This window comes from Archaeoglobus veneficus SNP6, assembly GCF_000194625.1.
Lineage (GTDB): Archaea > Halobacteriota > Archaeoglobi > Archaeoglobales > Archaeoglobaceae > Archaeoglobus_C > Archaeoglobus_C veneficus.
Genome location: NC_015320.1, coordinates 221174 through 330618, shown reverse-complemented (window position 1 = coordinate 330618; position 109445 = coordinate 221174). Strand labels below are relative to the sequence as shown.

Annotated in this window: 126 protein-coding genes, 1 tRNA gene and 1 pseudogene (1 of these 128 cut by a window edge); 50 read left to right on the top strand and 78 right to left on the bottom strand. The window is 47.2% G+C overall.

All coding sequences use genetic code 11. The features are described 5' to 3' along the window. Nucleotides 1-99 precede the first annotated feature (99 nt). Complete coding sequence (locus ARCVE_RS01885; protein WP_013683087.1) at nucleotides 100-1119, top strand: two-component system sensor histidine kinase NtrB; 1020 nt, start codon at nucleotides 100-102, stop codon at nucleotides 1117-1119. Here ARCVE_RS01885 and trmY read toward each other — a convergent pair. From trmY to ARCVE_RS01865, 4 genes are all read right to left on the bottom strand, one after another. Beyond that, nucleotides 1103-1693, bottom strand: a complete 591-nt coding sequence (gene trmY / locus ARCVE_RS01880) for a tRNA (pseudouridine(54)-N(1))-methyltransferase TrmY (protein ID WP_013683086.1) — start codon at nucleotides 1691-1693, stop codon at nucleotides 1103-1105. The genes ARCVE_RS01885 and trmY overlap by 17 nt on opposite strands. Continuing rightward, entirely contained in the window at nucleotides 1693-2349 is a 657-nt protein-coding gene (locus ARCVE_RS01875; protein ID WP_013683085.1) for a hypothetical protein, read from the bottom strand. Before ARCVE_RS01875 ends, trmY begins: the two co-directional genes overlap by 1 nt. A gap of 107 nt (nucleotides 2350-2456) precedes the next feature. Further along, nucleotides 2457-2672, bottom strand: a complete 216-nt coding sequence (locus ARCVE_RS01870; RefSeq protein WP_013683084.1) for a hypothetical protein — start codon at nucleotides 2670-2672, stop codon at nucleotides 2457-2459. Between the two features lie 10 nt (nucleotides 2673-2682). After that, entirely contained in the window at nucleotides 2683-3063 is a 381-nt protein-coding gene (locus ARCVE_RS01865) for a CBS domain-containing protein (protein ID WP_013683083.1), read from the bottom strand. A gap of 80 nt (nucleotides 3064-3143) precedes the next feature. Between ARCVE_RS01865 and ARCVE_RS01860 the strand changes: the two genes are divergently transcribed. The 5 genes from ARCVE_RS01860 (at nucleotide 3144) to ARCVE_RS01840 (ending at nucleotide 8126) form a co-directional block, all read left to right on the top strand. Next, nucleotides 3144-4010, top strand: a complete 867-nt coding sequence (locus ARCVE_RS01860; RefSeq protein WP_013683082.1) for a hypothetical protein — start codon at nucleotides 3144-3146, stop codon at nucleotides 4008-4010. Nucleotides 4011-4102: 92 nt separating this feature from the next. Next, complete coding sequence (locus ARCVE_RS01855; RefSeq protein ID WP_013683081.1) at nucleotides 4103-4486, top strand: molybdopterin dinucleotide binding domain-containing protein; 384 nt, start codon at nucleotides 4103-4105, stop codon at nucleotides 4484-4486. Then, on the top strand, nucleotides 4483-5736 hold the full coding sequence (locus ARCVE_RS01850) for a formylmethanofuran dehydrogenase subunit B (protein ID WP_013683080.1): 1254 nt from the start codon (nucleotides 4483-4485) through the stop codon (nucleotides 5734-5736). The genes ARCVE_RS01855 and ARCVE_RS01850 overlap by 4 nt, the downstream gene beginning before the upstream one ends. A 1-nt stretch (nucleotide 5737) precedes the next feature. Beyond that, on the top strand, nucleotides 5738-7414 hold the full coding sequence (locus ARCVE_RS01845) for a formylmethanofuran dehydrogenase subunit A (protein ID WP_013683079.1): 1677 nt from the start codon (nucleotides 5738-5740) through the stop codon (nucleotides 7412-7414). A 10-nt stretch (nucleotides 7415-7424) separates the two neighbouring features. After that, on the top strand, nucleotides 7425-8126 hold the full coding sequence (locus ARCVE_RS01840; protein ID WP_232215832.1) for a formylmethanofuran dehydrogenase subunit C: 702 nt from the start codon (nucleotides 7425-7427) through the stop codon (nucleotides 8124-8126). 73 nt (nucleotides 8127-8199) lie between these two features. Here ARCVE_RS01840 and ARCVE_RS01835 read toward each other — a convergent pair whose 3' ends face one another. From ARCVE_RS01835 to ARCVE_RS01815, 5 genes are all read right to left on the bottom strand, one after another. After that, nucleotides 8200-8973: an Mrp/NBP35 family ATP-binding protein gene (locus tag ARCVE_RS01835; RefSeq protein WP_013683077.1), complete on the bottom strand. Its 774-nt coding sequence runs from the start codon at nucleotides 8971-8973 to the stop codon at nucleotides 8200-8202. Between the two features lie 9 nt (nucleotides 8974-8982). Then, complete coding sequence (locus ARCVE_RS01830; protein ID WP_013683076.1) at nucleotides 8983-9999, bottom strand: bis-aminopropyl spermidine synthase family protein; 1017 nt, start codon at nucleotides 9997-9999, stop codon at nucleotides 8983-8985. Nucleotides 10000-10003: 4 nt separating this feature from the next. Further along, on the bottom strand, nucleotides 10004-10342 hold the full coding sequence (gene speD / locus ARCVE_RS01825; RefSeq protein ID WP_013683075.1) for an adenosylmethionine decarboxylase: 339 nt from the start codon (nucleotides 10340-10342) through the stop codon (nucleotides 10004-10006). A gap of 347 nt (nucleotides 10343-10689) precedes the next feature. Continuing rightward, nucleotides 10690-11268 (bottom strand): cysteine-rich small domain-containing protein, encoded by a 579-nt coding sequence (locus tag ARCVE_RS01820; protein WP_013683074.1) that lies wholly within the window; start codon nucleotides 11266-11268, stop codon nucleotides 10690-10692. A gap of 1 nt (nucleotide 11269) precedes the next feature. Next, complete coding sequence (locus tag ARCVE_RS01815) at nucleotides 11270-12136, bottom strand: damage-control phosphatase (protein ID WP_013683073.1); 867 nt, start codon at nucleotides 12134-12136, stop codon at nucleotides 11270-11272. A 98-nt stretch (nucleotides 12137-12234) separates the two neighbouring features. Between ARCVE_RS01815 and ARCVE_RS01810 the strand changes: the two genes are divergently transcribed. Further along, entirely contained in the window at nucleotides 12235-13173 is a 939-nt protein-coding gene (locus ARCVE_RS01810; RefSeq protein ID WP_013683072.1) for a hypothetical protein, read from the top strand. A gap of 48 nt (nucleotides 13174-13221) precedes the next feature. Further along, a complete protein-coding gene (locus ARCVE_RS01805; RefSeq protein WP_013683071.1) occupies nucleotides 13222-14397 on the top strand; it encodes an Nre family DNA repair protein in 1176 nt (391 codons plus the stop codon). A gap of 3 nt (nucleotides 14398-14400) precedes the next feature. On the opposite strand, the gene ARCVE_RS01800 is transcribed toward ARCVE_RS01805, so the two are convergent. The 5 genes from ARCVE_RS01800 to ARCVE_RS01780 form a co-directional block, all read right to left on the bottom strand. Next, nucleotides 14401-15186 (bottom strand): DNA-directed RNA polymerase subunit D, encoded by a 786-nt coding sequence (locus ARCVE_RS01800; RefSeq protein WP_013683070.1) that lies wholly within the window; start codon nucleotides 15184-15186, stop codon nucleotides 14401-14403. 11 nt (nucleotides 15187-15197) lie between these two features. Continuing rightward, nucleotides 15198-15602 carry a 30S ribosomal protein S11 gene (locus ARCVE_RS01795; protein ID WP_013683069.1) on the bottom strand — a complete coding sequence of 135 codons (405 nt, stop codon included), beginning with the start codon at nucleotides 15600-15602 and terminating at the stop codon, nucleotides 15198-15200. A 19-nt stretch (nucleotides 15603-15621) separates the two neighbouring features. Then, on the bottom strand, nucleotides 15622-16161 hold the full coding sequence (locus ARCVE_RS01790; RefSeq protein WP_013683068.1) for a 30S ribosomal protein S4: 540 nt from the start codon (nucleotides 16159-16161) through the stop codon (nucleotides 15622-15624). Between the two features lie 15 nt (nucleotides 16162-16176). After that, nucleotides 16177-16620, bottom strand: coding sequence for a 30S ribosomal protein S13 (locus ARCVE_RS01785; RefSeq protein WP_013683067.1), 444 nt, complete (start codon nucleotides 16618-16620; stop codon nucleotides 16177-16179). A gap of 210 nt (nucleotides 16621-16830) precedes the next feature. Then, on the bottom strand, nucleotides 16831-17280 hold the full coding sequence (locus ARCVE_RS01780; RefSeq protein WP_156785987.1) for a hypothetical protein: 450 nt from the start codon (nucleotides 17278-17280) through the stop codon (nucleotides 16831-16833). A 123-nt stretch (nucleotides 17281-17403) separates the two neighbouring features. On the opposite strand from ARCVE_RS01780, the gene ARCVE_RS01775 reads away from it, so the two are divergent. Then, nucleotides 17404-19713, top strand: a complete 2310-nt coding sequence (locus ARCVE_RS01775; protein WP_048085473.1) for a tRNA(Met) cytidine acetyltransferase TmcA — start codon at nucleotides 17404-17406, stop codon at nucleotides 19711-19713. Beyond that, nucleotides 19694-20002, top strand: a complete 309-nt coding sequence (locus ARCVE_RS01770; RefSeq protein ID WP_013683064.1) for an ASCH domain-containing protein — start codon at nucleotides 19694-19696, stop codon at nucleotides 20000-20002. Before ARCVE_RS01775 ends, ARCVE_RS01770 begins: the two co-directional genes overlap by 20 nt. Nucleotides 20003-20007: 5 nt before the next feature. Here the strand turns inward: ARCVE_RS01770 and ARCVE_RS01765 are convergent, their stop codons facing one another. Further along, nucleotides 20008-20247: a hypothetical protein gene (locus tag ARCVE_RS01765; protein WP_156785986.1), complete on the bottom strand. Its 240-nt coding sequence runs from the start codon at nucleotides 20245-20247 to the stop codon at nucleotides 20008-20010. 73 nt (nucleotides 20248-20320) lie between these two features. On the opposite strand from ARCVE_RS01765, the gene gatC reads away from it, so the two are divergent. The 5 genes from gatC (at nucleotide 20321) to ARCVE_RS01740 (ending at nucleotide 24703) form a co-directional block, all read left to right on the top strand. Next, nucleotides 20321-20602 carry an Asp-tRNA(Asn)/Glu-tRNA(Gln) amidotransferase subunit GatC gene (gene gatC, locus ARCVE_RS01760; protein WP_013683062.1) on the top strand — a complete coding sequence of 94 codons (282 nt, stop codon included), beginning with the start codon at nucleotides 20321-20323 and terminating at the stop codon, nucleotides 20600-20602. Further along, a complete protein-coding gene (gene gatA, locus ARCVE_RS01755; RefSeq protein WP_013683061.1) occupies nucleotides 20599-21990 on the top strand; it encodes an Asp-tRNA(Asn)/Glu-tRNA(Gln) amidotransferase subunit GatA in 1392 nt (463 codons plus the stop codon). Before gatC ends, gatA begins: the two co-directional genes overlap by 4 nt. 113 nt (nucleotides 21991-22103) lie before the next feature. Beyond that, nucleotides 22104-22814: a hypothetical protein gene (locus ARCVE_RS01750; RefSeq protein ID WP_013683060.1), complete on the top strand. Its 711-nt coding sequence runs from the start codon at nucleotides 22104-22106 to the stop codon at nucleotides 22812-22814. Continuing rightward, complete coding sequence (locus ARCVE_RS01745) at nucleotides 22811-24217, top strand: hypothetical protein (protein WP_013683059.1); 1407 nt, start codon at nucleotides 22811-22813, stop codon at nucleotides 24215-24217. Before ARCVE_RS01750 ends, ARCVE_RS01745 begins: the two co-directional genes overlap by 4 nt. Nucleotides 24218-24355: 138 nt before the next feature. Next, nucleotides 24356-24703 (top strand): hypothetical protein, encoded by a 348-nt coding sequence (locus ARCVE_RS01740; protein ID WP_013683058.1) that lies wholly within the window; start codon nucleotides 24356-24358, stop codon nucleotides 24701-24703. Between the two features lie 167 nt (nucleotides 24704-24870). Here ARCVE_RS01740 and ARCVE_RS01735 read toward each other — a convergent pair whose 3' ends face one another. The 4 genes from ARCVE_RS01735 to ARCVE_RS01720 all read right to left on the bottom strand — a co-directional run bounded on the left by ARCVE_RS01735 (nucleotide 24871) and on the right by ARCVE_RS01720 (nucleotide 29013). Then, nucleotides 24871-25335: a DNA-binding protein gene (locus tag ARCVE_RS01735; protein WP_013683057.1), complete on the bottom strand. Its 465-nt coding sequence runs from the start codon at nucleotides 25333-25335 to the stop codon at nucleotides 24871-24873. Beyond that, nucleotides 25326-25607: a UPF0175 family protein gene (locus ARCVE_RS01730; RefSeq protein WP_048086102.1), complete on the bottom strand. Its 282-nt coding sequence runs from the start codon at nucleotides 25605-25607 to the stop codon at nucleotides 25326-25328. The genes ARCVE_RS01735 and ARCVE_RS01730 overlap by 10 nt, the downstream gene beginning before the upstream one ends. Before the next feature lie 345 nt (nucleotides 25608-25952). Next, on the bottom strand, nucleotides 25953-26375 hold the full coding sequence (locus ARCVE_RS01725; RefSeq protein ID WP_013683055.1) for a chemotaxis protein CheW: 423 nt from the start codon (nucleotides 26373-26375) through the stop codon (nucleotides 25953-25955). 22 nt (nucleotides 26376-26397) lie between these two features. Continuing rightward, the gene (locus tag ARCVE_RS01720) at nucleotides 26398-29013 is read right to left on the bottom strand and encodes a methyl-accepting chemotaxis protein (protein ID WP_013683054.1); all 2616 of its coding nucleotides are present in this window, start codon (nucleotides 29011-29013) and stop codon (nucleotides 26398-26400) included. Between the two features lie 423 nt (nucleotides 29014-29436). Between ARCVE_RS01720 and ARCVE_RS01715 the strand changes: the two genes are divergently transcribed. After that, complete coding sequence (locus ARCVE_RS01715; RefSeq protein ID WP_013683053.1) at nucleotides 29437-29733, top strand: ArsR family transcriptional regulator; 297 nt, start codon at nucleotides 29437-29439, stop codon at nucleotides 29731-29733. Nucleotides 29734-29892: 159 nt separating this feature from the next. Here the strand turns inward: ARCVE_RS01715 and ARCVE_RS01710 are convergent. Then, nucleotides 29893-29994, bottom strand: a tRNA-Tyr gene (locus tag ARCVE_RS01710). A gap of 331 nt (nucleotides 29995-30325) precedes the next feature. On the opposite strand from ARCVE_RS01710, the gene ARCVE_RS01705 reads away from it, so the two are divergent. Then, on the top strand, nucleotides 30326-31033 hold the full coding sequence (locus ARCVE_RS01705) for a heptaprenylglyceryl phosphate synthase (protein ID WP_013683052.1): 708 nt from the start codon (nucleotides 30326-30328) through the stop codon (nucleotides 31031-31033). Nucleotides 31034-31064: 31 nt separating this feature from the next. Continuing rightward, the gene (locus tag ARCVE_RS01700; RefSeq protein ID WP_013683051.1) at nucleotides 31065-31922 is read left to right on the top strand and encodes a UbiA family prenyltransferase; all 858 of its coding nucleotides are present in this window, start codon (nucleotides 31065-31067) and stop codon (nucleotides 31920-31922) included. 1 nt (nucleotide 31923) lies between these two features. Here the strand turns inward: ARCVE_RS01700 and ARCVE_RS01695 are convergent, their stop codons facing one another. Further along, nucleotides 31924-32361, bottom strand: coding sequence for a rhodanese-like domain-containing protein (locus ARCVE_RS01695; RefSeq protein ID WP_013683050.1), 438 nt, complete (start codon nucleotides 32359-32361; stop codon nucleotides 31924-31926). A 66-nt stretch (nucleotides 32362-32427) separates the two neighbouring features. Between ARCVE_RS01695 and ARCVE_RS01690 the strand changes: the two genes are divergently transcribed. Further along, nucleotides 32428-32988 carry a ferredoxin domain-containing protein gene (locus ARCVE_RS01690; protein WP_013683049.1) on the top strand — a complete coding sequence of 187 codons (561 nt, stop codon included), beginning with the start codon at nucleotides 32428-32430 and terminating at the stop codon, nucleotides 32986-32988. Nucleotides 32989-32991: 3 nt separating this feature from the next. Continuing rightward, nucleotides 32992-33951, top strand: coding sequence for an NOL1/NOP2/sun family putative RNA methylase (locus ARCVE_RS01685; RefSeq protein WP_013683048.1), 960 nt, complete (start codon nucleotides 32992-32994; stop codon nucleotides 33949-33951). Nucleotides 33952-33953: 2 nt separating this feature from the next. On the opposite strand, the gene ARCVE_RS01680 is transcribed toward ARCVE_RS01685, so the two are convergent. After that, nucleotides 33954-34175, bottom strand: coding sequence for a hypothetical protein (locus ARCVE_RS01680; protein WP_013683047.1), 222 nt, complete (start codon nucleotides 34173-34175; stop codon nucleotides 33954-33956). 71 nt (nucleotides 34176-34246) lie between these two features. Between ARCVE_RS01680 and ARCVE_RS01675 the strand changes: the two genes are divergently transcribed. The 3 genes from ARCVE_RS01675 to ARCVE_RS01665 are packed head-to-tail and all read left to right on the top strand — an operon-like array spanning nucleotide 34247 to nucleotide 35392. Continuing rightward, nucleotides 34247-34462 carry a TIGR00304 family membrane protein gene (locus ARCVE_RS01675; RefSeq protein ID WP_013683046.1) on the top strand — a complete coding sequence of 72 codons (216 nt, stop codon included), beginning with the start codon at nucleotides 34247-34249 and terminating at the stop codon, nucleotides 34460-34462. 1 nt (nucleotide 34463) lies between these two features. Continuing rightward, entirely contained in the window at nucleotides 34464-34814 is a 351-nt protein-coding gene (locus tag ARCVE_RS01670; protein ID WP_013683045.1) for a TIGR00304 family membrane protein, read from the top strand. After that, entirely contained in the window at nucleotides 34811-35392 is a 582-nt protein-coding gene (locus tag ARCVE_RS01665) for a pyruvate kinase alpha/beta domain-containing protein (protein WP_013683044.1), read from the top strand. The genes ARCVE_RS01670 and ARCVE_RS01665 overlap by 4 nt, the downstream gene beginning before the upstream one ends. 56 nt (nucleotides 35393-35448) lie before the next feature. Here the strand turns inward: ARCVE_RS01665 and ARCVE_RS01660 are convergent, their stop codons facing one another. Next, nucleotides 35449-36357 (bottom strand): formylmethanofuran--tetrahydromethanopterin N-formyltransferase, encoded by a 909-nt coding sequence (locus ARCVE_RS01660; protein WP_013683043.1) that lies wholly within the window; start codon nucleotides 36355-36357, stop codon nucleotides 35449-35451. A 92-nt stretch (nucleotides 36358-36449) separates the two neighbouring features. Then, nucleotides 36450-37025 (bottom strand): RNA 2'-phosphotransferase, encoded by a 576-nt coding sequence (locus ARCVE_RS01655; protein ID WP_013683042.1) that lies wholly within the window; start codon nucleotides 37023-37025, stop codon nucleotides 36450-36452. Nucleotides 37026-37111: 86 nt separating this feature from the next. On the opposite strand from ARCVE_RS01655, the gene ARCVE_RS01650 reads away from it, so the two are divergent. Both ARCVE_RS01650 and ARCVE_RS01645 read left to right on the top strand, forming a co-directional pair. Then, a complete protein-coding gene (locus tag ARCVE_RS01650) occupies nucleotides 37112-38662 on the top strand; it encodes a CBS domain-containing protein (RefSeq protein ID WP_013683041.1) in 1551 nt (516 codons plus the stop codon). Further along, complete coding sequence (locus tag ARCVE_RS01645; protein ID WP_013683040.1) at nucleotides 38659-39249, top strand: 3'-5' exonuclease; 591 nt, start codon at nucleotides 38659-38661, stop codon at nucleotides 39247-39249. The genes ARCVE_RS01650 and ARCVE_RS01645 overlap by 4 nt, the downstream gene beginning before the upstream one ends. Here ARCVE_RS01645 and ARCVE_RS01640 read toward each other — a convergent pair whose 3' ends face one another. The 12 genes and pseudogenes from ARCVE_RS01640 to nrdD all read right to left on the bottom strand — a co-directional run bounded on the left by ARCVE_RS01640 (nucleotide 39250) and on the right by nrdD (nucleotide 51443). Continuing rightward, nucleotides 39250-40635: a DUF294 nucleotidyltransferase-like domain-containing protein gene (locus ARCVE_RS01640; RefSeq protein ID WP_013683039.1), complete on the bottom strand. Its 1386-nt coding sequence runs from the start codon at nucleotides 40633-40635 to the stop codon at nucleotides 39250-39252. It lies immediately after the preceding gene. Next, a complete protein-coding gene (locus ARCVE_RS01635; protein WP_013683038.1) occupies nucleotides 40628-41722 on the bottom strand; it encodes a DUF1646 family protein in 1095 nt (364 codons plus the stop codon). Before ARCVE_RS01635 ends, ARCVE_RS01640 begins: the two co-directional genes overlap by 8 nt. A 70-nt stretch (nucleotides 41723-41792) precedes the next feature. Then, a complete protein-coding gene (locus ARCVE_RS01630; protein WP_013683037.1) occupies nucleotides 41793-43448 on the bottom strand; it encodes a VC_2705 family sodium/solute symporter in 1656 nt (551 codons plus the stop codon). Continuing rightward, a complete protein-coding gene (locus ARCVE_RS01625) occupies nucleotides 43448-43720 on the bottom strand; it encodes a DUF4212 domain-containing protein (RefSeq protein WP_013683036.1) in 273 nt (90 codons plus the stop codon). Before ARCVE_RS01625 ends, ARCVE_RS01630 begins: the two co-directional genes overlap by 1 nt. 57 nt (nucleotides 43721-43777) lie before the next feature. Beyond that, nucleotides 43778-45751, bottom strand: coding sequence for an acetate--CoA ligase (gene acs / locus ARCVE_RS01620; protein ID WP_013683035.1), 1974 nt, complete (start codon nucleotides 45749-45751; stop codon nucleotides 43778-43780). Between the two features lie 294 nt (nucleotides 45752-46045). Beyond that, nucleotides 46046-47266, bottom strand: coding sequence for a serine hydroxymethyltransferase (locus ARCVE_RS01615; protein ID WP_013683034.1), 1221 nt, complete (start codon nucleotides 47264-47266; stop codon nucleotides 46046-46048). A gap of 66 nt (nucleotides 47267-47332) precedes the next feature. Next, a pseudogene (locus ARCVE_RS11740) lies at nucleotides 47333-47879 on the bottom strand (ornithine cyclodeaminase family domain). Between the two features lie 5 nt (nucleotides 47880-47884). Continuing rightward, entirely contained in the window at nucleotides 47885-48196 is a 312-nt protein-coding gene (locus tag ARCVE_RS11460; RefSeq protein ID WP_052302946.1) for a hypothetical protein, read from the bottom strand. After that, nucleotides 48141-48350, bottom strand: coding sequence for a hypothetical protein (locus ARCVE_RS11455; protein ID WP_198002012.1), 210 nt, complete (start codon nucleotides 48348-48350; stop codon nucleotides 48141-48143). Before ARCVE_RS11455 ends, ARCVE_RS11460 begins: the two co-directional genes overlap by 56 nt. After that, nucleotides 48347-49045, bottom strand: a complete 699-nt coding sequence (locus ARCVE_RS01605) for an anaerobic ribonucleoside-triphosphate reductase activating protein (protein WP_013683033.1) — start codon at nucleotides 49043-49045, stop codon at nucleotides 48347-48349. The genes ARCVE_RS11455 and ARCVE_RS01605 overlap by 4 nt, the downstream gene beginning before the upstream one ends. After that, on the bottom strand, nucleotides 49036-49323 hold the full coding sequence (locus ARCVE_RS01600; protein WP_013683032.1) for a thioredoxin family protein: 288 nt from the start codon (nucleotides 49321-49323) through the stop codon (nucleotides 49036-49038). The genes ARCVE_RS01605 and ARCVE_RS01600 overlap by 10 nt, the downstream gene beginning before the upstream one ends. Before the next feature lie 17 nt (nucleotides 49324-49340). Continuing rightward, nucleotides 49341-51443, bottom strand: a complete 2103-nt coding sequence (gene nrdD, locus ARCVE_RS01595; RefSeq protein WP_013683031.1) for an anaerobic ribonucleoside-triphosphate reductase — start codon at nucleotides 51441-51443, stop codon at nucleotides 49341-49343. 112 nt (nucleotides 51444-51555) lie between these two features. Between nrdD and ARCVE_RS01590 the strand changes: the two genes are divergently transcribed. From ARCVE_RS01590 to cofD, 6 genes are read left to right on the top strand one after another with little or no spacing between them, the layout of a single operon-like run. Next, nucleotides 51556-52650: a phosphotransacetylase family protein gene (locus ARCVE_RS01590; protein ID WP_013683030.1), complete on the top strand. Its 1095-nt coding sequence runs from the start codon at nucleotides 51556-51558 to the stop codon at nucleotides 52648-52650. Between the two features lie 54 nt (nucleotides 52651-52704). Next, a complete protein-coding gene (locus tag ARCVE_RS01585) occupies nucleotides 52705-54009 on the top strand; it encodes a single-stranded-DNA-specific exonuclease RecJ (RefSeq protein WP_013683029.1) in 1305 nt (434 codons plus the stop codon). Beyond that, entirely contained in the window at nucleotides 53976-54203 is a 228-nt protein-coding gene (locus ARCVE_RS01580) for a KEOPS complex subunit Pcc1 (RefSeq protein WP_013683028.1), read from the top strand. The genes ARCVE_RS01585 and ARCVE_RS01580 overlap by 34 nt, the downstream gene beginning before the upstream one ends. 24 nt (nucleotides 54204-54227) lie before the next feature. Beyond that, entirely contained in the window at nucleotides 54228-54809 is a 582-nt protein-coding gene (locus ARCVE_RS01575; RefSeq protein WP_013683027.1) for an HVO_0476 family zinc finger protein, read from the top strand. Continuing rightward, on the top strand, nucleotides 54806-55750 hold the full coding sequence (locus ARCVE_RS01570; RefSeq protein ID WP_013683026.1) for a nucleotidyltransferase domain-containing protein: 945 nt from the start codon (nucleotides 54806-54808) through the stop codon (nucleotides 55748-55750). The genes ARCVE_RS01575 and ARCVE_RS01570 overlap by 4 nt, the downstream gene beginning before the upstream one ends. After that, complete coding sequence (cofD, locus tag ARCVE_RS01565) at nucleotides 55747-56640, top strand: 2-phospho-L-lactate transferase (RefSeq protein WP_013683025.1); 894 nt, start codon at nucleotides 55747-55749, stop codon at nucleotides 56638-56640. Before ARCVE_RS01570 ends, cofD begins: the two co-directional genes overlap by 4 nt. Nucleotides 56641-56786: 146 nt before the next feature. Here cofD and ARCVE_RS11220 read toward each other — a convergent pair whose 3' ends face one another. The 5 genes from ARCVE_RS11220 to ARCVE_RS01545 form a co-directional block, all read right to left on the bottom strand. After that, the gene (locus tag ARCVE_RS11220; protein ID WP_013683024.1) at nucleotides 56787-56945 is read right to left on the bottom strand and encodes a hypothetical protein; all 159 of its coding nucleotides are present in this window, start codon (nucleotides 56943-56945) and stop codon (nucleotides 56787-56789) included. Between the two features lie 51 nt (nucleotides 56946-56996). After that, nucleotides 56997-58247, bottom strand: coding sequence for a hypothetical protein (locus ARCVE_RS01560; RefSeq protein ID WP_013683023.1), 1251 nt, complete (start codon nucleotides 58245-58247; stop codon nucleotides 56997-56999). Nucleotides 58248-58312: 65 nt separating this feature from the next. After that, a complete protein-coding gene (locus ARCVE_RS01555) occupies nucleotides 58313-58951 on the bottom strand; it encodes an IS6 family transposase (protein ID WP_013682893.1) in 639 nt (212 codons plus the stop codon). A 264-nt stretch (nucleotides 58952-59215) separates the two neighbouring features. Continuing rightward, nucleotides 59216-60361, bottom strand: a complete 1146-nt coding sequence (locus ARCVE_RS01550; RefSeq protein ID WP_013683022.1) for an asparagine synthase family protein — start codon at nucleotides 60359-60361, stop codon at nucleotides 59216-59218. A 209-nt stretch (nucleotides 60362-60570) separates the two neighbouring features. Continuing rightward, entirely contained in the window at nucleotides 60571-60966 is a 396-nt protein-coding gene (locus ARCVE_RS01545) for a hypothetical protein (protein WP_013683021.1), read from the bottom strand. A gap of 106 nt (nucleotides 60967-61072) precedes the next feature. Here ARCVE_RS01545 and ARCVE_RS01540 point away from each other — a divergent pair, with 106 nt between their 5' ends. After that, entirely contained in the window at nucleotides 61073-63370 is a 2298-nt protein-coding gene (locus ARCVE_RS01540) for a DEAD/DEAH box helicase (RefSeq protein WP_232215816.1), read from the top strand. A gap of 74 nt (nucleotides 63371-63444) precedes the next feature. On the opposite strand, the gene ARCVE_RS01535 is transcribed toward ARCVE_RS01540, so the two are convergent. After that, the gene (locus ARCVE_RS01535; protein WP_013683019.1) at nucleotides 63445-64194 is read right to left on the bottom strand and encodes a ZIP family metal transporter; all 750 of its coding nucleotides are present in this window, start codon (nucleotides 64192-64194) and stop codon (nucleotides 63445-63447) included. A 220-nt stretch (nucleotides 64195-64414) separates the two neighbouring features. Further along, nucleotides 64415-65389 (bottom strand): M20/M25/M40 family metallo-hydrolase, encoded by a 975-nt coding sequence (locus ARCVE_RS01530; protein WP_013683018.1) that lies wholly within the window; start codon nucleotides 65387-65389, stop codon nucleotides 64415-64417. Nucleotides 65390-65425: 36 nt separating this feature from the next. Here ARCVE_RS01530 and ARCVE_RS01525 point away from each other — a divergent pair, with 36 nt between their 5' ends. After that, the gene (locus ARCVE_RS01525) at nucleotides 65426-65890 is read left to right on the top strand and encodes a GNAT family N-acetyltransferase (RefSeq protein ID WP_013683017.1); all 465 of its coding nucleotides are present in this window, start codon (nucleotides 65426-65428) and stop codon (nucleotides 65888-65890) included. Here the strand turns inward: ARCVE_RS01525 and ARCVE_RS01520 are convergent. The 14 genes from ARCVE_RS01520 to ARCVE_RS01455 all read right to left on the bottom strand — a co-directional run bounded on the left by ARCVE_RS01520 (nucleotide 65887) and on the right by ARCVE_RS01455 (nucleotide 76430). Next, the gene (locus ARCVE_RS01520; RefSeq protein WP_013683016.1) at nucleotides 65887-66231 is read right to left on the bottom strand and encodes a nucleotide pyrophosphohydrolase; all 345 of its coding nucleotides are present in this window, start codon (nucleotides 66229-66231) and stop codon (nucleotides 65887-65889) included. The two genes, ARCVE_RS01525 and ARCVE_RS01520, sit on opposite strands and share 4 nt — an antisense overlap. A gap of 18 nt (nucleotides 66232-66249) precedes the next feature. Then, entirely contained in the window at nucleotides 66250-66924 is a 675-nt protein-coding gene (locus tag ARCVE_RS01515; RefSeq protein WP_013683015.1) for a V-type ATP synthase subunit D, read from the bottom strand. Nucleotides 66925-66958: 34 nt separating this feature from the next. Beyond that, nucleotides 66959-68374, bottom strand: coding sequence for an ATP synthase subunit B (locus ARCVE_RS01510; protein WP_013683014.1), 1416 nt, complete (start codon nucleotides 68372-68374; stop codon nucleotides 66959-66961). Between the two features lie 5 nt (nucleotides 68375-68379). Further along, on the bottom strand, nucleotides 68380-70125 hold the full coding sequence (locus ARCVE_RS01505; protein ID WP_013683013.1) for an ATP synthase subunit A: 1746 nt from the start codon (nucleotides 70123-70125) through the stop codon (nucleotides 68380-68382). Further along, the gene (locus tag ARCVE_RS01500) at nucleotides 70116-70415 is read right to left on the bottom strand and encodes a V-type ATP synthase subunit F (protein WP_013683012.1); all 300 of its coding nucleotides are present in this window, start codon (nucleotides 70413-70415) and stop codon (nucleotides 70116-70118) included. The genes ARCVE_RS01505 and ARCVE_RS01500 overlap by 10 nt, the downstream gene beginning before the upstream one ends. Further along, complete coding sequence (locus tag ARCVE_RS01495; RefSeq protein WP_013683011.1) at nucleotides 70412-71425, bottom strand: V-type ATP synthase subunit C; 1014 nt, start codon at nucleotides 71423-71425, stop codon at nucleotides 70412-70414. The genes ARCVE_RS01500 and ARCVE_RS01495 overlap by 4 nt, the downstream gene beginning before the upstream one ends. A 6-nt stretch (nucleotides 71426-71431) precedes the next feature. Then, on the bottom strand, nucleotides 71432-71998 hold the full coding sequence (locus tag ARCVE_RS01490; RefSeq protein ID WP_013683010.1) for a V-type ATP synthase subunit E: 567 nt from the start codon (nucleotides 71996-71998) through the stop codon (nucleotides 71432-71434). 21 nt (nucleotides 71999-72019) lie between these two features. Then, complete coding sequence (locus tag ARCVE_RS01485; protein ID WP_013683008.1) at nucleotides 72020-72265, bottom strand: ATP synthase subunit C; 246 nt, start codon at nucleotides 72263-72265, stop codon at nucleotides 72020-72022. A 67-nt stretch (nucleotides 72266-72332) separates the two neighbouring features. Further along, entirely contained in the window at nucleotides 72333-72515 is a 183-nt protein-coding gene (locus ARCVE_RS01480; RefSeq protein ID WP_013683009.1) for a hypothetical protein, read from the bottom strand. 4 nt (nucleotides 72516-72519) lie between these two features. After that, the gene (locus ARCVE_RS01475) at nucleotides 72520-72765 is read right to left on the bottom strand and encodes an ATP synthase subunit C (RefSeq protein WP_013683008.1); all 246 of its coding nucleotides are present in this window, start codon (nucleotides 72763-72765) and stop codon (nucleotides 72520-72522) included. Nucleotides 72766-72779: 14 nt separating this feature from the next. After that, entirely contained in the window at nucleotides 72780-74852 is a 2073-nt protein-coding gene (locus tag ARCVE_RS01470; protein ID WP_013683007.1) for a V-type ATP synthase subunit I, read from the bottom strand. Next, nucleotides 74845-75309 (bottom strand): ATP synthase archaeal subunit H, encoded by a 465-nt coding sequence (gene ahaH, locus ARCVE_RS01465; RefSeq protein ID WP_232215815.1) that lies wholly within the window; start codon nucleotides 75307-75309, stop codon nucleotides 74845-74847. The genes ARCVE_RS01470 and ahaH overlap by 8 nt, the downstream gene beginning before the upstream one ends. Nucleotides 75310-75355: 46 nt before the next feature. Then, entirely contained in the window at nucleotides 75356-75598 is a 243-nt protein-coding gene (locus ARCVE_RS01460; RefSeq protein WP_013683005.1) for a MoaD/ThiS family protein, read from the bottom strand. Next, nucleotides 75585-76430, bottom strand: coding sequence for a DNA primase small subunit (locus ARCVE_RS01455; RefSeq protein ID WP_013683004.1), 846 nt, complete (start codon nucleotides 76428-76430; stop codon nucleotides 75585-75587). Before ARCVE_RS01455 ends, ARCVE_RS01460 begins: the two co-directional genes overlap by 14 nt. A 102-nt stretch (nucleotides 76431-76532) precedes the next feature. Between ARCVE_RS01455 and ARCVE_RS01450 the strand changes: the two genes are divergently transcribed. Beyond that, a complete protein-coding gene (locus tag ARCVE_RS01450; RefSeq protein ID WP_052302945.1) occupies nucleotides 76533-77786 on the top strand; it encodes an HD domain-containing protein in 1254 nt (417 codons plus the stop codon). On the opposite strand, the gene ARCVE_RS01445 is transcribed toward ARCVE_RS01450, so the two are convergent. Then, nucleotides 77703-78569, bottom strand: a complete 867-nt coding sequence (locus tag ARCVE_RS01445) for an IS5-like element ISArve1 family transposase (protein ID WP_013683003.1) — start codon at nucleotides 78567-78569, stop codon at nucleotides 77703-77705. The genes ARCVE_RS01450 and ARCVE_RS01445 overlap by 84 nt on opposite strands. Before the next feature lie 58 nt (nucleotides 78570-78627). On the opposite strand from ARCVE_RS01445, the gene ARCVE_RS01440 reads away from it, so the two are divergent. From ARCVE_RS01440 to ARCVE_RS01420, 4 genes are all read left to right on the top strand, one after another. Next, nucleotides 78628-78960: a hypothetical protein gene (locus tag ARCVE_RS01440; RefSeq protein ID WP_156785984.1), complete on the top strand. Its 333-nt coding sequence runs from the start codon at nucleotides 78628-78630 to the stop codon at nucleotides 78958-78960. Continuing rightward, nucleotides 78953-79471, top strand: a complete 519-nt coding sequence (locus tag ARCVE_RS10705) for a hypothetical protein (RefSeq protein ID WP_013683002.1) — start codon at nucleotides 78953-78955, stop codon at nucleotides 79469-79471. Before ARCVE_RS01440 ends, ARCVE_RS10705 begins: the two co-directional genes overlap by 8 nt. Next, a protein-coding gene (locus tag ARCVE_RS10960) for an IS630 family transposase (protein ID WP_013683522.1) occupies nucleotides 79464-80487 on the top strand; the annotation gives its coding sequence in 2 pieces (ribosomal slippage) (nucleotides 79464-79934 and nucleotides 79936-80487; 1023 coding nt in all). Before ARCVE_RS10705 ends, ARCVE_RS10960 begins: the two co-directional genes overlap by 8 nt. Before the next feature lie 174 nt (nucleotides 80488-80661). After that, nucleotides 80662-82173 carry a Na+/H+ antiporter gene (locus ARCVE_RS01420; protein ID WP_013682999.1) on the top strand — a complete coding sequence of 504 codons (1512 nt, stop codon included), beginning with the start codon at nucleotides 80662-80664 and terminating at the stop codon, nucleotides 82171-82173. 8 nt (nucleotides 82174-82181) lie between these two features. On the opposite strand, the gene ARCVE_RS01415 is transcribed toward ARCVE_RS01420, so the two are convergent. Genes ARCVE_RS01415 through ARCVE_RS01405 form a run of 3 tightly spaced genes read right to left on the bottom strand, consistent with a single transcriptional unit; the run spans nucleotide 82182 to nucleotide 84944 of the window. Next, nucleotides 82182-83297 carry a pyridoxal phosphate-dependent aminotransferase gene (locus ARCVE_RS01415; RefSeq protein WP_013682998.1) on the bottom strand — a complete coding sequence of 372 codons (1116 nt, stop codon included), beginning with the start codon at nucleotides 83295-83297 and terminating at the stop codon, nucleotides 82182-82184. Nucleotides 83298-83328: 31 nt separating this feature from the next. Then, a complete protein-coding gene (locus tag ARCVE_RS01410; protein WP_013682997.1) occupies nucleotides 83329-84033 on the bottom strand; it encodes a hypothetical protein in 705 nt (234 codons plus the stop codon). After that, nucleotides 84030-84944: a replication protein A gene (locus ARCVE_RS01405; RefSeq protein WP_013682996.1), complete on the bottom strand. Its 915-nt coding sequence runs from the start codon at nucleotides 84942-84944 to the stop codon at nucleotides 84030-84032. The genes ARCVE_RS01410 and ARCVE_RS01405 overlap by 4 nt, the downstream gene beginning before the upstream one ends. A 296-nt stretch (nucleotides 84945-85240) precedes the next feature. Here ARCVE_RS01405 and ARCVE_RS01400 point away from each other — a divergent pair, with 296 nt between their 5' ends. Continuing rightward, nucleotides 85241-86383, top strand: coding sequence for an MFS transporter (locus ARCVE_RS01400; protein ID WP_013682995.1), 1143 nt, complete (start codon nucleotides 85241-85243; stop codon nucleotides 86381-86383). Between the two features lie 31 nt (nucleotides 86384-86414). Here the strand turns inward: ARCVE_RS01400 and hisG are convergent, their stop codons facing one another. From hisG to ARCVE_RS01370, 7 genes are all read right to left on the bottom strand, one after another. Continuing rightward, nucleotides 86415-87320: an ATP phosphoribosyltransferase gene (gene hisG / locus ARCVE_RS01395; protein WP_013682994.1), complete on the bottom strand. Its 906-nt coding sequence runs from the start codon at nucleotides 87318-87320 to the stop codon at nucleotides 86415-86417. Between the two features lie 180 nt (nucleotides 87321-87500). Beyond that, nucleotides 87501-88535, bottom strand: a complete 1035-nt coding sequence (locus tag ARCVE_RS01390) for a glycoside hydrolase family 130 protein (protein WP_013682993.1) — start codon at nucleotides 88533-88535, stop codon at nucleotides 87501-87503. 68 nt (nucleotides 88536-88603) lie between these two features. Further along, the gene (locus ARCVE_RS01385) at nucleotides 88604-89140 is read right to left on the bottom strand and encodes an adenylate kinase family protein (protein WP_013682992.1); all 537 of its coding nucleotides are present in this window, start codon (nucleotides 89138-89140) and stop codon (nucleotides 88604-88606) included. Further along, nucleotides 89137-90201 (bottom strand): histidinol-phosphate transaminase, encoded by a 1065-nt coding sequence (gene hisC / locus ARCVE_RS01380; protein ID WP_013682991.1) that lies wholly within the window; start codon nucleotides 90199-90201, stop codon nucleotides 89137-89139. Before hisC ends, ARCVE_RS01385 begins: the two co-directional genes overlap by 4 nt. Further along, nucleotides 90198-90371, bottom strand: coding sequence for a hypothetical protein (locus tag ARCVE_RS11450; protein WP_013682990.1), 174 nt, complete (start codon nucleotides 90369-90371; stop codon nucleotides 90198-90200). The genes hisC and ARCVE_RS11450 overlap by 4 nt, the downstream gene beginning before the upstream one ends. A gap of 102 nt (nucleotides 90372-90473) precedes the next feature. Then, nucleotides 90474-91373, bottom strand: coding sequence for a GTP 3',8-cyclase MoaA (gene moaA, locus ARCVE_RS01375; RefSeq protein WP_013682989.1), 900 nt, complete (start codon nucleotides 91371-91373; stop codon nucleotides 90474-90476). After that, complete coding sequence (locus ARCVE_RS01370; protein ID WP_013682988.1) at nucleotides 91343-91954, bottom strand: molybdenum cofactor guanylyltransferase; 612 nt, start codon at nucleotides 91952-91954, stop codon at nucleotides 91343-91345. Before ARCVE_RS01370 ends, moaA begins: the two co-directional genes overlap by 31 nt. Nucleotides 91955-92007: 53 nt before the next feature. Between ARCVE_RS01370 and mfnA the strand changes: the two genes are divergently transcribed. Next, the gene (mfnA, locus tag ARCVE_RS01365) at nucleotides 92008-93129 is read left to right on the top strand and encodes a tyrosine decarboxylase MfnA (protein WP_013682987.1); all 1122 of its coding nucleotides are present in this window, start codon (nucleotides 92008-92010) and stop codon (nucleotides 93127-93129) included. A gap of 146 nt (nucleotides 93130-93275) precedes the next feature. Beyond that, entirely contained in the window at nucleotides 93276-93797 is a 522-nt protein-coding gene (locus tag ARCVE_RS01360; RefSeq protein WP_013682986.1) for a hypothetical protein, read from the top strand. A gap of 7 nt (nucleotides 93798-93804) precedes the next feature. On the opposite strand, the gene ARCVE_RS01355 is transcribed toward ARCVE_RS01360, so the two are convergent. Beyond that, nucleotides 93805-94146, bottom strand: coding sequence for a cupin domain-containing protein (locus tag ARCVE_RS01355; protein WP_013682985.1), 342 nt, complete (start codon nucleotides 94144-94146; stop codon nucleotides 93805-93807). A 181-nt stretch (nucleotides 94147-94327) separates the two neighbouring features. Here ARCVE_RS01355 and dnaG point away from each other — a divergent pair, with 181 nt between their 5' ends. The 8 genes from dnaG to ARCVE_RS01315 all read left to right on the top strand — a co-directional run bounded on the left by dnaG (nucleotide 94328) and on the right by ARCVE_RS01315 (nucleotide 101081). Next, on the top strand, nucleotides 94328-95542 hold the full coding sequence (gene dnaG, locus ARCVE_RS01350; RefSeq protein WP_013682984.1) for a DNA primase DnaG: 1215 nt from the start codon (nucleotides 94328-94330) through the stop codon (nucleotides 95540-95542). Nucleotides 95543-95908: 366 nt separating this feature from the next. Further along, on the top strand, nucleotides 95909-96424 hold the full coding sequence (locus tag ARCVE_RS01345) for an ArsR family transcriptional regulator (RefSeq protein ID WP_013682983.1): 516 nt from the start codon (nucleotides 95909-95911) through the stop codon (nucleotides 96422-96424). Beyond that, on the top strand, nucleotides 96411-96683 hold the full coding sequence (locus ARCVE_RS01340; protein ID WP_013682982.1) for a DUF504 domain-containing protein: 273 nt from the start codon (nucleotides 96411-96413) through the stop codon (nucleotides 96681-96683). Before ARCVE_RS01345 ends, ARCVE_RS01340 begins: the two co-directional genes overlap by 14 nt. After that, the gene (argH, locus tag ARCVE_RS01335) at nucleotides 96658-98118 is read left to right on the top strand and encodes an argininosuccinate lyase (RefSeq protein ID WP_013682981.1); all 1461 of its coding nucleotides are present in this window, start codon (nucleotides 96658-96660) and stop codon (nucleotides 98116-98118) included. The genes ARCVE_RS01340 and argH overlap by 26 nt, the downstream gene beginning before the upstream one ends. A gap of 11 nt (nucleotides 98119-98129) precedes the next feature. Next, the gene (gene gatD / locus ARCVE_RS01330) at nucleotides 98130-99380 is read left to right on the top strand and encodes a Glu-tRNA(Gln) amidotransferase subunit GatD (protein ID WP_013682980.1); all 1251 of its coding nucleotides are present in this window, start codon (nucleotides 98130-98132) and stop codon (nucleotides 99378-99380) included. After that, nucleotides 99377-99997: a metallophosphoesterase family protein gene (locus ARCVE_RS01325; RefSeq protein WP_013682979.1), complete on the top strand. Its 621-nt coding sequence runs from the start codon at nucleotides 99377-99379 to the stop codon at nucleotides 99995-99997. The genes gatD and ARCVE_RS01325 overlap by 4 nt, the downstream gene beginning before the upstream one ends. Before the next feature lie 93 nt (nucleotides 99998-100090). Next, entirely contained in the window at nucleotides 100091-100633 is a 543-nt protein-coding gene (locus ARCVE_RS01320; protein ID WP_013682978.1) for a class I SAM-dependent methyltransferase, read from the top strand. Further along, nucleotides 100584-101081, top strand: a complete 498-nt coding sequence (locus ARCVE_RS01315; protein WP_013682977.1) for a DUF523 domain-containing protein — start codon at nucleotides 100584-100586, stop codon at nucleotides 101079-101081. The genes ARCVE_RS01320 and ARCVE_RS01315 overlap by 50 nt, the downstream gene beginning before the upstream one ends. A gap of 12 nt (nucleotides 101082-101093) precedes the next feature. Here the strand turns inward: ARCVE_RS01315 and ARCVE_RS01310 are convergent, their stop codons facing one another. The 9 genes from ARCVE_RS01310 to ARCVE_RS01270 form a co-directional block, all read right to left on the bottom strand. Next, complete coding sequence (locus tag ARCVE_RS01310) at nucleotides 101094-101405, bottom strand: helix-turn-helix transcriptional regulator (protein WP_052302944.1); 312 nt, start codon at nucleotides 101403-101405, stop codon at nucleotides 101094-101096. A gap of 175 nt (nucleotides 101406-101580) precedes the next feature. Continuing rightward, on the bottom strand, nucleotides 101581-102369 hold the full coding sequence (locus ARCVE_RS01305) for a hypothetical protein (RefSeq protein ID WP_013682976.1): 789 nt from the start codon (nucleotides 102367-102369) through the stop codon (nucleotides 101581-101583). Between the two features lie 305 nt (nucleotides 102370-102674). Next, nucleotides 102675-103061, bottom strand: a complete 387-nt coding sequence (locus ARCVE_RS01300) for an arsenate-mycothiol transferase ArsC (protein ID WP_013682975.1) — start codon at nucleotides 103059-103061, stop codon at nucleotides 102675-102677. Between the two features lie 160 nt (nucleotides 103062-103221). Beyond that, nucleotides 103222-104910: an NEW3 domain-containing protein gene (locus ARCVE_RS01295; protein ID WP_013682974.1), complete on the bottom strand. Its 1689-nt coding sequence runs from the start codon at nucleotides 104908-104910 to the stop codon at nucleotides 103222-103224. Next, nucleotides 104907-105818, bottom strand: coding sequence for an ABC transporter permease subunit (locus ARCVE_RS01290; protein WP_013682973.1), 912 nt, complete (start codon nucleotides 105816-105818; stop codon nucleotides 104907-104909). The genes ARCVE_RS01295 and ARCVE_RS01290 overlap by 4 nt, the downstream gene beginning before the upstream one ends. Further along, entirely contained in the window at nucleotides 105815-106714 is a 900-nt protein-coding gene (locus tag ARCVE_RS01285) for an ABC transporter ATP-binding protein (RefSeq protein ID WP_013682972.1), read from the bottom strand. Before ARCVE_RS01285 ends, ARCVE_RS01290 begins: the two co-directional genes overlap by 4 nt. Next, nucleotides 106711-107304 carry a PepSY domain-containing protein gene (locus ARCVE_RS01280; protein ID WP_013682971.1) on the bottom strand — a complete coding sequence of 198 codons (594 nt, stop codon included), beginning with the start codon at nucleotides 107302-107304 and terminating at the stop codon, nucleotides 106711-106713. Before ARCVE_RS01280 ends, ARCVE_RS01285 begins: the two co-directional genes overlap by 4 nt. Nucleotides 107305-107403: 99 nt before the next feature. Further along, nucleotides 107404-108285, bottom strand: coding sequence for an ABC transporter ATP-binding protein (locus ARCVE_RS01275; RefSeq protein WP_013682970.1), 882 nt, complete (start codon nucleotides 108283-108285; stop codon nucleotides 107404-107406). Next, nucleotides 108282-108947, bottom strand: a complete 666-nt coding sequence (locus ARCVE_RS01270; RefSeq protein WP_013682969.1) for an ABC transporter permease subunit — start codon at nucleotides 108945-108947, stop codon at nucleotides 108282-108284. Before ARCVE_RS01270 ends, ARCVE_RS01275 begins: the two co-directional genes overlap by 4 nt. Nucleotides 108948-109092: 145 nt before the next feature. On the opposite strand from ARCVE_RS01270, the gene ARCVE_RS01265 reads away from it, so the two are divergent. Next, a protein-coding gene (locus ARCVE_RS01265; protein WP_048085456.1) for a hypothetical protein crosses the window boundary here: on the top strand, nucleotides 109093-109445 show its 5' portion. The gene runs 28 nt beyond the window's last position; the window shows 353 of its 381 coding nt (coding positions 1-353); its start codon is at nucleotides 109093-109095; its stop codon lies off the right edge, out of view.

The following is a 109445-nucleotide window of genomic DNA, read 5'->3' as shown; positions in this document are numbered from 1 at the left end:
AATCGTTATCGTTACTTCTGAACTACTGTTCACTTTAAATTTTAAACATTAAAAACTGAACAGAAAGATTTTTGTAACCTTCGAGGAAATTTGATAATAATGGTAGTGGTGATGGCGGAGGAGGCTGCAGAGGAGGATGCATTCTGTATTGTAGATTCGTTCCTCGATGCAATAGTCGAGGTTGACAGCGAGGGAAGAGTGACCTTCTGGAACAGGGCAGCAGAGAGGATGTTCGGATATACACAGGACGAGGCTGCAGGAAGACCAATATGGGAACTCATAGTCCCCGAGAAGTATGTCGAGGCTAACAAGAGAGGATTTAAACACTTCAGAAGGACGGGAGATGGGCCGGTAATCGGAAAAACTGTCAGACTCGAAGCAAAACGAAAGGATGGCAGTGTTTTCCCAATAGAGCTTTCAGTTTCCAGGAGATACGTGAACGGTGAATGGAGGGCAGTTGCAGTTGTCAGAGACGTGTCGGATAAAGTCGAGGCGGAGAGAAAGATAAACGAGCTAAACAAGCACCTCAGAATTCTTAACAGCCTTCTGAGGCACGATATAAAGAACGCTCTGACCACAGCCAAGCTGTGCCTCGACCTTCTGCGCGACTACGCTCCCGATGAACTTGCTGAAAGACTGGAAAAGCAGCTTGAAAAAGCCTTTGACATAATAGAGGACGTAAAGCATGTGGAGCTTATGCTGAACTCAGGAGAACTGCATCCTGTAAACATTGGCGAAGTTGTCAGAGAACAGGCAGCTATTTTCGGAATTGAGTGCAAAGTACCAGACGTCTACGTCGAAGCCGATTCTGCACTGAAGTCAGTGGTATTTAACCTTATACACAACGCATTCATCCATAATGACAACGTAAACGTTGAAATCTCACTCAGGAGGAATGGAAAGTGGGTCGAACTCAGGATAGCGGACGACGGAAAGGGTATTCCCGATGAGCTCAAGCAGATTGTGTTCGAGGAGGGCTTCAAGGGCGAGACGGGCAGGACGGGGCTTGGCCTCTACCTCGTTAAGGAGACTGTGAAGAGGTACGGCGGAGAAGTGTGGGTGGAGGATAACAAGCCGAAAGGTAGCGTCTTCGTTATCAGGCTCAGGACGTGCCAGTAATCCTGTCGAGTTCGTAGTGAACTATCACTATGCACTGGTCAGCCTGAAGGCTGAGAGGTGACACACTCACGATTTTCCAGGCCTTTTCCACGACAATCTTTTCATCATCCTCTCCGAGCCCGATGTGGTCACCCAGCACGAATAAAACATCATAGATCTGAGGTGCTACTTCCCTTATGTCCTCTCCATCCTCCCTCAGGTAAACAATTCGGTAAGGTATTTCGTCAAGGAGTTCCTCAAGCCCCTTCTTGGCAACGTAAACCCCGGGGCTGCTTTTATGCCATTGCTTTCCTGCCTCAACGCTGAGAGCCTTTCTTATTATCCCGGCTATGTTTCTTTCATCGGGAGCCATGTAGCGAACTTCACTTCCCTTTATCAGTATTGCCTTTGGTGGCTCTGGCGGGCCGAGAAGGAGCAGATACACTTCCACATCCTTTCTAATCCCGTGGGATATAAAGAGGGCTTGCGCAACGCACCTGCAGAGCAGATCCATCCTGCCAGCTCCTCCGGCAAGGTCATTCAGGTTGAAAGGCTTTGTAACAGCCTTGTTGCCAACTATAAGGAACGCTCTCATCAGTCGAGGAAAGGCTTCGCCGTAATGTAAATCTTCGCAAAAACGTATATGACCACACTCGTCGCAACGAGGACTGAGAGATAGTGTACGTTGCTGTTGAAACATGCCCCCAAAACTCCGATACCCATCAGGTAAACGACGAGATAGGAATTAGACAGTATTTCTTTTCCTCCTTCAAGGAAAAATCCCGTATTTTTCCTATTCACATTAAAAAGAACGTAGAAAATTACGAACGTTAGTGGGAAGCTTGTCACTCCAGCGATTATGAGAGGTGTGGGCTCGTAGTAAGAAAGAGAATCGTGGAAAATGTCGTCCATTTCCCTGCCTATAAGCCAGACGACTGCCCCATAGACTACAGCATCCCTGAACCTCGGAGCAGAGAAGTCCACTCTGCTCCCCGTCCTCAAGAAGAGATAGAACGTTGCAAGCACCACTGCAAGTGCTATCACAGCGTGTACGAGATCCTCATGCATGTTAAGAACATGACCGATGGCGTGGAAGAGAAAACTGGCCGTTACAATGGTGTAGAAAACAGCAAGTGTCTTCAGATCGTTCTCTCTGTAACCGAAGTCCCTCGGAAGGTGTAGGGAGTAACCGATGAGGCCAGAAAACACAGCAGCAAAGCCAAAAAGAACGCACGGCAGATGTGGCTGCATTAAAATAGCTCAGGTTTTCAAAATTTCATAAAGTTTTCGTAATTTTCGCAAGTTCTATTCTATAAAAACTCTATAAAACTGCAATGTAAAACAGCAAAAAAGAGAGATTACTCTGTGACTCTTCTTCTCTTCTTTGGCATGTCGTTCTCGCAAACTGGCACAACCTCAACGTAATCTCTGTAAAGGCCCCTTCTCCAGACGCCCATGTAGCGCAGGTGGTCGAAGCACACTGGCTTCTTGCATATCGTGCACTTTCTCCATGCCCTGCCTTCATCGTCCTTCTTCAGCTCCTTTCCGCAAACAACACACTTTAGTTCCTCCATGGCCACCACCTCAGCCCTCAAAAGACGATTCTGCAATCACCCTCGCAAGGTCAGCGGATGTGAAGATTCCCTTGACCTCCTCGTCTTCCATGACAACGAGTCTCTTTATCTTCATGTCCGCCATTATTCTCGCCGCTTCTCTAACATCGTAGTCAGGAGTGATGACAATGAGAGGTGTTGAGGCGTATTTTCCAACCTCCTCGTCGAGACTCCCTTCAAGCAAAACCTTGGAAAGCAAATCCCTCTCGGTAAAGATTCCAAAAGCCTTACCATCTCTCGTGACAATAACGCTGCCTATTTTCTTTTCACCCATTATCTTGCAGACATCTTTCACAGGCGTTTTGTAATCCACAGAAACTACATCTCTCACCATCACATCCCCTATCCTCATAATTTTAATTTTGTCAAAAAACAAATAAACAGTTTTCGGTTCATCGATGTGTTGAAATACTTGGCAACAAAATTTCACTCATGAAGATTATTCCTCTCGCCTTCGACTCTTTTGGGGCAAGAAGCATGGCAACCTTTATCGAGGCAGAAACATCCGTTGTTATCGATCCCGGCGTTGCACTCGGCCCAAGCCGCTACGGACTGCCACCACATCCCCTCGAATACCAGCGCGAATCGGAGCTTTGGGATAAGATAAAAAAGTACGTAGCAAAGGCCGATGTTTCGGTAATAACTCACTACCACTACGACCACCACAATCCCAACGAAGTGGAGATTTTCAGAGGGAAAAAGCTGCTGATAAAGCACCCAAAAGAGCGGATAAACTTCAGTCAGAAGAAAAGAGCCGCGTTCTTCCTGAACCAGCTCAAGGGAATAACCGATGACATAGACTATGCGGATGGAAAAAGGTACGAGTTTGACGGAATAGAACTGACGATATCAAAGCCCGTGTTCCATGGCACAAACGACAGGCTTGGCTATGTAATAGAGGTATGCATCGACGATGGAAAGCAGAGGTTTCTCTTTTCTTCAGACGTAGAAGGGCCAGCCATTCAGCACCAGCTCGACTTCATGCTGGAGTGCAACGCCGAAACTGTATTCATCGACGGACCGATGACGTACATGCTCGGCTACCGTTACTCAGCAAAGTCTCTCAGCGAGTCCATCAAAAATTTGACAGCGCTCATAGAAAGAACGAACGTCAAAACCCTCGTCCTCGACCATCATCTGGCGAGAGACCTGAAGTGGAGGGAGAGGCTGAAAGATTTGTTTGAAAAGGCTAATGAAGCGGGTGCAAGGGTTTGTTCCGCCGCAGAATTCGCCGGAATCAGGGAAGAAATGCTCGAGGCCCTCAGGAAGGAACTATATGCACGATACCCTGTCAAGTGATAGCTAAAATTAATACGTATTAGTCATGGAAAATAGCATAACGATTAAATACTCCAAACTGATGCGTTTAAAAAATACGTGCGGTGTCTGGTATGATAGAAGTTATAGTTATCACTGGAAGAACTACTGACCAGGGCATGACTATTGACGAGAAATTAAGTAATGACTACATGAAAGCCGTTTGCTACTGCGAGATGAACGAGAGAGACATGAGTGTAATCGGAGTTAATGAAGGGGATAGAGTCAAGATCAAGACCGAGTTTGGAGAGGTCGTTCTGTACGCAAAGAAGGCAGTAACGAAGGATCTCGAGCTTCCAGAAGGTGTTGTCTTCATTCCAATGGGGCCATACGCAAATCAGGTGGTTGGAAAGAGCAACGGTTCGGGCACTCCGCAGTACAAGGGGATAAAGGGCTACGTGGAGGCGACGCAGGAAGATGTAAAGCCCGTTGAAGAACTGATAAGGGTGGTTAAATGAAGAATGCCATCTGCACTTTCTGCGGGAACGTTTGCGATGATATAGAGTTTGATGGTACTGTCGGAAAGAACCTCTGCCCCATCGGAGAGGCGAAGTTTGCAGCAAAGCGGAGGATGGAAGCACCTACGATAGAGGGGGAAAAAGTAAGCTACGAGGAAGCCATTGAGAGGGCTGCCGAAATCCTCGTTAATGCAAAGAGGCCCCTTCTGTACGGCTGGGCATCTACGGTTAACGAGGCGATAAAGCTCGGTGTTATTCTTGCTGAGAAGCTTGGTGGGATTTACGACCAGTGCTCGAGTGTCTGTCATGCCCCCTCAACCCTCGCAATGATAGAGGAGGGCATCCCCGGAGGGACGCTCGGACAGGCAAAAAACAGGGCAGATGTTATCGTTTTCTGGGGATGCAATCCAGTTGAGGCGCATCCACGCCATCCTTCCCGCTACTCGGTCATGGCAAGGGGATTTTTAACAAAGGGCAGGCAGTACAGACACATAGTGGTAGTTGACGTCCGCAAAACCGCAACAGCATATCTCGCAACAGAATTCTACCAGATCAAACCCGGTTACGATTTCGCCGTCTTCACAGCCCTCCGCTCGATAGTAAACGGGCATGAAGATGCTGTTCCAGATGAAGTTGGAGGTTTAAGTAAGGAGAAGCTCAAAGAGCTCGCAGATGTCCTGATGGATGGAAAATATGGAGTGATATTCTACGGCCTCGGCCTTACGCATTCAAGAGGGCAGGACAGGAATGTAGAGTGCATAGTCAAGCTCGTTCAAACGCTGAACAGGCAGACAAGATACATCCTGCAGCCCATGAGAGGACACTTCAACGTCGTTGGTGCTGGAGCTGTTGCCGCTTGGGAAGCTGGTTACGAGTACGCCATCGACTTTAGTCGCGGATACCCACGCTTCTCTCCGAGCGAGTTTACAGCCGTTGAGGCTCTGCTCAGAAAGGACTGCGATGCAGCGCTGATAGTTGCAAGCGACCCTGCTGCCCACTTCCCCAAAAAGGCCGTTGAGAGGCTTGCAGAGATACCCGTGATACAGATCGATCCACATCCCAACGTTACCACACTTCTCGCAGATATCGTCATCCCGTCAGCCATCGTCGGAATCGAAGCTGAAGGAACAGTCTATAGAATGGATGGTATTCCGCTGAGGGTGAAAAAGCTCAGGGAAACTGAATACTGGAGCGACTACCAGATTCTCAGGCTTATGCTTGATAAGGTTATACAGATGAAAGGTGAGTAGGATGACCCTTCACATCAAAAACGGGATTGTTGTAGACCCGAAGAACGGTATCGCAGGAGAAAAAATGGACATCTTCATTAAAGACGGTAAAATCGTCGAAGAGTCCGAAGTGGGCAAGGAGTGCAAAACCATCGATGTTAGCGGAAAGCTCGTTGTTGCTGGCGGAGTGGATCTTCACGCCCACATCGCCGGGGGGAAGATAAACACCGGCAGAGCGATGCGACCAGAAGAGATGAGGTTTGTCAGGAGGAAAAGCAACGGGCTCAGAGCTGCAGTTGGCAGAACCCTCCTTACATCCCCGGCCATAGGCTACGAGTACGCGAAAATGGGGTACACAACAGCTATCGAGCCCGCGACACCTTCAATATATGTAATACACACTCACGAGGAGCTCGATTCCATACCAATCATCGATAAGGCGACGCTTCCCCTCTTTGGCAACTGGCATCCAGTTTTCAAGTACGCTGCCGATAAAGATGTGGAGAAGATGAAGTCGTTTGTTGCCTGGGTTCTCGAAAGGACGAAGGGCTACGGTGTGAAGCTCGTTAATCCTGGAGGCGTTGAAGCGTGGATGTATGGCGGTAACGTAAGTGGTCTCGACGACACAATTCCGGGCTTCGGCGTTACGCCGAGAGAGGTTATAACGACCCTCATAGCAGCGGTTGAGGAGCTAAAACTGCCGCATTCTGTTCACCTCCACTGCAACAACCTCGGTGTGCCGGGAAATTACGAAACGACAATGGAGACAATAAAACTCGCAAAGAAGTTCAGGAACGATAACAGGCAGGTTCTGCACGTAACGCACGTGCAGTTCAACGCCTACACAGGAAGCTCGTGGAGAGACATGGGAAGTGGAGCAGAGGAAATTGCAAAACTCGTCAACAGCATGAATAACGTAACAATCGACATGGGTCAACCAATTTTCGGCCACGCAACAACCATGACCGCAGACAGCCCCTTCCAGTTCGAGTTGCACAAGCTTGTAAAGGCAAAGTGGTGCAACAAGGACGTTGAGCTTGAAACAGGTGCAGGTATAGTTCCCCTCGTTTACAGGCCGAAAAGTCCAGTTAACGCTGTCCAGTGGGCGACAGGCCTTGAACTTGGTCTGCTCGTGGATGCTGACAAGATTGCAGTTTCAACGGACTATCCAAACGGTGGACCCTTCACAGCCTACCCATACATAGTAACGCTACTAATGAGCAGGAAGTTCCGCGAAGAGGAGATGAAGAAGGCCCACCAGTACATAGAAAAAGCCACAGCCCTCCCGTCGATAGACAAGGAGAGGAGCATAGAGGAGGTCATACAGATGACTCGCGTGACGCCTGCAAGAGTTCTTGGCATGGAGAACAAGGGTCACCTTGGAGTCGGGGCAGATGGAGACGTTGTTGTTTACGATATCGACCCGCTTAACTACGACTCCAGCGACTATCAGGCGATACTCAAAGCCCTCGAAAATCCGCTCTACACGATAAAGGGTGGAGAGATAGTTGTAAAGAATGGAGATGTTGTCGGCGAGGTCTGGGGCAGAACCTTCTGGGTGGACGCAAGTGAACAGACGACGACAGAGATAATCGAGGCGGATCTCGACGAATACTTCAACTACTACACTGTAAAGCGATGCAACTACGGAGTTGAGGAGGGTTGGCTTCACAATCCAGTGCGCATTACAGCGGGGTGATAGCTTGCTTGTGATAAGGCCAAAGGTGGATTTCGAGGTTAACGTCGAGGCTGAAATCACGCCGGAGCTTGCAACGAAGCCGATCGAAGAGATAAAGCAGTTCAAGGTCTACTACGGCAACCACCTCGTCTCGCTGGACGAGCTCTTTGAAGTGGAAAAGAATGGCAGCGAGGAAGTACTCGTCCTCGAAGGAGACTTCAGCAGAGTAAAGTGGGTAGGAGTAGGTATGCAGAGTGGCGAGATTATTGTAAAGGGCGACATCGGAGCGCACTGCGGAGCTTTCATGAAGGATGGAAGGATAATCATCGAGGGCAATGCAGATGACTGGCTCGGAGCTGAAATGGAGGGTGGAGAGATAGTTGTCAAAGGAAGCGCAGGTAACTGCGTTGCTTGTCCCTACTGGGGAGACCTCGAGGGGATGAAAGGCGGGAAAATTACAATCGAAGGTAATGCCGGTAACTACATCGGCGAGAAGATGTGCGGCGGCGAGATAGAAATTAAGGGCAATGCTGGTGATTTCATTGGAACTGAGATGAAAGACGGCAGAATAATAATCCACGGAAACTGCGGGTACGTTGGAGGAGACATGAAGGGTGGAGAAATCCTCATCGGCGGAAGCTTTGAACTCGTTCCTGCCTTCGTGAAAACAGAAGACGGCTTTGTAGGAGACGTGAACGTTAGTGGGCAGGGGAAGGTTAAAGCTTTGAAGTGAATTTTTATAATTTAACACAATTCTAATTTATTACAAGCCTTCAGAATCTCCCACAAAGTAGTTAAAAATTAAATTATATGTAGAAGTACTCAAAGTAGTCAACCTCGTAGTCCTCTATTCTCCCCCTCTCCGCCAAGTCAAGAAGCTCCATGTCGTAGGGTATCTCAGCAATAAGATCGATGTCGTACTTTCTCGCGAGCTCAACTGCTCTGCTCTTGCCAAAGAGGTAGTATCTCTCGCCGCACTTCGTGCATTCAAAGTAGCTCATGTTTTCAACGATACCAAGAACGTCAGTATCCATCTTCTTGGCCATGTTTATTGCTTTCTCCACTATCTGTGCTGAGAGCTCCTGTGGGATTGTGACCATTATCAGGCCGTCGAGGTCTACGAAGTCCATGACCGTAAGAATTGCATCGCCCGTACCAGGAGGAGTGTCGAAGATGAGATAATCGAGTTCTTCCCAGTCAACGCTGCCAAGGAAGCTCCTCAAAGCGGTGTTTATCGCAAGACCTCTCCATATAACCGGAGACTCCTTACTTGGAAGCATGAACTGAATGGAGAGAATCTTTATCCCGTATTTCTCGCTGTATACCGGCGAAACTCCGCTTTCCCTTATGATAAGCTCCTTAGCTTTGTCCTCAACGCCGAAAAGCTTCGGAATACTCGGCCCGAGAAAGTCGGCATCGAATATTCCAACTTTGTAGCCCTTTCGGGCGTAGTGAACGGCAAGCAGGGCAGCAACTGTCGACTTGCCCACTCCGCCCTTTCCGCTCGTTACAGCAATTTTGTGCTTTACGTTCTTCATTCTCTCGGCGATATCCTTGCCAGTAACTATCTTCTCCTGCATCCTACCACCTCAGTATGGAGTAGCCCAGCTCTCGTCGTCCTTGTAAACCTTTTCATCAATAATCATCTCACCCTCGACGAGTGGCTTCGGCTCCCTAACAGCTTCAATTCTATAAAGGGTTGACCTGTACCAGTTCCAGTCAACCGGAGCGCCGAGCTTGCTTACTATCGGCAGCTTCTCCTGGAACCTGAAGAAGTTCTTATCCTCGGACGGATAAACGCTGAACTTTCTCCTCAAGTCAGTTATAATGAACCCCATGTCGTAAATCATCTTCTGGATTTCGTACCACTTCTTTCGGGAAGCCTCGAGTGTTGTGATACCGAAATATCCGGCGCATCCTGGCCCCTTAAGCGTAGACACACCTCTTGACAGGAAGAGCTTGAGTCCCGGGATGGTTTCAACCGGGTCTGTTACAAACACGTCGTACTTCTTCCGTAGCTCTTCGGGGAAACTTTGCTGGACATCGTAAACCATCGCCTCAACTCTCAGCCCGAACTCGTCCGCCTTCTTGTTTATGAAGTCAACGAGTCTTTCATCTATCTCAACCACTGTGATCTTCTTGGGTATACCTGTAAGCGATGCAGCGATGCTGAAGAGGTCGTCGTCGCCTACGACGAATATGTTTGTCGCAAGATCGCCACGCTCGTAGATGAACTCGGCCCTTCGCATAACGCCGTCCGTGCTGATAAAGCCCTGATCGTACACCTCAATCGCTTCGGGCCTCTCCTTTGCGATCTCCTGATACTGCCTGAGCACATCCTTGAAAAAGCCATCAATTACGTAGCCCGTGCCTCCGCAGCAACTGCAAACGATGTCAGCATCCCTGGCAATTTCCTCTCTGAGCTTTCTGCCTTCGCTGGTCAGTGAAACCCTGCCATCCCTAACTGATATCAGCCCCTCTTTTTCCATGTCCTGCAGCAGCTTGAAGAACTCTGGAAGGCTCGAATCCTGTGAATCTATCAGCCTGTAAACTGAAATCTCCCCGTCGAGAGCCTGTATGATCTGCCTGCGAATTCGCTCCATCATTTTTCTAACCCCTGTCGAGAACGTAGTGTCTGTACGACCTCGGCTTAAACTTCTCCAAGAACAACTCAAAGGCCTTCTCTGCCTTCTTCGCATCCCCGCACGTGAAGACATCTAGGTTCACAAGCTCATACTCTGGCCACGTATGTATGCTTACATGAGATTCCGCTATCAAAACAACACCCGTAACACCGTAGGGTTCAAACTGTTTATAAACGCTTCCTACTTTCGTCAGTCCGGCTTTCTCTACTACTTCCTCTACTATCTCCCTCACTGTTTTCTCATATGAAATTAGCTCCCTTGGAACTCCATACAACTCCGCAATTATGTGCTTCCCGACTATCATGGTCATCACCCATCTTTTTTCACCTCTTTTTTGAAGGATTAAGCTTTTTTTCAGATTTTATTAATTTTCTGGGGAATAGGCGGGTTTTTATCCCCGCTGCTTGGTTTATAACGAATTTACATCCGAAGTTGCGCATCACTGCTAAGGTATATTGATTTTTAAAGTTTTCGCATACATCGGACGAAGGATGAAAGGCCATATACAAAACGAAAAGCGCCAGCAGGTTTTGCTCGATTTCTGATTAAGCAAAATCAACGATTTCTGGTTTATTCTCGCCAAAACATTCCATTTTGAGTTAGTTCACGAAATTATAAGTATTTTCTGGTGGAATAATAATGTTTTTCGCTTTAAATTTTGCAAATCACATATCGCCCATTGTAAAATCCGTGAAATCTGCCGTTATCTCTCATCGGGATAAGCACACCTTCGCCTTCCAGCGTGTTACAGCGATGTACACTCTCTATTTCAAAATCTTTCAGAACTACTCTCAGAAACTCTGTTTTTTCCACTTCCTCACATTCCTTGTCCTTGAAGACCGCAGGCATAAGGTTATAGGCGTTACCCTCCCAGACACCAAGCTCTGTGCCATAGTATAGCTCCTGCAGTATGCGGTTGAAGAAGTACCAGTCCTCCTCTATGAGCTGCTGCCTTGAATAACCGCTTAAAACCGCAAGAACATCTTCCACGTTCTCAGTTTTGTGAATCCAGTTGCAGTTCTGGCAGCTCCAGACGTAGCCGCTTGAGGTAATCTTTAACTCGCCGCCAAGGTCGTAGAGTAGACAGGGGTAAAAGGGACAGTAACAGAGGGAGCAGTCCTGGCCGCTGAAGTGGCAGGGGTAGTACTTGCACTCGTAGTTCGGCCCGTACTTGCCTTCAAGAGCCCCAAAAAGCTCTACGAGAGTTCTTTCCCTCAGTTCTCCCAGCATGCTACCACCTCACCATCGCAACCATGTCTTCAACCTCGACACCAATATCCCTCGCAACCGGCTCACACTTTGCAGTCAGCATGAATGCTATCGGCTTAAAACGGCTCTCTGAAAGGCACTCGTAGTTGGCCATCCCCTTAGCGATGATCACATCAGCGCTCTCGAGTCTTTCGAGAGTCTCAGCGGGCAATTCCTCTTCAATTATGCCTATAGCCCCTTCTCCGTTCGTAAGTACCTCGTCGGCGATTCTGTCAACCCCCGCAAGCTTCGCATCGCTCAGTGTTGCGTCACTCAGGATTGGCTTACCTCTCACAACTACTGTCAGCCTCTCGCATAACTGCCTGATCTCCTTCATGAGAATTGTGTCCACAACTATCTCCCCCGCGTTGTCCGTCAGGTAAACGACCTTTCCAGAGCACAGCTCCATGATGTCTGCCGTGTCGTCTATTGCCAAGCCTTTGGAGTACTGCTTCATGAAGTAGTCCATAAAGTCATCCTCAGCAACCTCATGACCCATAACTCCATAGTCGAAGGTGTTGCCGATGATTGCCGCTATGGCAGCAGACCTGAACCTGTCGTCCTGTTTCTCGACGAAATCCCTTATCGCCGGAAGAAAACGGAGAGCTACCTCGTTCGCCTTATCCTTGAGCTTTTTATAGGGATCTTCAACGCCGAGAATCTCGTAAACCTTCCTGTGCATTTCGGTGGCAATTACGGCGTTTATGTCCCTGTCAGGATAGCGTTTCGCAAGTATTTTCAGTGATTCTTCTACGGCTCTGTGGATTTTATCCTCGTCACTTGTGGCCATGCTGGACTCAAGATAAACTCTGTTGAGCAGACACGCCGGACATCGCGGGGATATTTTCATTGAGCCCAGTCGGTGGGAGAGATTATTAAACTTTGTTGATAATGTCAAAGCTGAAATCCCACATTCAAGCTTTTAAACCCCGGATGCAACGTTGCCCGATGTTCGAAGTCACGAGTGATGCTGTCGTCGCTGCAGCACTTGACACAGGCAAACTTCTCAGGATAATTCTTCCAGCCATTTTCTTTGGTTTGCTCATTTCCAGCTTCATATATTCAATTCCCCAATTCAGGCGGCTCGTTGATGCTATCTCCAGAATAATGCTGGCTGCAAGACTGAAAAGCGGTGTTGCCATAGCGGCGTTTCTGATACATCCCGTCACGGCATTCTCAATGCTTTCAAGGATGCGAGAGAAGGGGTTGATAGATGACAGAGAGGTAATCATCGCATCCCTCGTTGGTATGTTTCCCCGTTCAGTCAGACTTGTCATAATCTTCCTCGCTCCGGTAGTAATTCCGGCGCTCGGGGTTTGGGGAGTGCTATACATTGCTTTAATACTTCTCACTCGCATTGCCATAGCCCTTGCTGGCATAGCGCTTGCGAAGCGGACTCTGGATGGTGCAGAAGCGGTTGACTTTCAGACCGTTCCGAAGGACTGCTTGAAGGACGTACTGAAGAGATTCGCGAGAATTTCAACGATGCTCACCGTAACCATCTTTCTCACCATGGTTGCCTTCAACGCGGGACTCCTCGACTTCATGAACGCCTTCGTACCATTTTTCTCATGTTTCGGTCTGCCCGCCTCGTCTCTTCTCATAATCGCCACAGGTATTCCGAGTATGATTGCTGCCATCGCAACTGCAGGCTCCATGGTGGCAAAGGGAGCACTAAGCGGGCCGGATGCTGTTATGGCCCTGCTCTTTGCGTCAATACTTCACACCTTCGTAGAGATTCTGAGAAACACATTCCCCATCGTAGCGTCACTCTTCGGGAAGTCTCTTGGCGTGAGAATCGCTTTAATCACTCTTTTCGGGCGAATAGTCGCCAACATACTCGCAATAACCATTCTTGTTCTGCTCAGGGCCGTTACCGGCATGTGAATACATGCAGACAGCAACGGTTTTCTACGGGATGAATAAATTCCTGCAGTGTCTCTGTGTGCAAGATGCAAGGGTAGGCTGCTGTGCGGAAGGGCGAAGTGTCCCCTGCTCGTTAAGTTCAGGTATGTTGGCAGGCTGAGTGAGGGCGAATTAGAGGGTGCTACGCCTCCATCCGTGTTCGTCGGCAGGTTCGGCTATCCAAAGGTCTATGCCGGCCCCCTGATTTCCACCACGCAGAATCCCGAATATCTCGATTCTCCCTGGCTCTGGAGCGGAAGCGTTGAGGACATCATAAGGCTCAGAATGTCCCTAACGAGGGGGATAAAGCCCCTCGACGTTGACGCTGCAGCAAACCCAGACAGGTATACCATAGAACTGCAGGAGGCCGTTGCATCAACGAGGCACGTTGATGTGGAGGCAGAAATCACGAAAATCGTGAAAAGGCCGGTATTCGACGACGTAGCCCAGCCAATCGGCATTGCGGCAAAGATAGGACGCTTCCGCCTTGCGGAAAATCCAAAGATACCTCAGAAGGTGGAAAAGCTGTACTACGACGACGCAAAGGCTGTTGATGCGGTGAAATCTCTTTTCGACTCCGGCTTCAGCACGTACTATATCCAGAAGGTCTTTTCCGTTGGAATGCTGGGAGAGAAAAGCAACAGAAAGCTCGTGCCGACGAGGTGGAGCATTACCGCTGTTCACGACATCCTTGGCGAGGAGATAAAGAAGGAGATTGCAGATTTTGATTCCATCGGCGAATGCATGCTCTTCAGCTACGAACACTTCGGAAATCACTTTGAAGTCATTTTATCTCCCGGAAACTACTCGTTCCAGCTCGTGGAGATATGGCTGAGGAAGAGCTTCTGGAGCCCGGACTCAACGTGGATTGGCTACGATTCTGAAGGTATAGGCAGGAAAAGCGAGTACTCGGAACTTTCTGGCGGTTACTATGCAGCCCGCCTGCCAGCCCTCGAATATCTTAGGAGGGCGAGAAGGCAGGCGAGGATTACAGTTATACGGGAAATAACACCCGACTACTACGCCCCTCTGGGAGTATGGGTCGTAGAGGAGGGAGTAAGGAGAGCGCTGAGGCAAAGGCCAGAGGTGTTCGACACCTTTGGTAAAGCTCTTGAAAAAGCAAGTTCAAGAATAAAAACAGATAAAAACTTATGGATTTCAAAGCTGAAAGTTTTTCAGAGCTCGCTCTCTTCTTTCTTCTCTTAGCTTTCAGCCGAGAGCGAGGATGCTGTTCATTTCCTCCGCCTTCTTCTTGAGAATTTCGAGGGCCTTTCGCATGACGGTTCTGACAGGCAGAGAACCGACACCTTCAACTGTGAACAGGAAGTCGTTGGTGTCCTCCACCTTTATCGCTTCCTCGGTACAGACATTCACGCATTCCATGCACATAGAGCAGGACAGGATGTTCTTAACCTCTATTTTTCCGTCCTTTGCCTCGAGAACGTTTCTGGAGCATGCATTAACACAATCCCCGCATCCGTTGCACTCGCCGGATATCTCAATGCGTGGAATTACCTTGTAGGCACATATCGAAACGGGCTGGTACTTCGAGTGCTCCTTGCCCGTTCCGAGCCTTGCCACCGCTTCAATCATGAGCTGCTGGCCCTTGTATAGCTCCACCACAGGAATGTTGTCGTAGACGGGGACAGTTTCAGGATCGTCAGAAACAAAATCCCCAGAGTAAACGAGTTTTGGCCCCTCCACATTCAACCTGAGAGATACCTGACAGTTCGGGCAGCCCTCTCCGCCGCAGGAACACTCGTCTGGCATGTTAAACTTTTCAAGGTTCGTCTTCAGGGGAATCAGACCTATCCTGTGAGCAAGTATTTCGTCGTAGAGATAGGACGTGTTGAGGTAGACATCCACGTAATCAACTGCCATTGTAGGCACGAGGCTCTTCATCGCCCGCCTGAAAGAATTGGCAAAGGCTATGGGAGCATCACGGAGGATAAACACAGCTCTAAATTCACTATCTTCCACAAACTCGAGCCTCATGGCCACACCGTTTAGACCCTTCTACCCCTCTTCCCGCCTGGCGGGCGTGTGCCGTCGTGCGGAATTGGCGTAACGTCCTCAATCCTTCCAATTTTCAGGCCAGCTCTTGCGAGAGCCCTGATGGCAGCCTGAGCACCCGGGCCAGGAGTTGTGTGCTTGTTTCCACCCGGAGCCCTCACCTTTATGTGAACTCCTTCAATTCCCTTCTCCTTTGCCATCTCGGCAACCCTCAGAGCTGCCTGCATGGCGGTATAGGGGTTGCCCTCGTCCCTGTCTGCTTTAACGATCATTCCACCGCTTATCCTCGCAATGGTCTCGCTGCCGGTAATATCGGTTATCGTGATTATCGTGTTATTATATGACGAAAATATATGGGCTATGCCCCATCTACCCTTGCCCTTCTTCTTTTCAGCCATTCAGTACACCTCCTTAACCTTAAGCCTCAGCTTCAGCCTTGGCCACAAGCTCACGCTTGGCGAAGGGTGAATTGCGGTAGTAGGTTATTCTGCTCTCCTCGTCCTTTTCCACTATGTAGCCCGGAGCGGTTACGCGCCTTCCGTCAACAGCTATATGGCCATGCACTATGAGCTGTCTCGCCTGCTTTATTGTGTTTGCAAGTCCCTGTCTGTAAACCATGGTCTGTAGCCTTCTTTCGAGGAAATCCTCGACGCTCAGGTTGAGGATGTCGTCGAGTGTTGCACCTTCACTGAGCACACCCATCCTGATGAGCTTCTTTATGACCATCTGAGCCTTGGCCTTAGCGTACTCACCCTCCCTGCCCGGCATGTCTACCTTGGCGAGGAGGTCTCTCGCTACTCTCCTGTACTTCCTCAAAATGTTCTGGAACCTCCAGAGCTCCCTCTTGTTCCTCAATCCATACTTAATTACTATTTGAGCCTCTTTCTCAAGCCTTACTTTGTCCCACGGGCGTGTGGGAGTTACGTACTTTTTCCTGTGCTTCTTCGGGTCGCCCATATCATCACCTTGATGTTACTTCTTCCTTCTTATGACACCGACAGTTCTACCACTTCTGCCGGTAGAGCGAGTTCTCTGACCTCTGACCTTCTTGCCCCTCGCGTGCCTGATTCCGCGGTAGCACTTCATTCTTATCATCGTTTCGATGTCAACCATCTTCGCAAAGTCAACATCCTTGCTCAGAAGGTGTAGATCTTTGCCTGTGTGCGGGTCTTTTCTCCTGTTAAGAAGCCAGGATGGCAGAGATTCGATGTCCTCCTCAACAAACTTCCTGAGTTTCTCTATTGTCTCGTCGTCCATCTCTCCGAGCTTCTGCCTGCCGTCGATGCCGAGAGCGCTTACTATTGATTTTGCCATCCTCAATCCTATACCCTTTATTCCGGTGAGAGCGAACATGACACTCTTGCTTCCGTCGAGGTCGGTGTCGGCAATCCTGACTATGTGCTTGAATTCACCCATAGCTTGGCAGAGAGATAGACGATATTTAAAAGTTGTGTCATCCCGGCAGCATGCGATGGGCAGTAAAACACGGTTGGCTCTCCCCGTTCCACTGTCCGCACATTTTGCGGCTTGCACGAATTTTTAAAGGTAGTCGTCAGCAACCAGTCACTTGACGAGGGGGGTTTGTAAACGTCCTTAACGAGGTGCAGGTTCCTTACATTCTCAACTTCAGCCTCTTCTATCAGCCCGAGGTATATCGTCGGTTCTTCGGTTCTGTACAGCACCCTCACTCCATAGCTCCTCAGTAGTTGAATCTCCTTCTCGCCCAGAGGTTCGTAGGTTTTGATATAGTAGCCTGCGGTGTTCGCGATTTTTCCTCATGTCTTCGAAGATAAGGGATGCTATGGATGGATATTCTCTCTGAAGCAGGATCGCTCTTCTGTTCTCCACTACAAAATAGGAGAGATGAGTTGCTGAAGACAGCGCAATGAGCAGTCCAAGCGCGAGCAGAATTTTTCCGTACCTCCTTTTTCTCTTAACGTATCCTACCAAAACGCATGCAATTCCAAACAGGAGAACGTAGATGATGGCGGGCAGCACATAACTCAGGACGGCTAAAGCAGGGTTGAAGGGTCTGAAACGGGCTGAGGGGGTAGGAATAGGAATTTCAGAGGACACATACATACTATGCTCAGGGAATTTTTCTACCTTTTTATTTGGTTAGTTAATATATTACCGATTTACAATATTTTTAAAATAGGAGCAAACGTTTTTATTTTCATCTGGCCCGTGTTCTGTTGGATGACCGTAAAAGCTCTGCTTGCTGAAGTGCAAAATGCGGCCAGCATTGCGATTCAGAACAGGCACCGTTTTATGGTAATGCTCTGCTGCTCCGGGTTAGAGGGGCGCATCTTCAAACTCGCCAGAAAAGTCTTCCGAAGCTATAAGGAGGTTGCCGGCGACAGGAAGCTGCTCGTTGTTGGAAGAAATAAGTTTATCGAGATGGCGAAGGAGTATTTTGATGGCAAGTTCGTCCACTACCGCGAGTCGCCCTCCATACTCGGCGAAACACATTCGGCTTTACTCCTTGATTTGACCGAAGGCTTTCATCCCAACGATCTCGGTATAATAGTCGAGACAATTGCCGAAGGCGGCATAATCATCGCCATTGGCCCACATCCCGAAAGGTGGAATAATCTTGTTGGTAAGTGGCACGAAGAGCTCATCAGCGAGCCCTACACCGTAGACGATATCACTCCAAGATTTTACCGCCGTTTCATAAGGAGAACTCTCGAAGCAGAGGGGATCATAGTCTTCAATGCAGACAAGAGGAAGTTCATAAAGCGTTACGAGTACAGCGGTGAGGAGCAGAGCAGAGAGGAAATTCAAATCCCCTCTGGAGAGAAGGAGATAAAACGCAAGCTCTACAAGCTGTGTGCGACACAGGACCAGGTTAGAGTCCTCCAGCTCTTCGAGACGTTCTTCGACAGGGAGAAGGAGAGAAAAGCCGTTGTGATCACAGCAGACAGAGGAAGAGGTAAGACTGCAGTTCTTGGCATCGTAACCCCATATCTGATCTCGAGGATGCACCGCGTACTGAAGAGGCCGGTAAGGATAATGGTCGTGGCTCCAACTCCTCAGGCTGTTCAGACCTACTTTAGATTCTTGAAAAAGGCCCTCGTAAGACAGGGTATGAAGAACTACAAGGTCAAGGAGAGCAACGGGCTGATTACGGTAATCAACAGCAAGTTCGCAAGAGTGGAGTACGTCGTGCCCAGAAGGGCGATGATTGAGAAGGACTATGCGGACATAATAATAGTCGACGAGGCTGCTGGCATCGACGTACCCGTTCTCTGGCAGATCACTGAGGGAGCGAGGTACATAGTCTTCTCCACCACCATCCACGGCTACGAAGGGGCTGGAAGGGGATTCAGCATAAGGTTCCTCAAGAGGCTTGAGATGGATGAAGATGTTGAGATTGAAAAGATTCACCTCGAAGAGCCCATACGCTACGGAAAAGGCGACCCAATCGAGGCGTGGCTCTACGACGTCCTTCTGCTTGACGCCCAGCCAGCAGAACTTGACGAAGACGATTTAGAGGCGATAAAGCGTGGCAGGCTCACGTTCGAGGCGATAGACAAGGACGAGATGTTCAACGACGAGAAACTGTTAAGAGAGTTCTTTGGGATATACGTACTCGCACACTACAGGAACAGGCCATCAGACGTTGTAATACTTGCAGACATGCCGAACCACTTTCCATTCCGCGTTGCCGTTAACGGCAAAACCGTCTGTTCGATTCACATAGCAATTGAAGGAGGGATAGGCGAGGAACTGATGAAGAAGATGGCAGACGGATACAAACCGAGGGGGCAGATCATCCCCGACCTCGTGCTGAAGCACTACTGGGACTACGATTTCCCGGAGCTAATGGGTGTGAGAATTGTCAGGATTGCAACGCATCCGTCGGTTATGAAGATGGGTATAGGCAGCTTTGGATTGCAGAGGCTCATCGACTGGGCTTCGGGGAACGAGCTCGACTGGATTGGCTCGGGCTTTGGTGTCTCGCCCGAACTGCTGCGGTTCTGGCTGAAAAACGACTTCTCCCCTATCCACATAACCCCCCAGAGGAACGAGGTGTCGGGAGAACACACTGTTATTGTGCTTAAGGCCCTCAAGATGCACATTCAGAGCGTCGTAGAGAAGCTGAACTCCGAATTCGTAAAGAGGCTTCTGGAGTGGCTGAACGATGAGCTTGCAGACCTTGAAGTCGAAACGGCCATACACCTGCTTCACAGCCTGCAGAAGGACGCAAAAGTGCCCAGACCAGACATTGGCGAGGTGGACAGGAGAAGGCTTAAAAAGTACTTCCACGGCATAAGTCTCTACGAGTACGTTTCGGACGTTGCAAGACCTCTCGTAAGGTACTGCTATTCAAGAACCGACAGGCCGGAGTTAAACGAAGAGGAAGAGCGGGTTTTAATTGCCAAGTGCCTCCAGCTCAAGCCCTGGTGGGAGATTGAATCGGGAGGGGAAGTCAGGCCATTCAAGCTCCTTTTAAAGGCCCTTCAAAAAGTCTGGAGATGGTACGATGACGGCGATAAACTTTGATAAAGAGTATGTGCCCCTGATACTTGAAGGAAAGAAGAGAACCACAGTGAGGAAGGGCATCAAGAGTTACCCTGTTGGAAAAGTAGTTTATCTTACTGCAAACAATGAGCCCTTTGCAAGGGCGAGGGTCGTCAAGGCCGTAATCAAGAGGGTTAGAGAGCTTACGGACGAAGATGCGATAAAGGATGGGTTTGACAGCGTCGAAGAGCTGATAAAAGCCCTAAAGAGAATATACGGGAGCTTGAGGGATGATGAGTTCGTAACGGTCGTGCACTTTGAACTTGTTTGACTTCTCTACTTCAGCTCGATTTTTATCTTCCCTTGCCTCTCCATTTCACCAAGCATTTCGAGAAATTCAGTCACGGTCATGTTGAGTTTTGCTGCAGCTTCGCTTATGGTCATCGATTTCTCAACGATGTCTTTGAGCTTTCTATTTGGCCTGTTTTGCTTTGGACTGTCTTTGAGCTCGAAGTGCCCGCAGATCTCTGCCATACCACCGCAGCTCGCGAAGTACTTGCAGAATATGCACGACATCTGTGTTTTCATTGGTCGCGGCGAAGATAAACCTTACGCCAAGCTTTTTATTCAATCACTCAAAGTTCAAACCATGATTACTGAAGAGGACGTTTACAAGATTGCAGGTCTTGCAAAAATAGAGATTAAACCCGAAGAGGTTGAAAATTTCAGAAAAGAATTTCAGAGCATTCTCGAGTACTTCAATATCCTCGATGAGGTTACCGAAGACGTTGAACCGACTTTTCACGTGCTCCCCATAAGTAACGTATTCAGAGATGACGTTCCAAAGCCGTGTCTCTCGAGAGAGGAGGCATTGAAGAACGCAAAGCACATTGAAGACGGTTACTTCAAGGGCCCGAGGGTGGTCGAATGAGCGGAAAAGGCCAGATAAGCATAGCGGAGTGGAAGCAGAGACTCGAAAGCGAGAAGGCCTACGATCTTGTTGCTGAGATGCTCGAGAGAATTGAAAAAAGCAAATTCAACGCCTACATAACTGTAAACGGCGACGCGTTAAAGCTTGCAGAGGAGTACGATAAGGGCAAGCTTGAAGGGAAGCTTGCAGGCATCCCCATCGCAGTTAAGGATAACATCTCAACGAAGGGTATGCGAACTACGTGTGCCTCAAAAATCCTCGAAGATTACGTTCCCGTTTTTGATGCACACGTCGTTGAGAGAATTAAGCAGGAAGGAGCAATAATCATAGGCAAAACAAACCTGGACGAGTTTGCAATGGGGACAACGACAGAGACATCCTACTTTGGAGTCGTAAGGAACCCCCATGACGAGAACAGAGTTGCAGGAGGGAGCAGCGGAGGGAGCGGTGCGGCGATCGCTGCAGGTGAGACAGTTTTATCCCTGGGAAGTGATACCGGTGGAAGCATTCGCTGCCCTGCGAGCTTCTGCGGTGTCGTCGGCTTAAAACCCACATATGGTCTCGTTTCGAGGTACGGCCTGATACCGTACGCGAATTCGCTGGATCAGATAGGGCCCATGGCTTCATGCGTTGAAGACCTTGCTTTACTTCTCGAAGTTATATCCGGTAAGGATGAAAGAGATTCGACAAATGCAGGAAAGCCGTTCGTATTTACACCAAAATTCAGGAAGTTCAGAATTGGCGTAATCAGCGAGATGGGTGGCAACGACGATGTCATGAAATGCTTCGAGGAGGCTGTTGAGGTAATAAAAGGCATGGGCTGCGAGGTTGGCGAAGTTTCCATGCCTTCTTTCAAGTACGCCCTCGCTGCATACTACATAATCGCAATGGGTGAGGCTTCATCAAACCTCGCGAGGTATGACGGCGTTCGCTATGGTTACGCTCTGCCCCAACTCGACTCCTGGACGAGGTACTTCTCAAAGGTCAGAGCAGAGGGATTTGGAAGCGAAGTCAAGAGGAGAATAATGCTCGGTAGCTATGCTCTCTCAGCGGGCTATTACGGGAAGTACTACCTCAAAGCTCTGAAAGTCAGAACCCTTGTAAAGAACGACTTCCAGAGAGCATTCAAGGATTATGACCTCCTTATCTCACCAACAATGCCATCACTGCCATTCAGGATTGGTGAACTCGCAGATCCGCTGACCATGTACAAGATGGATGTCAATACGGTCCCAATTAACCTCGCAGGTCTGCCAGCCTTATCAATGCCCATAGGATTCGTTAAAGGTCTGCCTGTAGGAATGCAGGTAATCGGCAACTACTTCGAGGAGAATGCCATACTCTCCTTCGCGCTTGAACTTGAAAAGATGATGAAGGAAGTTACTTAGCCTTTCCATTTTATTTAAAACAACACTATAAAAGCCTAATACAAAATTTGCCACCCTTATACATCATGTGCGGGTTTGGCAAAGCTTAAGTAGATATAATCAGAATTGTTATTATGAGTATTGATGCTCCAAAAATCTTCTTGATCACCGTAATCCTTTTCGCCTTAGGTGTCCTTGTCCTTCCCTCAACCGCATCACTCTTCGCCGGACAGCATGTCTGGTACAATTTAAGCTACGAGAAGAGTGTGCCATGTGTTAAGTGTCATGCTGACATATACGAAGAGCTGCAGCACAGCGCAAATCACTCGATGGTTGATGGAAAGGCTGGACTGGATGGCAGCGAATGTCTCGTGTGCCATCGTGCAAATTCAAGCATAACCTACGCAAGTGTTACTGGTGATTACACCACTGCCACGCCAGGAAAAGAAGCGCATGCAGCAACGATCGTTAACTGCGGCTACTGCCACTTTAATTCGACGAACCCATTTAACGCCCCCGTTGCAGGAGGTTTTGGACAAAGCGACTTTGCTTCAAATCCCGGAAACGATACCGGAATTAATGCATCACACTACTCCTTTGTTATACAATCCACCAACTCCAGTCTGCTCTACAAGGAGAGTGAGAGCTGTGTTGCCTGCCATACGACTGTAAACATTACAATGAACTTTACCTCAGCCATAAAGGTGAAAATTGTCGTGAATGACACCTACACGTCTTCGCAGTCGTACTGGGATATTGAAAGCATTAGCGCCGTTGAAAACCGGACATACCACATATTCGTGCCGGATAAGACCAAAAAAGGTAGTTACGAGGTGATACAATGAGGGGTGAAGGGCTAATTATCCCACTGATGTTTGGAATTGCCGCGTTGCTGCTACTTGCATCAACCAACGTAGTCTCATTCTTTCAGGGTTCTCATGAAATCGTGGACATAAGCGGTAATGAAAACGACATCAACTGTACCTCCTGCCATCCTCAAATAGCGGATCAGCTCAGGCATTCAGCGATTCACTCCAATTTCAAGTGCGAGGAATGCCATAGACTCAAAAAAACCTCTGAAGGAAAGGTAATAACCTACGCTGAACACAACTCAAGTGGAATATTCGTGGGCAATCAGAGCCATGCTGCCTACACTCCCCGCTGTTTGGACTGTCATGGTGGAGTTGCTAACTACTACAATGCGTCAAGTGGTAGGTGGGAAACGACGTATTATAACGATACATGGGTTGAAAAGCACGCCCCTCCGGCCTATCCATTCAACGAAACTAACTATGGAAGTGATTATTCCGCTCACAAAAAATTTGTTGAACTCTCTTTAAACTGCGATCTGTGTGTCGGAGAAAACGAAGCCTGTCTTGCGTGCCACACGAACTATTCGATCGAACTGGACTACAAATACTTCTGGAATATAAGCTACACGAAGTACTCCAGTTCTTGGACTCTAACGAACTTCAACTACAATGGGACACGAACATATGAAGTCAACTTCACAAAAACCGGAGCAAAGCATGAATTCATAGCTTTAAAGGATATAGACTGCATAAGCTGCCACAAGAACATATACGACGCCTTGGTGAACGGCACTACTGGCACTCCATACAACTACTCCACACACTCACCAATTGAGATAGATTCAGACGACTATGGAGGGAATACCTATGGATACTGGACGATGGGGGGCAAAGACCACGATTGGCCAATAGACAACTATTGGGGACACACAAGGTACCATTATATACCACCGTCGTACAGGTCACAGTGGGTTAACAGCACGTACTGTACCAAATGCCACAACGTTGCAAAGTACGCAAGCGAGCACCCCTCAGACAGCACAACGTACAATCTCGATAGCGTCGTTGGCGACACGAACTCCACGAGTGTTCACGCTGCAGAAGCTCTGAGATGTACCACCTGTCATGGATATGGCAAGACAAAAGACCCCTACGGTGTAATAAGCGGCAGCGGCTATTGGGGTAATGAAGATGGACATCGTGCCTTTATGAACCAGACTGAAAATAAAGCACGGACATTTAGCGGAGATCTCTGTATGGGGTGCCACGAGGCTGCTGGACATACGGCTTACGAGTCAAGTAGCTGTGACATGTGTCACAATAATTATGGATACGCTCGGTGTGGTGGTTGTCATTCAGATAATTATAATTATAATTACAATATAAACATAAACATAGAATCTGAGCCGTCCGGAAACGTGTCACGATCGTATTAACATGTTTCAATCTAATGATAGTTATAGACAGCCATAAAGCTCACCCAGCTCTGAACAGACTAATAGAATTCCTAAGAAATCTGTTCCAGAACTTTCGTTCTCCTTAAACTTGAAGATCTGTCGGTAACACATCCATCCGTGTTCGACGAAACCACCCATGCTGCATACAGACTCTCCTGCTACCACTGCCACAACGACTCCTATGATTACGCGAACGCAATCTGGAACAAGCCAAAGAATGACTGGGATACACCAGCTTTCCACGGGGATTTTATTGTGGAGTGGAAACATTATAACGAGATATACGGGCTGGATAACAATATTCTCTCAAAACCACTGTTCCTGAATGCGGAAACGTGTATAGCGTGCAAAAGAGGAATATGTTACGATTGCCATATTTACGGCAATCAGCCTTCCAGATCTCAGGACTTCACGGTGTACACTGAGCCAAACAGCACAATGTACAGAGATTCGACTGAAATCTAACTGCAACCGCCAAATTTGCGATCGTCTCTTCCGAATGGTTCTCACTCCAGCTTTGATTCCCACAGCAATGTTTGGATTGTATCAGGTCTGGTCGATTTTAAAGCTTCTTTAATTTCTCTATTGCCCTATCTCTTCGATCGGAGTTCAATTTGTGAGTTGTATTGAACTTACCCAATCTCCTCTAAATCGGAAATCGGGGAATAAAAACCCTTTGCGATCATCTCTTTTAGAATTTGGTTTCCCTCTTCTTTGGAGATTACACTCTTTTCAATGCAACGAACAAGAACACCAACGATTCCAGACACGGGAACTCCCAGAATGTTTGCAACTTTTCTCGCATCTGAATCATCTGTTAGAAATTTCATGTTGCGGTTCTTTGCAATGGCTAAGCAAGATGCTTCTCCCTTTCCCAACTTCACCCTTAATGAATTGTAAAGCTCAATCTCTTCTCCTTCCAGCTTTAACACCTCAAAATCAGGAGATACAACAGGTAGAACTCCCCTCATAGCACCAAACTTAAACTCCTCCAAAACCTGCTCTGTTACATATACCTTCTCGAGGGTTCTCCTAAGCAGATCCAGCCTGTTCACCTTTGCAAAGTTTGAAAGAACCGTGTTATCGACTAAAACCATTTGATTGCCTCTGCTTCAGCTACTACATCTTCCTTACTCAAAACCCTTAGGGGAATCCCCTTTCTCTTAAGAATCTCGACCAGTTCATCTCGCGTAACTTCGAGTAATTCCGCAGCTTTGGATAGACTGATCAGCCCATCCACGTATGCAGAAATAACAATCTCCTCAAACAACTCCCTGTCCTTCTTAAGGTCTTTAAGTAAACTCTCAAGTCTCTTGGGATTCGCTTTGACCACATTCTCGATACCTTTCACAATCCAAGCAGCTTCCATCTTCATCTCCTTTCCTTCAAGTTTCCTTTAAACTTAAATCTTCATCAGTATCTTCTTTTTCATGTCTTACCCCGGTTACTTTCACGTTTACAAATTGGCTCGAATCTTCAAATACCTTTCGCCAGCATTGATTCGGCCATTTTCAACGTTACGTTTGCCTCAATCCATGCTGCAATTACGATTGAGATTGAGATTAAAGTGAGATCTTAATCAGCAATAAGCTAAAGCCCACTTTTACCCTTCCCGAACCTCAACAAGTTTCCATCCACAGCTACTCCATATCTTCCACTCCAAACCATAATTGTAGAATAAATAAAAATTAAATAAATAAAAAATTTAAAAGAATCAACCATCAACAAGCTTGTGCACATCGAGCCAGAGCACGAGCTCAACCCTGTCATTTATCCTGTCCTTTATTATGGCCTTTGCATAGTCTCCGAGTTCCGTTGCATCTTCGAGCTGATCAGGCAGGACATCATCGACTGAGATTACCTCGTCAACCTTAATGCCGACGCTCTTGCCAACATCGAGTACGATTATTCGCTGCTTGTCCTCGTTGACATCCGTCGAATTCACGTTCAGTATTACCCTTGGGTCTATTATCGTACAAACTTCTCCCCTCAGATCCATGATTCCCTCCACATGCGGAGGAGCATTGGGTATCCGCGTAATGTTCTGCACCTTGACTACTTCCTTGACATCGTTGACGGAAATTGCAAAAAATCCGTTTCCAAGCCTGAACTTGACGACCTTGTCCACGCCGGCCATGGCTGTTTTCACCCTTCAGTACTTACTCCACTTTAAAGCGCTGCACGATTTTAAGCAACCCTTCAGCCATCCTCGACAAGTCTTCTGCTGCTCTCGTTATCTCGTCAATGCTCGAAGCCTGTTCCTCTGCTGCAGCGGCGGTGTTCTCAACTTCTCTGGCGTTCTCAAGTGCAACCTGGTAGACTCTGTCGGAGAGAGAAGCAAGGTTCTGCACAGCGTTGGCCTGGTCGTCCATGGCTCTCTTTATCTCTCTCATGCCTGTAGCCGTCTCTTCTATAACTTCCCTTATCTTCTCTATCTTCTCCACTATGTCGCTGACGCTTCTAACCGCATCTTCCGTCTTCATGTTAGAATTCTGGACAGATTCGGCAAGCTTGTGCATGCTGTCCTGTATCTCTTTAATGAGGGCTGCAATGCTCTTCGCAGATTCCTGAGTTTCATTTGCAAGCTTGCCAACTTCTCCGGCGACAACTGCGAATCCTCTGCCCTGCTCTCCAACTCTTGCTGCCTCTATGTTGGCGTTGAGTGCGAGCAACGAGGTCTGTTCTGCAATCTTTGTGATTATGTCCACGATCTCTCCAATCTGTTCTGCCTTCTTCACAAGTTCATCGACTTCCTGTGTTACGAGCTGGTTGGCATGAGCAAGGCTGTCCATGTTCCTTATGACGTTGTTTGAAGAATCAACACCCTCCATTGCAATTTTTTCGGCCTCCATTGCAATGTTGAGCACGCTTTCAGCACTGCTTGCGGTCTCTTCCGTAATGCCTGAGATCTCTTCCATGAGCTTGTTTGCCTTTTCTATAAGGGAGGTCTGTTCTTCAGCTCCAGCAGATATCTTCTGGGCCGATTCCGAGACGGACTTTGAGGCGGAGTTGATTTCTTCTATGCTTGCTGAGAGTTCTTCCGAAGCTGAGGATAGCTTGTTGACTGCCTCACTGAGATTCTCGATTATGCTTCTGAGGCCTGAACGCATGTCTTCGAATGCTTTGACGAGCCTGTCGAGGGCGTCGCCGTCTCTTGTTTCGATGGCGATTTCCGCTGTCAGGTCTCCATTTGCTGCAGCCTCGACTACTGGGAGTAGGGCGTTGACAACCTCCTCGACGTACCTCTTTTCGTTCTCTATCCGCATTTCTCTTTCCTTCAACTCGCTAATATCTGTAATGTACTCAATAGCTCCTACGATTTCACCCTTCTCATTCTTTACCGGCGTAGCAACGTAGAGAATCGGTATTTCTCTACCCATTGGTCTTGCAACCGTTTCATTGCTCTCCACTCTTCCACTCAGCATTGCTCTATGGCAGGCACATGCATCCGTTCTGCAATCGAGGGTGTTGAAGATTTCGTAGCACTTTCTTCCCACAACCTCTTCTGGTGCCTTGCCCACAAGTTCCGCTCCGGCTTTGTTTATCATCTGGATGTTGTAATCCTTGTCTATCTTCATGAGAGGCATTGCAACACCGTCGATTATTTCCTGGATTTCCTTCTCCTTCCTCTTCTGTTCTGTTATGTCAACAAGGAAGCCAAGAGCTCCGATGATATTACCATTTGCCCGGACCGGGATACCAGAGATAAGCAATGGTATGCTCGTACCATCCTTCTTATTTGCTACAATCTCTTTGCCAATTACTGCCTTGCCAGTCTCGAGAACTTTTTCTGCGATAGTTTTAATTCCAAGAACTTCAGATAGCCTTCTTCCGATAATATCTTCAGCTTTTTCATAACCTGTAAAGTCCTTGACAAATGCATCGTTCGCGTACTTGAGGACACCATTCGTATCTATGAAGTAAACGTACCCGGGCCTCGGGAACTTTTTGAAGATTTCAACAAGTTCCTTTCGCATACTCTCTATCGCACTTACATGTCTCTGAATTTCTTCACCCATGCGGTTTATCGACTCCGCTAACAGGCCAATTTCATCTCCGCTCTTAATAGTGGCTCGTGCCCCAAAATCACCTTTTCCTATTTTTTCAGCTACACTTGCAACTTCTTTTATTCCATTGCTTATCCTAGCAGAAACAAAAAGTGACACGCCAATACCAGCAACCGCAGCAAGCACTGTTACTGCCAGAGCCGTTGTTTCGGCCTTGGATGCCGTGCTGTATATTTCGGCAGTGTGTTCGGTCATGTGTTCATCGATTTCCTCATCCATTCTTTCAAGCAGTCCTATCAGGTTCTCTGAAGTCGGGTCGAGCCGTTCTTCCATTATAACTTCAACTTTCCCATCGTCTCCAGCCTTGTGCGCCTCAATTATGTCATTGATGGCAGCATCCAGTTTAGCATTCAAACTCTTCAACTCTGCTATTTCGTCAGACGAAAATGCCCCGGATTCCTCAATTATCTCCAGATGCTTTTGCTCCTCGTTGTAAACCTCATTCAACTTTTCAATAAACGTCTCGTCACCCTCCAGCAGGTAACCATGCACGCAGTAAAGCTTCTCCTGTTCCAGTGCTTTTAGCATCATCACTGCATTCGCTGCCGGCCAGTCTTTCTGGCTCATTTTTGCGCCGAGATCGCTTGATGTCACGGCATTACTGTAGCACGTGATTCCAATGACGAAGCAAAGGGCGATGACGATTCCAAACCCTGCGAGCAGCTTTGCCCTTATACTGTTAAGACCCATGCCACCCTTACCATCCACGGTATCACCCCTCTCATTACCATTATGACTATAGCAACTATAAAAAGTTTCTCATCATGGTTATCATTTACTACATATAAGTATTAATTACAAAATTGTAATTTAATGCAGCTACTTACACAACTTATTAAAGTATATCCAGATTTCGCGGAAAAGAAGTACAATTAAACTAAATGCATGAACCGACTGTCATTCCGCAAAGTTAACCAAAAGGTTTGATAACAGTTCTATAACTTTCAGAGAAGTCACCTCGTAACGTACCAAATACCTAAAAATTAATTACTAAATAGCAATTTAGTGTCTGTAAGATTAAAATTTACACCATAAATTTTATTAGTTTAAAATTAGCTTGATGGTATTAGCTTAGCCATACCACATCCAAAAGTATAGCATATAGAAAATAAAATTCATGGAGGTTTTTGTATGCCAAAAGCTAAGGAGGAAAGTAATATTGATGTCGTTTCCAAAAACAATGGTCCTAATCCCTTAAAAGTGCTGGGACGTAATGGAGTGTATTCAATTCTGCTATCGCTGCACGACGAACCACTGGGCTTTTCTCAGTTGATGTTCAAAACCCAACTTAATCCAGCGATACTGGATAGACATCTGAAAGCTTTAATGGAGTTAAACCTAATCGACAAAAACAAAAAATACAACTTAACTCCGAAGGGGGAGAGAGTGTTAACACTGCTAAATGAGCTACTGAAGACTGTTAGATAGCTATTCATACTTATTATAATAAATTTAAGGGGAAAAATACTCAAGCAGGCTATGATGCTATCCCCATATGGGTGTGCTCACATAGATCACAGGCAATATTGGGATGATTACACTAACAATTACCTGACTAACAAGCCAAAAGAGTGTAGGAAAGTTAAGTCCCGCCTCCCGGATTTGAACCGGGGACCACGGGCTCTCTGCCCCCTTGCAGGGAGCAAGGCAAACTACAGGCCCGCGCTCTGCCAGCTGAGCTAAGGCGGGATTTGCTGAAGTTGGGTCAGACCCCAAATACACCCACCACAAAATTGATATAAAAATCTTGTGCCCGCCGTTCGCGACCTGTAAATCAAGGATACACCCGCCATAGCGCTGGTAGATGCCCCATTTAAACTATTGGGATAAGCAGGAGTTTGTTTAGCGCATTCACGAGGTATTCGCAGAAATCATTGACTACAAAATACGCAAAATCTGCTGGCAACCACAAAACTTCCAGCATAGCCTATGCGCGCAGAAAACTGTACACTCTTCAAACATTCTGCACATCTACACCGAAATCCTTTTCTATTCTCGTGCAGCCATTTCCACGATTTTCATGAAAGCCATACGGGAACTGAAAAAGTGGAAACACATAACGAAGCTCGATCCAGACAGAGAGAACCCCAACTGGCTTGTGAAAGCCGTTGCAGAGAGTGGAACGGATGCTGTGATGATTTCGGGAACGCAGAACGTTACGTACGAGAAAGCAATGGAGCTTTTTAAAGCCGTGAAGGACTACGGTCTGCCGACGATTCTCGAACCTTCCTCACCAAGTGCCGTCTTTTACGATGCGGACTACCTGTACATTCCTATCGTTCTGAATGCGAGGAACGGAGAGTGGATAACCGGAAAGCACGCGAGGTGGGTCGAGCTCAACTACGGCAGGCTTGCAGAGTTCAAGAAGATGCTCGAGGAGGTCCTCTTCGAAGGATACATAGTCCTCAACCCCAAGTCTGCGGTTGCAAAGGTTACAGAGTCCAAATGCGACATAGACGCAAAGCAGGCCGCAAGCTATGCCGTCGTTGGCGAGTACATGCTGGGACTGAAGGCGATATACATCGAATACAGTGGAACCTTCGGTGACCCTGAAGTCGTAAAAGAAGTTAAAAATGTGCTCGACGACGCGGTTCTCATATACGGCGGAGGAATAGATTCGAGGGAGAAGGCAGAAAAGATGCTTGAGTTTGCAGATGTAATAGTGGTTGGCAACGTCATCTACGAGAAGGGCGTAGAAGCGTTCATCGAGACAGTTCCCAGGCGGTAGAATCGTACAAATTAATTGTACACGCTGAGGCATGAAGAGCAAAGTAAAGGCTGTGTGGAACCTTCTACGCTTCGAACACGGCCTGATGTACGCTGCCGGTGTCCTAGCCGGCATGATTGTTTCCGCAGGTTTTGATTTCTCAGATAGAGATGCAGTGCTTGGAATGCTGACTGCCTGCCTCCTTCAGGCTTCGGCCTTCGCCCTGAACGACTACTACGACTACGAGGTTGATGCTGCAAACAAAAGGTTTGACAGACCTCTCGTGAGGGGTGAACTCAAGCGGAGTCATGCGCTGTTACTCTTCGCCATTCTCGCTCCCGCAGGCTTTGCTGCAGCGTGGTTGATAAGCGTTGAAGCGTTTCTTCTTGCGTTCTTCATCACACTCCTTGGCTACATCTACGACGTCAAGCTGAAGGAGTTCGGCTTCGCTGGAAACGTCTACATTGCATTTTCAATGGCTGCTCCCTTCATATTCGGCAGCGTCGTCGCTACTGGAAGGATAGAAGAATCCTCTGCTTTACTTGCCTTCATAGCCTTCCTTTCCGGCGTTGGCAGAGAAATAATGAAAGGGATAGAAGACGTTGAAGGGGACGCGCTGAGGGATGTCAAGACCATAGCGAGGACAAAGGGAGTAAACACCGCAGCAAAGCTGTCTGCCGTTCTGTTCACCACCGCTGTTGGGCTGAGTGTCCTCCCCCCGCTTCTTATCCCCGAATTCTTCGACGTCAAGTACATTCTACCCGTTCTTATTACCGATGTCCTGCTTCTCTCTGTTTCATATAACCTCGTCAGAGGAGGTGTCAAAAAGGAAGATATCAGGCTTTACAGAAAGCGCAGCCTTCTGGCCCTCGCCATCGGGCTTGTAGCCTTCATGCTCGGGGCTCTATAGTTTATCTCACAACCGGCAACCCCTTTGCCTCCCACTCAGCGATTCCACCCATCATGTTGTAAACCTTCTTAAAGCCAAGTTCTTTCATAACCTCCACTGCAAGCCCACTTCTATGTCCGGTCCTGCAGTAAACGAGATAGGTTTTATTTTTGTCAAGCCTGTTCAATTCGTTCTCAAAAGTCTTCGAATAGTAGTTTACATTGATTGCATTTTCTATGTGACCCTGCGAGAACTCTTCGGGAGTCCGCACGTCCAGTATGACAAAATCAGGGTTTCCTTTATTTTTCTGTATGAGTTCAAAGGCTTCAACAGGAGAAATGTTCTTAACTGTTAAATCCTCTCCAGCAACCTGCTCTTTAACCGCTTCCTGAGCGCAGCCCGCTATTGCCACTCCGGCCACCAACAGAACAAACAATACGTATTTCCACACCCTATCCATCAACCTCTCCCCCAACTAAATATCTAAAACGTGAAGTTTAAGTTTTTGAAGTGTAACTATGCGGGGATGATAGAAAGAGAAGAAGATTTCAGAAAAGAGGCTGTAAAGGTTGCGGCTTATTTGATGTCAATTTCTGCAAGAACCGCCCCAAAATCGAAGGGCGAGGACGACATCGAAATCATTTACGTTGATGGAGAGGACAAGGACAGAATTGCGAATGCCATGATAGAGCACGGTAATAAGAGCGGGATTAAAGGATTCATTAGAGATGGGGAAAGTGTAAAAGTCGCTTCGGGCATCCTGCTCATCGGTGTCAATGGCGGCAAGCCATTAAAGCTGAACTGCGGAGCATGCGGATATGCAAGCTGCGAGGAGTTCCAGGCTGCTGGCAGAAGGCAGGGGAGGGACTTTGCTGGCCCGAATTGCATGTTCAAACTGCTCGACTTGGGTATAGCAATAGGCTCAGCCGTCAAGCTCGCATCCATGATAAACGTCGATAACCGAATAATGTACCGCATCGGAACTATCGCAAAGGCTCTTGGCATTGCCAAAGCAGACGTCGTAATGGGAATTCCCCTCTCATCGACAGGTAAGAATCCATTCTTTGACAGGGAAATGAAGAAGTAAAGCATGGATGTGCTCGACTTTCCCTCCACACATCTCTCAAGAGAGCTTGCAGAGTGCTACGGCTACGATGAGTTCATAATCCGGAGATGGTTTGGCATATTTGGCGACGAGGCAGTAGAGCTTATAGAAGCGATGGAAAAAGGGGTACCAAAGTACATCAGGGTAAACACGCTGAAAATCGAAGAGAAAGAGCTCATCAGGAGGCTTGAGAAGCGAAAATTTGTCGTAGAGCAGACAGAGGTGCCTTTTTGCTATAAAGTCGTTGGAGAACCGTATTCGATAGGAGCCACACCTGAATATCTCATGGGCTACTACTACGTCATGGATAAAGCCTCCTGTATTCCGCCGCTTGCCCTTTCCCCTTCATCACGCGATGTGGTTGTTGACTTTGCCGCGTCGCCTGGCGGGAAGACGACTTTTCTCGCGCAACTAATGGGTAACAGGGGTGTGCTTCTGGCCATCGAAGCTAATCCAGACAGAATCCAACCCCTCATCGACAACATCCACCGCATGGGTGTGCTGAATGCTGCTGTCGTGCAGATGAACGCTGCGAAGTTTCACAAAATCGGGATTAAACCGGATAAAATCCTGCTCGACGCCCCCTGCAGTGGGGAGGGCATAATCCACAAAGACCCGAGCAGAAAGACGAGCAGAGGCGAGGAAGACATACTCTTCTGCTCCGGTTTGCAGCGTGATTTGATCGATTCAGCAATCAGGAGTCTGAAATCCGGCGGAGCCCTCGTTTACTCAACGTGCTCTCTAACGCCTGAAGAGAACGAGATGGTAATCCAGTGGGCCCTCGATAACCATCCCGTGAGGCTTGAAAAAATTGAGTGGGGCGACCCCGCCCTTACAAAGGTCGGAGACATCAGGTTCAGCAATGAAATGAAGAAGGCAAGGCGATTTTATCCTCACCGCCATGAATGCTCTGGATTTTTTGTTGCGAAGCTTGTAAAGGAGTGATTTTACGGATGTCTCTCCAAATCCAGAAACTTCTTCATCAGAAGCAAATCTTTCAGCATTGCATCGTACTTCTTCGAAATTCTGTGCCTTAAGACGCGCATGTAAACCTTCCAGTCCTTGCTTTCGCTCTTCCACTTTTCAACGAATTGCATGAGAGTTATTTCTCCCTCGATGTATGAAAGCCAGTCCTCTATGAACTCCCTTTCACGCTTGGAAAGGCACATGAATCTCTTCCCGTATCGTTATAGAAAAATGTAACGGTTAAAGCTTTATGCAATTCAAGCAAAGAAAAACTATGCGTCCTGACAAGATTTTCATGGGTCTCGTGATAATGTCCCTCGGGTTTGCCATGCTCGCCCTTTCGAGCCTCTCGGAACATGCTGAAGTAGGAGGAGTCGTAATAATCGGCCCGATTCCAATAGTAATTGGCTCCTCGCCGGAGATGGCGTTTCTGGGGATAGTTATGGCCGTTGTGATGCTTCTCCTCGCTTACTCCTTCACGAGGTGGTAGCATGCTCGAAATCGTAGCTGTAGCGCTTATCCTTCTCGGCCTCTACATGGTGTTCAGAGGTCTCACGGAAAGTTACGAGCCCCCCACTCCATATGAGTGGGAAGACGTGGATAGAAGAAGACAGGAAATTGAAGAGGATGAGTGGGAAGGATGGAAGGAATGGGAAAAACACGACAGAGAAAGAGAAGGGAGAAAGATCGACGTTAAGGGTGGCGGCGTCATCCTCATCGGCCCCATCCCCATAGTATTCGGCGAGTCGCGCTTTGCTGTGTACGCGTTAATCCTCGCAATCGTTCTCATGCTGCTTTCGATACTGTTCATGATAATGGCAACGCAGGGGGTAAGTGTATGATGGAAAAGAAAATAGTCTATTTCGAAAAGCCCGGCGAGCAAAATACCGACGACACGCTCAGGCTCGCAGTGGAAAGAGCCAGAGAGCTTGGTATAAAGTACCTTGTCGTCGCTTCTTCGACGGGCGAGACGGCAATGAAAGCTCTTGAGCTTGCGAGGAGCGCAGGCTTGGAGCTTGTTGTTGTCACCTATCACAGAGGTTTCTACGAGGAGGGCAAGGACTCAATGCACCCAGAGATAGAGGAGAAGCTCAGGAAAGAGGGTGTGACGATAGTCAGGCAGTCACACATCCTGTCCGGCCTCGAAAGGAGTATAAGCAGAAAGCTTGGTGGAGCGAGCAGAACGGAGGCTATTGCGGAAGCTCTGCGTGCTTTGTTCGGTCACGGCCTCAAGGTTTGTGTAGAGATCACGATAATGGCTGCCGATAGCGGGGCGATACCCATCGAGGAAGTAGTCGCGGTTGGGGGAAGGAGTAGCGGAGCCGATACCGCCGTTGTCGTAAGGCCGGCGCACATGAACAACTTCTTTGACATGCAGATAAGGGAAATAATCTGCATGCCGAGGGAGAAAAGGAAATAAGATTCTTTTATTATTTTTAATAAATTTTAAAAAATTCAATGAAACAAAATCTCAAATCATTGCTCGAACTTCTCAACCAGATCTTTCAGATAGATCTTGTATTTCCCGAGCTTTCCTCCGTAGTTCCCTGCAGAGAGTTTTACCACACCGTCAACCTTGCTTGCAACATCCATGCAGACGTACATGGCCTTCTCGACAGCTTCAAGACTTACACCATTAATCACGATTTCGGGGATAGATTTTACGCCGTCAGGAACCTTGGAATCCGGAATTTTGCCTTTCAACGTCGGACAGTAGTAGTGGTTCGTCGTGGGGCCTATTTCGGGATACTTCGTCTCAACTTTCGAGCCTGCGGAACATATATCGAAGGATGTTATAACTCCCTCAACCTTTTTCAATGCCTCTACAGCCGCTTCTCCAGCTTCAAGCGCCGCTTCTTCGCTTTCGCAAAAGAACCATACATTTCCTCCAGCAACGCCCTCAGCATAGCCTATGTAGCGCTCTATTGTAAATTCGCCGAACATTATGGGGACTACAACAACCTTTCTTCCCCAGCACTCTTCTTCCCACTCGTAGCCATCACCACATCGCCCGACGTTTATTTCCGCATCAAAGCTGGTGTCGCTCTGCGTCGCGTTGAAGACTCTCGTTGTAGGAACGACGAGTATCCCCTGCCGTATTCGCTTTCCCATTTCTCGCATCAGCTTATCCATGAAGTTCTTTGTCTTTGGGACCCATATCTGAAGAATTGCCCCAACTCTTCCGTCCGGCGTCTCTTCTGGAGAGAGCCACGCCTCGATACCGCCTTCAGACTCGCCGAAGACGGTTGAAGGTAGAGCAGTTGCGCCGTAGGCGGCTTTTTTGAGTAACCAGCCATGCTTTGCCGTGACGATAATCCTCGAGTAGATTCCCTCAAATGCCTCGCAGTATGTATCCTCAACAGGCACACCGTTAATTTCGAGCATGTTCTTAATTGGGCTGAGAAGAATATAGTCTTTTCCTGGAATGCCTGCAGTACTTAGCTTTGCTCTGGACTTTGTAAGTTGTTTTGGAACTGTCAATGGGGAGAATGAGAATAGTATACAGAGTTTTCATGATTCTTTAAAACCCGTATGAACTTCGGTGGGACGAAATCTGCTGTGTAGACACTACCCTTCTTCCTTATCTCAATCCCTTCCCCCATCATCCCCTCAGCATCGATTTCCAGCACGACAGGTTTCGGGCAGTGCCTCCTGCCAACATCTATGGCCTCCTCAACGCTTCCGCTCAGATGAACTTCTAACCTGCGCATGGGCAGCAAGCCGTGCTGCATAATGGATTTAACCACCTCTGGCCTCGTTCCGTGGTAGAGCTTTGGTGGGATGCTGCCATCCTCACTCCATCTCGTGTTGATGGCAATACTGTGGCCGTACCTCGCCCTGATTCTGCCATCTTTTATCTCAAATCTCCCTTTTGGATCGTTATTCACGATGTGCCTGATTATGTCCATTCCAGCACCGTACCTCTCTTTAATCACTCTCTCCACGTCCTCGAGACTTGCCCAGCCCTCCGAATCTACTTTAACACCGAATTTGTGAGGAAAGTGTCTCAGCAGCCCGCTGAGGAATCTGCTGATTCTGCCGATCTCTTCCACGTAATTGATTTAGTATGGAGTTAATAAGCTTTTACGACACCTGTCGGAGGCAAAGTTCATATAGCAAACCACAACGATTAATCACAATGATTGAGGTGCTGCCCCCCTTCGAGTACTTCAAAAATCAAAAGCCCTTCTCATTTCTGAATGACGACGAACTTGCCGAAATAATCAGGGGCCTCGAATCCGAAATTTTCCGAAAAGGAGCTACCATATTCAGGAGGGGGGGCAAGCCTCTAAAGTACGTCTATATCGTCAAATGCGGAAGGGTGGAGCTGAGAGATGGGACGAATGAAGTTCTAACTGAGGGAGACTTATTTGGCGTTGCTTCAGCCTTAAGTGGAAACCCTCCGCGGTTTACGGCCGTAGCGCTCGAGGATTCGGTCTGCTACCTCATAAGGAGGAATAGCTTTCTGAAGATATTCAACTCAAACCAGAAGTTTGCCGACTTCTTTACAAGCCTCCTGTCCAGAAGGCTCTCATCTCTGCTGAAACTTTCGAAGAAAGCTGGCCACGGTCTCGACAGGCTCTACAGCGTGAGAGTTGCAGATGTCGTTTCTCGAGACGCTGTAACCTGCACACCGGAAACGAGCGTGCTTGAAGCCGCTCAAATTATGGACAGGAACAAGGTAGGCTCTGTCGTGGTTGTCAATGGTAAGAAGCCCGTAGGTATATTCACCCAGAGAGACCTCATGAAGCTCGTTGCAAGAGGCGTTAACCTCGAGGAGAGTGTTGGTTCGTACATGACCTCGCCCATTATCTCCGTAAGCGAATCAGACAGTCTCATCGATGCGTATCTCGCTATCGTCACGAACGCCATAAACCACATAGTTGTGATGAGCAACGGAGATGTTAAAGGCGTTGTTTCAACGAAAGACATCCTGCTAAGGCTCAGTTCAGCATCTTCTCTCCTATCAATTTCGAGAAAGATCGTAAGGGCCGGAATAGATGAGCTCGAGGATGTGATGGACGAGGCGAGAACATCCATAGAGGATATGATATCGAGCGGTGCGGACTTTGAGGAGATGTCAAAGATAGCCTGCGGGCTCTACGAACTCATTGTGAAGAGATGTGCCAAGCTGACCCTCGACGGCTGCGTATTCCTTGCAGGCGACTTCGGGAGAGGTGAAGCTGTTCTCCCGCCAGTTCACATGGGAGTGATAGCCGACGACTGGCAGAAGTTCGTCAACGCCGCAAGGAGGATAGGACTACAGCCAATCGATGTCTCGAACTCCATGGATGGCTGGTTCGAAACTATCAACGAATGGTTCTCGCATCCCGACGAATTTGCATGGGAAATTCTGAGGTTCATGGATACCCGGCATATCTTTGGCCCGAAAGATGCCTATGCTACCTGGAAGAAGAAGTTCGAGGAGGAACTTGAAAGGAGAGCAGAAGATGTGGCGAGAGTTTTCGCAGCAGAATCTCGGAAGGAAGGAGATATGGCTAAAGCACTGCTCTATGCCATAAAGGCTGCGGAGCTGAGAGGAATCAGAGATGAAGAGGCAATAGAGGCGTACAGGGTTGTCAGAGACGTAACGACCAGGAGGACTCTCGGATGTCCGCTGAGCAAGATAGATGAGTTGCTTTTGAAGGAGGCAGGCAAAATCCTCGCAAGACTGCAGGAAAGCCTATGACCGACATCCTGTCCGCAAGATATTCAGTAATTGACGTTGAGAGCACAGGCTTGAATCCAAAGAAGGACGAAATTGTTGCAATTGCTGTCATCCCCATGGTCGGGAGCAGAATAATTCTGAGCGATTACTTCTTCAGCCTTGTAAGACCAAAAAAGCTGAAGGGAGAGTCAATAAAGTATCACGGAATCGACATAAAGGCGGTGAGCAAAGCCCCGGAATTTCAGTCCATTGCCAGCAGGCTGAAACACATGCTCGAAGATAGTATAATCGTTAGTTACACAGAATTCGATGCAAAAATACTGAAAAGTCACTTTTCGAGGCTTAAAATCAGACTGGAGCTCGACTGTATTGACATATCCCAGGTAGAGCACTGGATTGCAAGAAAGGAAGGCAGAGCTGAGAACCACGACATGGATGGACTGATAAAGAAGTACAGTCTTGAGGAAATTTACCGCCATTCTGCTTTGGCGGATGCTTACTACACGGCGTGCATATTCCAGCGACAGCTCGTAAAACTTGCAGAGTACGGCGTTACCCTTCAGGAGCTGAAGAGAATAGGGAAAAGGGAGAAGTTCTTTGTGTGGTAGTTACAGATATCTTGCAGCCACCATCTTCTGGAATTCGGCAACACTTTTCAGGGAATCCTTGATAAACTCGACCCTGAGCTTTGGCAGTTCCTTGAGGTTCAGCAGGTTGATTTTTTCCTTCCCCCTCCTGATGTTGGCAACCTGAGCGAGGAACTGCATTCTTTTCAGAAACACGTAGCTCGTTTTAAGATTGGCAGCGAGTTCCTTGCTTATCGCTCCTTTTTCGGCAAGCTCCTCTATCCTCTCCGCTGTGTTGTAAGCCCTCACACCAAATCTCAGGCTGAGCACCCTAACGGGAGCAACAACTGGAGTGACTGCATCCTTCTTCAGGTCTATGACGTCCGAAGTGAGGCGTCCAGCAAAGCCTATTGGCGGCCTGAACTTCAGAGCTTCGACGAGCAGCTTTATAAATATCACATCCTTCTCGCCAAGACGAAATAGAACACTCTTCAGGAGGTTGAATAGAGAGACATCGCCATAAACGAACCTCATGTCGCTGAATATCGAAATTTTAAGGAGGTTCTCAGGAGAGTATATAATCTCCCACTCGGCAATCAGCTTCATCCATTCTTCCGCTGACCTGACCCACTCCTCGTTGCCAACTGTGTAGTTGCCCCTGCACTCTGGAAAGCCCACCCTGAGCAGGTTCGAATGAATGATACTGCCAAGTTCGACGAAGTATTCCCTGTGGGCATCGTTTTCGAAAACGAGAGCATTATCCTGATCGCTCTTTATGAGCTGCTCGAACCTGCCCTCACTTCCCATAACGAAGAGGCTGAACCTCGAAGGGGGGCTGCCGAGCTCGTCTATGCTCAGTCTTACAACGCTCCTCAATATCTGGTCGTTGATGTAGCCGAGTATTTTTCCAAAGTCCACAGGGTTGACGTACTCGTCCCTCGCCAGATTTTCTATTATGAACGTGTTTAGCTTTCTGTATATTTCTCCAAGCTCGTCGATGCTCTGAGCCTTTGCGGAACTGTCAAGAAAGTAGAATGGTATCCTGGAAGCGAACAGAAGCACGTCGTTTATTGAAATAACGCCTACTATTTTTTTGCCCCTTTTTACGGGCAAATGTCTTATTCTGTTTTTAAAAAAGAGGACTATCGCATCAAACAGTGTGCTGTCCTCGTCGATTGTTATGAGGTTCGTCGTCGCAATTTTGCTGAGAGGAGTCGTTACCGGCACCTCATTTGCGACTGCCCTCTTTATGTCCCCTTCCGTCACTATCCCCTTGATTTCAACGTCTGCAAGCAGAACGTAGGACTTGCCAGTGCTGTGCATCAGTCTTGCTGCATCCCTGATGCTCATTGACGGATGGACGATGACAGGCTCGCTGCTGATTATATCTCTGATCTTTACAGCCTGCAGGTCGAGGCCTTCAAACATGGGCAAGGCCCTCCAGCATGAGCACGGCGAAGTAAATAGCCATCAGTATGAGTCCAAGGGGGACACCGATATGAGCCCATTCCTTGCTTGTAATCCTCAGCCTGCCCGCAGCAACGATGTTGGGTATATTTCCGGGTATCAACATGCCTCCAGATATGAGCAGACCAATGAGAGCACTCTTTATCTGCATTATACTGAGCTGGGGTGCTATTTCTGCTGCTGCGAGCGTAGCGTTGTCCAACACAGCCGATATCATATTAACCCAATACAGTATGTAGGGAGGAATCTTCGTGAAGTACCATATAACGAGAGGCGTTAAACCCCTGCCCAGCAGAACGAGAGCTGCGACGAACATGTAAACCCTGATAGCTCTGAGAATTACAAGCCTCAGACTTTCTGCATATTCGGGAATTTCAGCTCTACTACTTGCTTTTCCTGCGTAAACTGCTCCAAGAGCTGATAGGACGACTATTCCGGGAATTATGTACTCAGCAAGAAGATCAAATAGGAAGAAGAAGTCCGCGTGGTAAGGTTCGCCCTTCAGCTTCGAGACGGCTATTGTAGACAGGGGTTCACCAACGGGCGTCAGCGCTGCACCCAGCCCAACAGCGAAACATGTTATTACCGTGATCTTTATTTTTTTATCCCTATCCACAGGCATCGCCGCGATAATCTCCGACAGAATGACGGCGGTTACTATAACTGAGATTATACTGGATACGAGACTCAACAGCAGTATCATCAGGAAAACAAACGCCCTCAGGCCGAGTTTGTTCATAGCACCTATAATTCCGCTGTATATCTGCCTGTTGAACTTGTATATGACTATTCCCGCTACGAGCACCACCTGAAATATGCCTATGGGTAACCCACCTATGCTCACCGGATCCCTCAACGCCTCCTCGACGAGTTCAACGCTCCAAAAGCCGGAGACTGTCACTGCTATGATACCCATTACGAGGAAGAAAGCTTCGAGGTTTTCCTCGACTTTCCTCACCTTGAACGGCAGAATCAGCACCATCAGAAAGATTGCAAATAGACCTGCTGCAATGTGTGGCACCGGCTCGGGAGAGACTTCCACCATCATCCTTTCACCGTAATCAAGCGGAGTAAAAAGAGTTTTTCATAAAATATTTAGAAAATAAAATTTTAAAATATTATCTTCTGGGAGCCTCGGGCAATTTGAGTCTGTCGAGCAGTGCAACCACGTGCTCCGGAGGTCTCTCCCTGGTTATGGCCTGAACGAGCAGAGCGGTTACGAAGCAGGCTATTCCACCGAATATGCCTCCTCCTGCAATCTGTCCAAGTCCGAGCACCGGCGGTATGATCTTGAAGAAGTTCCCGAGCAGGTACGTGTAGCAGACCGCCAATCCGACAATTGCTCCGGCCATCATTGCCTTTCTTCCGATCTTCGTCCAGATTCCGAGTACGAACAGCGGCACGAGTGATGCAACTGAAACACTGTATGCCCAGCCGACTATGACTGCTATGACTCCACCCTGCTGGTAGAGCAGTGAAGCCAGGAAGGCAACCAGCGACGCTATGACTATCGTGGCAACCCTTGCAAACCAGACCTCCCTTGCTTCTGTAACGTTCGGGTTTATGAATCTCTTGTAAACGTCTCTCGTCAGCGAGACTGTCATTGTCAGCAGGAGGGCTCCGGATGTGCTTAACGCTGCAGCGAAACCGCCAGTTATCACCAGCGCGACTATGAACCACGGCAGGTTGGCCATCATCGGCATTCCCATGACTATTGCGTCCTTTCTTATCCCTATTTCAGTCAGAGAGTCGAGGAGTCCGTTTCCGTTAATATCGTTGAGCTTCAGCATTCCCAGTTCCTGCATAGTCTTAACCCAGCCAATCTGCTGCGCCTGATCGATCGAAACTCCGAGGAGCTGGTTTATTATGAGGTACCTCCCTATGATGGCGTAGGCTGAAGCGGAGAGGTACAGCAGGGCTATGAACACCAGAGCCCAACCAACGCTGAACCTCGCATCTCTCGCCGAAGGGACGAGGTAGTACTTGACCATTATGTGAGGCATACCAACTGTACCTATCATCAGAATCAGGGCAGTGAATATCCAGTTCAGAACTCCGCTACCGCCAGCAACCTTGTTGACGAATGGATCGATCATTGTCTTCTCGCCAAACTGAGCTTCCTTGGTAACTATCTCGTTCAGCAGTTCTCCAGCCTGGACGTGCGGGAATATGTAGCCCTTCAGCAGGAATGAGGCTGCAAAGAGTGCAACGAGATACGCCACTATGAGAATTGTGTACTGAGCAACTTCAACGTAGGTAACGCTCTTCATCCCTCCAAGCGTCGTATAGATCATGATGACTATGACCGTCAGCCAGATTCCCATGACCACCGGAATTCCGAGGGTCATTGACAGCGCTATCCCAATTCCTATGAACTGACCCAAGGCGTAGATGAACGCAATCATGATGACGATGATAACTCCGAGCAGCCTCATCTTTGGATCGTAATAGCGGTCTTCGACGAATTCGGGAATCGTGTACTTGCCGTACTTTCTCAGGTATGGCGCTATGAGCAGGGCAAGCAGCACGTATCCTCCTGTCCAGCCAATCAGAAACGGGACTGCATCGTATCCAAGTATTGCAATTACTCCGGCCATTGAGATGAATGAAGCTGCGGACATCCACGCAGCGGCAGTTGCTGCTCCGCTCACGTGGGGCTTTATGCTCCTGCCAGCAACGTAGAAGTCCTCGACTCTTGCAGTCCTCATCCAGTACGCTATTGCCAGGTAGATGCCTATGGAAGCCAAGACAAACGCTGCGATTTCTATGTGCATCAGACCACCTCCTCTTCCTTCTTGCTAATCAGGTAGGCGTAGGCGAATATTGTGACGATGTATGCTAGTATAGAGAACTGTGTCCCGAAGAGCCAGTGTGCTGGATAGCCCGCGATCTTTATTTCTCTCCACCAGTCGAACATTGCGAGCAGGTGTATGAACACTGCGAATATGCTCCACACCACAAGCAACAGCAGTGTTACATTCCTGACGTACGGCCAAAACTTTTTTAGCTTCTCCCTTTCTTCGTTGGATAGAGATAACTCCCCCATGCGTAACCCCCCAATATTTTTTTATTTTTTTAAATTTATTTTTAAATTAGCATTCACTCAACCCTTCTGCTCTTCCTCAACTACCTTCTTCTTCGCCTCCTCAACAGCCGTCTCGTCCTCGAGAGTCGTGACGTCTCCTATGGCCTCACCCTTCTCTATTGCCCTCAGAATCCTGCGCATTATCTTACCGCTCCTCGTCTTCGGCAGTTTCTCCAGGAAGTGTATCTCCTCCGGTACAGCAATCGGGCCGATCTCCTTTCTCACCCAGTTCTTGAGCTCCTTCTTAAGCTCCGGAGTTGGTTCATAACCAGCCTTAAGGACTACGAAGGCAACTGGCACTTCACCCTTGACCTCGTGGGGCTTGCCTATGACTGCAGCCTCGCTCACAGCCTTGTGGGCAACGAGTGCACTCTCAAGTTCGGCCGTTCCAATCCTGTGGCCGCTCACATTGAGGACATCGTCAATTCTGCCTATTATCCAGAAGTACCCGTCCTCGTCCCTTCTTGCTCCGTCGCCAGTAAAGTAAACGAGCTTGTCCTTGTATGCGCTCCAGTACTGCCTCACATAGCGGTCTGGGTCGCCCCACAGCGTTCGCAGCATAGATGGCCACGGCCTCGTGATAACGAGCTTTCCTCCAGTGTTCGGTGGGACGGGATTTCCATCTTCATCGTATATGTCTGCAACGACACCCGGGAAGGGCAGAGTTGCTGAACCTGGCTTGAGCTTCGTGACTCCGGGTAGAGGTGAAATCAGAATCATACCCGTTTCCGTCTGCCACCAGGTGTCAACGATCGGGCATTTCTCGTTGCCTATGTACTTGTAGTACCACTTCCACGCCTCGGGATTTATCGGCTCTCCGACAGTACCAAGCAACCTTAGACTACTCAAATCGTGTTTCTTGGGCCACTCCTCACCGAGTCTCATGAAGAACCTGATTGCAGTCGGAGCGGTGTAGAACACCGTCACGCCATAGCGCTCGATTATGCTCCACCACCTGTCGGGCTGCGGGTAATCGGGAGCACCTTCATACATGAGAACGGTTGCACCGTTGGAAAGTGGGCCATAAACGATGTAGCTGTGGCCCGTAATCCAGCCTATGTCAGCAGTACACCAGTAGATGTCATCATCCTTCAAATCGAAGATCCACTTCGTCGTGATGTGCGTGCCAACGTTGTATCCACCATGCACATGAAGAACGCCCTTCGGCTTGCCGGTAGTTCCGGATGTGTACAGGATGAATAACGGGTGCTCGCTGTCAACAACTTCTGGCTCACACTCCGGAGTCACGCCATACTGCAAGTCATGCCACCAGATATCCCTGTCCTCCTCCATGTTTATCTCGTTGCCAATTCTCTTGAGGACAACAACATTCTGAACACTTGGCGCATCCTCCAGCGCCTCGTCAACGATGCGCTTCGTTTCCACGACCTTGCCTCTCCTGTAGAACCCGTCCATTGTAATTACTACCTTTGCCTGAGCATCGTTTATCCTGTCTCTTAGAGCCGAAGCAGAGAAACCACCAAAAACGACGCTGTGAATTGCGCCAATACGGGCACATGCGAGCATAGCAACTGGCAACTCGGGAACCATTCCCATGTAAATGGTTACTCTATCGCCCTTCTTCACTCCAAGCTTCTTCAAAGCGTTTGCAAACCTGCATACCCTTCTGTAGAGTTCGTAGTATGTTATGACTCTCTTGTCCTCCTCCGGTTCACCCTGCCAGATTATCGCTGCCTTGTTCTTTCTCCAGCTCTTGACATGCCTGTCGAGACAGTTATAGGTTATATTGATCTTTCCACCAATAAACCACTTGTAAAAGGGTGCGTTGCTGTCATCAAGAACCTTCTCATAGGGTTCGAACCATTCAATTTCCGTTTTTGCTATTTCATCCCAGAAGGAAATGAAGTCCTCTTCTGCCTTCTTGTATACGCTGTCGTCTTTCACCCACGCTTTTTCTCTGAAGTCTGCAGGAGGCTCGTAAGTCTCTTCTACTTTAAGGAGGCTTTCGATTACCTTTGGTTCCTCACTCATTTCGACACCCCACAAATGTAATTTTTTATCATGGCCTTCCGAGGTTATACGATATATAAACTTTTCCACGTTAATTGTCGAGTAAAAATTACAATGTAAATATAAAATCATTCTACAAGATAAATTCTGTAATTTCCAAAACTTTTTTAAAATTTTATTATGAGTGTCGGCAATCTGGTAGCATTCCGTATACCCTATTACAGGTAAGCTTTTATATTGTCACAATTAAAGAATACTTAAGCTTTGTGTGGCAGTATGAGCCATTCAATCACAGTTATAGCCTGTAAAAAACCGTTAAATGAAACTATAGGCATGAGATTCTTCGAACGTGTACTTCACGGTATTGAACTGTTTGCTTAGCTCTACAACTTCGCTCCTTACATCTATGCCGTCCAAGGCCTTTGATATGAGTTCAGCGATATATTCCATCTCTCCCCCCTTCATTCCGAGCCTCGTGACCTCCTGGACGCCAATTCTTATCCCCGCTGATTTGCCTTCACTCCAGGGTAGAAGACACCTGTTCGTGATTATACCGGCTTTTTCGAGAGTTTTCGCGGCTTTCTCGCCATCATCTACATCGATGACTACCTGATGAGATTCTGTGAATCCCTCCGCCTCCCCTACAACCTTCATTCCGAGCTCGTACAGCCTTTCTGCCAGCCTCTTCGCGTTCCTTACAGTCTGCTTCGCGTAGCTTTCACCAAACTCCAGCATTTCGAGACAAGCTATCACGTAACCTGCGAGGGTGTTGAGGTGGTGATTGCTCACAACGCAGGGCATGACCGCATAATCGATTTTTTCTGCGAGCTCAGACTTGCAGAGAATTATGGCGCGCTGCGGACCGAAGAAGGTTTTATGGGTAGAGGCAGTAACTACGTCTGCCCCCTCCTTAACCGGATCCTGGAACTGCTTTCCAGCTATGAGACCAAGAACATGGCTCGCGTCGTAAATTACGTTCGCCCCAACTTCTGCTGCAATTTCCACAATCTCTTTCACGGGGTGCGGGAAGAGAAATACGCTCGCACCGAGCACTATTAACCTCGGTTTTACTTCTCTTATCATTCTACTGGCAGCATCGATGTCTATATTGAACCTCTCGCTGTCAAAGGGCAGGAAGTGGACGTTAAGACATCGAATTCGAGCGGTATCGTCATGAGAAGTGTGACCACCGCACTCAACCGGCAGAGAGAAAATGCTGTCCCCACAGGAAGTCAGAGCGTGGTAGACTGCGATGTTCGCCACTGTGCCTGAGATCGGCCTCACGTTGGCGTGTTCAGCGTTGAAAAGTCTCTTCGTTAACTCTACAGCTTTCCTTTCGATTTCGTCGATGTATTCACATCCCTCGTATGCCCTCTCGCCAATTTCGCCCATGGCATACCTGTGCCCTAAATCGCTGGTGTAGCACCTTCGCACGGCCATGCTCGTCACGTTCTCGCTCGCTATCAGTGGGAGCGATGATGCCATTAGCCTATGATGTTCCTCAATAATACTGAAAACCTGCTCAAATTCTCTCATAGTTCCACATCTCCTTTCGTTGTTTTATACTTTCGGTGTGGATTAGAAAAATTTTGAACCCATTATTTATTTGCTCTGCTCCTGATTTTTGAGTTCGTTCAGCAGCATGGGCAACACAACGTCCGGATCGCTGACGATTCCCATCGCGTGCGTCGTACCTCTGTCCAGAAGTCGCGTAACGACGTAGGGATTCATGTCCACGATTACCGTCTTGACTGTTGAAGGCAGCATGTTTCCAGTAGCGATACCATGGAGCATCGATGCCCATAATATGCACATGTCCACCTTCCATTTTCTCATCTCGTCCTGAGCAACCATCATCGGTTATTGTATCAGGCAGTGGCCCGTCATCGCGAAGCGAGCCGCCGATTACGAAAGGTACATTGTTGCGGATGCATTCGTATATTACTCCCGAGTTAAGAACACCCATTTCGACAGCTTTTGCTATACTTCCGGCCTTCCTTATCTCACTGATTGCAACCAGATGTTTCTGAAACCACCTTTGTAAACCCTGCCAGCCTCCTTGTCCATTCCGAGTGTTGTACCAAACAACTGTTTCTATATATCCATTACCGCAAATCGTTGCCCGTGAACAGCGCGTGCTGTAACCCATCCTTATCAGCTCTGCAAGAGCTTCATCCGCTCCAGTATGAGCGACGGCAGGCTATCTTTTATTCTCTTCATCTCTTCTGCAAGCTTTCTAACGAGAGAGTTTACGGGTTTCTCCGCACTGACATCAGAGGTCATGAAAGCGAAGATGTCTTTGCTCTCCCGAAGTCTCTGCGGAGCTTCAACTCGTATGCCATCAAGCCCGACGACGACCTTCTCACCATTCTTTACGAGTCCCTGTCTTCTACAAACCGGTATGCCATTCTCAATGACTATAACACAATCCATCTCGATGTTTCTGACTTCCTTCCACTCCCCCATTAAGATAAACGTACGTCGGGTGGTGAGTTGTGATATAGAATCCATCGGGCAGAATGCCATCAGCCGGTGCCTCCTCCGTCCTCACTTCCTTCTTCGGCAGTTCAGCCCCAAGTTTTTCGAGTTCATCGCCAAGATAATCTAAATCAAGATTCATACCTCAACCTCCCCGTTCTCACATCTGACTCTCACACCCCCAACGAAATCTTTCACACTCTCAGCAATCACTATCATGCGCTCTCTACTGAACGGCTTAACGTTCTTCAGTCTTTCATCCAGTGTGTTCTCGTTTCTGAACTGCTGCAGGACATATTTCTTAACCCCAATAGAGCCAAGGAACTTCGCAATTTCGAGGATCTCCCTTTCTTCAACGAGTGTTGGCACTACAGTAGTGCGTGCTTCGAACTCGATTCCCGAAGACGCAAGTAGCTCTACGCTTTTTCTGACTCTTTCAGCAGCCCCCTTGCATTTAACGAGGCTGTCATACTTCTCGAAAGTTGTTTTCAGGTCTATAGCAACGTAATCGACATAATCGAGAATCTTACCGAGCTCTTCGGTATAGTATCCGTTCGTGTCTATCTTGACAGCAAAACCTGCGTCCTTCAGTTTTTTGCACAGATCCTCGATATTCTGCATGAGCGGTTCTCCGCCGGTGATGCAAACTCCATCGATGAGGTAGTTCTCGGATATCTTGCCAATTAGCCCGCTGACGTCAGTTTTTGTACCCCCTGCGAGCAGTTCGTGGTTGTGGCAGAAGGGGCATCTGAACGGGCAGCCGGAAAGAAAGATGACGCTGCAAAGCTTTCCGGGAAAGTCTATGGTTGAAAGGTCGAGGATTCCGCCTATGAGCATTCCAGCACCCTTTTGACGGCATTTCTTAACTCGTTCCTCGTTGGAAGCTCCCCTCTCGCGATGATTTCATCGCCGACAGCAATAGATGGTGTGGAAGCAACGCCGTACTGCAGGGCAGTTATCATGTCTATCTCCACGTCTATTTCCTCCACTTCAAGCCCGAATTCCGCTGCAATCTCGCTTGCGAGCTTTTTTGCTGCAGGACACTTCGGACACTTTTTCATTGTGAAGACGACTATCTTTGGCCTTATAAGGGACTGGAAGAAGGACTCGCACATAGCTATCGCCCTCCTCTTCAGATGCTGACCCTTCTCCTGTCTAACAGCTCCCTCTGCTTGCCCTCATTCCATCCGCTGACTCGCTGGTAGTAGCCCGTAATTCTGGAATAGCATTCAACGTCTGTACTGCTGCAAAACGGGCACGCAGACTTTATGCCACCCGTTACCTTCTTGCACCTCCTGCAGTACGTCATGTCCTTCGTATAGGCCCAGTAGCCGATCAGAGTCTTTGTTGCGATTTTCTTCGTCAGCTCCCACATCAGCTCGGCGTTTGGAGAACTTTCGCCCATCCAGACGTGGGCCATCATTCCGCCGTTGCAGAGTGGGTGGAAAGAGCCCTCTATCCTGAGCCTCTCGAACAGCGGGATGTTCGCACTCACCCTGCAATGGGAGGAGTTTGTGTAGTAAACGCTCCCCCTCTCAGCGTCGCCCTGAACAACAGCCTTATCCCCAAACTGCATCAAATCGAGCTTGGCGAAGCGGTGTGCTGTGGATTCAGCCGGAGTTTGCGTTATAACCCATCGCAACCCTGTCTCCTTGCTCCATTCTGTTGCGATGTCCATCATGTGCTTTATAATCTCGAGGCCGAAGCGCCAGGCTGACGGCTCGTGGAGTTCCTCCCCCATATACGCTTTGAGCATCTCGTTCAGGCCGACAAACCCGATCGATCGAACAACCTTATCAACGCGGTAATATGGCTCTCCGTCAACGTCCTGGGTTAAGAATGGCAGAGCATTCTGCTCCATGCGCTTCTTTATTATCTCTGCCTTGATCTCGATAACTTCCCTTGCAAGCCGCATGCGTTCCTCGATAAGCTCGAACAGCTCGTCATCGTCCTTCGATTCATACGCTATGCGTGGCAGGTTTATCGTTACAACCTGCAGGCTGCCGGTTCTCATGCAGCCCTTTGCAAAGTCCTCCCAGTCGTTGGCGTCAGGCGACAAAACGAGCCTGCAGCACTGAGCGAAGACGTTATCGGGCAGGTAGCCAGCAAGCAGGTTCAGGAAGTATGGCGTGCCGTACTTGGCAACGCATTTGTGGACGAGAATCATGAACTCGTCGAAGCCCTCCTTTCTGAAGTTCTCTTTTCTAAGCTTGTAGTTTGGCTTGGGGAAGAAGAACGGTTTTCCAACGTAATCTCCCTCGAGATACACCTCCGTCAAAGCCTTTGCAAACGCAATAGCCTCCTCCTCAAAATCGCCATATGTGACGGATTCCCTCTGAACACCACCCGGCAGAACTGCCGGCAAGTCTGCAACTATACTCGGAACGCCGTATTCGATGTCTATGTCGCTGAAAACAGTTTGGCCACCTCTCGCAACGTACATCTGGCTCATCTCGTAGATGAACATCTGGGCGAGCTGCTTTACCTCCCTGTAGGATTTTCCGGCCATGTACGGTGCAAGCCACACGTTGAAGAAGTCGAGGCCTTGCCCACCTGCGAAGTTTGTCTGAGCCGCTGCAAGAGCCTTTGCAGCGTGGAGAATTGCTACTTCGGCGTTTTTAGCTGGTCCTGCAACGGCAGTATTTTCTCCTGTTCCATCAACCTTCAGCCCGTTCTTCAAAAACCACCGCAAATCGTGCTGGAAGCAGTAGGGGCGAGTAGCGAAGTACTCGAGGTCGTGTATGTGTATCTCGCCCCTCATATGTGAGTCTGCAAGCTTCAAAGGCAGTATTCTCAGCAGGGCGTACTCCTTCATTACCCCATCGGCCACAAGCTTGTGTATCGTTTCTGGATTGTGCTGCAAGTTCGCATTTTCCCTGCTACCCTTCTCGATTAAAAGCGTCGCATCGTAAACTGGCAAACCGAGGCGCGTGTAGCTCGCTCTTTCCGCTTCAAGCCCCCTCTCAAGAAGCTTAACGTTAACGATTTCCCTTATAAGCGGGGCGGAAACGAATTCAAGGCCTAAAGCCCTAATGCCGTTCTCAACTTCAACGGCTATCTCTTCAGCTATCTGCCTACTTACACCTGCTTCTCTAACGAGGGATTCGACTCCTGCTTCTCTAACGAGGGATTCGACTATTCTGCTTCTATCAAAGGGCTCGAGAGTATTTCGTGACGTTCTTACCTGAATGTTCTGTCCTTCTTTCTGTTCCAGAATTGTTCTCTTTTCCTGCATGGCTCCGAGTTGGTAAAGATAAGCTTAACAATTTCACTTGATACAGTGGAAAGATATGTTGACATGATAAACATACCGGAAAGATTAATAATTACGAAAGCCTTGTGAAAGCATGGCAAAGGCTCTGCTGGTTTCATCCATCGAGGGGTACTCAGGAAAGAGCGGAATAATTATGGCTCTCGGAATTATTCTGAAGAAAAGGGGCTACAGTGTCGGTTACTTCAAGCCCTTCGGCGCGAGGACTGCCTACATTAACGACAGGATCATTGACGAGGATGCATACAGTACGGCAGAAGTTCTCAACACTGGAGACGACATGGATGACATCTGCCCGATCATCCTCGACATGCCCTACATTGAGTTCGTAAGCACGGCTGACGTTTTAAGCCTTAAGAGGAAAATAATGGACGCATACAGCAGGGTTGCCGAGGGGAAGGATGTCGTACTCATCGAGGGTTCCATCGATTACCAGACAGGAAAGTCCGTCGGGCTGTGCGACCTGAGCGTTGCGGAGATGCTTGACCCCTCTGTCCTCATGGTTGCGAAATATAGCTCAGATTTTGCTCTCGATAAGCTCCTCGCAGCAAAAGTCCTCTTCGGAGAGAAGCTGAGAATGGTCGTTTTCAACCAGCTTGGCGGCTACAAGAGGGCATACATCCAGAGCGTTGCCGGGAGAGTTCTTTCTGAAAATGGAATGGAACTACTTGGAATAATTCCGCGCGACTCCATGCTCGGAGGCCTGTTCGTAAGCGAGATGGGAGAAGCTCTAAACGCGGAGTTCCTTGTGAAGCCGAAGAGAGATGCAATAGTGGAAGAGATAATAATAGGTGCCATGTCCGCTCAAGCTGCCGTTGAGCACTTCAAGGAGGCCAAAAACGCCGTCCTCGTAACGGGCGGAGATAGGGCAGACCTGCAGATCGTAGCCCTCGAGATGCCGAGCATAAGGTGTATGTTGCTGACCGGCAACATCGAACCGGCAGAGATAGTTATCAGAAGGGCCGAGGAGAACGGTATTCCTGTGCTTCTCGTGGAAGAGGACACGCTGAGAGCCGTTGCAAAGCTCGAAGAGCTGATGGGAAAGGCAAGAATAAGAGGAGAGGCGAAGATAAAGAAGATAAAGGAACTGCTGGAGAATTACGTGAATGTGGAGAGAATAATCGAGAACCTCCAGCTCACGCCGCCTGAAGAGGTGGAGGAGCAGAGTTAAGAGGAGTTGGCAGACTGCCAGAAAGGTTAAATTCGGACAGTCAGGCTTTGCTTTATGCTCGACATACTCAGAATAGAGGCGCTGAAGGCTGTGGAACTCATAAAGGAGTCGGAATTCATTCACATTTACACACACTATGATGCAGACGGGATATCGGCCGCTGCCGTCCTCGCCTCTGCTCTCCACAGACTCGACAAGCCCTTTCAGGTAACCTTTCTGAAGGGACTCAATCAGGGTGTGGATTGCGACGCGGATCTGATAATCCTTGCAGACATGGGCAGCGGGTATCCAGATATTGTTTCAGAAATAGATGCGAACGTGGTTATTGTTGACCATCACTTTCCCACCGGCAGAATAGAGCCAAAAAGAAGCCTCGTTCACGTTAATCCTCATCTTGCTGGACTGGACGGGACTTTTGAGCTCTCCGCAAGCGGTACAGCCTACGTCGTTGCGAGCTGCCTTGGAGACAACGCAGACTTATCCGCAATCGCCCTCCTCGGAATCCTCGGAGACAAGCAGAAGATCGTTGCAGGCAACGCAAAGGTGATGAGGGACGGAGTGGAGAGTGGTCACATAGAGATCGTTAAGGGTCTCAACATGTACTCCGGAAAGGTTAGGGAAGTGCTTATGCTATCCACCGAGCCGTTTCTCGACTTCTACGGCAAAGAGGGTGAACTTGATGAGTTTCTGAGAAGAGTAGGCATAGATGGCGACGCTGAAATTGATGAGCTGAGCGGTGATGAACTGAGGAGGCTGTCCAATGCAATAATTCTCAGGCTACTGAAGCAAGGGGCTTACGACGGTGTCATCGAGGAGATCGTGGGCGAGAGATTCGTGTTGAAAAAAGAGCTGATAAGCAATGCGGTGATGTTTACAGACGTCATCAACGCGTGTGGAAGAGCCTCAGCATGCAGCATTGGCTTTGCCATATGCATGCACGATGAGAACTATCTGCAGAAGGGTGTAGATATCTGGCGCGAGTTTCAGATCGAGCTCCTCGAAGAACTGCAGAAGAGGAGGGAAGAAGTGCAGGAGGGGAAGTGCATAAGGTACCTCCTGATGGATAATGCTGCCACAACAGCTCCAATAGCCACCATAATCTCCCGCTATCTTCTCTCCGACAGGCCCTTTGTTGCGGTCAACGTCAAAAACTCAACGGCAAAGGTCTCCGCCAGATCGAACCCACGCATCAACGTGGATTTGGGAGAGGTGATGCGCATCGCTGCTGAAAGGGTTGGTGGAAGAGGCGGTGGCCACAGAGTTGCAGCAGGGGCGAACATACCGCCGGATAAGGCTGAAGAATTCGTGAAGGAGGTTGACGAGCTTTGCTGTGCCATGCTTGGCTCAGGTTCAGAGTAGGCGAAGAAGAAGCGAGAATTCTTGCTGAATCGCTTAAACCCGACGACCCTGAATGGTGCAAAAGCTACGCGAGTGGGGAAGAGCTTGTCGTCGAGATTGAAACGCAGAAAATCGAGAGCCTGATTAACGCCTGCGATGATTACTTCAAAACTATCAAATCAGGGATGACTGCCATAGATGCGGCAAAGGTTTAATTAGGCTGACATAGAGCTTGCCTTATGTACCTTTACTGCGACACGTGCAAAGAGGAAACCGAACACGAGGTTGTCAGAGCCGAGAAGTACCTTTACCGCTGCAGGGAATGCGGTACGGTTGCGCAGCACCTTCCCGAAAAAATGTTGAGGGTTAAGGCGATCATAAGTAGCGGTGCTGAATCAGAAGTTGGATCTATCACGCTTAAGGAGAGCGACATCGTTGAGAAGGGCGACGAACTCGTTGTTGAGGTGGAAGAAGGCTTCAAGATTGGAGAAGTTACGTCACTCGAACTCGGAAATGGAAAGAGAAGCGAAATAGGAGAGGCAAAAGACATCCAGACCGTCTGGTTGAGAGATGTTGGAGAAGTTATTCTCAGAATCAGCCTCCACAAGGGGCCCGTCACCACCCCTTACAAAATGACGGTTTCTGGCGAGACTGAGTTTGGGATTGGAGAAGTTCTGAACGTGGACGGCAAAAATTTCAGAATAACGAGAATGAAGCTTATAGACGGTAGGCTGCTGAAGAAAGCCGGAGAAAGAGCGAAGGCAAAGGAGATAAAGAGAATATACGCGATGTACGAGGGTAGGCTCGGAAGGAGAAGATGAAGCCAATCAGGCTGAGAGACTTCGTAAGAGTGAGTAGTGCTTACTTTTCTGTGGTCGGATACAGAAACGAGGACGCTGTAAAATGTTTTCTCCGCTACGTCCCTGGAGGGAGCAGAAAAGGGTTCAGAAAACTTACACACGACGAGGCTACTGCGCATCCACTTGCAAAGAAGTACTATCGTGATGGAATTTTTCTTATTCCTCTCGAGGACGTAGACGAGATCTACAAGCCCGAAGAAAGAATAAGAGATGTCATCGAAAGCGATGAGGAGGTACGCAGGATAGTCGAGTTCTTTAAAGGCATCCCTCTTCACGCCATGGGCGTTACCGGCTCGAGGCTGATAGGTCTGCAGAGCGGTGAATCAGATGTGGACTTCGTCATGTACGGCAGGTGGTGGTTCGAAGCCAGAGAGATGCTGAAAAAAGGCATTAGTTCAGGCAGACTCTCAGAGCCTGACGATGACATGTGGGAGTTCATATACAGAAAGAGGAAAGTACCAATACCTTTCGACATTTTCGTTGCTCATGAAAGGAGAAAGTACCATAGAGCCATGCTCTCATCAACATATTTCGACTTGCTCTACGTGAGGGACTACTGCGACATTTATAAGGGTTTTTCAGAGAAGAGGGGTAAAAAGCTCGGAAAGGCCACTGTGAGGGGGAAACTCATGGATGACAGCCTCGTTTTCGATTACCCTGCGTACTACCCCATTGAAGGAGAAGTAAATGGAGTAAAGGCCGTACTCGCGTTCACGCACACCTACGTCGGGCAGGTTTTCAGGGGAGAAGTCATAGAGGCGAGAGGAGTCGTTGAGGAGATAGAGGGCGAGAAGTACCTCATTGTGGGAACGAAGAGGGAAGTGGAGGACGAATACATCGTGTCGCTCAGCTTTCTCGAGGAAGCCAGACTTGCTGATGAGTTCAGGAGGTGGGAAAGTTGATATCCGTTCTCTCAGGCGGAACTGGAACGCCAAAGCTGATAAGGGGGATGAAAGATCTCTGCGACTTCGCTGTCATCGTTAATACAGCGGAGGATGTATGGGTCTCCGGAAACAAGGTTTGTCCAGATATAGATTCAGTTATTTACGCTCTTGCAGACGTCATAGATGATGGAAAGTGGTGGGGAATAAAAAATGACACATTCACAACCCATGAAGCCCTGAAAAAGCTTGGATTTGATGAGATGCTGATGATAGGTGACAAAGACAGGGCTACTCACATTTTAAGGAGTGAGATGCTGAGAAGAGGCTACACGCTTACAGCAGCGACGAGGGAGCTTGCAAAAAGATATGGAATAAAAAATGACGTGCTGCCAATGTGCGAGGAGGATGTTGCAACATATATCGTGACACCTGAAGGCGAGATGCACTTTCAGGAGTTCTGGGTGAAGCGAAGGGGTGAAGCAGAAGTCGTTGACGTGGTTTTCAGAGGGATAGAGGAGGCGAGGATGACAGAGGACGTGGAGAAAGCGATAAAGAGAAGCAAGGCCGTTGTAATTGGCCCCAGCAACCCGATAACCAGCATAATGCCAATTCTGTCAGTTAAAGGCCTCCGAGAGCTCCTGAGGAAGAAGACAGTACTATCAGTTTCACCCATAATTGGCAGCAAACCTGTAAGCGGGCCTGCAGCGAAGCTCATGAGGGCCAAAGGCTACGAGGTTTCACCTTCGGGAGTTGTAGATTGTTACTCAGACTTCCTCGACATCTTCGTCGTTGACGAGAGTGACAGAGTGGAGCGAGATATCGAAGTGGTTAAAACGAACATCCTTATGAAAAACAAAGAAGATGAAAAGAGGCTTGCCAAGTTCGTTCTTGACGTTCTCGGCGTCTGATCTTTAAACTGACAGTGTGAATCGCAAAGCTGAAGAGCATTACTCCGCCAAAAGCTAAAAGAAGAAGAAAATTGGTTTTGAAGGACCCCATTAAAAAAGAATTTGAGGTGAAAGCTAAGGTATAAGAATTGCTATAAAAATAAATTTTACTTTATCCACATATTACTAGCAGTCTCCAAGGCTTTTAATTCTCTTAACTCTTCTTCTCTCATAAATTTCCTGATTTCTCCCTCATGCTTCCTTACAACATCATCCCAGTTTTTTAGAGTTTCCTCAATCCTTTCCAATATTTCCTCCTTCCTCATACTACCTCCACCTTCTTATCTTCTACACGTATAAATAATTTTGCCTCCTCATTATTCAATCTTCTGCAGATTTGAATAGATTACCGGGCATCTCCCTACTTTCTTTTCTTTATCTGATCTACCATAAATAATTTTGTCACCTAACCATGCAGCTATTCTAACATTTTTAGTAGTATCCTCTTTGTGTGCTGAAGCGTCTAATATTAAATTCCACAGTAGTTCATTCTCACGATATAGCTCGACTATCCAGACGTAGTGGGGTAATGGTAGGTCATCAAAAGCATCCACACCTACCTTATTACAAAATGTCTTAAACTCATTTGAATCTGCAAGAAGTATCCTCTTTTTGGTTATTTCATTTTTTATTCCAGAATCTTTAAGAAAGATATCTGTAATCTTTTCGACACTTTTTAGAGGATAAAATAATTTGTCAAATTCTACATTTATCGCTAAGACACGTGGAACATTCTCTAGCTTTTCTATTAGCGTTTTTCTATCTACTTTACTAGCAAAAGGTGGAACCTCGTCTTTACTTAGACCGAGGAGATCTGCTAGATGATATCCAGAATCATCGTAAATAATGTAGTCTCGGTTTCCTGATTCATCCAAAGTGTGTCCAGCTACAACAACGACATGATTATCAAAGGCCAATATCGTTGGAAGGCCTGATTCTAAGTATGCGTCTATGCGTTTGATTATCCTTTCCTCTATGTCGGTACTAGCTGCTGAATCTATTGACACATTGTAACCAAGCGAACTAAGAATTATGCACATTTGTTCTGCTAACAAACCACGACTTGGTACAACTCTACCTCGAAGCGGTAGGGTTAGAGAAATGAAATCACGTATATATGGTCTATTAAATCCGAATCTGCGATGCATGTATTCTGTCAACATCCACATGTCTGCATATGCACAGATCGTAACTGCCGAATCTTGCTGATAGAATGGAAATGTTTTTACTTTAGGTGCAAACAAACCGCCTATGTGGGCAGTATAATCGCAAGTAGCAAGATAGAGATCCTCGCCTGAATTCACACCTAATGGTTCTTTCATTGGTTTTACTACAACTTTTAGCAACTTTGCATCCTTAATGTGTAACGGTCTCAAGATGAAGTGCCCAACATAATTCTTGTCAGTTAGATCCCCTAAACTCTCGATCTCCTCAGCAATAACGTGGACTCTTGTAGTGAACTTACTTATGCTATTATAAAAAGTCTTCGAATAAAAGATAGAATACTCATCTCTCCAGTCCTTATCGATATAACTATCTTCTATAATAAAGGCTTCTGCTTTGTTCAAATATCCACCTAACCTTTTTTCTAAAATATCAACCGTGTCGATATCAAAATGGTGGTAGTGTCAAGTTAACACCTCCAGTAGTTGTAGAAGGCCATAAAGCTCTCCAACCAGCTCTGTACAGAGACAAAAGAACTCCTGAATGGAAATCTGTTCCAGAACCTCTTCGTTCTCTCTTTAAACCTCGAAAAGAATCCTTCTACAGCATTTCTTCTACCAAACGTTTCATGCCTGTATCTCAGCCCTAACCTTTTCAAAGCCCACAGATACCAGAAACCTCTATCAACAACGATCTCTGGCTTGTTTTCGCAATGCTTGAGAACTTCTCTAAGGAAAACGTAAGCTTCAAAGCTTCCTCTTCCTCCAGAAGCCCATATAGCTAGGCATTCCATGGTATCAACGTCTATAGCAGCCCAAACAAAGATTTGTTTCTTTTCCAGTTTTATTTTTGTTTCATCTATCGCAACAAGTCTTCTTTTCTTCTTTTCTGGTTGTTTTAAGACTGTTTTGAGTCTATGGTAGTAAATCCTAACAGATTCGTGACTTATTTCTTCGAATAAAGATAGAAAATCACTTGTTTTTCTCAAAGAAAGGCCAAAGAAGTATAATAATGCTGCAAGTATTTTAAGTTCCACATCTTTCCTGTTCCTTCGAAAGACTTTTGTAGACTTGACGTAATCTACCAACTGGCTTAGCGCAGGCTGCATAAGTTGTATCTTAGTTATTTATTTTTTGTTATTTTGACACTGCCCAAAATGGTCTCTTAAATCTTTAATTATCCTAAACATCAAATCTTTTTGATAGTTTTAGTTTAAGTACCTTACTATTTTGGCGTTGTGAGAAATGCCAAAAGAATAGCGGAGAGGCTTATGAAGGAGAGAAAGCTGGATATGTAAAGAGTTGCTTGAGAAGTTTGGTAGTGTGATTGGATTAGTGCCAAGCTGGTAAAATGACTATAATATAAATTAACCTCATAACCCCTCAAGATACTCAGCAAGGTTCATACCAGCTTTTTTGGCAATCTTTTCCAGAATTGTAGAAGTTTTCGTAGAGTACTGCACCGCTTTCTTATCCCTGTACGCAAGCTCTTTCGGAACATATTTTTCCGCAATTTTCCTCAGGACGTACTTCCTGATAACCCTGCCATCTTCTCTCCTGACCTTCAGGTCAACGGGAATGTTCATTGCAGCCGATATAATATCCCACTGGAGATAGGGTGTAAGCAGCTTTACTTCAGCTCTGTAAGACAACTTCACATCCCTCACGAGGTTGTTCTTACCGAGGTTCTTTACATCACTGAGCAATGCATCCTCAAGTTCTTCATAGTTTAAAGACTCGTAGCGCTTGTATCCACCAAAGAGCTCGTCAGCTCCCTGACCAAAGATTACCTGGTTGTAGCCAAGGGATTTCGCAAACTTCATGGCGAGATAGACCGGGATTCCTATAGAAACCTGCAGTGGGTTCGTCGTTTCAATTGCTTTAACGACTTCAGGCAGCACTTCTTTTACTTCTTGTTCGCCAAACCTGTAGACCTCAATCTCTCTGCCAAGAAGCTTTGCTGCATATCTTACGTGCTCCTCCTCTTCTCTGCTGGCCGTAACGTTGATGAGCTGGACGTCGTAGAGAGCTGCGAGCAGCGAAGAATCAACACCACCTGAGAAGGCAATGCACGAATTACCGGGTTTAAAGTTTTCCAACGACTTTTCAATTCTCTCAACAAGTTCGTCAACACTCGCCTCCTCTTTTCTGAAGACATCGTGGAAGCTGTAGTAATGTCGCTCCTCTATGCTGCCATCGTAATTCAGCTTTAAAACCTCGCCAGGCATGAGTTCTATTGCCTCAGTGTCGAAGTAGCTCTTGAAGGATGAAAAGGCGAACTCCTCAGGGTTGTAGTAAAGGGGTTTGCCCCCAACCACGTCCCTCGAAATAAAGACGTGCCTTGCCTTGAACGCAACTATGGCGTGAAAGCCCTTTATTCTCAGGGGCGCGTCGTCTGAACAGATAACCTCATCCGCATCGTAAAAAACGTTACCACTCTGCTTCGAAGGATAGCGGGCTGAAGCGTTGATGCGCTTTACCTTTCCTTCTTCAATTTCTGCAAAGGCGTATATGGACATTGTAAATGCTCTACTCGGTGGTTAAAAATCTGTTGTGGTGGCGTAATAGATCCACAAATAAAACCATCGAAGAATGCGCAGATAAATCCTGTTCATCAGCACTAATCTTTAGGATTGGAGAACGTAGGATGTTAAACGCGTCCAATTGCAGCTGACTGCAGTTTATTTGGCGATTATATCAGGTTAGATTGTGAAAACTTCAACAGGAACTAATCCTCAGCCGTGGCCTTCCCAACGAAATAACCAAGCATCGCCCACAGAACTGCGCCACCCACCCCTCTCGACAGCAAGCCTATACCGCCACCCAGCAGCGCGAGCAAAACCTTCCACCAGTCGGGAGCATCACGCCTCAAATGCTCCACCGGGTTTACAAGTGGGCTGACCTTATCCCAGTGGACTTTGTAGCAGTGCTCGTACTCTCTGACGTGAATTCTCCGCCCGTCTGGCAGTGTGAGCTCGTAATCCTTCATCTGCCCCTGATTCTCCCCTACTGTCTCGATGAATCCTGCAACGATGGGATTCGGTACAATATGCTTAGGGATAACGATGTCCACGTGAGCATCCATCCTCAGCACTCTGCTAACGACTTCACCCCACGAGCTCATGGCTGCTCACTCTGAATAACCGGCTACTGTTTTAAATATATCCCTTGCAAAAATTCTTCAGAGTTACCTCCTAAAAATATATGCAGAAAGGCAGGAAACTCATCAGATGTCAGAAATGGACGATTTATTCTGCCCGGTGTGCGGAATGCTCAAGCGGAGATGCGTGTGTAGAAAAGAGACTATCAGGCAGAAGAATCTCAAGCTTTGCCCACATGATGAGCTCAGACCCATTTTTGATACTGAAGACGAAATCGTGCTCTACAGGGCCTTCGAGCCATACTACGCCGAGCCCACTATACCCATCGAAGAACTCGAGCTTCCCACATTCCTTGAAAAAGCTTTGAAGAAGAGAGGCATATCAAAATTCTATCCGTTCCAAGCTGAAGCGATAAAAGAGCTTAGAAAAGGTAAAAATGCTGTCATAACGGCCCCAACAGGATTCGGCAAGACTGAAGCCTTTGTTCTCCCCCTGCTGGAAAAGGTTAGCAGAGGAGGAAAGGCAATAATCCTGTATCCCACGAAGGCTCTCGCAAGAGATCAGGAAACTAAAATCAAATATTATGCTGCCTCCATAGGCCTCAAAGCTGTCAGATTCGATGGAGATTCCGGATACGAGGAGAGGAGGGCTGTACTTGGCGGAAGAGCCGACGTGATACTCTCAAACCCAGACATGATTGACTACCATCTCAGAAATACGCCTGCTTTCAGAAAAGTTGCAAGAGATGTCGTTTTCCTTGCCATCGATGAACTTCACATCTACACAGGCTTGCTCGGCTCAAACATGTACTATCTCGCAAAGAGACTTTCACGCTTTTCTGAATTTCAGATAGCCTGCGCTTCGGCAACTATAGCAAACCCGAAAGATTTCGCTGAAGAATTGTTTGAGCGGCGATTCGTCCACATTCACGGAGAGCATCGCAAAGCTTTGCTGCATTTCATCATGCGCTACACTCCGAGCATATACTCCTCAATAAAGGAGATAGTCAGGGCTCTGGCAGGAAAAAAAGTTCTCGTGTTCGGAAACAGCTACAAGAGTGTCGAAACAACAGCATGGATTCTGAACAGGGAGGGTGTAAGGGCTGCAGTTCACAAGAGCGGTCTACCAAAGGATGTCAGACTTGAGGTTGAGAGGGCTTTCAGGGAAGGAAAGCTGAAGGTCGTGGTTGCGACGCCAACACTCGAGCTTGGAATAGACATTGGTGATGTAGATGCAGTCGTTTCAGAACTCGTGAACTACTCAACTTTTCTCCAGCGAGTTGGAAGAGCTGGAAGAAAGGGACAGGAAAGCGTTGGCGTTCTGCTACTCAGGGAAGAGGACTCCATAAGCACATACTACAGGAGTAAACCGGAAGACTACTTCAAGGATGAGGCTTATGGGTATGCGGAAAAGTTCAACGAAGAGGTGATGCGTTACCAGCTCCTTTCCATGTGCTTGGAAGAGCCGTTGAGAGTTGAAGAAGTTAAGGAGGAGTGGAAAAGCGTCATAAGATGGCTTCTCGAGAAAGGGCTGCTTGTTGAGTTTGATAGCTCTCTTGTTGCTTCAGAAACGGCAAAAGAGTTCATGAAACACTTCAACATGCGCGGTATTGGCGAAAACGTGAAGATGATAAAGGATGGCCGCGTTATAGGCGAGAGAGTTTTGCCCATTGCGATAAAGGAATTATTTCCTGGCAGCATAATCATACACAATGGTGAGAGGCTCAGATGCACCTCACTGGACATGAGGAAGAAAGAAGCTGTGCTCGAGGAGTATACACACGGAAACGAAATCACCGACCCGCTTTATGTCTCGCTGCCCAGAATAACGAAAGTTGAGGAGGTCAGGCCCGACGGCTCGGCAGTTTACTGCTCCCTCGAGATAACAATCTCCGTTTTCGGCTACATCGAGAGAGACCTGTTCTCGAAGGAAAAGAAGAGAACGAGGTACATCGACGAGGTGAGCTACACGTTCCCGACAAGGGGTTTTCTGCTCGCTTCGCCTTTTCCACAGCCGATGGAATATGAAGATTTCTACGCTGGAAGCTTCCACGCTCTGGAGCACGTTCTCATCGAGGCCAGCAATGCTTTGACTGGAGGAGGCAGTCAGCAGATGGGTGGGATTTCCACACCAGAAGGAGACATATTCGTTTACGATGCAACCCTCGGTGGCTCAGGTTTGAGCAAACTGCTCTTCAAAAGGCTCGACAGGGCTTTCGAGATTGCCTATGAAGTGCTTAAGAGCTGCGAGTGTAAGCGCGTTGATGGATGCCCTCGCTGCACTTACAGCTACCAGTGCGGTAACAACAACCAGCCGCTGAACAGGATTGGGGCGATGGATGCTGCCAAGTTATTTCTGAAAGGAGTCAGGAGGAAAGTTCAGGCAGAAAAGTACGAGGAGCTTGCGGATTTCAGGTACTTCCCGTGATCAACACTCCGCATACAGCTTTCTGAATGTTCAAGTTTTTGAAGGTTCTTTAGAACGGAAAGTCTATTATAATTTTAAATAATTATCTGGGAGATCAGCATAGCCAACGCTATATAAACAAGCACACTTAAAACCACGCCTAAAATAAACAAAGACGTTCTTCTATACCTCGCAGCCATGGGCAATAGTTCGTGAATTGAGACGAAAATCATGGCACCAGCGGCAAAAGCCATAAAAAGAGGGTTTAAGGCCGGCATGAAATGGACTGCAAAAAGACCTGCAACAGCTCCCGCTGGCTCAGCAAGTCCTGAGAGAAAGGCCACTTTAAACAAGAAACTCTTCTTCTTCACTAAGACGAGTGGAGCAGCCATTGCAAATTCTTCAGGAATATTGTGAATGGCTATACCAAGTGCTATCAATAATCCTGAAGCTGGAGAAAAAATGTAAGAATTGGCCATCGCAAAACCTTCGGGAAAATCGTGCAGAACAAGACCTAAAGCAACTAAATATGCTGTTTTTAGTAAACTGCCGTCTCCGTTTTCTTTAAATAGGTGAGTATGAGGTATTATAAAATTTAAAGCTGCAGTCAATAGAATGCCTAAAAACACAGCTATAGAGGGTTTTAGTATTCCTGCTGCGCCTATCGATTCTGGTATAAGTTCAAAAAAAGAAATCAGCAACATGATTCCAGTCGAGAAGCCTACGCCAACGACTATTCCTTTAATACTTTTTTTAAAATAAATAGCCAGCGCAACTCCTATCAAAGTAGTAAGGCCTGAAAGTAAAGCTAACAAAAGTACAGCAATATAAGTTGCTGGTATCATGTCTAATAATAGGCTTACTTTCTTAAGTAACTATGCAGGTCAGGTTAAACCTCTGATAATTATAGCGCCGCAATAAAGCTTCTAACCGGATCTGAAGAAACATAGGCAGAATTATAATGAAATACTACTTCAAAATCTCTTTTTTCCTTAAACCTTGAAAAGTTTAGAACTGCCCCATACAACACCCCAGAATATAGTAAAAACTCACCCTCCTATAAAGTCAAAGAATCTCGTTAAGGGCAACAATAACTCTGCTGGCCTTTTCTATCTCTCTGACATCTATTCGCTCCAAAGGAGTGTGACAGTACGCAAGCTCCCCCGGCCCCCAGACGACGACATCCCAGCCCGCAGTTTTGAGATTTATCGCGTCCGTCCACGAGGGCATTACCGTGTAGTCCACACCAAGTCCTGCCTTCTTTATGGCTGTTTCGAGCACGGATGTTACCGAATTCCCGGATATAAAGCCATCCGCTTCTTCCTCCAGTACTTCTACCTCCCCATACTCTCTGACTATCCCAACAATCCTCCTTTTCAGGTTAGATGCGCTTTCTCCGGGCTTTAAAAGAAAGTCAAGCTTTACACTGCACACGTCAGGAATAACGTACTCGTCTCCTCCTCCCTCTATCTTCAGAATTGTCAGGTCATGAATACTCTTAAGCTTCCCAATCATCTCCACAGCCTTCTCAATTGCGTTCTCTCCGTATTCAGGCATTGAACCGTGGGCAGGCCTGCCTTTAACTCTTACAGCTACTTCAACAACGCCGTAATGCGTTGCTGCGATTTTAAGTGAGGTTGGTTCCATAACTACAGCCTTCCCCAAATATTCCTTTGCAAATACCTCAGAACCCTTGCCACCCTCTTCCTCATCTCTAAGGAACGCTATGCCCAGCTTCAGATCTTTAATATCCCCGAGAGCGAGGAGGATTGCCGCTATGCTCCCCTTAGTATCGCAAACACCGGTGCCGTACGCGTAACTGCCGTCGAATCTGAACTCAGCCTTTGGTGTTACCGTATCCATGTGGGTAACAAGCCAGAAGTCTGCATCGGCATTAGCAACGACGTTGTAATCAGCCTCCACTTCAAGCCCGAAACTCTCCAGCTTTGATGCAAGGAATGATGCAATTTCATCCTCAAAGCCTGACTGTGAAGGAATTTCTACGAGCCTTCTCAGGATATCAACAACGTCGTTCATCATCGCAGGGTTTAAAATCGAGCAAATATAAAGGTAGTTGTGTTAATACGGTTAGCGAGAGACGACGACATGGAGGACTTCGTCAGAATATATGGAAGAGCCTACGAGGGGCTGGAGGAATACGCCTACACAACAAGGAAGGAGATAAAGAGCTACTTCAGGTGGCTGAGAAAGAGAGACTCTGAAGGTATGTTTGTCGCCGTAGATGATAGCACTGAAGAAGTAGTTGGCTTTGTAGCCTGCGACACAAACTGGTACAGCTCCTTCGAGGAAAAAGAAGTGGGTGAGATACACGAGCTCTTCGTCGAGCCAGAGTGGCGAGGAAAAGGTGTGGGTAAGGCCTTGCTGGAAAAGGGAATAGAGTACGCAAGGCTGAAGGGAAGAGACTTGACAGAACTGTGGGTTGGTGAGAAAAATTACAAAGCGAGAGAATTTTACGAGAAAATGGGTTTCAAAGCAGCGGGAAGCTGGGGACACTGGATAAGAATGGTTAAAAGGATTTAAAGCTCTGTGTACTTCTTAGCCTTGCCTTTAACCTTATCCACCGGATAGCGTTCCTCGTTTTTCCTTACCTTCTCAACAACAGCTTCTCCAAGGTCGATTTCAAGAACATCAGCGAGATAGATGAGATATATCAGAATGTCAGCCATCTCGCCCTCGATTTTCTCCCGTCTCTCTTTTGCAACCTTCCAGACGTCATTGCAGTCAATCCACTGAAAGTGCTGGAGGAGCTCAGCAGATTCGATACAAATAGAGATAGTAAGGTCTTTTGGATTGTGAAACTTCTTCCAGTCTCTCTCGTCACGAAACTTTACAAGAATTCGCCTTAACTCCTCGATGTCCATAAAAATAAAAGCAAAAGATTATGCTGCAGCGGCCGCCGCAGCTTCCTCCTGAGCTTTCTTTGCCGCTTCTTTCTCTGCCATCTTGGACTTGATCTTCTTGAGCCTGATGATGTTCTCTCTGTCCTGCTCTTCAAGCTTGAAGGTTATGTACTTGGCAGCTTCTTTCATGGTGGGTATCACGCGGTACTCGAGGGCGTTAACCCTCCTCTTCGTCCTCTCAATTTCGTCGATAAGTCTCTTAACCGTCGTCTCGATCTCTGCAACCTCGAGGATTGCATCAACAAGCTCCTCGTAGGCTGCGACTGCCTCGTCAATTCTGGCTGTAGTTGCGATGACACCGTACTCTCTCTCGCTGACCTTTCTCCTTATCTTCTCACGCTTCACAACTGGAACGACTACACCCATTATGTTCTTCTTCTTTATCGTGAACTCGGGTTCACACTGACATGAAATAGCAACGGAGCGGACTGCAAGCACACCATCAACAGCCTTTGCGAGGGTGATTCTCTCGTTGGCCTTGTTAAATTTGTCAACCATTCCTCCGATCACATCCTTCGCTTCCTCGAGTATCTCTCTGAATTCCATGATAAGACCGTCTCTTTTCATTTTCAGCAGTGCGTGGCCTCTGGTAGCCATCTTTATCCTTCTCTTGAGCTTTATAAGCTCCATTCGAGTTGGTTTGATCTCTGCCATCCCTTATCACCTCTCTGAAAAATTAAGGAAATAGTTAGGCCGCCGCCTCTGCGGCCTCTTCTTCAGCCGCGGCGCCCTTCTTCCTGTACGCCGGGTGGTACTTCTCGATGTACTTCCTCTCGATCTTCATCAGTTCGGACTCTGGCAGGAGTGACAGCAGCTCCCATCCGAGGTCGAGAGTGTACTCGATGTCTCTGTCCTCGTACCTGCCCTGCTGCACGAATCTGCGCTCGAATTCGTCTGCAAAGCGGAGGTAGCGGCGGTCCCTCTCAGACAGAGCTTCCTCACCGACGATTGCGACGAGACCTCTGAGGTCGACACCCTCTGCGTATGCAGCGTACATCTGGTCGTTCCACTGGACGTGGTCGTCCCTCGTCATGCCCTCTCCGATACCTTCCTTCATCAGCCTGCTGAGCGATGGAAGGACGTCGATTGGCGGATAGATACCCTTAGCGTGCAGTTCTCTGCTCAGAACTATCTGACCCTCGGTAATATATCCGGTCAGGTCGGGAATCGGGTGAGTGATGTCGTCTCCAGGCATCGTGAGGATGGGCATCTGCGTAATCGTACCCTTCCTGCCTCTGATACGGCCAGCTCTCTCGTAGATCGTTGCGAGGTCTGTGTACATGTAACCCGGATAACCACGCCTTCCGGGAACTTCTTCTCTTGCAGCCGACATCTCACGCAGCGCTTCACAGTAGTTGGTCATGTCAGTCAGGATAACGAGGACGTGCAAGTCATACTCGTAGGCGAGGAATTCAGCAGCGGTTAGAGCCATACGAGGTGTGAGTAGTCTCTCGATAGCCGGGTCGTCTGCAAGGTTCAGGAAAACGACCGCTCTCTCGAGAGCTCCAGTTCTCTCGAAGTCCTTCATGAACTGGTATGCTTCTTCGTTTGTGATACCCATAGCAGCGAATATAACAGCGAACTCTTCACCCTCTCCACGAACCTTCGCCTGCCTCGCAACCTGCAGAGCTATATCGTTGTGTGGCAGACCGCTACCACTGAAGATAGGCAGCTTCTGACCTCTAACGAGGGTGTTCATTCCGTCGATGGCTGAAATACCAGTCTGAATGAACTCTCTCGGATACTGCCTTGCATACGGGTTGATAGCTGCACCGATGATTTCTCTTCTCTCCTCAGGCACGATCTTCGGCCCGCCATCGATTGGGTCACCACTTCCAGAGAGAACTCTTCCAAGCATGTCCTTCGAGCACGCAAGTCTGACGATGTCTCCCGTGAAACGGACAGTCGAAGAGGTGTCGATACCTCTTGTACCCTCGAAAACCTGTACAACTACGACGTCCTTGGACGTGTCAAGAACCTGTCCTCTCTTCGTAGTTCCATCTGGCAGAGTTATCGTAACAAGTTCTCCATAACCCACGGGCTCGGTCTTCTCAACAAAAATAAGGGGACCGGCAACCTTATTTATTGTCTTATACTCCTTCATCCCTATCACTCTCCAAACAGGGCCTTTCTTATCATATCCATAGCGTTCTGCAGCGCTGTCTTGTAGTCCTCCTCGAACTTCGCCCTTGCGAACTCTTCCTTACCCGGCACGTTGATGATCTCGTCGATGAGCTTGCCCTGCTCGAGGGCCTTGAAGAACATGTCGTTGAGCTCCTTGATGGCCTTGAGCAGGTCGTACTGCTTCTGCGGTGAACAGTATGAGTCAACCGGGTGGTATGCGTACTGCTGGAGGAAGACCTCTCTGATGAGCCTCGCAACCTCAAGCAGCAACCTCTGCGATTCTGGCAGTGCGTCGCTTCCAACGAGCTGCACAATCTCCTGGAGGTTTGCCTCTTCCTGCAGGACCTCCATTGCCCACCTTCTCAGTTCACCCCAGTCAGGAGCGACGTTCTGCTCGTACCACTCCTTCAGAGTGTCAACGTACAGGCTGTAGCTCTGCAGCCAGTTGATAGCCGGGAAGTGTCTTCTTGCTGCGAGCTTTGCATCGAGGGCCCAGAAGACCTTAACGATACGCAGCGTGTTCTGTGTAACAGGCTCGGAGAAGTCACCACCTGGTGGCGAAACTGCTCCTACGACACTAACACTGCCGACTTCTCCGCAAAGGGTCTTAACTCTTCCAGCCCTCTCGTAGAACTCAGCAATTCTCGAAGCGAGATATGCCGGATAACCTTCTTCACCGGGCATCTCCTCAAGTCTTCCAGAGATCTCTCTCATCGCCTCAGCCCACCTTGACGTCGAGTCGGCCATGATACTCACGTCGTAACCCATGTCTCTGAAGTACTCTGCAATTGTAATTCCGGTGTAAACCGAAGCTTCTCTTGCAGCTACCGGCATGTTGGATGTGTTCGCAATCAGAACAGTTCTTTCCATGAGCGGCTTACCGCTCCTCGGGTCAATGAGCTCGGGGAACTCCTCAAGAACCTCTGTCATCTCATTGCCACGCTCACCGCATCCGATGTAAACGACGATGTGCGCGTCACTCCACTTTGCAAGCTGGTGCTGTGTGACAGTCTTACCACTTCCGAATGGGCCCGGAATTGCAGCAGTGCCCCCCTTGGCAACCGGGAACATTGTGTCGAGAATCCTCTGACCAGTGATAAGCGGGATTACCGGTGGAAGCTTCTCGATGTACGGTCTTGCCTCTCTAACCGGCCACTTGTGGTAGAGCTTGAGCTCCGTCCCATCATCGAGAACTGCAATGGTATCCTCAACTGTAAAGCTTCCGTCGTATATCTCAGTGATCGTGCGCTCGCCGATCTTCGGCGGAACGAGAATCTTGTGTTCTACGAGTTCGCTCTCCTGAACCGTACCTATGATGTCTCCACCCTTAACCTTGTCACCCTTCTTAACAATGGGCTTGAAGTCCCACTTCTTGCTCCTGTCCAGGCCGGGGACGTGGATTCCTCTGCTGATGAAGTCTCCACTCGCCTCCTTGAGAGCCGGCAGAGGCCTCTGGACACCGTCGTAGAACGACTTTATAAGTCCCGGACCAAGCTCGACGCTCAGCGGCATTCCTGTGTTCTCAACCCTGTCACCGGGCTTGATACCAGAAGTGTCCTCATAAACCTGTATCAGCGTTTTTTCTCCTACCAGACCGACTACCTCACCCATCAGACCTTCTTCACCGACGTAGCAGACATCGTACATCCTCGGCTTGATTCCCTCCGCAACAACGAGGGGTCCTGAAACTCTGTAAACCTCACCAATCTTACCTACCGTCTTCATTTCCATAGGTCAACACCTATCGCCCTTCTTATCTTATCTCTCAGTTCTTCCACACCAGCCTCTCCACCAACCTTAACAAAGGTCGGCTCGAGGCTTTCCTCCACCTTCATCTTTACCTGTATGGGAAGCTTCTTATAAAAATCATACTTTATAACTACAACGCCTTCCCTTCCGAGCAGGCTCTCGACTATTTCAGGCAGCTTTTCCTCGTCATCCACGTCTATGATGTCCCTTATACCGACGAGCCTGAAACCGAGATTAAAATCCGGATCCCCAACCACAGTTATGCGGCTCATACCATCACCAGCTGTTCTTCTATCGCCTCATTGGGCAGACCTTCCCACTTGCCCCATCCTATGACCCTGAGGTTGTCCGCTTCGAGCTTCTTGAGGCACATGTAGTGCAGCACTGGCAGAATCGAGAGCGGGTAGTGGTTCGCTCTGCTCGCCACTTCCTTCATCCACATGCTGTCAAGCTTGATTTCGACCCTTGAGAAGCTGTCTTCAATTTCAATGTCCTTCCAGAACCAGTAGCCCTCGAGGGACTTAACGAGTTCGTCGAGTGGCATCGCTGCAAGTTTCCTTGCTTCATCAACGTTGAGCTGATATCCACCGGGTATTATTCTCGTAAGTATATTCTCAGTTGGCACATCGTCCATCTTAAGTCTAAGTATTGTTTTTATATTCTTTAAATCAATTTCCCTGCGGATGAAGTCAACGAAGAGCTTCAATGCCTGCTCCGCGGGCCTCATGCCGACGATTTTAGAGTAGTATATCTTGTAAAGCTCGTCCTCGATCTCGCTCAGCGGAACCTGTCCGACTTTGGACAGCACTTCATAGTACGGAGTTCTGTCGAAGGCCTTTACAATTTCATCGACCTCTTTGAGCACAAGAGATTTGTAGAAATCGTAGCTGAATTCGCCAACCGGCACGAGAGTCTCCTCGATCTCCTCAGGAGACACGCCAGCAAGCTTGCCTCTAAGGATGTTAATTATGTTCCAGACATCCCATCTCTTGAGATACTCGAGTATTAGTTCCTTGGCTGTTCCAAAGGATACGTCGAGTATCCTCTTGTACTTCCTGAAAAGGTGGAGTGAGAGCGCATAGTCAAGCAGCCTCGGGCCAGTGTACTTGTATGAGAGTTCGTCGATTTCCTTCTTGTACTCCGTCTCCTCGAGGTACCTTACTATTTCGTTGAAGTCCATGTTGAGGAGCTTTCTGAACTCCTCCTGTGGAATGAGGCTTCTCTTCATCACTCGAACCCTTGCAACTATATATGCCCACTGTGCATTCTTACCGATCAACATTTGCCCTCACTCCCCGAAAAGGATCTTCGAAACTTCGCTCATTTTCTGCTCGTAGAGTTGCTTTAGCAATTCATCGAAGGTAAGGTTAATCCTCACCTCCCCATCGGGGCTTTCCAAAATTACACCGCCAAGACAATCGATGTTACCGCCGTACTTGAGGTCAGCCATATCAGAGATGACTTCTCTAACGACCGGCTCGTCGTCCTTGTTAGAGTAAACAACCATTTCTCCAACAGCGTTCTTCTTGATCAGGTTTTCGAGAAGCTTCTTCTTGGTTTCAGTGTCCATCTGCTTTATCCTGTCCTGTACAATCTCGTAAACTGTCTCGAGGGCCTCCTTCCTTTTATTAAGAAGGAGCCTCTTCATCTCGAGGTTAACTCCAGAAATTTCCTGCCTTCTCAACCTCTCTGCTTCCTTCTCAGCCTCTTCCTTTGCTTTCTTCAGTATTTCCTCTGCCTTCTCTTTAGCCTCTGCTATAATCTTCTCCGCTTCGCTCTCTGCCTCTCCCTTGATCCTGCGGACTTCCTCATCTCCCTTTTTGCGTATTTCCTCGATTATCACTTCCAGCGCCATTGCTATCCCTCAGAAAGATTTTCAGTAGGCGAACATCAGTATGAACGAGATGACCAGTCCGAAGATAACGATGGTCTCTGGGATAACTGTAAACAGCAGACCGAGACCAAGGAATCCCCTGTCCTCTGCAATCGCACCTACTGCTGCTGCTCCAATGCCACTTTCACCGGCTCCAGCACCAATGCCTGCCAGGCCGACAGCCAGTCCAGCTCCTACTGCCGCACAGCCCTTTATAAATGCCTCATCACTTATCAACGCTTCAGCCATTTTTTCCACCTCCCAAATTCACCACATCAAATAAAATTTAAATAAATTTTTAAACTATATTTTTCCCTCACCACTTTGGCAGGAGATCTTCGAACTTATAGCCTCCAACCAGTATCAGGAACATTATTGCAAAGCCCAGCGCGACTCTGAACGTCGAAACCAGCCAGTAGTACTTTATGAAGCGCTCTATGTTTTTCTCAGTCACCACGTGTTTTTCGACCCACTTGAACACAGCCTCGCTCAGCGTCATATGGTCAGTAGGCGAACATCAGTATGAACGAGATGACCAGTCCGAAGATAACGATGGTCTCTGGGATAACTGTAAACAGCAGACCGAGACCAAGGAATCCCCTGTCCTCTGCAATCGCACCTACTGCTGCTGCTCCAATGCCACTTTCACCGGCTCCAGCACCAATGCCTGCCAGGCCGACAGCCAGTCCAGCTCCTACTGCCGCACAGCCCTTTATAAATGCCTCATCACTTATCAACGCTTCAGCCATTTTTTCCACCTCCTTTACTCATCCTCTATAAACCTCTTCCTCCTACCAAACGGCTTGAACAGCCTTCCACCACCCTCGAAGAACTTGGTGAAGAACTCTACGTAGTGCAGACGTAATGACTGCAATCCTGGGTCAAGGATACCGAGTATCAGGTTGACGAAGTGTCCCAGCAGCATTATGACCAGTGCAAGTGGCAGTAGCGCCATTCCCGGTGGTAGCGCTATCTTGAGACCAAGGTAGTTGATGACAAACGCAATGTAAACCGATGAGAGACCGATAGCGAGCAATCGAGCGTAGCTGATTATCTGACCGAACCAGGTAAGCAGTTCGACGCCCATTATGATGCCGAAGGGACCCATCTTTGGAATCTCTGCCTTCAGGAAGAGTATGAACCACACTATAACGAGTGGCAGTGCTGCCATGTAGTAAATGTTCACACCTGCCTGCCAGCCGTCAACGAGGCCGGGTATGGGTAGCGGTGGAATGTCCTCAGGCGGGTGTTCGGGCAAGCCAATGCCAACACCGTAGTGGTGCAACGTGAACTCATAGAGATCAGCGAAAACACCGAGGTTGTAACAGAAGCCGAGAATTGCAAGGGCGAGAGCAAGAACACCGAGGAACCAGCAGCCCTTTTCAAGAACAGCCTCTACGAAACCATGTTCGTTGTATACATTGTAAAAGCCCATTGCGAAGCCCCACAGGATCTTGAACATACCTACTACAAGCACAAGGAACAGCAGAACTTTGACACCCATCTCTTCAACTCTGTCGAATATTGGGTGGAAGTGTACGGACTCTGCCCAGCCGCCGAGGAAGTGTGCACTGTAGCCGACGCCCGGGACGTACAGTGGTCCAAATATCTCTCCGTATATGAAGCCGAAGAAGATAGATACGATACCCGAGTAAAGGGCAACATTGAGCAGCTTCTGCCAGCCCTCCGTCTTGAACTTAGTCTTGAGGAAGAGGGCCAACAGAGCTATCAGCCCACCATAACCGACGTCACCGAGCATCATTCCGAAGAACAGTGGGAAGAACACGGCCATTATCGCAGTCGGGTCAATTTCGTTGTACTTAGGTATTGCATATGTCGTCGAGAGTACCTCGAAGTCCTTCACGTAAGCCGGATTTGCCAAGAGTGTCGGTGGTTCGCTCTCCTCCTCTTCACCCTCTACAAGTTCAACTATGACCCTACCGTTTGTAGCCGATTCAATCTCCGCCTTTACTTTCTCATACTGCTTTGCTGGCACGTAGCCGACGATCATGAATGCGTACTTTGAGACAAGAGCTCTCAGAGGTAGCTCCGCTTTGTCGAGTTCTATGCTCAGATATTCTTCCATAGCAAGCATGTATTCGACTTCTCTTCGCTTTATCTCCTCGAGTTCCGCTTCAATTCTCTTCTTCTCATCTGCAATAGATGCCTTCTCAGCTTCAATTTCCTTTATTCTCGCCTCGTAGTCCTCGATGTCCGGAACGGAAACCTCCTTGTAACCGCACTCCTGCAAAACCCTGAAAACATCATCTCCCTGCTCAGTCCTGACAAAAACAGCCACAATGAACTCTTTGCCATAAGGTTTTATTATGACCTCGAAGTCCGACGTAACCTCTCTTATCTTCTCCGTCGGATCCTCTTTCACTATGCCAACAAAACTCCTGATGCTCTTGTAGCCCTTGAGCAGCCTCGGTGGGATTCCGAGGGCCTTAAGGGGTTCGATGGCAAGCAATTCTTCATCCAGAGCTTTTACCCTGTCTGCAAGCTGTCTCAGTTTTTCAATTCTCTCTCCAATTTCCTGCTGGAAGTAGTCGAGCTTGTTCTGAATTTCTGCCTCAATCTCGCTTGCTCTATACTTCCTCCTCGGTATCACCTTGTCGGGATCGATTTTAAGGTGAGAGATGTAGCTCCTCAGCAGAACAAGGTACCTTGAAACAGTTGAGGCTTTCTCGAGCGGTTCTCCAATCTTGAAGTACTCCTCTTCAGCCGGGTCTTCGATGTGCACCGCATGTACTCTGTGCAGGGTCTCGGAGGTAGTGGCAAGGTACTCCTTGGGCCCCACTACCGAGACCTTAACCATCTTTACCGGCTTAAGCATGCTCCACCATCCCTATAAATTCGTTGTACAAAAACTCAGCCGCATTCCAGGCGTTGTCCTTACCTCTCTTCTCAATAGAAGAGATCTCCTGTGTCCACTGGTCCTTTATCTTGTTCTTCTCCTCTTCAATAAGAGCCTTGGCCTTCTCAAGGACTTCAGCCCTTATTTTCTCGGCTTCCTGTTCCGCTTCTTCAATAATCTTCCTCGCTTCCTCTTTTGCATTTGCAATAATTTGCTTTGCTTCTTCTTGAGCGGCGGCAATGTCCTGTTCGACTTTCAACTCAGCTTCCTTAATTCTTTCAAGAATCTCTGTTTTCTCCATGATAGTCACCCTTGTACCTTTTTTTATAATCTCCTGTTTAGCCGGGTCAAGCAAATATTTAAAGTTTGCCATTTTTGCTTTTCCAATATATGCACCACGTACGGATTTATTTTTGAAAATCTCATGATTTTCCAAACTAAATTCATTAACTTAATTATGTTTTATTAAATTAGCAAAAAAATTAACCACCGCTGACTGGTGGAAAAATTGCAACAACATCATCTTCCTTAAGCTCCACATCGTCGAAAACAAGTTTGCCATTTACTGCAAAATGTGCGTAACCTTCCTTCTCGAAAAGGGGTTTCATCTCCGGATACATCCTGCATAACTTTTCAACGATCTCGCTGAGTTTCGATGCACTGACTTCAAGCTCTTTACAGCCAGCAATTTCCCTAAAGTTGGCAAATAATTTAACCTTCGGCATAGTCCCTCCCCAAAAAGCGCGGAATACATCGCCTGTCGTATCGTGGATCGAAGTCGAGCACATCTTCAATTTTAAGCGGCGTAACTATGCGGGAAACGAGGGCGTTCAGAGAGTAAGGCAGCCTTATCAACCTGCTACCCCCCGTCGTAACCCACTCGTCTATCGGATAGGATGAAAATTTCCGGGAGATTTCTTTTCTTTCAGTATAGGACATTCTGATTGCCTCCTCGTCGATAACGTGGATGTGAAAGCCTCTTCCGCTGAAAACAACCCTCATATCTTCGAACTCCTTCTCAAGCTCCTCCCAGAGTCTGAGCGTTGCTTCCCTTACTGCATCGAACTCGTACATGCAGAAGCTCAGCCCCTGACCGCGCTTCATTTTATCCTCCAGTGTGCCGTGAACTGGGCATTCAACGTTTTCGGGATCGATATCGAAGGCAAGTTCCTGACCGACAAAACAACTGCAATTCCAGCATTCTCTGTAACATTTTTCGCATTTCCTGCACTCTTCAAGGCTTATGTAAACATTCCTGTCGTAGTAAACTCCCTCTGGAAGGTACCTGAGGATGTAGTCTTTCAAATCCTCGAAACCCTCGTAATTGTCAACTACCACCACCTTGTTCTTTATCTCTTCGAACTCAGGCAGATAAACACCCGTATGCCTGCCAACGATGAATGCAAAGGCTGTAGTGCGCTTTATCTGCTCTTCGCTGCCTCTAAACGATAGCCATTCCGCAACGGCCTTCAGGTTAAACTCCGTTTCGTAGTATACTCTCCTCTCATCCAAGTTAGCTATCCTCATCCCTTCGGGAAACTCGTACGTCACTGCCATGGAGTAAGTTGTCCGTATGGAAAAAGCTTGTGTAGGCTGACATTTCCACTTTCGCGGTACTCGATATTTTAATATATTTTATATGTTTTTTTAGTAAAATCGATGGAAATAAGGGACCCCGTTCATGGATTTGTCCATCTCTCCGAGGCGGAAAGGGCAATCGTAGATTCGAAACCTTTCCAAAGACTGAGGAACATAAGGCAGCTCGGCATGAGTTATTACGTTTATCCCAGCGCCGTCCATACGAGGTTCGAACATTCTATTGGGACTATGCACGTGGCAAATCAGATTTTCGACGTTCTTGACAGAAAACATGGGAAGTACTTCGATAGATTTCTGTCAATAACTGGAGAAGATGACCCACGGAAAAGACTTAGGAAAACTCTCAGACTTGCAGCTTTGCTGCACGATATCGGCCACGCACCGTTTTCCCATGCCACAGAGGACCTCTTCCCAAAAAACATGTCCCACGAGGAAATAAGTGCCGAAATCGTCAGAACAGAACTGGAAAGCATTTTCAGAAGAAAGGAAATAGAGAGAAGTGGTATCAAATTGGATGACGTTATTTTTCTCATATACCCAGAAATGGTCTCGGAACTCTCGGATGAAGATGCTCAAGCTTTTTACTTACTCAGGGGGATAATTTCCGGAGATATTGATGCGGATAGAATTGATTACCTAACGAGAGATTCTCATCATACCGGTGTGATTTACGGAAAGTTCGACTACATCAGGCTAATAGACACCATAACTATTGTGCCATTTGCTGGTGAGACCACAGAGGCGGGTCAGGAACTTGATAATCTCAGACCTGAGACGCCTGAGCCAAGGATTGGTGTAGAATATGGGGGGCTGCACACAATTGAGGGACTACTCCTAGCCCGTTACTTCATGTTCCTGCAGGTGTACTTCCATCACGTGAGGAGAATATATGACCTCATGCTAACTGATTTTCTGAAATACTCCTTGCCAGAAGGTCATTATCCCGCAGATATTGACGAATATCTAAAGTATGACGATGTCAGGGTACTGACAATGATACGAGAAGAGGCAGAGAAAGGGAGCTGCAAAGAGGCGAAAGTTCTTGCGAGACGATTATTGTCAAGAAAACATCCAAAAAGTATTTTTGAAGAAAATAAGCCCATACTAAGGATTGAAGAATTTGAAAAAGAACTCAAAGGGGCTTTGCAAAAGAAGTTTAATAAGCTTGATCCTTCTGCCTTGTCGAATAATCCCCAACTAAACTTCCCCATCCACTCCAACAACTCCCCTTCAGCAGAGAACAGCCCTCAGCGAATTGTATATCCACACCTTCGCTGCAATCTCCTTAACCATGTAATCCTGCTTCCTTGCTGAAACGAACTCACCAAAACACCTCTTAAAGACAGAATAAGCAGTCTCAACTGCCCACCTCAACCCGTATTTCTTCTCTTCCTTCCACCCGTCAAAATCTTTCTGCTTCCTTGCCTCCTCACTTCTTGGATGCTTTAAGATGTCTATAGCTCCTTTCCTTACTGGAATGGCAGGATCTATATCCCTTGATTGAAGAAATTCGAAGTTTTCGTAGCTGTCATACGCTTTATCGGCAAGAACTCTCCTTACCTTTGCTCTTTCTTCAGATTTTTCTACGAGATCCTTGAAGACCTTGTTATCGTGAACCTGCTCGTCTGTAACTTCGTAAGCTACAACCTGCTTAGTTTCAACGTCAACAGCGAAATGGATCTTTATCCATCCCCTTCTCCTCCTGTATTTCTCTCTCATCCACTCTCCCCTGTTATGAACTTTAATTCCCGAAGAATCAACCGCTATAACTATTTCTTCAGAGTTAACGGCTGGAGGAGTGAAATCCAACCTTGGAGCTCTCTTGTGGATAGTTGAATGATCTGGAGCTGGTATATCGAGAATTCTTGATAAGCTTCTGCAGAATCCTTCCAGAGTTCTGTAGTCGAGATGGCAGTAGTAGCGGATTGATGCTAAAAACTGCATGAAAGAATTAGGATACTCGTAAGGATGACCTCTCTTTCTTTCGTTCATTGAATCGAGCTCTCTCTTCCAGTTCTCTATAAACTCCGTACTGAATAAAATTTCACCTCTCTTTACAAGCTTTTCATTGTATTCTTTCCAGTTTATTTTTGGCATGGGTTGGTTAAAGGTTTTATTGGAATTTAATTTTTATTGTGTATTATTCTATGCTTGTTTGTTCGACAAAGCAGATCCTTCGACAGACATATACGTTGATTCCGCTAAAAAGGCTACATTTAAGCCGTCTGAAGCTGAGTTCTACGTCATTAGAGATGAAGTTTCAGAGAAGCTCATCGAAAACTGGGATGTGAAAAAGGTTGAAAGACTTAGAACAAAGAGAAAAATCTTGCACATAACAGAATGTTCGGATTTACTTGACCGGTTACCTAATATAGAAATTGTACGTGTATACGCTGAATTAAACAGAAAAGACGCTGAAAAAGCCGAAGAGATTTGTCGTAAAATTTATAATGAATTTAGGGAAGAAGAGGGGGAGGAAAATGAATAGATACGCATTTCTGCTGCTGGTAATTAAGAAGCTGGAAGAAGTTGGAAGTTGGACGGGAAATACCCATATACAGAAGACTGCAGGTCTCGTTCAGTCAATTACTGGATTCAAACCGTATAAATTCGTCATGCACCACTATGGCCCATACTCCTTCGAGCTACGTGACGACCTAAATCTCCTAGTAAGTGCTGGATTTGTGGAAAGAAGAACAGATGAATCAGGTTACCACTATGCGTTGACGAGTAAGGGTCTGAGATTTCTCGAAAATTCTGAGATAGAGACTAAAATTCTTGGAACTGTTGACGAAATAGCAAATCTTCTTGGTAGGGCACCAACAATTGTTCTTGAGCTTATTTCAACCATAGATTACGTCCTAAATAAATTTGGCAGTGAAAACGAAGAGAAAGTATTGACGACAGTCAAAATGTTGAAACCCCACTTCAGCGAGGAGGTAATTATGGTCTTGAGCAAAACTATTTATACTAAAAATAACAACCAAAACCATGGGTAGAAAACGCGTCTACGAAGTAGTGAAGCATCTGCCAGCAGAAGAACTCGATAGAAGAATCAAAAGGCTTGAAAAAGACACGAGAGTTCTTAAGAGACTTTACTTCATAAGATACCTCTATAAAGGAATGAACGTTGAAGAAGCCGCCGAACTCGTAGGAATTACCAAAGCAACAGGCTACGCATGGCTAAAAAGGTGGAACTCAAAAGGCTACGAAGGCTTAATTCCGGAATTTGGAGGAGGAAGGCCAGCAAAACTCACGAAGGAGCAGAAAGAGAAACTCAGAGAGATGCTAAAAGAAGGGGATTCGTGGACGACGAAAGAAGTTCAGGAGCTAATTGAAGCTGAGTTTGGAGTTAAGTATTCTTCGTGGCAGGTCAGGAGAATTCTCAGATCTTTTGGCATGAAATACGCTAAACCTTATCAGAAGGATTACAGAAAGCCCGATAACGCTGAGGACACTTTAAAAAAACCTGGATGAAGCTGAGATTGATCAAGACATCCTAGGATTCATTGATGAGATGGCAGTCGAAGCGAATGCAAATACTGCAAGGCTGTGGAGTTTCGGAAAGCCGGTTAAAAGAGTTGCCACGTACGTCAAAGCTAAGGTTTCAGGATTCTATAGCTTGAACGGAGAGAGCGTAATAGAGTTTCCAGAAAGAAACAGGACTGAAGAATTCATAGCATTTCTAAAAAAGATTAGAGAAGCAAATCCTGGGAAAAGAATCGTGATCGTTCTCGATAATTTCAGGACGCATCATGCAAAGAAAGTGAGAGAGGAAGCTGAAAAGCTTGATATTGCACTGGTTTATCTCCCTCCCTACTCTCCCGACTTGAATCCGATTGAGAACGTTTGGAAGAGCGTTAAAAGGTTTGTTTCTGAAGTATCTCCGCTGAATATAGAGGAGCTGAAGGAAACGATTTCCAAGGCTTTCAGAAAGTTAACTGAATCAATCTCCTTTGCAACGGCTTGGATTGAGAAGTTCTTGGGAGATAAGTTTAAGATGTTTTGCACCTAACCATAAAAGAGCCTTGAGATTGTGGCAAAGTGAGCGGTCCAAAATTGCGAGGAAATTTGTTCAATAAATAAAATATTATTTAATAATCCTTTCCGGCCATCACCATTCAGTATTGCAAACAGCCCAGTAAAGATTCTGCCAAACATTTTTACCATTTAACATTACTAAAAAACGATGCACGTCGACATCCTCGCTGAACTCGTATCCCTTCTCCTCATAGCGTGCGCAATAGGAATCGCCGTGAAGTACGTAAAGCTACCCTACACCATCGCCCTCGTCATCGTCGGGCTTGCGGTCGGCTATTTGAAGGTGATGCCAGAGATAGTCCTGACTGAAGAGATAGTATTCTTCCTTATCCTCCCGCCACTTCTCTTCGAAGGAGCCCTCAACATGGATCTCCAGCACCTCAGGGACAACATCAGGCCAATTGGCCTTCTCTCAACGGCTGGAGTCCTTATCTCCACGGTCTTTATAGGATTCATTATCCATAAAGCCCTTGGCATCCCTCTGCCAGTAGCTCTTCTCTTCGGAGCGATGATCACTCCTACAGACCCCGTTTCGGTTCTTGCAACGTTCAAGAATCTTGGTGTTACAAGAAGGCTGACAACAATAGTAGAGGGAGAGAGCATACTCAATGATGGAACAGCCGTTGTTATTTTCAGCATCCTCCTCGAAATGATCAGGAGTGGAGAGCTAAACATCTTTGCAGGAATATTCAACTTTATATTCGTGTGCATCGGCGGAGCTGCAGTAGGAGCGGTTCTCGGATATGCTGCTTACAGAGCGATGAAAAAGATTGATGATCACGAGATTGAAGTTGCTTTAACCCTCGTTCTCGCTTTCTCCGCATTCTTAATAGCGGAAAAGCTTCACGTTTCCGGAGTCATAGCAGTCGTTGCCGCCGGATTGCTCATCGGAAACTACGGCATGCTGTTTGCCATGTCTCCTTCAACACGTCTGACCCTCGCGACGTTCTGGGGCTTTACAGTATTCCTGATCAACTCCATCGTCTTTATACTGATTGGAATGGATATAGCGTCGAGGCTTCCGGGTTTCGCATACGCCATAGGGGTCGCTATTCTCGCTTCAATTGCCGGAAGAGCCCTTGCCGTTTATCCCCTCCTGAACCTCCCCCGAATGCAGATACCAAAGCTATGGCAGCACGTCGTATTCTGGGGCGGCCTGCATGGAACGATTCCCGTAGCTCTCGCCCTCAGCCTTGAAGATATACCGCACAGAGAGCTCATAGCCGGAATGACTCTCGGTGTTGTTCTCTTCTCCCTCGTTGTCCAAGGGCTGAGCCTCGAGTTCTTCATAAAACGCTCAGAGCTCGCAAGGAGAGAGGAAAAGAGGCTGAAGTACGAGGAAATGCTCGCAAGGAGCATGGCCCTCATGGCCGGCAGAAAAGAACTCGAAAGAATGATAGAAAACGGCGAGCTTGCCGAAGGAATAGGAAGACAGATTCTTGCCGACATTGACGGGTTACTTGAGAGCACAAAGGAAGAGCTTACAAAGCTGTGCGACGACGAACTAACAAAAGATATCCTGAAAATTGCATGGAAGAAAGTTCTTCTTGCTGAAAAGAGCGCAATAAGAGATGCTGCCATCAGGGGGCTGATATCCGAAGAGGTGGCAAAGAAAATTGAAGAGGAGATAAATGATCAGCTTACGGCCCTCGAGGACTGATCAAGGGGTTAAAGACCTTCAACGAATTCCTTCATTCTCTCCATAGCAATTCTGAGATTCTCCATGGACGTTGCGTACGAGATCCTGACGTAGTTCTCATTCCAGTCGCCAAAGGGGAGGCCCGGAGTTACGGCAACACCCTTTTCCACGAGTTTCTCTGCGAACTCGATACAGTTGATGGGCACTCGCGGGAACAGGTAGAAGGCTCCTTCAGGCTTTACGACTTCAAGGCCCATCTTTTTGAGCTCGTCGTAAACGTAGTCTCTTCGCTTTCTGAATTCCCCAACCATCTCGTTTGCTATCTCATCAGCCTTTCCGCTGAGCAAAACGTCCGCTACGGCCTTCTGGGCAAAAGCAGGGGCGCATACGCCGTTAACCTGATGCACCTTGAGCATTGAGTCGAGAAGGGTTTCGCTGGCTATGACGAATCCTATCCTCCAGCCCGTCATTGCAAGGCTCTTCGAAAAGCCGTTGACAACGACTACATTTTCCATGCCAGCAAGGCTTGTCGGCTTTTTATCATAGTAAATTGCATCGTAGATTTCGTCACTCACAACGATGGCGTTGCAATCGCTTGCTATCTCGACGACGGCCTTAAGGGTTTTCTCGTCTGCAACTACTCCGGTGGGGTTATTCGGATAGTTGATGAACACGAGAGACACATCTTTGTCCATGAGCTCGTTGAGAGCATCCACATCTATTTCGAAGGTAGGGTGGGTTTTTAGCTGAACAATTTTGCCTCCACACACCTTTGCGTAAGTGAAGTAGGAGAGAAAGTTGGGCGACGGAATTACGACCTTGCTGCCTTCCTCTATGAAAGCCAGAGCTGCGTTCATCAGCGCTTCGCTCGCTCCGGCGGTAACCATGACGTTTTTTGGTTCAACTCCGTATCTTTCAGCTATGGCAGCCCGTAGCTCATCTATACCAAAGTTTGAGGTATAGTGGGTGAAGCTTTTCCTCATCGCTTCACAGGCCTTTTCAACTATTTCTGGATGCGTGTCGAAGTCGGGCTCACCAATGGAGAGGTTTACAACATCTATACCTTTTTTCCTCGCCTCCTGCACTACTTCAAACATCCTCCTTATCATGGAGGTTGAAATTTGGGAAAGACGTCTTGCTTCCATCTCCTCCACCTTCTTCAAGCCCAGTCAGGCATTACTCCCCAAGAATGTCCGAAAGATCCCACTCCTCCTCTTCGAAATCGAACTCCTCCTCAAACTCATCTATGTCTTCTATCTCCTCAATTTCCTCCTTCTCTTCCTCTCTGGCGGCTTTCTCCTTTGCCTCCTCAACCACGCCGTATTCCGCAACCACGCTCTGAACCGCCTGCCTGACAATGGTTCTGTACTCCTCGAGGTCAGGGTTGTAGATCTGCCATGCAAGCTCCGCATCCTCGCTGCTGCGCTCCTCCATCTGTTTTATTCTCTCGAGTGTGAGCCTTGCAGTTTCACAAACCCAGTAATCCCTCACATCACTGTCAACGACTGCTATGCTCTCCGGACGAAGAGAGGCAAAGTTTCTTGTCTCGCCCTCGAAGAGTCTGACCTTCGCAACTATCGCAACGAGTTCTGGAGGTTCGACTTCGAGAATCGTTTCGAGGGCGTCCGGCTGGAACCTGCCAACGTAGCCGATGAAAACGCCTGTCGGGTCGCTAACCCTTATCCTCCAGAAGTTGGTATCAGGACGGGTTTCTTCCTTGTCGAGAAGAACTCCCACAACGAACACCCTGTTGCAGCGCATGCCTGTAGGCGTGAGAACGTAAACGGGAGATCTCTCATCCTCTCCTCCAATTTTGTGGGTTGAACGATTGAACTCGTAGGCAAAAAGTCTTCTTGCGACTTCCCTCTTCCTTCCATTCATAGGATCTCACCTGCAATCGTTTTAATGTCAGGTTTCAGAAACTCCACTTCCCGAACTATCAGGTAGCGCTCGCCCCTCGTTCCAACAACGCGGAAGTACCTGCCGAGAAGTCTCGTTTTGAGCTCTGTAAGCACAGCATTTCTATCGAGCTTCTCTTCCGCAATCTTCCTCGCTTCGTTAAGTCCTATGCCCGTTAGAGCCCTTATGTTGTCTTCGTTCAGTATGACCTCGTAGTAATTCTCGCCGTCATCAACAACGCCCTTAATTCTCAGATCGTCGTAACCCTCAACCTTACCGTGGACGGGGCATATATCCTTCGTCATGGTCCTGTTGCACAGCTTGCAGCGCTTTATCAGGCCGCTATTCTGCTGGATGGCTATCAAAGCTCCAACGACTTCGAGTTCTCTCGGCGGAAGCTGCACGTCCTCGTCTATCTCCACAATCTGGCTGCTCCTGTTGACGTTTACCTGCATTCTGCCGCCAAAACTGTCCGTTACGACGTTTTTGAAGAGGTAACTCTTTCCTTCCTCAACCTCGCCCTTACCGGCTTTGGCCCATATAACGAACTTTATTATTCCTGTTTCGTCGCCTATAAGCCCTACCTGCGACACGTTCGGGCTTGTGGCATCCCACAACTGGACTACCTTCGCCTTCAGGCTCACCCATTTGCCAGGCGTAGTTATGTCAGCTATCTTGACGAGGGGACTTTCTGCGACGAGCTGTTCCCTGCTTATATCCAGCTCTTTCATCAGGTAATTCGTTACAGTTCTTACTGCCTCGCTCTCGGGAACTTTGAACTCGAAAATCAGGAGTTTCAAACGTTTGGACACTTCTTTAGCATCTACGTCAAAACCTGAATCCTTAAAGCGTTTGACAATCTGCTCGGTGAGCTCATTAATTCTATCCTCCATGCAAACCACCACGTCCTGTTGAGATAGAACATTAATGAAGTTTTTGTTATAGTGTTGCTCAGTGAAAACTTGAAGCTCGCTGATCGACTCGCCATTACACTATCATCACTTCTCCTTTTCATCTACCCGTGCTCGGCAGACGTGGTACATTTCGCTTGGCCACACTTCGTGCCCCGGCCGTTTATTCTAATGTTGAACGCGAGCCATTAGCCAGGAAACGCTGCAATCAAGCGCCGGATGTCAACGCGATACGAGGCAAACAAAAGAGATATATCACCCGAATTGTAGGCGGGTCGATGAGCCTATCAGTGCTGTTTACAGCAGTCTTCGCCGCAATGCTTGGGCTTGGCATAGTCGTGCCACTGTTGCCCGAATACGCTGAAAGCCTCGGAGCAAGTGGATTCTGGATAGGTGCAGTTTTTGCAGGATTTGCGTTCTCAAGGGCAGTTTTTACACCCTTTGTTGGCAGCGCTTCCGACAAACTCGGGAGAAGACCCTTCATAATCCTCGGATTGCTGTTCTACACCATCATTTCCGTGACATACCTCTTTGCAGACAGTGTTTACACGCTTACTGCTGTCAGGGTTCTGCATGGTGTGGCTTCGGCGATGATCGTTCCCGTTGCAATGGCTTACACAGCAGAACTGTCGCCAAAGGGGCAGGAAGGGAAGTACATGGGATCCTTTACCGTCTCTCTTTTCCTCGGCATGGGCCTCGGCCCCCTCATAGGAGGAGTCATCAAGGACACCCTCGGAATGCCCTACGTATTTCTATCGATGGCTGCCCTTTCGGCAGTATCCCTGCTCATATGCATCGTGTCACTGCCAGAATCAAAGGCTAAGGGAACAAGGAACGCATCACTCAAAGCTGCAGTTAAAAACAGACTTATTAAGGCTATGATGCTCTTCAGATTTCAGAACGCCTTCTGCGTTGGAGCTATCATGGCCTTCCTTCCTCTGCTCGCCCACTCTTTGGGGCTTTCAAGCACACAGATAGGATTTGTAATCACTTCAAACGTCCTGCTTTCTGCCATGCTGCAGCGGTTTTTTGGAAATGTAGCGGACAGACATAACAGAGCTTTGCTCGTAATTATCGGCAGCATTGTTGGAACCACCTCTCCCCTCCTCATACCTCTCGCATCTTCCTTCCTCCAGCTCCTGCTCCTCTCTCTCCTCTCTGGACTGGGGACTGCCATAGCCCTTCCCGCCGCTACGGCAATAGCTACAGTTGCGGGAAGAGAAGTCGGGCAGGGCTCTGCAATGGGAGCATTTAACACTGCAATGAGCGTCGGAATGATCACCTCGCCAATCGTGTCAGGCTTCGTTAAAGACGTTCTCAACGTAAAGGCCGTCTTTTACGTTGCAGCCCTCGTAAGCTTCACGATAATAGCCGTGTTCTCCCGCATGATTTTAAAAGTCCAGAATGTCTGCAACGTGTAAGTTTTACAATAAATAAAGTAAGAAAAACCAGTCAATCTCCAAAGGTTATAACCGGAGCCGTGGCGATGCGTTTTGCCCCCAAATCCCTCAGTGCTGGCTTTAAAAACTTCACCTTTGCCCTGTCGAGGATTATGTGCATCGCAACGCCGCCTTTTGCAAGCTTTGAAACCGTTGGATCGAAGCCCTCCTTGGTCAGGAAGTCTATAACTGGCTGGACGTTTTCCTCTTCTGGCACGTTGAAAAGCAGACTAACGAGGTTCTTTGACGCGAGAACCTCTCTCACGTCGGTAATCAGGTTGTCCATCAGCCTTCTTTTCTTCGCATCCTCGTAGGAGTCCTTGTTGGCTATGAAAACCGAGTGGACAGGATCTTTAACCACGTCAATTATTCTGCATCCGTTCTCCCTCAGAGTCGTTCCAAACTCCGTAACCTCGAGGATCAGATCAGCCTCAGGCTGGGGCGGGAGCAGAGAAGCCTCGGTTTTCCCTATGGGATCAAAAACCACTGCATTCAGCCCAACCTTTTCAGCATACTGCCTCGCCAACTCGGGAAACTCCGAGGCGAACATCACAGGGTTGTCGCCAACCACCTGCTTGAAGTCTTCTATCGTTTTCACATCGGGGTATATCTCCTCCGAAACAGCAACAACGAGCTTTGTAGGTCTGAACGGGAGCTTTTCAACAACCACGACATTATCGAGGCCGTGTCTGAGCTTTGCGTTCTCGAGAATGTCTTCCCCTGTAAAGCCCGCATCACCCCTTCCCATCATGACGTAGAAGGGCATTATTTGCGGCCTTACCTGCTTGAAGACTATCTCAGGGTGATCAACCCCTATAAGGTAGCCTCTCTTACTCTTCTTCAGCTTGTAACCAGCCTCTATTAACGCATCCCAGACAGGCTTCTCCAGATGACCGTCAGGAAAGTAAACCTTGATCATGGTTGGCAGCCTTCACATTGAGGTTATAACTGTTTTGATGTTATGTATTTGTTCACGTTTTTCTGCAATTACCGACTCACTGTCAATTCATTGAAAAAGGCATGCTAAGATTTTAGCGCCTCATGCTTATAATCCCATAGAATTCGCAAAATCATAAAAAGAAACCCAATGCTCAACCAGTCAGCCAATTCTGTTCGAGTCGAGGATCGACATCAGCTCAGACACATCAATTTCCCCGATCCCTATTGCCGAATCGGCAGCACCGTAGGATATTATCAGCTTATCGTCGATTAGCTGAGCGCCGCACGGGAACACTGTAAAAGGTCTGTCGCCATAAACCTCGTAGCTCTCCTTCGGCCCCATTATGTAGCAGGGTGTGATTGCTGTAACTTTCCCACTGTCGTCCATGAGGATTGCAAGCACCCTGTAGCTCTTCGTTTCTGCATCCACTGCATGAAGCAGCAGAACATGTTCTCCATCCACCTTAACAGGGGGCGTACTCCACCCGAGCTTGTCCTCGAACTTCGCTGGTTCGAGAACTAAAGTAGTATCCTGAACGCTCACCTCAGTGAACTTATCGAAGTTCAGAACATCTTCGTTAACATTGCTCATAACAAGGTAGAAGTTCTCATCCTTCATGTGAATTCTGTGGAAAAGCTTGAGTTCATTTCCCATCTTAACGAGAAACGCGTCCTTGTCGCTTATGACGAAACCTCTGTACTCCTCGGGCATTCTGAAAACACACAGTTTCCTCCACTTGCCTCCATCATAGATGGCCGTTACGGGCAGCGTCCTCTCAACCCTTACACTCGGGTCAAAGTAGTTGACAGTCCTTCCACAGTACGTCATCAGCCTTCTGCCGTCGATTTCGTAAACCCTCGGATCTTCAACGCCCCACAGGTCGAACCTGTTGTCAGGAAAAACAGTTATTTCGGCGGTGTAGTGTCCCGAAAACAGGTTGTTGTACAGCTCCTTAACAGGAAACATGAACTCTGCCACAGCACTTGCGTAGGTGAAGTATCCCAAAACGATCCTTCCATAAATCACAATGTCGTCGTGCTCCACGAACAGCGAAGCGTTGAAAATAGTAACCGGGTTGTCCACGGGGTATTTTTTGAGGTGTACGCGGTCTGCCGTTATTACTCCCCGCCTTACCACTATGTCCTCTGTCCTGTTTTCCCTGCGCACATCCTTCAATTCTGGAGGCTTGAACATCGGCTCATGGCATTAGGGTTGCCATTTAAAATATTTGCTAAATTCCCATGAGTGCCGCAAGTGCAACGTTACTTCCGCATTAGCTCCTCGATTCTGTCCCCAACAACAGAAATCCAGTCTATTTTGCCAGGCCTGTATCTATCGCCTTCTCCCTTCAAAATCATCTCTACAACTCTGGCTACCTCTTCCGGATTAAGGTCTGTCGTATCGATTTCATAAACTTCGCTGCATTCATCCATCGCTTCCACGAGAATGGCATCTATGAGTTCCGCTTCAACGTTCTCAAGAACCTTCTCCTCGCTCCAACCTTTCGATTGTAGTCTGTCCTTTAAAATGAGGGGGTTGCAACGCAGTACTATTGCCACGTCTGGATTGAGAAGGTGAGCAAGATGCCCTTCCAGAATCACCAGCTCATTATCAGGAAACTCCAGTTTTTCAGCAAGCTCCTCGATGTCAACTATTTTCGAATCATCTTCCTCGCCGATTACGCAGTCGTACTTTTCAGCAAGCTCATTTACAGATTCTATCCTGTAGCCCCTCGCCCTTAAAATATCCGCAACCGTCGTCTTGCCAACGCCTGGCGTTCCGGTTAAAGCTACGATCACAGGACATCCCTCATTGCTTCAAGAAATACGTTGTTCTCCTCCTTCCTGCCAATACTCACACGAACGTGATGCTCATTGCATCCAATGAATTTTGAACAGTCCCTGATAATGACTCCTCGCTTCATGAGCTCCTCTGCAAGAACTGCAGCCTTTAAGGAGGTTTCAATTAGGATGAAGTTCGCCTCTGATGGATATACCTTAACGCCCATCTCCAACAACTCCTTCGTCACGCGCTCTCTTTCCTCCCTCGTTTTCTCTACGACAAACCTCAAGTGATCTCTGTCATCGAGTGCAGCCATGGCTGCGAGCTTTGCAGGAGTTGAGAGTGGGAATGGCGTTGAAACTTTGAGGTACTCTCTTCTCACCTCTTCTGACACCACTGCGTAGCCGATACGGAGGTTTGCAAGACCGAAAGCCTTGGAAAAAGTCCTCGCAACGACAACGTTCTCATATTCCGCCAGCCTCAATAGGTTCTTAGACGAAAACTCACCGTAGGCTTCATCAACAAAGATTAGGGCCTCGCAGCTTTCTGCAATCTCTCTCACAGCCTCCTCGCTTTCAACGTTACCTGTTGGGTTGTTCGGGGAGCAAATCAGCACGATTTTCGTCCTCTCCGTCACAGAGTTAAGAACTGCCTCAACATCGATTGTGAAGTCTTCCCGTCTCTTTACAGCCACGTCTCTTGCTCCGCAAACCCTCGTCAGTATGTGATAGTACGGGAATGAAGGGACTGGAATTACGACCTCGTCTCCGGGATCAACAAAGAGCTTGAAAATGTTCTCCATCACGCCGTCGATGCCTGCTCCGAGCACTATCCTCTCCGCATCAAAGCCAACGTACTCTCCAATTTTCTGCCTGAGGTCTTCAGGGTCGGGATCAGGGTAGATGTGCAGGTTATCGAAACTCTTGAACGCTTTCACTGCTTTCGGGCTCGGCCCATATGGGTTCTCGTTTGACGCAAGCTTTACGACTTTTTCCAGCCCGTACTTCTTTTTCACTTCCTCGATGCTCTTTCCCGGAACGTATGGTGAAACCCGCTTCAGCACTTCTCTGAACTTCATCTCTCCACCTTTATTTCAGCGGTCTTCCAGTTCTCATCCACGCCCTTGAGTGTAGAAATTAATGCTACAATGACACTTGAGAAAACGCTCCTGACGTAGGAATTTAGGGGGACTTTCTTACCATCAACGACGAGCGTTACCTTAGCCTTTCTGTCGTTATTCTCCTCCATGCTCTCCTGCTACCCGCACGGACATATAAAGTTCTCTGAGTATACGTTTTCGAGCTTACCTACACCCCTGAGTTCTGACGGCTTAACTAATTAATCCTCTCCTCAATCCCTATCACAAAAATAGGGTTCCCTCAAAGTCACGGCCCTCATTATCGCCTCTTTCAACTCCCTGCCATCAAGCCCCCGTACGTCGACCAGGTTATCGTTCCTCAGCAGGCATGGTTTGATTTTCCCATCCGACGTAACCCTTATGCGGTTGCAGTGCATGCAGAACTCGGAGTTGTCGAGGGGTTTTACGAACTCTATGGCAGCATTATCCAGGACGTACTGCCTCCTCATGTGCATGCTCCTCACGATAACCGCCTTTGCTTTGCCAGCGTATCTCTCCTCTATAGGCGAGATATCGTAGTAGTACTCCTCGAGTCCTGGAAGCTTGAGAAGTTCTATAACCTGAAGGATGACGTCTATTCTGCCTCTGTTGAACTTGCTCGTGAACTCAAGCATGTTCTCCACTTCGTTCTCGTTCAGCCCCTTCATGACCACCATGTTCACCTTCACCGGTGTCAGGCCAGCGTTGCAGGCTGCTTCGATTCCGTCGATTACCTTCTGCACGTTTCCCCCTCCGGTAATAAATCCGTACGTATCCTCTTTCAGCGTGTCGAGGCTGACATTTACTCTGCTCAGTCCCGCATCTTTCAGCTCATCGGCCATTCTTGCGAGAAGAGTTCCATTGGTCGTTATGGAGATTTCGTCAAATGGAGGAAAAGACTGGACGATTTCCACAATATCCTCCCGCAGGAGAGGTTCTCCACCCGTTATCTTGACCTTCCTTATTCCAAGTTCGTAAAAGGCTTTGCTGATCCTGCTAATCTCCTCTACATGCATTTCTTCGCCCGGATTTACCTCACCTTCTCTGTGGCAGTAGATGCAGCTAAGGTTGCATCTGTTCGTTACGGCGATTCGTAAATTCGTTATTCTCCGTCCAAATCTATCGACGAGCATAGTTCCTCGGCCCTCCTGAGGTCTTCAGGCGTGTTGATGTTGAGGAATGACACAAGCCGTTCATCCAAGCTTTTCAATTTCTCAACAGGGTAGAAAATAACCCTTTCCAGCCTTTGAACAGGCACCATGATTTTTCTCTCCCCGCTACTCAGACTTTTCTCTATCTCCTCTACAGCGGAAAAAGAATAGCACGCAAGTAAAGGTTCGGTTTTGCCATCGCTCCATGCAGGGATTACGGCATCTGCACCACTTTTTTCTCCTGCATCGTATATTGCCTCTGCCACGGCCCGCTTTACAAAGGGCATATCCGCAGCAACGACGAGGATTCTCGCTCTGAAGTGCTTCAATGCAGCATGAATACCTGCCAGCGGCCCGGCGTTTCTGTAGTGGTCGATTGTCACAGATGCGAATTCAGAATATAGCTCCGCCTGTTCTTCATCTCTGCAAACGATAACTGTGGAGCAATCGTGAAAGGTGAAGAGTAACCTCTCAATAACCCTTTTTCCGCACACATCAAGCATTCCCTTCTCTATCCCGCCGAGTCTCGAGGCTTTTCCGCCAGCGAGGATGGCCACGTTCACGGACTGGCTACTACGAATACATATATAAGACCACTGCAATAGCCTTAGTACCAATGTTCAACGTACTCAGCGAACTTGAGAAGTTCAGAGCGGAAGATATCCCGTATTCGAGAGTCTTAAGCTCAATGTGCACAACTCCACTCCCCATCGCCCTCAAAGCTCACGAACTCTTCATCGAAACAAATCTCGGTGACCCTGGGATATTCGCCGGCACATGGAAGCTTGAACAAAAGCTGATAAAAATGCTCGGAGAACTGCTGCACAACCCCAATGCTAAGGGCTACATATGTTCAGGAGGAACAGAAGCAAACATACAGGCCATAAGGGCTGCAAGGAACGTGATACGAAGGGAAAGAAAAATCGACAGACCGAACATCGTTGTTCCAGAATCTGCCCACTTCTCCTTCGAGAAGATAGGAGACATCCTTGGTGTTGAAGTTAGGAGAGCCAAGCTGGATGAAGAGTTTAAGGTTGATGTTGCCAGTGTTGAATCGCTCGTGGATGAGAACACAGTCGGAATTGCTGGCATAGCAGGCACCACAGAACTTGGCCAGATAGACCCCATCGATGAACTCTCCAAGCTCGCTCTACAGCTTGGCGTCCCGCTGCACGTCGATGCTGCTTTTGGCGGTTTTGTAATACCATTCATGAATAAGCCCTATCCATTCGATTTTGAGCTTGAGGGAGTTACATCGATAACCATAGACCCCCACAAGATGGGAATGGCCACAATTCCCGCTGGAGGCATCCTTTTCAGAGATGAAAAGTTCCTTAACGCGCTCATCGTCGAAACTCCGTACCTGACGTCGAGGTATCAGTACACGCTTACAGGGACGAGGCCCGGGACGGGCGTAGCTTCAGCCTACGCTGTTCTGAAACACCTCGGCTACAAAGGTATGAAGCAGATTGTCGATGAGTGTATGCGGATGACTGCGTTGCTCGTTGAAGAGATGACGTCACTTGGTTTCGAACCGGTCATCGAGCCGGTAATGAACGTTGTATGCTTCAAGACGGAAAAAGCCGAGAAAATCAAAGAGGAACTGTACAGAAGGAGATGGGTCATCTCAACGATAAAGAATCCCAGAGCAATAAGACTCGTTGTGATGCCGCACGTAACTGAGGAGGTTGTCAAAGGATTTATTTCTGAACTGAAGAGTGTTTTGAGGAGCGTTTAGTTGAAGCTAAAGTTTGAAACTAAAAAGCCCGAAAGTAGGGGTGTGAAGGCCGAGATATGGCCCTTTTCATCATTTTTCAAAAAATATGAGGAAAACGTTAAGTTCGTTAGAGACTGGCAAACTAAACAAGAAACGTTGTGGTGTCCATGCATAGGAAAACCTTATTCCTGGTCATATTAGCCTCTCTTGTTGCAATTACAGCTATCGCTCTTACACCAACTATCTACGAGCAAAAAGACCGGGTTCTCAGCGAAGAGGAAAAGGCAAAGGCAATTGGGGACTTCAAAGTGCAGCTTTCCCTACTGAATGGTACCAACCACGTAAAAGCTGGTGAAAAAGTCTGTTTCCATGTAAAGCTTAGCTATAATGGCACATCACCAAGGATTATTTACTACGGACATCTTCATCCGTTTCGAATTGAAGTCTACAGCGATGGAGAAGCGGTTGCAAAAATTCCAGAAATTATACTCACCGTCCTGAACACCAGAGTTATACAGCCATCTGAGAGTTTAGAATCCAGCGATTTATGCTTCAACTTTGAGGAGAGAGGTATTTACAAAGCCGTTGCCTACGCTGAACTTGCCTTCGAAGATCCGATATACTGCCAAAATGACAAACAGTGCTGGCAGAGAATTTACTCCAACGAGCTGAAAGTGGTAGTCGAATGAATATGCATCAACCCCCGTCAACCCATACAATATCGCCCTTAACCCACCCGTACTTGAAAACAAGGAGCTTGAAAGGCTCGTCGCGCTCATTAACAACCCAGTGAACGCTGAAAGGCTTGCATAGAAAGATATCGCCAGCCTTAGCCACATACTCCTCGCTGCCAATCCCGAGTCTTGCCTCCCCGTTCAGAACTACGAAGACTTCTGTCTGCTTCTCGTGATAGTGCTTCCCAACGCTCGAACAGGGCTTGATTTCGGCAATTTGAACGTAAGAATCGTCTGCTATGTCGAAAACTCTCATAACTCTGTATGTCCCTCTGTCTTCCCATATCCCGCCTTCAAACCTCATGTATCAGCATTGATGAAAGTTGGCTAAAGTTTTTTGTTCCGCAGTTGAAGCACATAGAAATTATAACCAGTATTCATACAATCTGCGAAATTACATAGCAGTTCTACAGAACCTCCCGGTGACAAATAACTATTTATAATGCATTTACACCCTTTATTAACGCAGACAAGGGATAGACATGATGGAGAATAATGGAGGAGTGATAGCAATGAAGGCTCCAAGCGACACAACGAAGTACTTGATACACGCAGAGATAATTGCAGAAGGTGTTGTTGAAAGGCCAGACGTTGTTGGTGCGATATTCGGACAGACCGAGGGTCTGCTGGGAGAAGACCTCGACTTGAGAGAGCTCCAGAAAACAGGTAGAATAGGGCGAATTGAAGTCAAAGTCGAAAGTAAAAGTGGTAAGAGTTTTGGCGAAATTAAGGTACCTTCAAGCCTTGACAAGGTTGAAACTGCAATCCTCGCCGCTGCTCTCGAGACTATTGAGAGAGTTGGCCCATGCTCTGCGAGAATCAAAGTTATCAAGATAGAGGACGTTAGAGCGAGCAAGAGGAGAAAGATAGTCGAAAGGGCGAAGGATATACTGAGAGACCTCTTTGAAGAGCCAGAGATAGAGTCAGAGAAGATTGCAGACCTCGTCAGACAGGCAGTTAGGGCTGAAGAGGTAATTGAATATGGTGAGGAGCGGCTTCCAGCCGGCCCTGCGGTTGATGAAAGCGACGCTATTATAGTTGTAGAGGGTAGAGCAGACGTTCTGAATCTTTTGAGGCATGGAATAAAGAACGTGATTGCAGTGGAAGGAACGAACATACCAAAGACCATCGTTGAGCTGAGCAAGAAGAAGACAGTTACAGCATTCCTCGACGGAGACAGGGGTGGAGACCTTATTCTGAAGGAACTGCTGCAGGTTGCAGACATAGACTACGTTGCAAGGGCTCCAGAGGGCAAGGGAGTCGAAGATCTCACTCAGAAGGAGATAGTAAAGGCGCTGAGAAACAAGGTTCCCGTAGAGCAGATTCACGTAATAAGGGCCAAGGAAGAGAGGAGAGAGACGAGGGAAGAAGAGAAGGTAGAGAAAGAGAGTGTTGAAAAACCCGATGAGAACGCCGTAAACGTACTCAAGAGGCACAAGGAGGAAGTCGAGGGGAGATTAATAGCAAGGCTTCTCGACAGAAATCTCAACATTATCAGGGAAGTCCCTGTCAGAGACCTCGTTAAAGTGCTCAAAACGAACAACACACGGGCAGCAAGCATTGTCTTCGACGGAGTTATAACCCAGAGAGTCATCGACCTCGCGGCTAAGAAGAATATCGCTTACCTTGTAGGCGTCAGGCTTGGTAGCGTCGTTAAGGTTCCTACAAACGTGAGAATCATCACGTTTGATGAGCTTTAACTTTCTTTTTATTTTTTAATATTAAAATTTAAATTCTTAACATTCCCGAAATTAAGTTATGGATTTTGAACACAGTAATTCCAGTTTTCTTCAGGTTTTGGTTCGCATATAATTAATCTCCTGTCCCGTTTACGAATTCTACCATCTTCAGCAAATTGCTGCCTTTCTTCCAACACCGCATTAACGACTTTCTGAACAATTCCGTGCTAATTTCCAGACATACACGGAGCGTATAGAGCTGCAAAGACCAGACGGGCGGAAAGTGGACATGCAGAACTACGGAGCCTAATGTGGGGTCCAATAGTATAGAAAACTAAAAATATCTTAGGGGAGAAAAGTACATAATTCTTCTAAGCAGGTGGGAGCATGGTAAAGAGAGCAAAGCTTGTAAACGACATAGTGGAACTCGTCCCAATTCTTCATATATTCTCAACGAATCTCTACAGAAATGTTTACGAGACTTTACTCACCGAGTGGCTCACACTGGATGAGCTCTTTGAGAGATTTGGAGATGGTGTCGAGGAGGCGTTGCGAATTCTCAAGCATGCGGGAATGCTCGAGATGAAATGGAGAATGCCATCCGAGCCCTCGGGAAAGCCCGAAAAGGAGTATCACGTCAGCTACACCCATTTAAGTGCAAACTTTTACGCGTCGCTGAGAGACTTGAACCGTATCCTCGAGATCGTTTTCATGCCAGACGACGAATTTGAGGAGATAGTTTCGAAAATAATAAAGGAAGTAAAGGCCGGCAGGATGTCTGTGCCACACATAAGCAGAAGCCTCGGTCTCGAACCTCTGGTTATAAGGGCAGTTGCAAAGCGCTCGCTAAAGCTAAACATAAAGGGTCAGCTCGTGGAGCTCGCAAAGAATGAAGAAATTTGAGATCAAAGAGAAGGACGTAAGAAGTATCCTGAACAGGTTCAGATGGGATCCTGCCTTCGATTTTAACCTCGTTGAGGTTTTTTACATAGACAGACCAAAGGGAATTTCAAGTTTATCCGGAAGTGAAATCGAAGAAATAGGATACAAGTTTATCTACCTGCAAGATGCAGCAATACCAGTTCACCGCGTTGTGGAGATAAGGTACGATGGCATGACTGTCTGGAGGAAAGGTCATGAGTGTGGTAAGAAGCAGGCTTAAAGGAGAGATGGACAGACTGGCGCTAACGCTCACCTCGTCGCTTGAGCACGACAGGAATATCTTTTTCTACGATATCCTCGTTGATCTCGCACATGTCCTGACTCTTCTCAAAGCAGGCCACATAAGCAGCGAAGATGCGATTCCCATCCTGAAGGCAATTTTAGAAGTGAGAGATGAAGGTATGCCCGAAGGCGGAGAAGACGTCCACGAAGCGATAGAAGCGAGAATCATAGAGAAAGCAGGAAGTGCAGGAATGAAGATGCACACTGCAAGGTCGAGAAACGATGAAATTGCCACTTGCTTACGTCTCTTCGCAAGAGACTCCCTTCTCCACCTTGCCTACTCCCTTCTCAACCTCAGAGAAGTCCTGCTCAATAGAGCCGAAGAGTACATCGATGCTGTGATGCCTGGTTTTACGCATCTGCAGTACGCACAGCCCACAAAACTCAGCCATCACTTAATTGCGTACCACGACATGATTACAAGGGACTTTCAGCGGTGCATGGATGCTTTTAAACGCATCAACCTCTGTCCTCTTGGTTCAGCAGCCTTTGCCTCAACCCCTTTCCAGCTTGACAGACACTACACGGCAAAACTTCTGGGCTTCGATGGAATCGTCGAAAACTCTGAAGATGCAACAGCATCGAGAGATTTCCTCATCGAATCGATCTTCGTCTCCACATCGGTTATGCTTACGCTGAGCAGGATAGCTGAAGAGATAATCCTCTGGGCCTCTGAATTCGGATTTGTTGAACTGCCAGACGAATACGCTTCGTCTTCAAGCATAATGCCCCAGAAGAAGAACCCCGATGTCGCGGAAATCGTGAGGGCTAAGGCTGGCAAGCTTACGGGAAATCTGATGGCCGCTATGGCAATCTACAAGGCGATGCCCCTATCCTATAACCGCGATTTTCAGGAGATGAACCCGCTGCTTTACGATTCGCTGCAATGTGTGAATCTCTCCTGCGACGTTATGGCAGGAATGCTTGAAAAGGTAAAGTTCAGAACGGATGTCATGGAGGAGAAGGCTGGCAGAGGCTTCAGCGTTGCAACGCACATTGCCGATGAGCTTGTTAAACTCGGCGTGCCGTTCAGGAAGGCCCATCGCATTGTTGGAAGGCTCAGCCTCAATCCGAGCTACGAAAACCTCAAAAAGATTATGGAAGAAGAGGGGCTCGAACCAATGGACGAAGAGAACTTTAAGCGATGCATGGACGTAAAAGAAGTTGTTGAAGCAAGAAAGAACATCGGCGGGACATCGAAGGAGGAGATCAGGCAGATGCTCGAAGACAGGCTTTCAGCCCTCGAGAAGGATGCAGACATGGTTGCGGGGCTTGCCGAGAGAATATCTCGAGCCCTCGAAGAGCTTTACAGAGAGGTTGAGATGATACTGGGCGGGACGGTAGAAAAGAGTGGAAAGGTAAAGAGTGAGTGAAAGGTGGTAAAATGGTCGAAGGTGTTGAGGGTAAAAGGGTCAGGATAAAGGCAAAGGGAAGGATTTTTGAGGGAATAGCGATGCCCTCATCAACAGGCTCCTTCGTTCTCAAGCTCGATAACGGTTACAATTTGGGATTTTCAGAATACGAGCTTATTGAAGTAATTGAGGAGGGCAGACCGAAGGAAGAGATTGCTGAACTCGCGAAAAAAGAAGAGTTGCCCAATGTCAAGATCATCTCCACAGGCGGTACAATAGCGAGCAAGGTCGATTACAGAACCGGGGCTGTTACAAGCCAGTTCTCTGCTGAAGAGATCGTTAGCGACGTTCCCGAAATTGCCGAAATCTGCAACGTCGATGCGATGCTGCTCTACAACATCCTCAGCGAGAACATGAAGGCAAAGCACTGGATTGAGCTTGCAAGGGAAGTTTACAAGGCCATAAAGGATGGATATGAGGGTGTGATTATCACCCATGGAACGGATACGATGGCATACACGGCAAGCGCCCTCGCGTTCATGCTCTCCACACCCTCGCCGGTAGTATTCGTTGGAGCACAGAGAAGCAGCGACAGGCCGTCGAGCGATGCGGCAATGAACCTTGTCTGCGCCGCAAAGACTGCAATCTCGGATTTAGGAGAAGTAGTTGTGGTCATGCACGCGTCAACCAGTGACGATTTCTGTCACATCCACCGCGGTGTTAAAGTCAGAAAGTGTCATACGTCGAGGAGAGACGCTTTCCGCTCAATAAACAACCCACCCCTCGGCGTTGTGAGCTACCCATCCGGAGACATTCGCTGGCTCTCAAGCAGAATCAGGAGGGGTGAAAGAGAACTGAGGCTTAAAGACAGGCTGGAAGAGAAAGTTGTGCTCGTAAAGTTCTTCCCCGGCCTTAAGCCCGACGTTCTCGACTACTACTACGATAAGGGTTACAGAGGCTTCGTTCTCGAGGGAACTGGACTGGGGCATGTCTCCACAGACTGGGTGGATACGATATCGAGGATTGCTGAAGACAGCGTTGTTGTCATGACGTCCCAGTGCCTCTGGGGGAGGGTTTGTGACAGAGTTTACGATACCGGCAGATACCTGCTCCAAGCAGGAGTCATAGAAGGCGAAGATATGCTGCCGGAGGTTGCCCTCATAAAGCTTATGTGGCTGCTCGGAAACTACGATGTCGAAGAGGCGAAGCGCCTCGTAAAGGTTAACCTCGTTGGTGAGATAAACCCAACAACGAGGTACTGGGACGAGGAGGTGGAAAAATGAGGATTCTTGCCCTTGCAGACATACACGGCAGGAAGATAGAAAAGCCCGATTACGATGTGGATGTAGTCTTCGTGGCGGGAGATTTTACAAACGCCGACGATCCGAGTTTTGTTGAGGGTGTTCTCGACGCTTTAAGCACAACGGGGGCAAAGATATTTGCAGTTCCAGGCAACATGGACAAGAAAGGAGTTCTTGAGATACTCGAAAATAGAGGTGTTTCAATACACCTGAAGACTGTAGATGTTGGAGGATTCACATTTGTTGGACTTGGCGGCAGCAATCCGACTCCCTTCGGCACACCATTCGAGATGACCGACGATGAGATAGAAAAAGAGCTCTCTAAGCTCAGCGGAGACATTGCAATCTTCCATCCTCCGCCAAACGGTTTCTTTGACTGGATCGGCGAGAACTCCGTTGGCAGCATGGCGGTAAGGAAGTGGATGGACGAAAAGAAACCAAAGATGCTCATATGTGCCCACATCCACGAGCACCAGGGCGTTGCGAAGCACAACGAGACGCTGATCGTAAAGCTTGGCACTGCAATGAAGGGCAGTGCAGCCCTCATAGAGATTGGAGAGGGATTTGACCCTGTAATCGTTAGATTCGTCAGTATTTAGCCTCGCTTTCTCCATTTTTAGAGGGTTGCACCAAAGTGAGCTTCATAGGCTATAGACTGACAATCTCCCTTCCGGCCAAAACGAGGTGTAATCGTGCCCTTCGACCCAGCGAAGAAGCATCTCCTCGAATCTGAGGAATATAGAAAGATCCTGCCTGTTGAGCCATTTATCGAGGTTATTTCCGGGATTGAAATAAGGAGAGACGTTGCCGTTGACGTCGGGGCAGGAACGGGACACTTCACAATCCCTCTCGCCGGAATTTTCAGGAAAGTTTACGCAATCGAGATAAGCATGGAGATGGCAGAATATCTGCATAAAAAGGCCCATGATATGGGAGTAACGAACATCGGTGTTATAGTTACGGAAAGGCCTCCAGAACTTAAAGCGGACTTCGTTCTGTTTGCAAACGTCCTCCACGAAATGGAAAAGATAGAAGAGTACTTGGAGTGGGCGTCGAAGATAAGTAGCGTCGTAGCGGTTATAGACTGGAAAGAAGATGCTCCCTTCGGCCCTCCTGTCAGCGAAAGGATTAACGAAGAGAAGATGGTTGAAATGCTCGGGAAGTGGTTCGATGTCGAGCGAAAAGATGTCTACAGATACCACTACTTCCTGCTCGGGAGACGAGCAGAGAAGTAACGCAATCGTGAGCGCGTGCCTTCTCGGCTTAAACTGCAGATACGATGGCAATTCTGCTTTAAACGAGCGAGTTTTCAGGTTTTTGGAAGGAAATAAACTTAATCTCATCCCCGTGTGCCCCGAACAATTGGCAGGTTTTCCAACTCCGAGAAAGAAGTGCGAGATAAAAGATGGGGATGGTTTCGACGTAGTTGATGGAAGAGCGAGGGTTTTTACGGAGGACGGAGAGGACGTAACGGAGCTTTTTATTCGAGGAGCCGAAGAAACATTCAGGATTGCCAGAATTGTTAAGGCGAAGGTTGCCGTTCTGAAGTCCTTCAGTCCATCCTGTGGAGCTGGCAGAATTTACGACGGTAGTTTTTCCGGCAGAACAAAGGAAGGATGGGGTGTGACTGCAGCGATGTTGAGAAGGGCTGGGATAGTGGTTTTGAGTGATCTGGATGTTTAAAGACGTTTAATCTCAGTATCCGCGTAATTTCACAGTCTTTGTCATACCGCTATTATATCTAATAATTATCCCCCGTGTCTCCAAATCCTGTAATATTCTCGAAAGAGTTGATTTGGGTATACCTGTCCTTACTGCAAGTTCTGCTTGCGTCATCTCGCCATAGTTTATCAGAGCCTCAACTATCTTTCTTTCATTTTCTTTTAAGGTTTTGAGGAGTACCGAAGCTTGCGATTTGTCTGTTTGTCCCGAGGTTGGATTGGGTTTATTTTTGCTCTGTTTATCAAACAATCCGTCTACAAAGTCTTTTACAACTCCAAAAACCAAAAGAAAGAATAAAAGTCCATTAAACCTTTAAATGAGTTATCCATCATTAAACCCAGAAGATAAGCTGCAATTGCGATGAGAACACACTCTTTTGTAATCTCTATTCTCATTACTCTCCCCCAAGTTAGCTACAACATAAAAAATTATAAAAAATTTTCTGACTTAAGTGTAACTGTTAAGTGTAACCTGCATCTTTTGTCATTTGCAGGTACTTATCAACCTGTACCCAAGCCCAAGCATCTACACCATCTACCCAAGGTAGGCTGTTATCAAAGCCTGCTCTTGCATCTACCCTTCCAGCAGTAGATGTCCACGTAGCGTCGCTGTCAAAGTACTCTATATACCAGCCCAAATACCCATTTGCATACGCACTGGAATCGTCTGCCACATAGAAAACGCTATCACCGGGATACACGTGGAAGTAGCCCTTAGCTGTTAGGTTCCAAAGTGTTATGCCTAAGGCATTCTTTGCTTCAATACTTGACCAAGCTTCGACTACTACAGGAGATGCTGCCAAAAGCTGAACTTCGGCTACAACTTTTCCATATTCTTTAAATATCTTAGCTGGCTCCTCTTTTGATACTTTATCTTTGTTATATATTACATCTTTACTAACTTTCTTCTCAATTACCCTCGGTATAACCTCCCTTGCAACAAGCCCTTTCTCCTGTTTGTAGACTTCAACGTACTTTATTTTATCATCCTTTTTGAGAATAACTAGCATATCCATAGTGTTTGTGTCTACTGTGTACATCCCAATACACTTCCAACCATCTCCAGCAATTTCAAGCGATTTTTTTATCACTTCGTCTCTATGTTCATTGTTCTGGTATATCATTGAACCACTGAGCGTTTGTATTTCTGCAACGGAGTTGTCGGAGTTCGCCATAGTTGAGGCCATAGCCACTCCCGCCACTAGCAAGATGGCTATCAAAAATAGGCCCACTATCCATGCCTTCTTCATTTTTCACCTCCTGTGTTTTTGTATTATTTTTATGCTGAAACAACATAAGTAAGTAAAGTGGAACGATCCAGAACAGCTTATAAATGAGCGTTCCATTTGATGGAACGAGTTGAATTCTTAACAATCTTGCTCCTTCTCAATATCATTAAGTCTGTCTATCCCTTCCAACCCTAGATCTAGTTCTCCATTCCTTACCAAGCCGTTGAAAATATCCCAAAATTTTTTAAATCACAATAGTTACCGCTGCAATGCTGAGAAGAGCCGGGATAGTGGTTTTGAGTGATTCGGATGTTAGCGATTGATTTTCAATCCTCAATCCTATCCAGCAACTCCTTTACCCTCTTTTCAATCTCTGAAAAAACCCTCTCGTAAATCACAATATCCTTCCCTTTCGGATCCTCAATATTCCACCTTTCAACGTTCTTATGCGGAATTGCAGCGCAGCTCTCACTGCAAACCGTAACAACAAAGTCGTATTCCTCAATATTGACTTCGTCCAGCCCCCTTGGCCTTTCCTTATCGACACTATAGCCGAACTTCCATATAACTTCAATAGCAGTATCATCAAGCCGGTCTGCCTTTTCAACTCCTGCAGATTCGGCTTTCCATTCCTTCGCCAGGCTGTTGAATATGCTCTCGGCCATCACGCTTCTGCACGTGTTCTGGACGCAGACGAACAGGACTTTCTTCATACTATCTCGGGAAGGTGTGGCGTACTTATCCCTTTTTCAGTTTTTTCCCACTCTTTTTTGAAATACACAACTAATAGCCACTGCTTGCTATGCTATTATGACGGTAAGTCAGTCAGATTAAAGACAAATACATGCTATCGCAACATACTTGTGGTAAACCCTATTTTCTCCCAAACTTTCTAAAAATCAGGACCAAACTGACGATAGAGACGAGAATAATCATACCCCCTAAAATTAGCGAATAGCTTTTTTCCTTTACAACAACTCTTAAATCTTCCTGTACGGCACTCTGGTCGCTTTTAACGTGTACTTCAAGTTTATATTCGCTTGGTATTGTGTCTGCTGGAACCACTACCCTCAACATCGTAACCATACTTTCTCCTGGTTGTATGGCAGGTATTTCCTTGGGCTCAATGAAAACATCCCAGCCAGCTGGAGCTCTCACATCTATCTTGACGTTCGTTATTGCTGCCCCTTTGCCAGAATTTGTGATGATCAGCTTGAATTCAGATACCTTTCCAGGTTCGGTGGTTATTAAATACCTGCCACCAAACGGTTCTACCTTCAGTACATACTCTCCTTTCAGGCTTAAAGTCAGATTTCTGCTTATAGTTCCACAAAAACCATTTACGTACAACGTTATATTGTAACTGCCAACCTTCGCATTGTACGGGACAACTATTTCCAAGTACACGTCCCTTGATTCGCCACTTCTAATAAACACTTCAGATATACCCTCTGTAGAATCTGGCGTTTCTTTAAATCTATAATAGAATCTCTCAGGCAATCCCAAGACGCTGAGCTTATAACTATCATCCCTGTAACCTTTGTTTTCTATTCTGAACTTAAAGAGAGGATTCCCTTTACCAAGTGTAAAACTCACTTTAGGGTTTGTTACTATGATGTCGGCATAATATGGTTTCTTTTCAAGGAGAATAATTCCTATATCTGTTGTTTTACCTGCTCTGACTTCAACGTCTTTTATCTCTTTTTTGTAAAAACCATCCTTTACAATTTCGATATTGTACTTACCTTGAGGAAGTTCTATAAGTCCCTCTCCCTCTGAAGAAGAGAATACCGTTTCCTCAACTTCTCCCGCCGCTCTTATTCTGGCGAAATCAACAGCTCTTCCGTCCTTTCCCAGTAGTTTTAACTTTATCTTACCGAGTTCTCCCCGGTGTGTCTTAGTTATATAGACTGAGATTTTAACAAATTGCTTATTAAAACAAGGTTTAACAGTGTATTCACCAACCGCGGCTTCACTATCTGTTTCAATCTCAAGTACTATGTCCTTTTTCTCATTTGGCTCCATAATTATCCGATACACTTCGTTTTTTCCATCTAAAAATCTGTAACTCCAGTTTTTCGGAGATACGCATAAAAGATCTACTTCAAGCTGAGCATTAATTTTATTTTTAAGAGTTATTGGTAAGGACACCTTGTCCCCCGCCTCAACTCTGATACCAGTAATCGAGGGAATTATTTCCAGAGGGTCTTCTGGCATCTTAATATCAATTCTAAAAGAAAAACTGCCCCCCGCATTTATCCAGACCAGATACGTTCCCTCCTTTGCTGTTTTCGGTACTTCAAGCTGAAATTGGATAGTCTTGCTTTCATTTGCATTCAGTCTGAGGTATGTGACTTCCTCACCATCAAAAATGAAGCTGCCAGCAAAGCCATCAGGAGCTGAATACGATAGAGAATATGTTACAGGGCTGCCGAAGTCGTTGGTCACAGTTATTGTAAAAGTTAAGGTCTCTCCCGGGACTGCAGAAACTCCTTTTACACCGCTTTCAACTGAACCTGTAAGTATAAATGCAATGACAACAGCAAATACGATAAACCTCATATTTCCATCCTCAGAAACCTTAAATAGCTCAAAACAAAGAGTATAACCGGAAGGGCAACGAAACTGATAACATTTTTGGTTACATCTCTGCTTCCAAAGAGATCTCTTTCATCGAGTGACGAAACGAGCTTCTGGTAATTGGCAGAGGGGGAAAGAACTGTAAAGAAGTCCATTATAGCCATTCTCCTTTCCCAGTATTCCTGGAATTTCTGCTGGTACTCTTCCATGATGCTCTGATCTATTTTCCCGTCAGAGACTGGCATCGGAGGAGCTTCCCCAGCAAGTGCCTCAGAAAGAAAGAGGCCCAGAAGAGGAACTATAGCCGTAAGTAGTATAAATATCCCAAATGCCATGAGCAGTGACGATCCGGAATCCTTTGCTATTGTGGATGTGAAGAGCGCTATCGAGAAAAATGTGAAAAGATACGCCAGTGTCACACATCCAAATTTTGCTATATTAATCAAATCGTTAAATGAAGGCAGTATACCAAACATGACAATGATTCCAAGAGCCATACCAAGTGTTAAAGCTACTGCAAGGCTCAAGGCTGCAAAAGCTCCCAGCGCCTTACCATTTATTATCGAATCCCTGTAAATCGGATGTGAAAGCAAAGTTTTAAGAGTGTTTTTCTCTTTTTCTTTTGTTATTAAATCAAAGCCCATAATTAGGCCAAGAAAACCTCCGAACGAGGATATACCCAGTGACCCCATCATACTGAAAATCGAAATTACCGAAGGTTTCTCCTCAATTTGTCCAGCGTAAAACGCCTCAGCTCTCTCCTTAAAACTCTTGGCTCCACTATACATCGAGAAACCTGTAATAAGAACGATGGCAAGGAGTAATGTCAAGAATCGCTTGCTTGTTATTTGGTCAATAAATTCCTTTTTTGCTACAACCAGCACATTCATAATTCGCCCTCCTCTATCACCTTGAGATAAATTTCTTCGAGACCCGGTTCCATGAGGCGTAATTCCTTTATCAAATAGCCATTTTCGCATAGAATTTTAGAGAGTTCAGCCCTGCAGTCTTCCTCAGTTTCAAGAATTACTTTTGAACCATTCAATTCAATTTTCGAGGCAAGATGTTTAACGAGAGATTCATTTAAAGCCGGTTGCGTTTCAATAAGAACCTTCACCTTCCCTTTTACCAACTCTTTCAATTTCCCCCTGACAATGAGTTTACCCCTCAATATGATGCCAATCGTATCGCATATCTCCTTTACTTCCGATAGTATGTGGGAGGAAAAGAAAATCGTCTTCCCTTCTCCTGCAAGCTCTCTTATTAGTTTTCTAAAATCCGCAGCGCCTTTCGGATCTAAGCCAGAAGTTGGTTCGTCGAGAAAAATAACATCGGGATCGTTCAACAACGCCTGAGCCATACCCAAACGCTGCTTCATGCCCTTCGAAAACTCACCCACTTTTTTGTCGGCTGCATAGTTTAAGCCAACACGCTCAAGTAATTCGTCAACTCTCTTCACGGCTTCACCCTTCGCTATTTTATAAAATTCTGAGAAGTACAGAAGATTTTGCTTTGCAGTGAGATTATCGTAAAAGCCAACGTTCTCTGGCAGATATCCACATATTTTCTTCACCTCAAGGGGGTTTCTAAGTACATCAATTCCACTGATTCTGATTTTTCCCGATGTCGGTTGCAACATACCCATTAACAGATTGATTGTAGTCGTCTTTCCAGCACCATTCGGCCCGAGAAATCCAAATATTTCATTTTCTTCAATGTAAAGATTTAGGTTATCAAGAGCCCTGAAATTACCATATAGTTTTGTCAGATTTTCTGTTTCTATCATTTCAATCCCCCAAAAGACGCCCCACGAACGCTTATTAGCTCTCCACTTGTTGCGTTAACGGCTACCATCAAAACGGCAAAACTGCTTTCATCAGCCCAAGCAATTCTCCACAACGTTACCTTAGGAGAGCTTTCCAGAGATATTCTATCTATGCTTGCATTCTTATGGAGGGTAAGCCATTTTACAACTTCTTCGTTTTTAATAGCGGCTTTAAAGGCAGCATGTTCGTCAATCTTGATTTTTTTGAGTGGAATCGGGGTGGGGGGCTGTATGTTCGGCAGGTTTGGCAGATTCATACCTTCAGTACTTATAACCTTACCGCTTTTTGCATCAATTCTACAGTGATATATTAACCCATTTTCGGCAAAAGTTAAACTCCATTCCCACCTGCCATCGTAGTTTTTAAGAGTGATGTGGGTTAAATTCGTTAAGTTACACACCTGAATTGCTTGATTGTAGGAAATTGTCGGGGGTAGCGTGACTTGAGAAACGTTTATACCAGTATCCTCCTGAACTTCGCGACTATCAGAGCAACCCACTAATATCACAGCACCTGTTAATATTATCAAGGCCGTAGCCATGTACCTCATAGCGGTGCGAATAACTTTTACAATGTGAGTGTTTCTATTTCACGAAATTAGCAAAATGCTCACCATATTTTTGAAGAAAAAGCGAATGCTACTTAAAGTTCAACAATCTAACTTGATCATATCTATAAAAATTTTCTCAAGATTTGTGTCGGAGGCGATCTCGAATAGTTCATAGTTGCTTGATAATTCTCGAATCAATGCTGGCATGAGAGTTCGGTCGTTAACTATTAGTGTTACGCGGTCTTTTCTTAGCTCTATTATTTCAGCTCCAAATTTGCCAAGTATTCTTCCAGTCTCATCATCAAAAACACCGCGGATTGTGAGCTTTATGTTGTCGATTCTGGTTAGAAGTCTTTCAATGTTATCATGAAGGACTACGTTTCCGTTTCTCAACACCACCACAGTATCAGCAATCTGTTCAACCTCATGCAGGTCGTGACTACACATAACAACGATTTTGCTGCGTGAAGTTTGAATGATTTTCCGGATCTCAATCCTTGACTCCGGGTCTATTCCGGAGAAGGGTTCATCGAGAACAAGTATTTCTGGCTCACTCATAAGTACTCTGGCTAGTTCCAATCGGCGTTTCATGCCCTTAGAGAATGTGGATATGCTGTCGTCAGCTCTTTCAATCAATCCATATCTTGCAAGAATTCCTTCCACGTCAACATCCAAGCCTTTGAGTGCTGCGAAAAAGCTGAGATATTCGTGAGCAGTCATTTTTTCGTACACCGCTGTTTTCTCAGGCACATAAGCAATGCTACCTATCAGCCTATCCCTTTCAGTAGCTGGATTTACGCCCATAACCGATAGCTCGCCAGATGTGGGCTTAAGGAGGCCAAGGATTAAGCGAATTAGAGTCGTTTTTCCAGCTCCGTTTGGCCCTATGATTGCCGTAATACCTCTACCAATATCCAGAGAAACTTCGTTCAGGGCCATTATTCTGCCGAACTTCTTGCATACGTTAACGAACTCAATCACGAATACACCAGCCTCTCTACGTCTTCAAACTTCCTGACACCGATTTTGTATATCCCCACGAACAAAGCGATTTGGAGGATGAAAGGTATAGCTATCAGATTCGGAGCATTAAGCATTGCCAGCATTACAGCGGTCATAGGGATTGCTGGCAAAATAAACGTCTGACGTGAGAGCTGGTAAGCTTCCATAATGCTCTTGCTCTTTGCCGAAGCAATAACGCCTGTAATAGCCAATGTCAGTATGGTGAGGCACACAGATGCGTAAAAGACAATTGCCTCCAACCAGATGCCGGTAAATACCATTGTCAGCAGTGCGATAATGAAGCTTATGGTGGTAATCAGCAGAGGTATGATGGAAACAAAGAGAACCTTGCTCCAGAAAACCTCTCTGGAGGTTGCTTCAGTCAGGAGTACTTCCAAGGTTCCAGATTCTTTTTCTCCAGCTACTATTAACGGCGATGCGGTAGTGATGAAGCCAAATGCCAAAAGCATGCTCATAAAAGCTCCTACGACTTTACTCGTCTCCACATCGTTCAGGATATAAATAACCTGAAGCCCCAAAGTTAATAGGAGTCCAATTAGAATCCACTTAACCGCTCCCTCCCTCCTGAACAGTAGCCACTCCTTTTTAACGATTGGCCTTATGCGTTCGTTTATATTCATATTAGTTACCCGCCTGTATTTGCGATATAAAACATTCTAATTTGCGGAAATCGCAACTCAAAACGTTGCATCCGGCAAAACATGCAGGTTCAAACTCCTTTTGTAATTTTTGTTGATTTTATCTGATAAAAAAGGAGGTGAGGGTGTGGAGTACGTTGTCGTCGATAAAAGAATGATGACGACTACAACAGCAATTCTGTGTGTTGCGTTGTTGCTTGGAGCTATTGGTGCGCCGATGATGGAATTTACTTACTGGTGCGACCATGGGACGCTCCCTAGTTTCTGGGATGTTTTTAAGTGGGTGTCTTTTACAATTATCGGAGAATATGGGACAGCATGGACCATAGCAGCAGCATTAGTAGACTTTATCTGGGATCTTAGTGAGGGGGAAATTGCCCAAGCAGGAGGAGATGTTATTGCAGCAACTGCGGACGTCTTATTGGAGGCTTTTAAACTGGTGGGTCTTGGATTAAGTTGGCAATGGAGAGCATTTTGGTA

Bases quoted from the DNA above. Each gene is read 5' to 3' on its own strand.
- ARCVE_RS01795 (WP_013683069.1), bottom strand. From the start codon at position 15,602: ATGGCTGAAAAGAAGAAGGGCAAGGGTAGATGGGGCATAGCCCATATA.
- hisC (WP_013682991.1), bottom strand. From the start codon at position 90,201: ATGAAGTTCAGAGAAGTGCTGAAGCGGGTTTCACCATACGTTCCGGGA.
- ARCVE_RS01500 (WP_013683012.1), bottom strand. From the start codon at position 70,415: ATGAGCCGCATAACTGTGGTTGGGGATCCGGATTTTAATCTCGGTTTC.
- ARCVE_RS01660 (WP_013683043.1), bottom strand. From the start codon at position 36,357: ATGCTCGAAATTAACGGTGTGCCTGTTGAGGATACATACTGCGAGGCA.
- ARCVE_RS01815 (WP_013683073.1), bottom strand. From the start codon at position 12,136: ATGAAAATATCCCCGCGATGTCCGGCGTGTCTGCTCAACAGAGTTTAT.
- ARCVE_RS01845 (WP_013683079.1), top strand. From the start codon at position 5,738: ATGACCCTTCACATCAAAAACGGGATTGTTGTAGACCCGAAGAACGGT.
- ARCVE_RS01665 (WP_013683044.1), top strand. From the start codon at position 34,811: ATGATGGAAAAGAAAATAGTCTATTTCGAAAAGCCCGGCGAGCAAAAT.
- ARCVE_RS01820 (WP_013683074.1), bottom strand. From the start codon at position 11,268: ATGCTGGGAGAACTGAGGGAAAGAACTCTCGTAGAGCTTTTTGGGGCT.
- ARCVE_RS01600 (WP_013683032.1), bottom strand. From the start codon at position 49,323: ATGTGCGAGTCCTTCTTCCAGTCCCTTATAAGGCCAAAGATAGTCGTC.
- gatA (WP_013683061.1), top strand. From the start codon at position 20,599: ATGAGCGGAAAAGGCCAGATAAGCATAGCGGAGTGGAAGCAGAGACTC.
- ARCVE_RS01400 (WP_013682995.1), top strand. From the start codon at position 85,241: ATGAGCCTATCAGTGCTGTTTACAGCAGTCTTCGCCGCAATGCTTGGG.
- ARCVE_RS01745 (WP_013683059.1), top strand. From the start codon at position 22,811: ATGAGGGGTGAAGGGCTAATTATCCCACTGATGTTTGGAATTGCCGCG.
- dnaG (WP_013682984.1), top strand. From the start codon at position 94,328: ATGGAGAATAATGGAGGAGTGATAGCAATGAAGGCTCCAAGCGACACA.
- ARCVE_RS01635 (WP_013683038.1), bottom strand. From the start codon at position 41,722: ATGATGGTGGAAGTCTCTCCCGAGCCGGTGCCACACATTGCAGCAGGT.
- ARCVE_RS01730 (WP_048086102.1), bottom strand. From the start codon at position 25,607: ATGGAAGCTGCTTGGATTGTGAAAGGTATCGAGAATGTGGTCAAAGCG.
- ARCVE_RS01585 (WP_013683029.1), top strand. From the start codon at position 52,705: ATGCTCGACATACTCAGAATAGAGGCGCTGAAGGCTGTGGAACTCATA.
- ARCVE_RS11450 (WP_013682990.1), bottom strand. From the start codon at position 90,371: ATGGAGGAGAATAACGACAGAAAGGCTAAGGTAACGCTCGTCGTTGAT.
- ARCVE_RS01765 (WP_156785986.1), bottom strand. From the start codon at position 20,247: ATGTCGTGCATATTCTGCAAGTACTTCGCGAGCTGCGGTGGTATGGCA.
- ARCVE_RS01270 (WP_013682969.1), bottom strand. From the start codon at position 108,947: ATGAATATAAACGAACGCATAAGGCCAATCGTTAAAAAGGAGTGGCTA.
- ARCVE_RS01570 (WP_013683026.1), top strand. From the start codon at position 54,806: ATGAAGCCAATCAGGCTGAGAGACTTCGTAAGAGTGAGTAGTGCTTAC.
- ARCVE_RS01495 (WP_013683011.1), bottom strand. From the start codon at position 71,425: ATGTTGATCGGTAAGAATGCACAGTGGGCATATATAGTTGCAAGGGTT.
- gatC (WP_013683062.1), top strand. From the start codon at position 20,321: ATGATTACTGAAGAGGACGTTTACAAGATTGCAGGTCTTGCAAAAATA.
- ARCVE_RS01785 (WP_013683067.1), bottom strand. From the start codon at position 16,620: ATGGGTGAATTCAAGCACATAGTCAGGATTGCCGACACCGACCTCGAC.
- ARCVE_RS01405 (WP_013682996.1), bottom strand. From the start codon at position 84,944: ATGGAGGATAGAATTAATGAGCTCACCGAGCAGATTGTCAAACGCTTT.
- nrdD (WP_013683031.1), bottom strand. From the start codon at position 51,443: ATGCAGGAAAAGAGAACAATTCTGGAACAGAAAGAAGGACAGAACATT.
- ARCVE_RS01645 (WP_013683040.1), top strand. From the start codon at position 38,659: ATGACCGACATCCTGTCCGCAAGATATTCAGTAATTGACGTTGAGAGC.
- ARCVE_RS01865 (WP_013683083.1), bottom strand. From the start codon at position 3,063: ATGAGGATAGGGGATGTGATGGTGAGAGATGTAGTTTCTGTGGATTAC.
- ARCVE_RS01355 (WP_013682985.1), bottom strand. From the start codon at position 94,146: ATGAGGTTTGAAGGCGGGATATGGGAAGACAGAGGGACATACAGAGTT.
- ARCVE_RS01605 (WP_013683033.1), bottom strand. From the start codon at position 49,045: ATGCTCATAGGCGGAATCCTCGACCTTTCAACCATAGACTTTCCCGGA.
- ARCVE_RS01315 (WP_013682977.1), top strand. From the start codon at position 100,584: ATGTCTACAGATACCACTACTTCCTGCTCGGGAGACGAGCAGAGAAGT.
- ARCVE_RS01530 (WP_013683018.1), bottom strand. From the start codon at position 65,389: ATGATGAACGACGTTGTTGATATCCTGAGAAGGCTCGTAGAAATTCCT.
- ARCVE_RS11455 (WP_198002012.1), bottom strand. From the start codon at position 48,350: ATGAATCTTGATTTAGATTATCTTGGCGATGAACTCGAAAAACTTGGG.
- ARCVE_RS11220 (WP_013683024.1), bottom strand. From the start codon at position 56,945: ATGAGGAAGGAGGAAATATTGGAAAGGATTGAGGAAACTCTAAAAAAC.
- ARCVE_RS01290 (WP_013682973.1), bottom strand. From the start codon at position 105,818: ATGAATGTGCTGGTTGTAGCAAAAAAGGAATTTATTGACCAAATAACA.
- ARCVE_RS01535 (WP_013683019.1), bottom strand. From the start codon at position 64,194: ATGATACCAGCAACTTATATTGCTGTACTTTTGTTAGCTTTACTTTCA.
- ARCVE_RS01855 (WP_013683081.1), top strand. From the start codon at position 4,103: ATGATAGAAGTTATAGTTATCACTGGAAGAACTACTGACCAGGGCATG.
- ARCVE_RS01670 (WP_013683045.1), top strand. From the start codon at position 34,464: ATGCTCGAAATCGTAGCTGTAGCGCTTATCCTTCTCGGCCTCTACATG.
- ARCVE_RS01455 (WP_013683004.1), bottom strand. From the start codon at position 76,430: ATGGCAGTGACGTACGAGTTTCCCGAAGGGATGAGGATAGCTAACTTG.
- ARCVE_RS01690 (WP_013683049.1), top strand. From the start codon at position 32,428: ATGATAGAAAGAGAAGAAGATTTCAGAAAAGAGGCTGTAAAGGTTGCG.
- ARCVE_RS01750 (WP_013683060.1), top strand. From the start codon at position 22,104: ATGAGTATTGATGCTCCAAAAATCTTCTTGATCACCGTAATCCTTTTC.
- ARCVE_RS01835 (WP_013683077.1), bottom strand. From the start codon at position 8,973: ATGCAGGAGAAGATAGTTACTGGCAAGGATATCGCCGAGAGAATGAAG.
- acs (WP_013683035.1), bottom strand. From the start codon at position 45,751: ATGAGTGAGGAACCAAAGGTAATCGAAAGCCTCCTTAAAGTAGAAGAG.
- ARCVE_RS01480 (WP_013683009.1), bottom strand. From the start codon at position 72,515: ATGACGCTGAGCGAGGCTGTGTTCAAGTGGGTCGAAAAACACGTGGTG.
- ARCVE_RS01450 (WP_052302945.1), top strand. From the start codon at position 76,533: ATGGAAATAAGGGACCCCGTTCATGGATTTGTCCATCTCTCCGAGGCG.
- ARCVE_RS01520 (WP_013683016.1), bottom strand. From the start codon at position 66,231: ATGGACATCGAGGAGTTAAGGCGAATTCTTGTAAAGTTTCGTGACGAG.
- ARCVE_RS01285 (WP_013682972.1), bottom strand. From the start codon at position 106,714: ATGATAGAAACAGAAAATCTGACAAAACTATATGGTAATTTCAGGGCT.
- ARCVE_RS01615 (WP_013683034.1), bottom strand. From the start codon at position 47,266: ATGAGAGAATTTGAGCAGGTTTTCAGTATTATTGAGGAACATCATAGG.
- ARCVE_RS01680 (WP_013683047.1), bottom strand. From the start codon at position 34,175: ATGTGCCTTTCCAAGCGTGAAAGGGAGTTCATAGAGGACTGGCTTTCA.
- ARCVE_RS01420 (WP_013682999.1), top strand. From the start codon at position 80,662: ATGCACGTCGACATCCTCGCTGAACTCGTATCCCTTCTCCTCATAGCG.
- ARCVE_RS01460 (WP_013683005.1), bottom strand. From the start codon at position 75,598: ATGCCGAAGGTTAAATTATTTGCCAACTTTAGGGAAATTGCTGGCTGT.
- speD (WP_013683075.1), bottom strand. From the start codon at position 10,342: ATGATAGTCGGGAAGCACATAATTGCGGAGTTGTATGGAGTTCCAAGG.
- ARCVE_RS01640 (WP_013683039.1), bottom strand. From the start codon at position 40,635: ATGTTTGAAGGCCTCGACCTGCAGGCTGTAAAGATCAGAGATATAATC.
- ARCVE_RS01870 (WP_013683084.1), bottom strand. From the start codon at position 2,672: ATGGAGGAACTAAAGTGTGTTGTTTGCGGAAAGGAGCTGAAGAAGGAC.
- ARCVE_RS01715 (WP_013683053.1), top strand. From the start codon at position 29,437: ATGCCAAAAGCTAAGGAGGAAAGTAATATTGATGTCGTTTCCAAAAAC.
- hisG (WP_013682994.1), bottom strand. From the start codon at position 87,320: ATGATCAAGGTTTACTTTCCTGACGGTCATCTGGAGAAGCCTGTCTGG.
- ARCVE_RS01490 (WP_013683010.1), bottom strand. From the start codon at position 71,998: ATGGCGCTGGAAGTGATAATCGAGGAAATACGCAAAAAGGGAGATGAG.
- ARCVE_RS01505 (WP_013683013.1), bottom strand. From the start codon at position 70,125: ATGGAAATGAAGACGGTAGGTAAGATTGGTGAGGTTTACAGAGTTTCA.
- trmY (WP_013683086.1), bottom strand. From the start codon at position 1,693: ATGAGAGCGTTCCTTATAGTTGGCAACAAGGCTGTTACAAAGCCTTTC.
- ARCVE_RS01700 (WP_013683051.1), top strand. From the start codon at position 31,065: ATGAAGAGCAAAGTAAAGGCTGTGTGGAACCTTCTACGCTTCGAACAC.
- ARCVE_RS01345 (WP_013682983.1), top strand. From the start codon at position 95,909: ATGGTAAAGAGAGCAAAGCTTGTAAACGACATAGTGGAACTCGTCCCA.
- ARCVE_RS01325 (WP_013682979.1), top strand. From the start codon at position 99,377: ATGAGGATTCTTGCCCTTGCAGACATACACGGCAGGAAGATAGAAAAG.
- ARCVE_RS01410 (WP_013682997.1), bottom strand. From the start codon at position 84,033: ATGAATGGAAGGAAGAGGGAAGTCGCAAGAAGACTTTTTGCCTACGAG.
- ARCVE_RS01875 (WP_013683085.1), bottom strand. From the start codon at position 2,349: ATGCAGCCACATCTGCCGTGCGTTCTTTTTGGCTTTGCTGCTGTGTTT.
- ARCVE_RS01810 (WP_013683072.1), top strand. From the start codon at position 12,235: ATGTTCGAAGTCACGAGTGATGCTGTCGTCGCTGCAGCACTTGACACA.
- mfnA (WP_013682987.1), top strand. From the start codon at position 92,008: ATGTTCAACGTACTCAGCGAACTTGAGAAGTTCAGAGCGGAAGATATC.
- ARCVE_RS01295 (WP_013682974.1), bottom strand. From the start codon at position 104,910: ATGAGGTTTATCGTATTTGCTGTTGTCATTGCATTTATACTTACAGGT.
- ARCVE_RS01470 (WP_013683007.1), bottom strand. From the start codon at position 74,852: ATGCTTAAGCCGGTAAAGATGGTTAAGGTCTCGGTAGTGGGGCCCAAG.
- ARCVE_RS01860 (WP_013683082.1), top strand. From the start codon at position 3,144: ATGAAGATTATTCCTCTCGCCTTCGACTCTTTTGGGGCAAGAAGCATG.
- ARCVE_RS11460 (WP_052302946.1), bottom strand. From the start codon at position 48,196: ATGGGGGAGTGGAAGGAAGTCAGAAACATCGAGATGGATTGTGTTATA.
- ARCVE_RS01445 (WP_013683003.1), bottom strand. From the start codon at position 78,569: ATGCCAAAAATAAACTGGAAAGAATACAATGAAAAGCTTGTAAAGAGA.
- ARCVE_RS01575 (WP_013683027.1), top strand. From the start codon at position 54,228: ATGTACCTTTACTGCGACACGTGCAAAGAGGAAACCGAACACGAGGTT.
- ARCVE_RS01305 (WP_013682976.1), bottom strand. From the start codon at position 102,369: ATGAAGAAGGCATGGATAGTGGGCCTATTTTTGATAGCCATCTTGCTA.
- ARCVE_RS01675 (WP_013683046.1), top strand. From the start codon at position 34,247: ATGCGTCCTGACAAGATTTTCATGGGTCTCGTGATAATGTCCCTCGGG.
- ARCVE_RS01705 (WP_013683052.1), top strand. From the start codon at position 30,326: ATGAAAGCCATACGGGAACTGAAAAAGTGGAAACACATAACGAAGCTC.
- ARCVE_RS01510 (WP_013683014.1), bottom strand. From the start codon at position 68,374: ATGAAGGAGTATAAGACAATAAATAAGGTTGCCGGTCCCCTTATTTTT.
- argH (WP_013682981.1), top strand. From the start codon at position 96,658: ATGAGTGTGGTAAGAAGCAGGCTTAAAGGAGAGATGGACAGACTGGCG.
- ARCVE_RS01885 (WP_013683087.1), top strand. From the start codon at position 100: ATGGTAGTGGTGATGGCGGAGGAGGCTGCAGAGGAGGATGCATTCTGT.
- ARCVE_RS01340 (WP_013682982.1), top strand. From the start codon at position 96,411: ATGAAGAAATTTGAGATCAAAGAGAAGGACGTAAGAAGTATCCTGAAC.
- ARCVE_RS01850 (WP_013683080.1), top strand. From the start codon at position 4,483: ATGAAGAATGCCATCTGCACTTTCTGCGGGAACGTTTGCGATGATATA.
- gatD (WP_013682980.1), top strand. From the start codon at position 98,130: ATGGTCGAAGGTGTTGAGGGTAAAAGGGTCAGGATAAAGGCAAAGGGA.
- ARCVE_RS01280 (WP_013682971.1), bottom strand. From the start codon at position 107,304: ATGAGGTACATGGCTACGGCCTTGATAATATTAACAGGTGCTGTGATA.
- ARCVE_RS01475 (WP_013683008.1), bottom strand. From the start codon at position 72,765: ATGGCTGAAGCGTTGATAAGTGATGAGGCATTTATAAAGGGCTGTGCG.
- ARCVE_RS01735 (WP_013683057.1), bottom strand. From the start codon at position 25,335: ATGGTTTTAGTCGATAACACGGTTCTTTCAAACTTTGCAAAGGTGAAC.
- ARCVE_RS10705 (WP_013683002.1), top strand. From the start codon at position 78,953: ATGAATAGATACGCATTTCTGCTGCTGGTAATTAAGAAGCTGGAAGAA.
- ARCVE_RS01555 (WP_013682893.1), bottom strand. From the start codon at position 58,951: ATGCAGCCTGCGCTAAGCCAGTTGGTAGATTACGTCAAGTCTACAAAA.
- ARCVE_RS01300 (WP_013682975.1), bottom strand. From the start codon at position 103,061: ATGAAGAAAGTCCTGTTCGTCTGCGTCCAGAACACGTGCAGAAGCGTG.
- ARCVE_RS01770 (WP_013683064.1), top strand. From the start codon at position 19,694: ATGACGGCGATAAACTTTGATAAAGAGTATGTGCCCCTGATACTTGAA.
- ARCVE_RS01625 (WP_013683036.1), bottom strand. From the start codon at position 43,720: ATGGGGGAGTTATCTCTATCCAACGAAGAAAGGGAGAAGCTAAAAAAG.
- ARCVE_RS01390 (WP_013682993.1), bottom strand. From the start codon at position 88,535: ATGTTCAAGCCTCCAGAATTGAAGGATGTGCGCAGGGAAAACAGGACA.
- ARCVE_RS01725 (WP_013683055.1), bottom strand. From the start codon at position 26,375: ATGGCCGGCGTGGACAAGGTCGTCAAGTTCAGGCTTGGAAACGGATTT.
- ARCVE_RS01415 (WP_013682998.1), bottom strand. From the start codon at position 83,297: ATGGAAGCAAGACGTCTTTCCCAAATTTCAACCTCCATGATAAGGAGG.
- ARCVE_RS01830 (WP_013683076.1), bottom strand. From the start codon at position 9,999: ATGATGGAGCGAATTCGCAGGCAGATCATACAGGCTCTCGACGGGGAG.
- ARCVE_RS01360 (WP_013682986.1), top strand. From the start codon at position 93,276: ATGCATAGGAAAACCTTATTCCTGGTCATATTAGCCTCTCTTGTTGCA.
- ARCVE_RS01550 (WP_013683022.1), bottom strand. From the start codon at position 60,361: ATGTCCATATACGCCTTTGCAGAAATTGAAGAAGGAAAGGTAAAGCGC.
- ARCVE_RS01590 (WP_013683030.1), top strand. From the start codon at position 51,556: ATGGCAAAGGCTCTGCTGGTTTCATCCATCGAGGGGTACTCAGGAAAG.
- ARCVE_RS01485 (WP_013683008.1), bottom strand. From the start codon at position 72,265: ATGGCTGAAGCGTTGATAAGTGATGAGGCATTTATAAAGGGCTGTGCG.
- ARCVE_RS01540 (WP_232215816.1), top strand. From the start codon at position 61,073: ATGTCAGAAATGGACGATTTATTCTGCCCGGTGTGCGGAATGCTCAAG.
- ARCVE_RS01775 (WP_048085473.1), top strand. From the start codon at position 17,404: ATGACCGTAAAAGCTCTGCTTGCTGAAGTGCAAAATGCGGCCAGCATT.
- moaA (WP_013682989.1), bottom strand. From the start codon at position 91,373: ATGCTCGTCGATAGATTTGGACGGAGAATAACGAATTTACGAATCGCC.
- ARCVE_RS01650 (WP_013683041.1), top strand. From the start codon at position 37,112: ATGATTGAGGTGCTGCCCCCCTTCGAGTACTTCAAAAATCAAAAGCCC.
- ARCVE_RS01800 (WP_013683070.1), bottom strand. From the start codon at position 15,186: ATGAGGCTCGAGTTTGTGGAAGATAGTGAATTTAGAGCTGTGTTTATC.
- ARCVE_RS01685 (WP_013683048.1), top strand. From the start codon at position 32,992: ATGGATGTGCTCGACTTTCCCTCCACACATCTCTCAAGAGAGCTTGCA.
- ARCVE_RS01515 (WP_013683015.1), bottom strand. From the start codon at position 66,924: ATGGCAGAGATCAAACCAACTCGAATGGAGCTTATAAAGCTCAAGAGA.
- ARCVE_RS01695 (WP_013683050.1), bottom strand. From the start codon at position 32,361: ATGGATAGGGTGTGGAAATACGTATTGTTTGTTCTGTTGGTGGCCGGA.
- ARCVE_RS01545 (WP_013683021.1), bottom strand. From the start codon at position 60,966: ATGAGCTCGTGGGGTGAAGTCGTTAGCAGAGTGCTGAGGATGGATGCT.
- ARCVE_RS01790 (WP_013683068.1), bottom strand. From the start codon at position 16,161: ATGGGCGACCCGAAGAAGCACAGGAAAAAGTACGTAACTCCCACACGC.
- ARCVE_RS01630 (WP_013683037.1), bottom strand. From the start codon at position 43,448: ATGCACATAGAAATCGCAGCGTTTGTCTTGGCTTCCATAGGCATCTAC.